Source organism: Pantoea sp. BS_8 (genome assembly GCF_041954965.1).
Lineage (GTDB): Bacteria > Pseudomonadota > Gammaproteobacteria > Enterobacterales > Enterobacteriaceae > Pantoea > Pantoea stewartii.
Genome location: NZ_JAVAXU010000014.1, coordinates 1 through 90,246 on the forward strand (window position 1 = coordinate 1; position 90,246 = coordinate 90,246).

The window sequence follows — 90,246 nt, forward strand, 5'->3', positions numbered from 1 at the left end:
AAATCATGGTTCAGCAGGCAGCCGGGCAGAATCTTATGGCCGTTTAAAGCCTCTTGAGCCCGATATCCTACGCTGCTGTTTGCACTGAACCGGTTGGCAAGACTCCTTCCATCGTCGCCTGGTACCGTTTCTTTGTATAAATTCTCCAGGCCCGCCATCCTGGGTCAGAAAGTAAACCGTACCCTCAGACCGGCAGGGGATGGCTTTTTTTCACTTCCCTGAGCGAAATCGAAGAATTAATGCTCAGGATCCCCGGCAGCTTGCGCAGTTCCTTTTCAATAAACAGGCTGTAATGATCTAAATCCCGCGCAACCACCTGCAAAAGGAAGTCGGCCTCGCCAGTGATATTGTGGCATGACAGGACATAAGGATTCGCATTGATCCGCTCTTCAAAGTCTCGTGTTGCCGCCTCACTGTGTTGGCTGCAGACCAGACGCACGAATGCCATCACGCCAAACCCCATCTTTCGACGATTCACTACCGCCTGATAACCTTCAATGAAGGCTTCGTCCTCAAGCCGCTTCAGGCGCCGCCATGTTGACGCCGGGCTCATATCCAAATCCTGAGACAGCTTAAGACTCGATACTCTGCCGTCCTTTTGCAGATAGCGCAGTAACGCCACATCTTTCTTATCAAGAATACTCACTGAAATATCCACTCAGCCTTATTATCGTTAATGAAAGATAATTTCATAAACCATGATCCGCCTGCAATACACGAAAAGTAATTTCACGGCCCGTCAGTATACTTTTAATAAACCATACATGAGGGTTTACTGATGAAAGCGGTCATATACGAATCATTTCTGTCCCCGCCTGTCCTGAAAACGCTGCCGGATCCCACACCGGAACCCCATGGCGTTGTGATTCGGGTTAAAGCAACTGGGGTTTGCCGAAGCGACTGGCATGGCTGGGTCGGCCACGATCCTGATATCCCGTTACCCCACGTGCCGGGGCATGAATTCGCCGGCACGATTGAAGCGGTCGGCAGCGCGGTGACGAAATGGCGCCCGGGCGATAATGTCACCGTGCCCTTTGTCTCGGGATGCGGTTTATGCAATGAGTGCCATTCAGGCAATCAACAGGTCTGCGATCATCAGTTTCAGCCAGGCTTTACCCACTGGGGATCCTTCGCAGAATATGTCGCCATACAGCAGGCGGATCTGAACCTCATTGCTCTACCGGATACGCTGAATTTCACCACTGCGGCCAGTCTGGGATGTCGCTTCATCACCTCTTTCAGGGCCGTTGTTGATCAGGGGAAAACGTCCGCAGGGCAGTGGCTTGCTGTGCACGGCTGTGGTGGCGTAGGCCTTTCCGCCATCATGATTGCCAATGCACTTGGCGCCAATGTCATAGCGGTGGATATCTCGGATGAAAAGCTGCAACTGGCGCGTGAGCTGGGCGCTGTTGCCATCGTAAATGCCACGCAGGTCGCCGACGTAGCGGAAGCGGTCAGAGAGTTCACCCACGGCGGGGCGCACGTTTCAATCGATGCGCTGGGTCATACGGCAACCTGTGTCAACGCTATCAACTCGTTAAGAAAAAGAGGCAGGCACGTTCAGGTTGGCCTGATGGCAGGTGAACACAGCGCACCGCCCATCCCTATGGCGCGGGTCATTGCTAATGAACTGGAAATTATTGGCAGCCACGGCATGCAGGCCCATCGCTATGATGTGATGATGAACATGATTCATGCAGGAAAACTTTGTCCGGAAAAACTGATCGGCAGAACCATTAACCTAGAGCAATCCATAGAGGCGTTAATGAATATGGATAAGTTTGAATCGCCCGGTGTTACGGTGATCACTGCATTTTAACGGTCTTCCTATGCGCATGTCAGTGCTTCCAGGATGTCATCGTGAGGCGCTGACGCAGCGTTATCGGTAAATGCCGCCTGATATATCACGCAATGATTTCAGTAAATTAGCAACACAGGTCACATTTTATAGGCTCGGGGCAACACCTCTTTCCGTTTTATTGCCGTCCATGCTTTACTCAACGCTTTAACGCTGCTTATCAGCAAGGAGCCGAGGCATAGCATGTCAGACATGAACAGCACTCCCCACACGCAGGCGATCGACAGAAAAAAACGTATCTGGGCCATCGTAGGCGCGTCCTCAGGTAATCTCGTCGAATGGTTCGACTTTTATGTGTACTCGTTTTTCTCACTCTACTTTGCCCATATTTTCTTCCCCCAGGGCGACACCACAACCCAACTGCTGCAGACCGCAGGCGTCTTTGCGGCGGGCTTCTTAATGCGGCCGATTGGCGGCTGGTTATTTGGCTACATTGGCGACCGCCACGGCCGCAAAAAATCCATGCTGATCTCGGTCTGCATGATGTGTTTCGGATCGCTGGTGATCGCCTGCCTGCCGGGCTACGAAAGTATTGGCATCGCCGCGCCCGCACTGCTTTTGCTGGCGCGTATGTTTCAGGGGCTGTCAGTAGGCGGTGAATACGGCACAAGCGCCACCTATATGAGTGAAGTCGCGCTGGAAGGACGAAAAGGATTTTATGCCTCATTCCAGTATGTCACCTTAATCGGCGGCCAACTGGCTGCGGTACTGACGGTCGTGGTGCTGCAGTTTCTGTTAACCGATCATGAGCTACGAACCTGGGGCTGGCGTATCCCGTTCTTTTTAGGCGCCGCGCTGGCTGTTGTGGCGTTATGGCTGCGCCGCTCGCTGGATGAGACCTCAGATAAACAAACCCGTGAACACCGCGATGCGGGCAGCGTCATCGGCTTATTGCGAAATCATACTAAGCCGTTTCTGATGGTACTGGGCTTTACCGCGGGCGGATCGCTGAGTTTCTATACCTTTACCACCTATATGCAAAAGTACCTGGTCAATACGTCAGGCATGGATGCGAAAACGGCCAGCGGATTAATGACCGGCGCGTTACTGGTTTATATGCTGCTGCAGCCGATTATCGGTGGTTTGTCGGATAAAATCGGCCGCCGCACGTCCATGATGATCTTCGGGGCTGGGGCCGCAATCTGTACTGTGCCCATTCTGACACTTTTGCAAAACGTTCAGAGTCCGGGCATGGCATTTATTCTGATTATGCTGGCGCTGCTGATCACCAGTTTTTACACCTCGATCAGTGGGATTTTAAAAGCAGAGATGTTTCCACCGCAGGTCAGGACGCTCGGTGTCGGGCTTTCCTATGCGGTGGCGAATGCCATTTTTGGTGGATCGGCAGAGTATGTTGCGTTGCTGATGAAACACCACGACATGGAAACCACGTTCTTCTGGTATGTTTCTGGGATGGGGGCACTGGCCTTCGTGGTATCGCTGTTGCTGCACCGGCAGGGTAAGGGCATGACGCTTTAATCGGTCAGCATGCCGCAGTCAGTCTGCGGCATGCTGAAAAACTAGAGGATACGACTGATCAGGCGGTCAATACGGATACGACGCAGGCGTCGTATCAGTTTACGGACTTTAGCCGGGTAGTCAGCAATACTTTCCAGCTCACGGAAATGCTTAACCACAGTGGTATGTTGGCGAATCAGCATCAGTTCGTGCTGGCGCTGATCGGCCAGCTGCTGATGCGGATCGTGGATCAGTACCGCATTTTCCAGATCCAGCCGCCAGGCGCGCGGATTCAGGTTGTTGCCTGTAATAAGCTGCCATTCATCATCGACCCACATCCCTTTCAGGTGATAGCTGTTCTCACCCTCTTTCCATAAGCGCACGATCAGCTGTCCGTTACTGACGTAATACTGCAGGCGACTCAAAAAGCGACGCAGATTAATTTCGTAGAGATAGGGCAGTGCACCGATGATCTTGAACGGCTCATCGGGTGCAATATAGAAGTCATTCGCCGTCTTATCACCCACAATGATCTCGACATCTTTGCCCTGACGTAACAGGGCAATGATATTGCGCACCAGCAAGGCGGGCAGGTTGAAATAGGGGGTGCAGATAGTGAGTTTTTTCTCTGCGCAGGGCATCAGATGGAAAATGGTCTTGTTAAGCAGGCTGTGTTTACCTAAGCCCACTAAAGGCGTTACGGCCAGCTCATCGTTGCCAGCGTTGCCTTCAAACTGATAGTTAAAACCGCGCAGGTCCTGACGAAACTGCCGGGTTTCGTTTTTAATTTCCGGGCTGGAAGGCCGCTCTGCATAGTCCAGACGATTCACCGCCTCCGCCTCTTTCAAATGGTGATTAATCCATTCGAACATGGTGTCAGCCAGGGCGGGGTTACGGATGAGCTGATAGCGGTCGTAGCGGTATTTATCATGCTGGTGCAGGTAGACGTCATTAATGCTGGCACCGCTGTAAAGCAGCATGTCATCAATGATGAAACCTTTCAGGTGCAGTACGCCCAGCGCTTCACGCGTATTCACCGGGATGCCGTACACCGGAATCACGCTGTCGGGATGTTGCTGGGCCATCTCACAATACCAGTCGGCGTTAGTGACGCCGCGCGCGGCACCAATGCGCCCGCGCTGGGCGCGGTGCCAGTCAACTAAAATACTGATATCCAGCTGTGGACGCGCGATTTTTGCCGCATAGAGTGCGTTCATGACGGCGCGGCCCGCATCGTCATTTTCCAGATAAAGGGCGACGATACAAATGCGCGATTGCGCTGACGCAATCTTTTCCAAAAGCGTCTCACGGAATTCGCCAGGCGAATAAAGCGTCGACACATCCGCAACAGATTGTGACAGTTTAGGCAGCTGTGCGAGGTGTTGTTGGTGTTTATTGCGCTTAAATTTAGACAACATCACAGTGCACTTCTTCTCGGTTCATTGTATGGCCTTTTGCCACCAAATCAGGGTCATAACGCTAAATAATAACATCAACCCGAGCTGACCGGGCGATTTTTACTTTTCTGTACACGGTAAATTGACATTATCCTGTAACAAAAGCTTAAGGCTGACGATACCATCGTCCATCTGCACATCCACGTTAAAATTGAGTTTTTTCGCCAGCGTGACCATGCCACGGTTGCCCGGCATGGTGATGCCGTTCAGTTGTTGCAGGCCATGGGCGCGGGTGTAACGAATCATTTTTTCGAGTAACCGCCGCCCCATTCCCAGACCTTTCAGATCGGAACGTACCAGCACGGAGAACTCTGCATCAATGTTGTCGGCATCCGAAATGGCGCGGGTGACGCCGATGATCTTCGGCTGTCCCTGGTGCTGACGCACCGCGACGATCGCCATTTCCCGGTCATAGTCGATCTGCGTCATATTGGCCAGATCGTCATGTGTGAATTCGTTAATTTCGCTGAAATAGCGGTAGTAGAGATCTTCTTTGGTTACCTGACTGATGAAGTCACGCAGCAGCGGTTCATCTTCAGGTAAGATCGGGCGGAACAGGCAATGCTGACCATCTTTCAGCTCCACCTCCTCTTCCAGGTGCTGAGGATAAGGACGAATCGCCAGGCGGGTTTCGCTGTCACCGTCAAAGGGGGCCAACGACAGGGTGACGTCCAGCAGCGTGAAATCACTGCCCGCCGCCAACAGCGGATGAATATCCAGGCGCGCTATTTCCGGGCAATCCACCACCAGGTTAGACACCTGTACCAGTAACTGGCTCAGCGCGGCAACATCAAGAGGGATGAGCGCACTGCGGCTGCGGATCTTACCGCCTTTGATCGCCTGTATGACCAGATAGCGCGCCAGCGTCATATTGAGCGGCGGCAACGCTACGGCAGCCTGTTTCTCAGCCTGCCATTCCACGCCACCTTCACCCAGCATGATGATCGGGCCAAACAGCGGATCCTGTTCCACGACGATGCGCAGCTCCTGTGCTCCGGCACGATTTGCCATGCTCTGCACGACCAGCCCTTCGATTCGAGCGCTGGGTAACGTCTGTTTTACGCGGTCGATAATGGCGTCTGCCGCGCGCCGCACTTCAGCAGCATTGCGCAGATACAGCATCACGCCCTGGACGTCGGATTTATGCGCCACGTCCGGGGAGCGCAGTTTTAGCGCAACCGGGTAACCGATTTGTTCGGCAATGGTGACCGCATCATCGCTGTCTTTCGCAATCCAGGTGGGCAGAGTGGCCAGCCCGTAGGCTTTGAGCACCGGCTGCACCTCATGCGTATCCAGCGATAACACACCCTGATTTAATGCCTGAGATAAGATCTGGTGCGCCTGCGCACTGTCCTGAGTCAGACTGGCCGGCAGCGCGGGGGTTTCCCGCAGTAACTTCTGATTACGCCGGTATTCCACCTGGTGCATAAAGGCGGTAACGGTACCTTCCGGCGTGCGCCAGGTAGGAATGCCCGCCTGCGTAAAAGCCCGGCGCGCCGCCTGAGAAGAGTATTCCCCGCACCAGTTCGTCAACAGCGTAAGCTGTTTACCGCGCGGATGTTGTTGCACCAGCTGAATAATTTTCTCTGCGGTTTCGGTGGCGGGGGCAACGGCACTGGGGGCATGAATCAGCATCAACGCATCTAAATCATGGCTGTCGAGCAGCACGCTAATACAGTCAAGATAACGCGCCGGTGTGGCATCGTCTTTTAAATCAAGCGGATTGCCATGTCCGACGCCCTCCGGCAGGACAGCATTGAGCTGCTGCACGGTCTCGTCGCTCAGCACGGCCAGCTTACCGTTGCGGGCATAGAGTTCATCCAGCGCCAGTGCGGCGGGCGCGGCACCATTGCTGACGATCATCAGGCGATGACCACGCGGCGGGCGCATATGGCTTAAGGATTCCACTGCGGTAAACAGCTCGTGGGTATCCTGTACCCGCAGTAACCCGGCGCGCTGAATGGCGGCATCCCAGGCGGCATCCAGACCACTGTGCGTTCCCAGCAACGCCTGTGCCTGACGGCTGCGCCCACTTTTGATGATCAGGATGGGCTTATTACGTGAGGCGCTTCGCGAAGCCGAGACAAAACGGCGTGCATCACTAAGATGTTCAAGATAAAGCAGAATCGCGCTGGTTTTGCCATCGCGGGCAAGAAAATCCAGCAGGTCATCCACGTCGGTATCCAAACTGTCTCCCAGCGCGATAAACCAGGAGAAGCCCAGGTTACGCTGCTGTGCCCAGTCGAGAATGGTATTAGAGACGGCGGATGACTGCGAAATAAACGCAATGCGGCCCTTAGCAATGGGTACGGGCGAAAAGCTGGCATTCAGTCCCTGCCACGGTGCCAGCAGGCCCAGACTGTTAGGGCCGAGCAGGCGGATCTGCCAGCGGCTGGCGCACTGTTTTAATTCGGGAAGCTGGCTGGTGGGCGCAGAAAGAATGATGCAGGCTTTACAGCCTTTCTCGCCAAGCTGCTGCAGCAGTTCCAGATTCCTTTTGTGATGGGTGCAAATGACCGCCAAATCCGGGGCGAAAGGCAGACTGTGAATATCAGGCCAGGCCAGCACGCCGCTGACGGCTTTGTATTTTGGCGTAACCGGCAACACCGGTCCGCTAAAGCCGCCGGCCAGCAGGTTGCGCATCATGAAATAGCCTGCGCGTCCCGGTTTGATCGAGGCGCCGATAACCGCAATGGATTTCGGCCTTAACAGCGCTTCCAGTCCGCGTTGACTCATCACGTACTCCATTCATCAGGATTTAGGTGATTGTAAACGTATTTGCCCCGTTTTACCGCCGGGCAGATCGCAGGCTGAAGAAGGGCGTACATCAGCGCGCCCGGGACACTATTCGTCACGCATGTACGTGACCGCTAACGTTATCGGTTCTGACCGGGATGGTGCGGTTTACCGGCCAGGTAAGCCTGGCGAAACTGCTCGAAATGCCGGGATAAAGCCTGCGCTGCGTCGCTGTCGCCCGCCTGCTGCAGTAATGCCGCTGCAATTTCTGCCGTACAGTGCTGGCCTTCGCCATGTGCTTCACGCAGCGTGTAGCGGGAAGGGGACGTTACATTGAGCGACAGCACCGGGAAACGATCAAGCCAGGGGCTTTTGCGAAACATCTTCCGCGCCTCATTCCAGGTACCGTCCAGCATAATAAACAGCGGCGGTTTGCCCGACAGCGGCGGCGCGTGGAGAACCTCGCGACCGTCATCCGCATAGGAGGCAGGAAAAACCACCATCGGCTGATAAGCCCCATCGGCCACCGCCGCCAGTAACAGCGGATCGGGCTCCGTGCGTGACCAGCCAAAGGCCTGCGTATTTGGCAACACATCCGCAATCAACCGGCCGGTATTGCTTGGCTTCATCGGCTCGGTATCAAACATCACCAGGCAAAAGCGGCTCCGGGCGGACTGTGTAACGATGCTGTCGCACAGGCACTGTTTTTCCGGTAACAGACAGCCCTGACAGCGAAGCACACGATTTCCGCGGGCTAAAAAAGGACGCGTAGCACGCGCCAGACGTTGGCTGCGTAAACGTAAAACGGCGTTATCAGACATGATTCTTCAGGACAGGAAAAAGCGTAGTGTAATCGAAGCGTCGGACAAAAGGAAAAGGCCAGCAGATGCTGGCCTCAGGGACTTACAGGGATTCGTCGAGCCACTCATTAAAGGGGGCTTTCGGCATCGCGCCGTTCAGCACATCCACCATCTCGCCTTTTTTAAACACCATGATGGTCGGGATACTGCGAATGCGGAAACGGCTGCTCAGGGCTGGCTCGGCTTCGGTATTCACCTTCAGAAAGCGAACCTTACCGCTACGCTCCTGCGCGACGTCTTTATAAACGGGCGCAAAGTTGACACAAGGGCCGCACCAGGGTGCCCAAAAATCCACGACGACAGGCAGGTCATCCTGCAGATAGCTGTCCAGCGTGGCGGCAGTGGCGTTGATCACGTCACCCGAAAACAGGCTTTCGCCACAACGACCACATTTGGCACCATCGGCAAGCCGTTCTTCGGGAACGCGATTGGTTGCCTGACAAGACGTGCATACCGTATTCATAAAAAACCTCTGATAATGATGTAGAGCGCTTTGCTCAATATTGTCCATTATGAAAGGGTGATAAGATCCGCTCAATGTGGATTGCTCTATAGGTTCAATAGTTGATAGCTAAGCGCAGTCACATCAGGTAATCTGCGCGCTCTCAATGCAGGAGGAAGAAATGAACGACGAATTTAAAGGCAAAAGTGGTAAGGTCAAAGTCATGTATGTGCGTGGCGAAGATGAGCAAAGCGCGCGTGCGCCCAATCCTCGTACAGGCAAAGGTGGCCGTCCTGCTGCTCGCCGTGAAGACACTCGTCGTTCATCCGGCCCACGTACTGAGCGCAGTGAAGAAGGCGGACGCAGTACAGGTCGTCGCAGCGACAGCGCGCCACGCCGCAATGACAGTGCACCTCGCCGCAACGATCGCAGCAGCGATAACCGCGACGCTTACGGCAGCAGTGATTCGCCCTGGCGCACCGTTTCCCGTGCTCCGGTCGATGAGCCCAAATCGGATAACCCGGGCATCAGCGGTAAAGGTGTCGTGGACGTAGAGCAGATCCGCCGCCAGCGCCTGGAAGAAACCCGGGTTTATGGCGAAAACGCCTGTCAGGCGCTGTTCCAGAGCCGTCCCGAAAGCATCGTGCGTGCCTGGTTTGTGCAGAGCGTTACGCCGCGTTTTCGCGACGCGCTGCGCTGGCTGGCAGCGAACCGTAAAGCCTACCACGTGGTAGATGACGCTGAGATCACCAAAGCCTCCGGCACCGAACACCATGGCGGCGTGTGCTTCCTGATTAAAAAGCGCATGGGCATGGATGTGGCCGCGTGGCTGGAGAAGGCCGAAAGCAAAGACTGCGTGCTGGCCCTTGAAGATGTCAGTAACCCACATAACCTTGGCGCTATCATGCGTAGCTGTGCACATTTCGGTGTGAAAGGGCTGCTGGTGAATGATGCCTCGTTGCTGGAATCCGGCGCGGCAGTTCGTACCGCGGAAGGCGGGGCGGAACACGTTCAGGCCATCAGCGGCACAACCTTTACGCAAGGCCTCGACGCGTTCCGTAAAGCGGGTTATACCATCGTAACCACATCCAGCCATCAGGGTACGCCGCTGTCTGAAGCCGAGCTGCCTGCCAAAATGGTCCTGGTGTTAGGGCAGGAACGTGAAGGCTTGTCCGACAGCACGTTCCAGCAGGGCGATATGAGCCTGTCAATTGGCGGCACCGGTAATGTGGAAAGTCTGAATGTGTCGGTCGCGACCGGTGTGCTGTTAGCCGAATGGTGGCGTCAGAACGCATAATCTGTGCGAGCAAAACGATGGCGCGGCCAAGGCGCCATCATGCTCTATGCCGTTCGTTACCGCGCTTTACTCTCCCTCAGGCTTTGATCGCTGATAATGCGCATCCATCTCATCAAGTACCTGTTGATTCTCCAGTCCCCATTGATAAAGCTGTTCCACCGGTTCCGCAAAGGTTCTGCCCAGCGCCGTTAACTGATATTCCACTTTAGGCGGCACCACGTCATAAACATGGCGGGAAATTAGTCCGCGTTGCTCCAGCTCTTTTAGCGTCTGAAACAACATCTTTTTCGATATTCCCTGCAGGCTTCGCTGCAGTTCCCCCGTGCGTGCACGGCCGCCAGGCCAGTGAAACAGCGCGTGCAGCACCATTGTGCTCCACTTCACCGAAAACAGATCCATCAGGCGGCGCGGTGGCGAATCCACATAAAAAACCAGTTTTCCGTCAACCCAGGCTGGCATAGTGTCCTTCCTTTCTATGGTCACCAAAGGGTGACTACTATCAATAATGAACCCATTTCAGTAGAGTTTGCCGCCTTCCGTTAAATAACGCCAGATACGATGAGAGGCACAATGAAAATCAATGCACTGATCGCCCACGATGCGACACAACCCCTGACGCCCGGCCAGATAGCGCTGCGTCCGCTTCAGCCCAGTGATGTCAGAATCGAAATTCTTTACTGTGGCGTTTGCCACTCCGATTTGCACATGGCCCGCAATGAGTGGGCGGTGAGCCACTATCCATTAGTACCCGGTCATGAAATTGTGGGCCGGGTTATTGAAACCGGCGGAAAGGCCAGCCGTTTTGCCCCCGGCGATCTTGTCGGTGTGGGCGTGATGGTGGATGCCTGCCGCACCTGTCGTTTTTGTCAGCAGCAGGAAGAGCAGTATTGCGAAGCTGGCTTCACCGCGACCTATAACGGCACAGATAAATATACCGGGGAGCGCACCCGGGGCGGTTATGCGGAACACGTTGTCGTCGATCAGGATTTTGTCGTATCGGTTCCTTCGCACTTGCCGCTGGCAGGCGTGGCCCCGCTATTGTGTGCGGGCGTCACTGTGTGGTCACCGCTCCGTCACTTTGATGTCAAAGCGGGCGACAAGGTTGGCGTCATTGGCCTGGGTGGGCTGGGGCACATGGCGGTAAAACTGGCGAGCGCACTGGGTGCGGACGTCACGCTGTTCACCACCTCTCCCGACAAAGCGGAAGATGCGCGCCGACTTGGTGCCCGTCATGTTGTGGTATCACGTCATGCAGCAGAGATGCAGGCCAGTCAGCAGTCGCTGGATCTGATCGTGGACTGCGTTGCCGCGCCTCACGATCTGGATCCCTATCTGGCCACGCTTAAAACCAATGGCCGTCTGGTGCTGGTGGGCATTCCCGACAGCCCGCACGCCTCACCGGATATCACGCCTATGGTATTCCGCCGTTTAAGCATCAGCGGCTCTTCTATTGGCAGCATCAAAGAAACGCAGGACATGCTGGACTTCTGCGGTGAGAACAATATTACGGCTGACATTGAATTGATTCGCGGAGAGCAGACAGAAGAGGCATTTGCGCGGATGCTGAAAGGGGAGGTGAAATACCGGTTCGTGATTGATATAAAAGCGACGCGTTGGTAAGGACGTTCTGGCGTACCGGGCAGGTACGCCAGAACCGGCGAAGACAGTGCGGCAGCCGCTAGTGCGCGCCGCCGCCTCCGCCGCCCGCGCCGAACGGTGGACGGGCAAACCAGATCAGGACCAGCAAGACGAGGAACACGCCCGCCGAGGCCCAGAAAATCTCATTGGCAGAGATAATCAGCCCCTGATTGGTGATCTGCTGGGCGATGTAGGCCGATGCCTGCTGATGCGACATGCCCATCCCTTCAAGCTGGCTGTACATCTGCTGCGCATTGATGTTGTACGGCGTCACCGATTCGGTGAGGTTGCTGTGGTGCATTGCCTCACGATCCGTCCACATTGTCGTGGTAATGGAAGTGCCAATCGAGCCCGCCAGCGTACGCACAAAGTTAGACAGGCTGGATGCCGCGGCCATGCGCTCCGGTGGCAGACCGGAAAGCGTAATTGTCGTCAATGGCATAAAGAAGCAGGCCACCGCGAAGCCCTGAATAAACTGAGGCCAGGCGGAGGCCGCAAAGTCCATCTCGGGCTCAAAGGTGTAAGCTCGCCAGTAAAAACATATGGCATACATAATGAAGCTAAACGTTACCAGTTGCCGCATGTCTATCTTATGCGAGAAACGCCCAATAATCGGCGACAGGATAACCGGGATAATCCCCACCGGTGCCGACGCCAGCCCGGCCCAGGTTGCGGTATAGCCGTAGACCTCCTGCAGCAACTGCGGCAACAGGACAATCGAGCCAAAATAGAGCATGTAGGCCAGGCTAATCGACAAACAGCCTATGGTGAAATTACGCGATTTGAACAGCGACAGATCGACTATCGGATGCTCATCCGTCAACTCCCATATCAGCAACATTACGAGCGCCACCACGGCGACAATGGTCAGAACGATGATTTCCGTCGAACTAAACCAGTCCAGCTCTTTACCCCGATCCAGCATGACCTGCAGCGAACCGACTCCGACAATCAGCAGGACCAGGCCGACGGTATCGATCGGTCGAATCTGTGTCTGGGTTTCACGACCACGCAGGGTTTGCAGCGTCAGCATAATGACGACAACCCCGATAGGAACGTTGATAAAGAAGATCCAGCCCCAGTGGTAGTTATCGCTGATCCAGCCGCCGAGGATCGGTCCACATATCGGGGCCACGATCACCGTCATCGCCCAGAGCGACAGGGCGATACTGCGCTTGGCCGGGGGATAGTTGTTCAGCAACAGGCTTTGCGACAGCGGAATCAACGGACCGGCCACGATCCCCTGAATGACGCGGAAGAAAATCAGCATCTCCAGGCTTTCTGACATACCGCAGGCCCAGGAGGCCAGCGCAAACAGGATAGTGGACCAGGTAAAAAGTTTGACTTCACCGATGCGCCTGGCGAGCCAGCCGGTAATCGGAATCGAGATAGCATTGGCCACCCCGAATGAGGTGATGACCCAGGTTCCCTGGGAGTTGGACGCTCCCAGGTTACCGGCAATCGTCGGAATCGCAACGTTCGCAATGGTAGAGTCCAGAACCTGCATGAACGTCGCCAGCGATAACGCAATGGTCATTAAGACCAGCGGCATCCCTTTAAGCGGTGTTTGTGCCATTACAGCCTCCGGCTCATCATCCGGCGTTCGCGTGGACGATATCGGTGATCAGCGTATTAACCGGTGCCAGGTCAATGGCCAGCGCGTTAGTGCTGTAAGCTGCCTGCTGACGTACGCTGGTAGCCAATACGCTACCGTCTTTATTGTCGGTATCAATTTTGACCAACGTTGACAGGCCAATACGCAGTGGGTGCTTCGCGACTTCGTCCTGGTTCAGCTCAATGCGCACTGGCAGGCGCTGAACGACTTTAATCCAGTTGCCCGTGGCGTTCTGTGCAGGTAACAGGGAAAACGCGCTGCCTGTGCCCATATCCAGCCCCACCACTTTGCCGTGATAGACCACATCGTCGCCGTAGATATCTGCCACAACGGTGGCCGGTTGACCAATACGCACGCCTGCCAGTTGGGTTTCTTTGAAGTTTGCATCCACCCACAAATCCGTCGCCGGGACGACAGCCATCAGCGGGGTACTGGTGCTGATTTGCGATCCAACCTGGACGCTACGACGCGAGACATAACCGTCCATCGGGCTGCGAATGTCGGTACGTTGCAGCGCCAGCCAGGCGTCGCGCAGCTGCGCGGCGCTCTGTTTTACGGCAGGCTGGTTTTCCAGTGAGGTGTTCAGGATGATCGCCTGGTTGGCGTTGTATTGCTGAATCGCCACATCCAGCTCTGCTTTCGCGGAGGCCACGGCATCGCGCGCATGTTGCAGTTCTTCACGGCCAATCAGGTTGGACGCACCCAACGGTTCGCGGCGTTTCAGATCGGCCTGCGCCTGATCCAACGCCGTCTGACGGAGTGCAATGGTGGCCTGATACTGTTTCGCATTAATCATCTGTTGGTGCACCTGACGAACGCTGGTAGCCAGCTCCGTCTGCGCTTTTTCAAAGGCCTGCTGTGCGTCAGTTTTATCCAGCGACACCAGCACATCCCCTTTTTTGACATAGTCCGTATCGTCAAACCAGACTTTGTTCACGCTGCCTGATACCTGGGCCATGATCTGCACCTGATTACCCGCAACATAGGCATCATCCGTTTCCTGAAAATGACGCAACACTAAAAACCAGTATACGCCCCACGCAATGCCGAGCAGTACGACCACCAGCGCCAGTAAAATCAGTGCGCCTTTGCGCTTTTTCTTTTTGTTGTTCACAGGCTGATGCGGGCTTTGCGCCTCTGATGCACTCATGTATTTCTCCACGTTTTCCACTATGTCGGCGAGGTCAAGTCCGTTTTCGCCTTCGCCCGAGCCAAAAAAGCCAGCGACTAAGCGCTGGCCGGATGAAAGAGGGTTAAAATAACGATTTCGTCAGGTGATTGTGTCGCAGATCTTGCTATTACCGTGATAACGAGGCAGACAGTTTGTCTTCTTCCATTTTATCCAGTCGGGTAAGCAACTTACGGGTGATGCTTTCGAGCTGCGACTTTTCGTCAGCGGTCAGAGCGGACCACAGATATTGCAGGCTCTGATGCTGCGGCGGCAGAACCTGCTGCAGGAAGGCATTACCTTTGTCGGTCAGATGCAGATGCAGACAGCGGCGATCCTGCGCACTTTCACGGCGCTCAATCCAGCCGCGTTTTTCCAGCTCATCAGCGATGCGCGTGGCGTTGGTACGTGATGAACCCAGCGCGGTGCTCAGTTCAGAAGGCTGAATGCTCTGATCTTCCTGCGCATCCAGGGTCAGCAATGCCATAAACAGGGTTTCATTGATGCCCTGTTCTTTCAGCATTTTATTACGATTATCCAGCAGCTTACCTTGCATATGCATGCAGAGTCGCGTCAGAAGAATCTCCTGGAAGGGGAAATCCGCATGACGATTGGCGCGGATGTTTAACATTTGCTCAATGGGAGTAAACGAACTTTCCATTAGAAAAAACCTCACTAATTTCAACTTTTATAGTAACCACGGCGACAGCATGACTGTTGAGTCACCGGACACAGAAGCGGTGTTCTCGGGCTGTTCCACTGTGGTGATTCAAGATCTGTCCTTGACCCCAGGGTGAAGGTGGTGCGCATCGATATCACAGGCGTTGGTCGTAGAGCGAAACGGTACGACATCAAATGATTTCGAAAGAAAAAATAACCGACGTGAATAACTTTGGGGCCAACCATAGCAAACTCACACTCGGCTGAACAGGCTAAATCACACTATTCTGGCTATTCGGTTGCTCTAAGCGGTGATTCCTCCACCAGACAAGTAAATTCAGTAACGTCAGTGTTGCACCGGCTGCGCAAACCCCATGCCAGCCGCCCAAATGATAGGCATTGGCAGACAGCAGCGAACCCAGCGCACCGCCGATAAAGTAGCTGGTCATATAGCCGGCATTCAGGCGGTTACGGGCATCAGGCTGACGCGCGTAAATCACGCTCTGATTGGTGATATGCACGCCCTGTACCGCCAGATCCAGCAGCAAAATGCCGATAATCAGAGCTGCAAGATGCTGCGTGCCCCAGGCGGTCACGCTCCATGACAGCAGCATAATCAGCAAGCCCATGCTGGTGGTCAGTTTCGCTTTACCTTTGTCCGCCATCGCCCCGGCTTTTCTGGCCGCCAGTGCGCCAGCGGCACCCACCAGCCCCAGTAAGCCGATCTCCCCTTCCGAATAACCGTAGGGCGCGGAAGAGAGCAGAAAGGCCATTGAGGTCCACAGGATGCTGAAATTGGCAAACGTCAGGCAACCGGTAAAGGCCCGGGTGCGCAGAACAGCGTCGGCCGCATACAGCCTGAAAATGGAAACCAGCAGCTGCGGATAATTTAACGAGACCGAGGGGGTAATACGCGGCAGCGCGCGCCACAGCGCCAGCGCCATCAACAGCATTAAGACGCTGGCGACCCAGTAGACGGTTTGCCAGCCGCCCAACTGAGCCAGGCCGCCCGCCACGGTGCGCGCCAGCAAAATACCCAACAGCAAGCCACTCATTACGGTGCCGGTCACTTTGCCCCGTGTTTCCGTGCGGGCCAGGGTGGCCGCCAGCGGTACCAGAATTTGCGCCGCAACAGAAAAGAGCCCGGTAAGTACCGTTCCCAGTAACAACACAGGAAAAGAGGAGGAAAGGGCAATGATCACCATACCAAGCGCCGCCAGCACCATCATGGCAACAATCAGTCCACGCCGTTCCAGCATATCGCCAAGTGGGACCAGCAACAGCAGACCGCAGGCATAGCCGAGTTGCGCGCTGGTCACGATAAACCCGGCGAATGCGACGGATAAGTGAAAGTGAAGGGCGATAGTATGCAGCAGAGGCTGAATATAATAATTACTGGCGACGCACAGTCCCGTGGCAACGGACATCAGTCCCACCAGCGCGGAAGATAAACCAGGGTGAGACGTTGTCATAGGTCGTCAGTAGCAAAGATGAATAATAATGTGGCGTTAATAATAACCTAAAAAATAATTTGATAGCTATGTTTATGTGATAGTCGGGTAACAGTAAAGATCGACAGCCGTTTACGTCGGGTTTGTTGGTCGCGATTTCTCGGGTCGTGGCAGGCACAGACTTATCCCTCTGTCAGATTGGATCCGGGTACGGCGCCCCGTTTTGGCGTCGGAATAAACGGGTTTCTCAACGCCATGCCAAAGGCAGCGCGATGCTGAGAGCGGTCAGTGCGTGAGCAGTGATATCGGTCTGGTTAACCCTGGCAACGGCGGCCAAATCGTTACCGTCATTTATTGTGGCGCGATCGGCACCCGTTCCGCGGACGGAGAGGGAAGGTTCAGCGCGCTGTGAAAATGCCGCGCGCCTGTCCCTTCGCTAAGGGGAAACGTGCCGTTGACAGCACGGCACACAACGTCTTAAAAATTCCAGTCTTCGTCTTCGGTTTCGACCGCTTTCCCCATCACGTAAGACGATCCTGAGCCCGAGAAGAAATCATGGTTCTCATCCGCATTGGGTGACAGTGCCGCCAGAATGGCCGGATTGACCTGCGTCAGCTCCGCCGGGAACAGAGCCTCGTAGCCCAGATTCATCAACGCCTTATTGGCGTTGTAATGCAGGAAGGTTTTCACCTCGTCTGCCCAGCCTGTTTCGCCGTACAGCGCTTCTGTATAGGCCACTTCATTTTCATACAGCGCCAGCAGCAGATCGATGGCGAACTGCTGTAAGGCTTCGCGGCGGCCCTCATCGACCTGCTCAAGCGCTTTCTGGTATTTATAGCCGATATAGTAGCCGTGTACCGCCTCATCGCGGATGATTAAACGAATCAGATCCGCCGTATTGGTCAGCTTGCCGCGGCTGGACCAGTACATCGGCAGCCAGAAGCCCGAATAAAACAGAAACGACTCCAGAAAGACGCTGGCGATTTTTTTCTTTAACGGATCGTCAGCGCGGTAATGGGTCAGGATAATCCCGGCTTTATTTTGCAGGGCCTGGTTCTCTTCGCTCCACTGGTACGCCGCATCCACATCGCTGGTATTGCATAAGGTCGAAAAAATCGAGCTGTAGGAGCGGGCATGCACCGCCTCCATAAAGCTGATATTCGACAGCACCGCCTCCTCATGCGGCGTCAGCGCGTCGGGCATTAACCCCGGTGCGCCCAGCACATTCTGAATGGTGTCCAGCAGCGTCAGGCCGGTAAAGACGCGAATGGTGAGCTGCTGTTGTGACTTGTCCAGCGTCTGCCAGGCCGGCAAATCATTGGACAGCGGGATTTTTTCCGGCAACCAGAAGTTGCTTGTCAGACGGTTCCAGACCTCAAGATCTTTCTCATCCTGAATCCGGTTCCAGTTAATCGCGTGAATATGTCGAAGTTGCATAACAGGTTTCTCACAGTGCACAGGAGACGCAGCCCTGCACTTCGGTGCCTTGCAGGGCCATCTGGCGCAGTCGAATGTAATAGAGCGTTTTGATACCTTTCTTCCAGGCGTATATCTGCGCTTTATTGATGTCGCGCGTGGTCACGTCGTCCCGGAAGAACAGGGTCAGTGACAGGCCCTGATCCACATGTCGGGTTGCCTCAGCGTAGGTATCAATAATGGCCTCCGGCCCAATCTGGTAGGCATCTTCATAAAACGCCAGATTGTCATTGGTCATGAAGGGGGCAGGATAGTATACGCGACCGGTTTTACCCTCTTTGCGGATCTCAATACGCGACACAATCGGATGAATACTGGAGGTGGCGTGATTGATGTAGGAGATCGACCCCGTGGGCGGGATAGCCTGCAGATTCTGATTGTATAAACCCGAGGTCATCACCGCTTCACGCAGCGCCAGCCAGTCTTCACGGCCGGGCAGCGTAATGCCCGCTTTGGCAAACAGGGCGGCAATACGGGTGGTGCGCGGCTGCCAGTCAGCGTTCAGATACTTGTCAAAGTAAGCGCCGGTGGCATAGGTCGAGGACTCAAAACCCTCGAAGGTTTGCTGGCGTGCTTTTGCCAGCTGATTCGAGGCGCGCAGCGCATAATAGGTCACACAGTAAAAATAGAGATTAGTGAAATCCAGTGCTTCCGGGGAACCATAGACGATGCCTTCCCGCGCCAGATAGCCATGCAGGTTCATCTGGCCCAGGCCGATCGCATGGGAACGCCGGTTACCTTCTGCAACGGAAGGCACGGACGCAATATCACTCATCTCTGATACCGCCGTCAGGGCGCGGATTGCCGTATCCACCGTCTGTGCGAGATTGCCCGAGTCCATCGCATGCGCGATATTCAGGGAACCCAGATTACAGGAAATGTCTTTTCCCACGCGGCGGTAGCTCAGGTCTTCATTAAACTCGCTGGCGCTGTTCACCTGCAAAATCTCTGAACAGAGGTTGCTCATATTAATGCGACCGGCAACAGGGTTATCGCGGTTGACGCTGTCCTCATACATGATGTAGGGATAACCCGATTCAAACTGAATTTCCGCCAGCGTCTGGAAGAAATCGCGCGGCTGAATATAGGTTTTGCGAATGCGGTCATCCGCCAGCATCTCGTGATATTTCTCACTGACGCTGATATCACCAAACGCCTGACCGTAGATCCGCTCCACATCGTAGGGCGAGAACAGCGCCATCGGCTGATTCTCTTTGGCAAGCTGGAAGGTGATGTCCGGGATCACCACGCCCAGCGACAGGGTTTTAATGCGGATTTTCTCGTCGGCGTTTTCGCGCTTGGTATCCAGAAAACGTAAAATGTCAGGATGGTGAGCACTGAGCCAGACTGCGCCTGCTCCCTGACGTGCGCCCAACTGGTTAGCATAGGAGAACGCATCTTCCAGCATTTTCATGACCGGAATGACGCCGGAAGACTGGTTTTCAATGCGCTTAATCGGCGCACCGGCCTCCCGCAGGTTCGACAACAGGAACGCCACGCCGCCGCCGCGTTTGGACAGCTGCAGGGCGGAATTCACCGCCCGGCCAATCGATTCCATATTGTCTTCAATACGCAACAGGAAGCAGGAAACCAGCTCGCCGCGCTGTTGCTTGCCGCAGTTAAGGAACGTCGGCGTGGCAGGCTGAAAACGGCCACTGAGGATTTCCGCCAGCACTGCGCGTGCCAGGCTTTCGTCGCCCCGTGCCAGCGTCAGTGCCACCATACAGGCACGCTGCGCAAAGGTTTCCAGATAACGCTTGCCGTCAAATGTCTTCAGCGTGTAGCTGGTGTAGTACTTCCACGCGCCTAAAAAGGTTTTGAACTCAAAACCCCATGCGTCGGCTTCATCGTGCAGGGCACACAGGAAGTCAAAATCGTACTGATTCAGCACGTCCGCTTCATAGTAGCCTTCTGCAACCAGATAGCGCAGGCGCTCGGCTACGCTGGCAAAGTGCAGCGTATTGGGTTGCACGTGCTGAATAAGGAACTGTCGCGCCGCCTGCTGATCCTTTTCAAACTGAATACGGCCATCGGCGTCGTACAGATTCAGCATGGCGTTCAGCGCATGGTAGTCCAGCGCAACGTTGTTCAGAGTGTCTGTTGTTGCCAAAATTGGGTTACTCCCGCTTTTACATTGGCGATATCGTCCGGCGTTCCCATCAGTTCAAACCGATACAGGTAGGGAACCTGACATTTCTTAGCAATGATGTCGCCCGCCAGGCAGTAGCCTTCACCGAAGTTACGGTTACCGGCCGCGATCACGCCGCGCAGACCGCGACGATTGGCTTCATCATTAAGAAACTGAATCACCTGTCTGGGCACGGCGCCGCGATGACTGCCACCGCCATAGCTCGGCACCACCAGAATATAAGGCTGGTGAATATGCAGCGGTTGCTTGCTCTCAATCGGTATGCGGTGCGCGGGCAGGCCCAGACGGGTAATAAACCGATGGGTGTTTTCCGACTGGCTGGAAAAATAGACCAGTGGGAACATGTGACTACCCGCCGATGGTCGTGGTTTGGGTTAAACGGGCTATCTTGTCAGGACGAAAGCCACTCCAGTGATCGTCATGGGTCATCACCACGGGCACCTGGCGATAGCCCAGCGCTTTCAGGCTGTCGATTGCGTCCGGCTGGGTATCCAGATTGATCAGTTGGTAATCGATGCCGTGGCGATCCAGTGCATTCTTCGTGGCATTACACTGGACACAGTGGTTTTTAGTGTAAATAATAATGCGCATGATTCGTATTCCTCTTTCATTGCGGTCCTGCTGCGAATAACGACGTGTATATCCCTGAATCAGGCTTCGTTCGTGCAAACATCTTGTGGGCTGACAATGAAATGAATACTAGATGTAGTATTTATGGCGGTCAATAGCACCATATGTAGGGTTAATCGCGATTATCGCGGCAAGTCAGGCCTGGCGCGCTCTGCCACCCGAAAAATAAATTTGTAAAGCTGATTGATTAAAAAACAGGCATAAAAAAGCCCCGCTCAGTGAGCGAGGCGGATGATAACGGGGTGGAACAGCGTTAGCGGCGTGAAACCAGTAGTGCGCCTAACACAATGCCGACGGCCGCGCCGATACCGACACCGTACCAGGGTTTGTCATGGACATACGCGTCAACCTGATAGCCGGCATCGCGGGCCACCTGCGTGACACGGTTACCGCCGCCGTTCAGTTTTGCCCGGGTTTGCTTAAGCAGGGCTTCAGCCTGACTGCGCGCAGAATTGACTTCGTCTTTGGCCTCGCTGCCGTAAGACTTCAGCAGGGCTTCAAGTGAATCTGCCAACTCATTAACATCCTGATTGATATCAATGTCATCGTTTTTTTGCGTTCGATTAAACATTTTTGGCTCCCTTGTCATTAACACGTAATACTCAGTGTAGACCACGTTTTGCTTAACGAGGCGCGGGACGACCCTTTAGGGAAAATTCCGAATGCCCGTACAGCCACGCTGATGTAAGGTTGCGTGGCTTTTGAAGAGGAGAGGATCAAGCATGTATTTACGACCAGATGAGGTAGCGCGCGTCCTGGAAAAAGTGGGCTTTGAAGTCGATGAAATTACCCCCCGTGCGTACGGCTATCGTCGTGGCGACAACTATGTTTACGTCAATCGCGAAGCGCGCATGGGGCGCACGGCGCTGGTCATCCACCCGACGTTAAAAGAAAAAAGTCAGCCTTTCGCCGAACCGGCCTCAGAAATGAAAACCTGTGATCACTACACACAGTTCCCTCTCTACCTGGCCGGTGATACGCAGGAACACTACGGTATTCCGCACGGTTTCAGTTCGCGAATGGCGCTGGAACGCTACCTGCAAAGCGTGTTTGGCTAACGCATTCCGCCCCGTTATCACGGGGCGCCGATCCCGGCCTTTCTGGCACCTTACCGCTTCGCCCGTTGCATTTCGGCGCGACGACGCGTATAAATCTGCTGCATATAGATGTTTAGACGTCCATACGGATGAGGTTTATGAGCGAGCAGAATACGTCTTCGCAGGGTCAGTTCAAGCGAACCATGAAAGTACGCCACCTGGTGATGTTATCGCTGGGCGGCGTGATCGGTACGGGCCTGTTTTTTAACACCGGCTACATCATTTCCACGACAGGGGCCGCCGGTACGCTGCTGGCTTATCTGATTGGCGCGCTGGTGGTCTGGCTGGTCATGGCCTGCCTGGGTGAGTTGTCCGTGGCGATGCCCGAAACCGGCGCATTCCACGTCTATGCGGCCCGCTATCTGAGTCCGGCAACCGGCTATACCGTGGCCTGGCTCTACTGGCTGACCTGGACCGTCGCGCTGGGGTCCAGCCTGACGGCGGCAGGGTTCTGTATGCAGTACTGGTTTCCGCATGTGCCGGTCTGGATCTGGTGCCTGGTCTTCTGTATTGCCATCTATCTGCTGAACGTGATTTCTACCCGCTTCTTTGCGGAAGGGGAATTCTGGTTTTCCATCATCAAGGTCATCACCATTGTCGCCTTTATCGTCCTGGGCGGTGCAGCCATGTTCGGGTTTATTCCCATGAAGGACGGTACGCCAGCACCCGGACTGAGCAATCTTACCGCGCACGGCTGGTTGCCCAACGGTGTGTTGCCGATCATCATGACCATGGTGGCGGTGAACTTTGCCTTTTCCGGCACTGAGTTAATCGGTATTGCCGCCGGTGAAACCGAAAACCCGCAAAAAGTCGTGCCGCTGGCTATTCGTACCACCGTCGCTCGTCTCATCCTGTTCTTTGTCGGCACCGTCTTCGTGCTGGCGGCGCTGATCCCGATGGATCAGGCCGGTATCGTCAAAAGCCCGTTTGTGCTGGTGTTTGAGAAAATCGGTATTCCATGGGCGGCGGATATCATCAACTTTGTTATCCTCACGGCCATCCTGTCAGCGGCGAACTCGGGCCTGTATGCCTCGGGCCGGATGCTGTGGTCGCTGGCCAATGAAAACACCTTGCCGCGCGCCTTCGCCCGGGTAAATAAACGTGGCGTACCGCTGCTGGCTATCACCGTCAGCATGATTGGCGGGCTGCTGGCGCTGTTTTCCAGTGTGGTCGCGCCGGACACCGTATTTGTGGCGCTGTCTGCTATCTCTGGCTTTGCCGTCGTGGCGGTGTGGCTCAGCATCTGTGCATCGCACTATGTTTTCCGTCGCCGCCATGTGCAGCAGGGCAAAGCGCCAGCGGACCTGATTTACCGCGCGCCACTCTATCCGTTTACGCCGATTCTGGGCTTTTTACTCTGCCTGCTGGCCTGTGCCGGGCTGGCGTTTGATCCCTCACAGCGCATTGCCCTGTGGTGCGGAATTCCGTTTGTGCTGTTTTGCTATGGCGCTTACCATGTGACCCACAAAAAATCACAGGCTAAGGAGGCCAGAGATGTCGCGTAATCCTGTATCACACGCACTGCAGCAGACTGCTCCGTTGATTCTGGATGGGGCGCTGGCGACTGAGCTGGAAGCCCGGGGCTGCGATCTGACGGATGCGTTGTGGTCCGCGAAAGTGCTGATGGAAAATCCTGAGCTGATTTACCAGGTGCACTATGACTATTTTGCTGCTGGCGCGCGCTGCGCGATTACCGCCAGCTATCAGGCGACGCCACAAGGCTTTGCGGCACGCGGTTTGAACGAACAGCAGTCGCTGGCGCTGATCGCACAAAGCGTCGAACTGGCTCAACGTGCCCGCGCAGATTACCTGGCGACGCAGACAGACGACAGGATATTGCTGGTAGCAGGCTCGGTGGGCCCTTATGGCGCGTTTCTGGCGGACGGGTCGGAATATCGCGGCGACTATACGTTGCCCGAAGCCGAGATGATGGCGTTTCATCGCCCCCGGATAGCTGCCTTGCTGGCAGCGGGCGTGGATGTGCTGGCCTGTGAAACCCTGCCTTCGTTTGCCGAAGCGCAGACGCTGGTCAACCTGCTGCGCGAATTCCCTGACAGCTGTGCCTGGTTCTCCTTTACGCTGCGTGATGCGGAACACCTCAGCGATGGCACGCCGCTGCGTGACGTTGCGGCCTACCTGAATGCGCAGCCGCAGGTTATTGCCGTGGGGATCAACTGCATCGCGCTGGACAGTGTCACACCCGCTCTGCAGCAGCTTCAGCGCCTGACAGAGAAGCCCCTGGTGGTGTATCCCAATTCGGGTGAGCAGTACGATGCCAACAGCAAAAGCTGGCACTCCGCGCCCTCAGGTTGCACGCTGCATGACAAATTTGCCGAATGGCAGCAGGCCGGCGCACGACTGATTGGCGGCTGCTGCCGCACCTCGCCCCGTGACATCGCGGCGATTGCCCGCCATTGTCAACCGCAATAAAGCAGCAGAATCGGGCGATGATAGCCCGATTGAGAAGGATGAAAAGGTGGGAAGGGCGGTTTACACTGTGCTTCCTGACTTTTATCGGATCCTGCCATGAAACAGCACATTCTGGCTCTCGCTGCCGCGATGCTACTGAGCGGTTGCGCCACCATTGTTGGCAACGAAACCCAATCGGTTCTGATCGATTCGCAGCCGCCCGGCGCGCGTTTTACCGTACAGGATGAAACTGGTCGTCCGGTTGCGGAAGGCTATACGCCAAAAACCGTCATCCTGGAAAAATCCACCCATCGCTATTTTGGTAAAAAGCACTATTTGCTGATGCTGGAAAGTCCGGGCTACGTGCCCGTCACGGTGCCGATCGAAGCCCGTGCCAACCTGTGGTACCTGCTGGGGAATATTCCACTGCTGGGCTTCCCCGGCTGGCTGCTGGTCGATCCGTTCTACGGGGGCATGTATAACCTGGAACCCGAGCATCCAAAGCCTTACATGAACCCGGTCGGCGCACGCGGCTGATTACTGGGCGGTAGGTTTTACCATACCGCCCGGTGCTTTATGGCGTTCCAGATACTGATGCTGGAAAATGCACATACGAATGGTGTTGCGGTATTCGCCATTGATAAAGAATTCGTGTTTAAGCACGCCTTCAATCTCAAAGCCCAGTTTGCTGTAGATGTGGATGGCTTTCTCATTTTCCTGATCGACGATCAGGTAGAGCTTATACAGATTCAGCACGGAAAAACCGTAATCCATCGCCAGCTTCGCCGCCTGGGTGGCCAGACCTTTGCCCTGATGCGCCGGATCAATGATGATCTGAAATTCAGCGCGGCGGTGAACATGGTTAATCTCCACTAACTCCACCAGCCCCGCTTTTTGCCCCTCATGCTCAACCACGAAGCGCCGTTCGGTCTGATCGTGAATGTGCTTATCGTACAGATCGGACAATTCCACGAAGGCTTCATACGGCTCTTCGAACCAGTAGCGCATGACGCTGGCGTTATTATCCAGTTGATGCACAAAGTGAAGATCTTCTCGTTCCAAGGGGCGAAGTCGGATGCTCATGGTTTTTCCTTGCATCAGGCTGAGGCGGCAATCTGCTCAACGATCCGTCCCTGCGCCATCCGGACGGCACGGTCACACATGTGATCAATCACATCGGGATCGTGGCTGACCAGCACCATCGTCAGACCATCCTGACGCTTAAGATCGTTAAGCAGATTGAGAATCTCAGCCTGGATTGACATATCCAGTGCCGATGTTGGCTCATCCAGCAGCAGTATTTTGGGCTGCAGCAACAGGGCGCGCACGATAGCTACACGCTGGCGCTGACCGCCGGACAACTGATGAGGATAGCGATCGGCCAGCGACGGATCCAGCCCCACATGGCGAAATCCCTCATGAATACGATCGTCGATGTTGTCCCGTTTCAGCAGGTTGAGCGGCTCGGACAGCGTACGGCGCAGGCGATGGCGGGGATGCAGGGAGGCATAGGGATCCTGAAACACCATCTGCACCTCCTGACGCAGCGCGCCGGTAAAGCTTTTGCCCGGCAGAACTTTGTGCCCTGCCAGTTGCATGTCCCCCTGCCAGTGCGGATTCAGTCCGGCCATCACCCACAGCAGCGATGACTTGCCGCAGCCAGACGGGCCGACCAGACCAAAACACTCGCCCGCGTTAACCTGCAGGTTAACGTCGTGTACGACGGTGCGCAGATCGTAACCCTGTTTGTGTGACACGCTCAGGTGTTGCAGATTAATCATGGTGAGCCTCCAGCGCTGCGCGGTCCAGCACCGGTAGTGGTTGTCCGTGCGTGGCTTTACTGGGGCGGCAGGACCACAGCGTTCGAGTGTAGGGATGGGTTGCGCGCGGCAAATCCGCCGCAGGCAGCGTATCCAGCACGCGACCTTTGTACATTACCATCACGCGCTCGCAGTGCTCTGAGACCTGTTGCAGATCATGGCTAATTAGCAGCAGGCCCATGTTGCGGGACTCCACCAGCTCACGAATCAGCGACAGCACCTGATCGCGCATGGCGTGATCCAGTGCGGATGTCGGCTCGTCGGCAATCAAAAAGGCCGGATCGGTAATCAGGGCGATGGCCAGCATCACGCGTTGTCCCATCCCGCCGGACAGCTGATGCGGATAAACCTGCATCAACTGGCGCGGATTAGGCAGGCCGACGGCATCCAGCATGTCGCACACCTTTTCTTTGCGCGCTGCGCGGCTCAGACGACGGTGCAGAATCAGCGGCTCTTCCACCTGCCAGCCGATCGTCCGTGACGGATTCAGCGCATATTTGGGGTCCTGCATGACCATGGCCACGCGCTCGCCCCGCAGCTTACTCCAGCCGCGCTCGTTCAGGGTCAGGGCATTTTCACCCGCGACCTGAAGCTGGCTGGCCTGCAGATGCAGGGCAGGGGACAGTAAGCCCATTAACGTCCGGGCGGTCAGCGATTTACCCGAACCGGATTCACCGACCAGCGCCACGCGCTCCCGCCCGATGGAGAAACTGATATTGTCGACCAGTGTCGCCGCCTCGCTGCGGATGCTGAGTGACTCCACAAGAATGTTATTTTGCATGTCGGGTATCCAGTCGGTCACGCAGGCCATCGCCTGTCAGGTTAAACGCCAGGCTGGCAAACAGAATGGCCGCGCCGGGAGCCGCCGCCACCCACCACTGGTCAAAGATCACCTTACTGCCTTCCGCAACCATTGAACCCCACTCGGCGGTAGGCGGTTGCACGCCCATGCCCAGAAAGCCCAGTCCGGCAGCGGCCAGGATAATCCCGCCCAGGCTCAGCGCCGCGCGCACCACGGCGGTGGGCAGGCACAGCGGCAGAATATGGCCGAACATCAGGCGAAAGCCGGTAATGCCTTGCATACGGGCGGCGGCCAGATAGTCACTGCGCCGCAGCGCCAGGGTTTCGGCGCGCGCCTGACGGGCAAACGGCGGCCAACTGGTCAGCGCCAGCGCCAGCGCACCGTTCATCAGGCCCGGTCCCATAATGGAAACCAGCGCCAGGGCAATCACCAGGTTTGGCAGTGAAAGAAAAATATCGGTGATGCGCATTAAGACGCGCTCGGTCCAGCCGCCCGTATAGCCGGCGGTAATGCCCACCAGCAGGCCCACCGGGATAGTGAGGATCAGAATCAGTGATACCAGCAGCAGCGTCGGACGTGCGCCATAGATCACCCGTGAGAGCAGGTCGCGGCCAAAGCCATCGGTGCCAAACCAGTGTGCAGCCGAAGGCGGCAGCAGGCGGCTGGAGATGGTTTGCAGATTGGGATCGTAAGGCGCGATGAGCGGTGCCAGCACTGCCATCAGAATGACAATCGCCACCAGCGTTAACCCGATGGTTAACGAGGTGATGCGTCGGCGGCTGCGTCGTGGTCGCACCGTTTCAAGTTCAGTAAGTTGTTGCGTCATCGTGTTCTCGGATCGGTTAACCAGGTGAGGGCGTCCGCCAGCGCATTGATCAGAATAAAACAGCTTCCAATCAACAGAGTGGCCCCCAGAATGGCTGGCACATCGCCAGAGAAGAGCGCATTGGTCATATAGCGCCCTACACCAGGCCAGGCAAACACGGTTTCTGTCAGCACCGAGCCTTCCAGCAGCGTGGCATAGGACAGCGCAATCACGGTAATGAGCGTACCCAGCACGTTCGGGAAGATATGGCGCAGCAGAATCCGCACCCGGCCCGCGCCTTTTGCCCGCGCCAGCACCACGTACTCTTTACTGCTCTCTTCCAGCAGCGCCGCGCGCAGCAAACGGGTAATGCCCGCCATCGCCAGCAGGCCCAAAATCACCACCGGCAACCAGAGATGGGCCACCGCGTTCCAGAAAATTTCCCGGTCGCCCGACAGCCAGCTGTCAATCAGCACAAAGCCGGTTTTCGGCTCCAGCGTATAGGCCCAGATATCATCCAGCCGTCCCGGTCCGGCAGACCAGTGCAGCACCGCATAAAACAGCAATAAGCCCAGCAGGCCCAGCCAGAAGACCGGCACGGAGTAACCCAACAGAGAGATAAAGCGTGCCACGTTATCGATCACGCTGCCGGGTTTCCAGGCGGCCAGCAACGCCAGTGAAACGCCAAAGATCACGGCAAAAATCATTGCGCAGGTGGCCAGCTCAATGGTGGCCGGAAACGTCTGCAACAGGTCGCTGCTGACGGGCTGATTCGTCAGACGCGAAACGCCGAGGTCGCCGCGCATCAGATGCGCAATGTAGTGCCAGAACTGCATCAGTACCGGTTGATCCAGCCCGAGATCGTGACGAACCTGCGCATAGGTCGCTTCACTGGCATGATCGCCCGCGATTTGCTGTACCGGATCGATCGGCGAGAGATGCGACAGCATAAAGGTAAACGCCAGCAATCCTGACAGAGTGATTACCAGTGACAGTAAGCCTGATGAAAGGCGGCCAGCGCGCCGCCAAAAATGCCGGGCGGACCCGGCAGAAGAGGCAGAGTGTGCCATTACTTAGTAACCTGCGAATAGTAAACCATGTCCGGGTTAATGCCCTGAACGTAGCCTTTAAGGTTATCGCGCAGGGCGATAAGGTTTTTCGCCTGCAGTCCAATAACATAAGGCGAGCTTTTCAGCACTTCACGTTGCATCGCCTGGTAAAGTTCAACGCGTTTTTTCGGATCGCTTTCCGCGGTTGCAGCCAGCACCTGCTTATTCAGCTCTGGAATATGCCAGTCAGAACGGTAAGCAATCGTCTTGCTGCCATCTTCCGGGTTGTAGGCGAACGACGAGGCGTTGGTATTCGGATCAAAGTAGTCTGCGCCCCAGGCGTTGATCGTGCCTTCGTAGTTATGCGCTTTGACGCGGGTAGAAACTTCAGAGCTCAGTCCCGGCAACACTTCCACTTTTACGCCGCCTTTAGCAAAGCTGCCCTGCAGGGCCTGGGCAATATCCAGATACGGGGGCTGATTGCTGGTGGACAGGGTAAAGCTGACATTCGTCAGGCCGGCTTTTTTCAGGATCGCTTTCGCTTTTTCCGGATCGTAACTGTACGGGTTGTCGTTTAAGGCACCCAGAAAACCTTTCGGCAGAAACGTCTGGTGCACATCGAACTGCCCTTTCAGCAGCTGTCCGGCAATGCCTTTATAGTCGAACAGGTAGCGTGCCGCTTCCCAGAAGGCCGGGTTTTTTAACGCCGGATTGTTTTTGTTGCCGATGTTGAACTGGATGTAATACAGCGAGGCCATCGGAATCGCGTCGGTTTTCACACCGCTTTTGCCCTGCAGCGAGGCAATCTGGTCTGCCCCCAGGTTACGGGCGATGTCAGCGTCGCCTTGCTCAAGCAGCAACCGGCGGGCCGCCGGTTCCGGCACATTTTTGATCAGAATATTTTTAATCTTCGGCGCGCCGGCCGGTGACGTCGGGTTGGCGGTCAGGATGACGGCCTGATGCATCACCACTTTACGAATCTGGTAAGGGCCGCTACCGGCAGAGTTGGTGGCCAGCCAGCCGTTACCGAAATCGCCTTTTTCGGCGTGCGCGCTGACAGTTTTTTCATCGACGATGGAGGAAACCGGTGCGGACAGCAGGCTAAGAACGTAAGCCGGGCTGACGTTCGCCGTCCAGCTAATCTGCACATGGTTGTCATCAACCTTTTTCAGGAAGCCATCCACATTATCTTTGTTCCAGCCGAGCTGGGTCAGAATAAAGGAAGGATCCAGATTCAGTTTCACCACGCGCCCCAGCGAGAAGATCACATCTTCCGGGCGCAGGGGATTGCCGCTGGCGAATTTGGCGTCTTTACGCAATGCAAACGTCAGGCTGCGGTTATCGCTACCTGGCTGCCAGGATGTCGCCAGGGTCGGTTTTAAATCTGTGGGGTTTTGTGGATCCGACTGCACCAGGCGCTGATAAATGTTGGTAAACGCTTGCACGCTGGTCAGTTCAAACCCTTTCGCCGGATCAAAGCTGTCTGCATCGTCTGTTGACTGTACGACGACCAGGGTATCTTTTGGTGTGGCGGCGTTAACGCTGAATGCGGTGGCCAGTGACAAGGCCAGTAATGATGGAATTATTTTTTTCATGGAAAATCCTTGCCTGAGAAAGTAACGCGAGTGTACGAAAGGGCTCATGCAAAGAATAGTCGATTATGGGCTAATGATATGCAAAAAAGTTATAACAAATGCAGCACAGTTATAAGGCTGATCAGGCGGTCATGCTGAAGTCACAACGGTTAATAAACGAAACCGGGATTGAACCGTTATTTTTCTTTACCCGAACGGGGCTGAGATTATACTAAGTGAAAATAGTCGCAGGAGTCATACTTTGGACAGTCACCCTAAATACGTTATTACTCCGGCAAGCTAACTGCATTTCGCTGCTTGCCACCTGGCGGGCAGCAATCTTCTCTGTACGATCCGATTGCTCTCCCTGAAATACACGCTGTAGTCACTGCGAGAGCGCATTATGTTTATGTATATTCAGGCCCTTTTTCCTCCGCCTCGACAGGCGTAGCCGCGGGCTGCGCACCCTTTCTCATACAGTCATTTTTTGTGCGTTTATTTCGCCAGGTCCGGTATTGCGCGGTATTTTTATTTTTCTGCGCGGCGGACGTGCGCGCTTATTTATTAAAAACTGACTGAACCTCTTTACCGGAAATAACCGGAAATACAGGCATGCTTTATTTCGCATGCAGGATATCTGTTGCTTTAAATCAGGGAGATGTCGACATGAGCGACATGAAACTCGAACACGCCGCGATGATTCACAACCGCCAGCGTGCACTTAAAAAAACCAAAACGCCCTTTGCCATTGAACGCGAAGCACGCAATCGCACCGATGTCACGCTGAGCAACCTCCACAGCAGCTATGAGGGCCTGACGCACACGGAAGCCCGGGCGCGATTAGGTGATTATGGTCGCAATGAGGTGGTGCATGAAAAAGCGCCTTCCGCGTTTGTCCAGCTGATCCTGGCCTTTAACAATCCGTTCATCTATGTGCTGATGGTGCTGGCACTGGTCAGCTGGGTAACCGATTACTGGCTACCGCTGCGGGCCGGTCAGGACACCGATCTGTCTGGCGTGATCATCATACTTACCATGGTAACGCTCAGTGGACTGCTGCGTTTCTGGCAGGAGTTCCGTACCAACCGCGCCGCGCAGGCTTTAAAGTCGCTGGTTCGCACGCAGGTTACCGTACTGCGTCGTGAAGAAGGCAGCACGACTGGCCGCCGTCACGATATCGATATGCGTGAACTGGTGCCCGGCGATGTGATTTTATTGAGTGCGGGCGATCTGGTGCCGGCCGACGTGCGCTTGCTGGCCTCGCGCGACCTGTTTATCAGCCAGGCGATCCTGACCGGTGAATCGCTGCCCGTTGAGAAAAACGATCTCAGCGCAGGTGAAGAGATCGCAGAGCAGCCCGGTCGCAGCGTACTGGAGCTCAGAAACAGCTGTCTGATGGGGACCAATGTCGCCAGCGGCACGGCTCGCGCACTGGTCGTCGCCACCGGCAGTGAAACCTGGTTTGGTTCGCTGGCGGCCTCGCTCTCAGGTCGTCGTCCGCAGACCGCGTTTGACCGTGGCGTAAACAGCGTGTCCAGACTGCTGATCCGCTTCATGCTGGTGATGGTGCCGGTTGTCTTACTGATCAACGGCTTTACTAAAGGCGACTGGATGGACGCCACCTTGTTCGCGTTGGCGGTTGCCGTCGGTCTGACCCCCGAAATGCTGCCGATGATCGTCAGTGCCAATCTGGCCAAAGGCGCGATTGCGATGTCACGGCGCAAAGTCATCGTTAAACGGCTGAACGCGATTCAAAACCTCGGTGCAATGGATGTGCTGTGTACCGATAAAACCGGCACGCTGACGCAGGACAACATTTTTTTGTCGGCGCATCTGAACGGGGAAGGCGTAGAGGATGCGCGCGTATTGCTGCTGGCCTGGCTCAACAGCAGCAGCCAGAGCGGGGCAAAAAATTTGATGGACCGCGCGGTACTGAAATTTGGAGAGCAAACCCTGTCTGCGGCCCAGTGCAGCCAGTTTCAGAAGGTGGATGAGCTGCCTTTTGACTTCGTCCGCCGTCGTGTCTCTGTGGTGGTGGAAGATCTGCAAACGCACCGTCCACTGTTAATCTGCAAAGGGGCGGTCGAGGAAATGCTGGCTGCTGCGACCACACTACGTCAGGGCGAGTCGGTCATTCCGCTGTGCGAACAGAAACGCGTCGAACTGTTGAACCTGACGCAGCATTATAATCAGCAAGGCTTTCGCGTCCTCCTGGTGGCAACCCGTGAGCACGGCATAGCGCTGCCACTCAGCAGCAATGATGAGTGCGAGCTGACCATTGAAGGGATGCTGACCTTTCTGGATCCGCCTAAGGAGAGCGCGGGCAAAGCGATTCAGGCGCTGAAAGACAGTGGCGTGAAGGTCAAAGTGCTGACAGGCGACAATCCGCTGGTGACGTTGCGCGTCTGTCAGGAAGTGGGGCTGGCTTCTGAAGCCATGCTGACCGGCAATGAGATTGATGACATGAGCGACGCGGTGCTGCGCACGGAAGTGGAGCGCTGCATGATTTTCACCCGGCTGACGCCGCAGCAAAAGTCACGCGTGCTTAAACTGCTGCAGCAGAATGGTCATACCGTCGGTTTCCTCGGCGATGGCATCAACGATGCGCCTGCACTGCGCGAGGCCGATGTGGGGATCTCTGTCGATACGGCGACGGACATTGCCAAAGAGTCATCGGACATTATCTTGCTGGAAAAAGATTTGGCCGTGCTGGGCGAAGGTGTCCTCAAAGGGCGCGAAACCTTCGGCAATATCATCAAGTATCTGAACATGACGGCCAGCTCGAATTTCGGCAACGTGTTCTCCGTACTGATTGCCAGCGCATTTATTCCTTTTCTGCCCATGCTGTCTATCCAGTTGCTGATTCAGAACCTGATGTATGACATCTCTCAACTGGCTCTGCCCTGGGACAAGATGGATCGCGAGTTTTTACGTAAACCGCGTAAGTGGGATGCCGGTAACATCAAGCGCTTTATGCTGTGGATGGGGCCAACATCGTCTATTTTCGATGTCACGACCTTTGCGCTGATGTGGTACGTCTTCGGGGCAAATCATGAAAGCGCCCAGTCGCTTTTCCAGTCTGGTTGGTTTGTGGAAGGGTTATTGTCTCAAACGCTGGTGGTGCATATGTTGCGGACGCAGAAAATTCCCTTTATTCAAAGCTGCGCCCGGCTGCCGGTGCTGCTGACCACGATGGGTATCTGTGCGGCGGGTATCCTGCTGCCGTTCTCTTCGCTGGGTACGCTGGTGGGATTAGTTCCGCTGCCCTGGCACTATTTCCCCTGGCTGGTGCTCACCCTGTTTAGCTACTGTCTGGTGGCGCAGGGAATGAAGATGGCGTACATCAAACGCTTTGGCCGCTGGTATTAAATGCTTCAGCCGTAAAAACATCGCCGGTCAATGCCACAAGGTGAGGGTGGCATTGACCGGTTTTCCCTCTGTGCGCATCTGCACGGCCCGTCTTCGTGAACTTGTGCTATATCATTGCAAAAAACGTGATGTCGATAACGTAGACGAACCTTTCTGCCATTCCCGCTCTTGCCGTGGCGTTCTCTGATACAATTACAGCGAAATTATTTAACCTGACCTGACAATATCCGGGTTGGAGGGATCTGCCGTCATCATGCGTGTTAGCTCAGCGAACGGACACGTATCTGAACGCCGCCCGTTTCCCCGGCCGGTAATGCACACTGCCCGCCACGTCAGAAGATTTTGCTCAGTGGCCATGCATACCACACCCGACCGGCGCTGATGATGCGCGGACTTTTTTGCCCGATGATTGAGGATCGTTATCCCGCATGCGTTGTTGTTTACTGCCTTGCCTGTGTGTTGCCGGAGCCTGAAATGCAGCAGACAGAATATGTAATTGAAGGTCTGGTTCGGTTTTCACCCGCTCAGGGACGACTGTGCCTGGTCGAGTCCAGTGAAACCAGCGTGCCCTTATCGCCTGCCTGCAATCATTTACTGGAAATGTTTCTGAAAAGCCCCGGCGTGGTGCTGGCCCGGGAACATATTCTTGATAATTTCTGGCAGGAAACGGGCGCAACGCCTTCGTTCAACAGCCTGAATGCCTATGTATCGTCTATTCGACGCGGTTTTGCCTCGCTGGGCATCAGCCAGGACGTTATCACCACCGTTTATAAAGTGGGCTTTGTTTTCAATCCCACGCTGGCGATTCAAACGACGCACCTTGAGCCGGAACTGGCGGCTCCCACTGCGGATCCGGTCTCTCCGACGGCGGCTCTGCCGCGACGCGACCGTCGTTATTACGCTGCAGGTATTGCGGTGCTCCTGCTGGCAGGCATGACTGTGCTGGTGCTGTCTTCTCTCCGGCCTGAAAAATCGATCGCGCCTGTCAGCGTGGCAGACGTCAACGGCTGCGAGGTACTCTATCTGCCGGTGCATCCGGGGGAATCGGCTTTCCCGCCGGAACCCGTGTGGCGCAAAATCATCGCCAGCAGCGGCATGCCCTGTCAGAAGGGCGGCAAATATCTGTTTTATGCGGACAGAAACGTGACGGCTGGCCACTGGGGCAATGTCTACGTCGCTTACTGCCGCCACGTAACGGGCGGCCAGGCCTACTGCTCAAACTATTCTGAACTCGGATGGCGGGCAGAGAATGAATAAGAAGAACGTCGTGTCGCTCAGTCTGGTTTTGCTCTGTGCCATCCTGGTTATTGCGGGAGGCCTGTACTCTGTAAAATCGCAACGCGCCATGTTCGAATTTACCTGCGCAGCGAATTTTCAACAGCGCGATCTCACCCGGAATTATCATCTGGATGCCAGCTTTGTTCTGACGCTGCGTCATTCCGGAGAAGGCATGGTGTCCGTTGATGGAACGGTCTATCAAGCGGGAAATACGTATATCTTAAGACGTAATGTCGAATTTCAGTATTCACCCTATATTCAGTCACTTTATAAGCTCGACCACTATAGTGTGAGTCGCGGTCTGCGCGACAACGTACCGGAAAATATATTAAACAGCCACTTTGCCTATCTCTATATTTCGAAAATTAAAGGAATGGAGGATGCGATATTGGTAGGCAGTCGGGTATTACCTCTTATCGTTTGTCATACCCGCTAATGGCGTTGTCCGCAGACGCGGGTAGCGCCGTTTCGCACGTCCTTGCCCTGCGGAATGTGTGCGGGTTTACGCCTCCTTCTGGTGGCTACCCTGCACAGCGAGCGTCTCTTGTGTGGAATTTAATTTTATATAAATTTATAAAAACAGTTTTTCCTTTCTAAAATTAACCATTCTAAGGTGTTTGTATCTATTTGAGCCCCGTAATTGTTAAATCCTCATATCGGCAGCATGCCCGGGTTCGTTACAGCCTGGCGCTGTAACGAAATAACAGACATAGCCGGAAAATTTAATTTTTGAGGTGTTAACACTTTACGGGGAAACGGCCATGAAAGAGCTTGCTTATAAAATTCAATGTGACGCGAAATGGAATCAGCTTCAGGACACTGAGAAAAAACCACAGATGAAAGACGTCATTATGTGTCTTATTAAAAAACAGTCGGAAGGCATATTAACCCGGGACGTCGCCGATGAGTGCGATATATCTATTTATGCTGCAAGAAACTGGCTGTTAAAACTGGAAAACAGTGGACTGCTAAAAAGAGAGGCCGGAACCAAATCCTGTAAATGGTTTATTCTTTAGTGTTTCCCGTGCTTGCTCCCGATGACCTGACGCTCACCGGCAACCGTGCGTGACTGCACAGGTGGGATGTGCCGCAGGGAAAGAAGCCCGTCATAACGCGGCAACGGACGCGCCCCCGCGCGCGTCAGACTGATGGCCGGTAACCGGCCGTCCTGACGGCGCGCCGCGGGGATTCACACATAGAAATGAATATGTTTTTTACCATGTACCGGGGACGTCTCGATCTGTGTTTTGACCCTGAACACGTCCCACAGCAGTGACTCCGTGAGAATCTCATCCGGCGTGCCCTGCGCCACCACGCCCCCGTGCAGCATAATGATAAGACGATCGCAAAACAGCGCGGCATGGTTCAGATCGTGAATTGCCACAATGCTGGTGACCGGTAGCTCGCTGATCAGCTTCATCAGCTGAATCTGGTGGTGAATATCCAGATGGTTGGTGGGCTCATCAAGCAGTATTTCATTCGGTGACTGGGCAAGGGCCCGGGCGATATGCACACGTTGCCGTTCTCCGCCAGACAGGCTCTGCCAGCCCTGATCGCAACGTGAGGCCATATCCACACGTTTCAGTGCGGCATCGACGATGTCGTCGTCCTGATGGGTCCAGCTGGAAAACGGCGAGTGATGCGGAATGCGGCCCAGTTTGACGATATCGCGCACACGCATATTGGCACTGGTTAACGCATGTTGTTCAACGAAGGCGACACGGCGGGCAAGCTGTTTGCGGGCAATGGACGACAGGTCCTTGCCATCCAGCAGCACTTTGCCCTTTTGTTGCTTACGCAGGCCAGCCAGAAGACGAAGCAGGGAGGATTTGCCTGAGCCATTTGGCCCCAGTAATCCCACCGTTTCGCCCGGCGATACCGCCAGGGAAACGTCATTAACGATGATTTTTTTCCCCACCTGCCAGGTAAGGTGTTCGGCGCTAATGCTCATTATTGATTCCTGGAGCGATAAATAATAACGGCAAAGAATGGTACACCCACCAGCGCGGTAACCACGCCCACCGGCAGGCTTTGGGGGGCAATCAGCATACGAGAGGCAATGTCCGCCAGCACCATCAAAATCGCACCCGCGATAGCACAGGCCACCAGCAGGCGGCTGTGCAGAGGACCGAAAAAGAAGCGCATCACATGCGGCACCACCAGCCCGACAAAGCCAATTGAGCCGGCCATGCTGACAATCGTGGCGGTCATCAGGGCGGTTGCCGTGAACAGCACCAGACGAACCACGCCAACCGGAATACCTAACGAAGCCGCGGCATCGTCGCCAAAGGTGAAGGCATCCAGCGCGCGCGCATAATAAAGACAGACCGCTAAACCGACCAGCACGACCACGACCACCAACTGAAACTCCGGCCAGCGTACGCCGCTAAAGCTGCCCAGCAGCCAGAACATGACGTCGCGCGCCTGCTGCGCATTTGCCGAGGTACTAATGGTGTAAGCGGTTATCGCATTAAAGAGTTGCGATGCCGCAACGCCCGCCAGAATCGTGCGCTCCGTCCCGCCACGTGCGCCATTGGTCAGCAGGGCAACAAACGCAAAAGCCGCAAAGGCACCGGTAAAGGCACCCAGCGAAAGGGAGATGGCACCCGCGCCGACGCCCGAGACCACAATCAACACCGCCCCGGTTGATGCGCCAGCCGAAACCCCTAACACGTAGGGTTCGGCAAGGGCATTCTTCAGCAGGCTCTGTAACACCGCCCCGCAAATCGCCAGACCTGCCCCACTGAATGCGGCAACCAGCGCCCGGCTTAAACGGAAATCCCAGATCACGCTTTCATGGATACGGTTAACGGGCACCGCCGTCATTCCCAGTTTATTGGTGACGGTATAAAAGACGGATTTTAGCGGTATTGATAACTCGCCTACGCTGACGCCCAGTGCAATCACCACAACCAGCACGACAAGGGCGAGGATCGCAATGGCGATAAACCCCACTCGTCGTGCCTGAACAGCCCCTTCACTCATTAATTCAGGCCCATCTTACGTAACTGCTCTGCAACCTGTTCTGCACCATAAATCGTACGAATCGTCGGGTTCATCGCCTGACCGTCCATCACGACAATATGGCCTTTTTTCACGGCATCGAGCTGGCTCACGGCCGGATCGCTTTTCAGGAACTTAATCTTTTCTTCGGCGTTATCCAGCTTCCAGCGATTACGATCAAGGCTGGTGACCACGATGACATCCGGATTGGCGGCAATGATACTTTCCCAACTGACAGTGGGCCACTCGGTTTCGGTGGTAATGGCATTATGGCCGCCCAGCAGATCGGCGATAAAGCCGGAGGCACCATTTTTACCGCCCACGTAGGCATCCGCGGTGGGGGAGGAGCTGGAGAACCAAAACACGAAAGACAGGTCTTTCTTGCCTTTAGGAAAGGCTTTTCTCAGGGCGCTTTCACGCTTCTTAAAGTCGTTGATCACCTGCTGTCCGCGATCTTCAACGTTAAAGATTTTGGCAAAATCGGCGATTTCTTCGTAAACATAGGCCATATTCCACAGCGTCGAACGGCTGCCATAAATATCGCCGGTATTCTGCTTCGTGGCACACATGCCTGGTGACAGGTAGGTGTTTATGCCAACGGACTCAAAGTCTTCGCGTTTGGCAACTTTACTGCTCGGCCCCATCAGTAGCTGAATCTGGGCAGCCACAAAATCGGGGTTTTTCGCCAGGATGGATTCCAGCGTAGGGATTTCCACCGTCAGTACCGGCACTTTCGCATTCTTTTCAGCAAGCTCAGGTAACACTTTGGTCGGCCAGAATGCGCTCGCCACCATTTTATCCTGCAGCCCCAGCAGCAGCATGATTTCCGCCGTATTTTGCCCAAGCGCTACGACGCGCGCTGGCGCTTTAGTAAAGGTTTCCTTCTGACCACAGTTTTCGATGGTCAGCGGATAGGTGGTGGCCCAGGCGGAACTCGTCGTGAGGAAAATAAAACTCAACAGGCTAAGCATTTTTTTCATTGGTGTTTTCCATCATTAAATGAGACGGCATGCCGTAACGATTCTGGCGCGGCGAATTTTATCAGACAAAAAATGTAAATAGAAATCATTATTATATGAGTTGATATTTAACAAAAACGCATAAAATTTACTTCAGTTATTAGCCGGGAAAGAAATATCAGCGCAGCAATAAAGATAAATCACGCCGAGTCAAAACAGCGTGATAAGCCCTTGCTGAGGCGGCACTGACGCCGCTCTTGCATAAGAACGGGTTAATCGTTTTCCACGTGATAAAAAGATCACGAACCATTGAGCGGCATCGATATCAGAGAATAAACCCAAAAACCGCTTTGCACTTGACCGAACGCACGATTAAAACGGGCCTGGGTGAGAGAGCTGAGTGAAACAGATAGCCTCCATTTGCGCTCCACAGTTCAGACAAACTCAGGCAACCTGGGGTGCTTATCATCCTGCCACCATTGTGGAGGATGTCATGAATACCCTTACGTTTATTGCTAAATACTGTGAATACGGCCTCAAGGTTGCAAGGTGTTTTATTATTAATGATGCACGTTTTCATACGCAGCGATTGCGTATTTTACTGGGCAGAGAGCCTGACCTGATTCATCCGGTCACCCTGAATGAAAAAATGTGTCATCGGTTGATATATGACAGGAATCCGCATTATACGCAGTTGGCGGATAAATTAGCGGTGCGCGATTACGTGGCCAGCCGGACCGATGATGTGATGATTGTGCCACTCATTAACACGTATAAAAGCACCAAAGAGATTGCGATAAACCGTTTACCCGCGACTTTCGTTTTGAAATGCAATCACGACAGCGGCAGTACGATAATCTGTAAAGACAAAGCGACGTTCAATATCAAAGCCGCTTTACTGAAGCTGGATTTAGCGATGAAAAAGAATATGTATTACACCACTCGGGAATGGCAATATAAAAACATCTCGCCGAAGATTCTCTGTGAAGAATATATTGAATTGTTTGCAGGCCGTGAAAGAAGTACAACGCCTGAGATGTTGCGTATCCATTGTTTCAACGGTAATGCCAGCATTATTGAGGCGGATTTTACTGATGAGCAGGGCAGGGAATATGTCAATGTCTACAACAGAAAGTGGGAACTGCAGCCTTTCCAGATTGACTATCCTCATCATCCTGCGCCGATAGCCGAGCCCGCGTTGTTTTATCGCGCACTCTGTGCCGCGCAGGCGCTGGCAAAAGATATCGACTACTGTCGGGTCGATTTAATGCTGAAAGATGACAGCCTGTATTTTAGTGAAATCACCTTAACGCCTCAGCGCGGCAAGCTCAAAATAATGCCTCTGGAATGGGACGCTAAACTCGGCGCGATGTGGCAACAGAAGCCGTATCAACCCACCTTATCCTGCCGATCTGCCCTGGCGCGCAACGGGCCAGCGCAATAAAAACAGCGAACCGCCCTGAGAAGACGTTTTATAGCCGATATCGCCACCGTGAGCCTGCATAATTGCTTTGGCGACCGACAGGCCCAGCCCGCAGCCTGTCGGATTGGCCGCACGACCTGCGATACCACGTTGAAACGGCTCGAACATATGACGCTGGAACTCTTCGGCTACGCCCGGCCCCGCATCTTCCACCTCAATAAAGTAGGCGCTGTCCCGGACACCGCTTCGCACAGCGATCGGGCCTGGCGTGGCGTAATTGCGTGCATTATCAAATAAAATCGTCAGGCACTGAATAATTCTGAGTGGATCACATTGCGTTATCGCCTGCGTTTTCTCCATGACCAGAGTGAATCCACGTTCACGGAACTGATGGCAAAACGCAGTACTGACGTTCTCCAGGATATCGCTAAACGGGACAGACAGGATATCCAGCGTAAACGAACCCCCTTCCGCCGCGCCGACAACGCGAAGGTCGTCGATCAGACGAGATAATCCCTCAGTCTGCCGCAAGAGGCTGATAAATAAGTGGGGTTCAGGCTCAAAAACGCCGTCGACCAGCCCCTGCAACCTGCCGCGCAGAATAGTCACCGGTGTGCGAAGTTCGTGGGCAATGGCCGCGTTCCAGGACTTCCTTTCGTTGTCCAGGGTCTGCAGTTTTTCCGCCATGTCGTTAAAGTCCCGGACTAACAGATTGACCTCGCCCAGGCGACTCTGGCTGCTGGCGGCGCGCGCGCTTAAATCACCCTGAGAAATACGTCGCAGGCTGGCGGCGACGGAACTTAAGGGGTGAAGGATTTTCGCGGTGAGTTTAAACGCAAACAGCAAGGCAATCAGAATGCAGAGAGAGGAACTGATGGCGATCCAGACCCAGTCGAAGACCGTCATATTTTCGCTGTTGCTGGCGGATAAGCCACCAGGGATATGATCAATGACAAAGCTGTAGAACAGATAAGAGCCCACCACCGCAACAAAAATAATGGCTAAGGCCAGAGTCAGCATAAACAAAAGAATTTGCCGACTGAGCGCTTTGTCTTTATTCACTTCTGTTCACCCAGCCGATAGCCCATGCCGCGAATACTTTCCGGTACGCCTGATATGCCACAGTTTTCGAATTTTTTGCGTAATTTACTCATGTGGCTGTCGACCGTTCTGTCCAGCGTATCGCTTTCAGGTAAGCAGGCGTTCAGCAACTCTTCCCGACTAAAAACTCTACGTGGGTATTTTGCCATGTGCGTCAGCAGCTTAAATTCTGTCGTGGTCAGGACAGGCGTCAGTGTCTGACCGTTGCTGTGGATCTCCACATAAAACTCATCGGGATAAAGCGTCATGAAACGGGTTTTAATCAGGTTTTGCGGTGCCGCCTGAGGGTTGGCGCGGCGCAACACCGCCTCGATACGAGCCACGACCTCAGAAGGATTAAACGGTTTAACGATATAATCGTCCGCACCCAGCCGAAGCCCCATGAGTTTATCGATATCCTGATCCAGGGCTGTGACCATGATGACCGGCGTATTGCTCTCTTTGCGCAATGTTGAAAGGACATTCCAGCCATCAACGCGGGGCAACTGGATATCAAGCAGCACTAAATCAGGCTGCAGGCGGGTGATCAATGTGAGGGCTTGCTCACCGTCGGCCGCATGGACGGTTCTCATCCCGGCTCGCTTGATGTAACTCATCAGGATATCGGAGATTTCAACATCATCCTCCGCCACCAGGATTAATTTGTCGTTATTCATGACGCCCTCAACATCAAAGTCAGAAACGGTTGTCGGTCAATGTTACATCCACACCAGAATGCGTCGCCTCGCAATCGGCACAGTATGTCAGTCGCGGCAGACCAGCAAAGCACACTGCGACATAACAGACATCAGGCCCTGAACGCATACAGCATGATGAGACCGCAGGAGGCTCGCAACAGTTCACTCACCACTCTTTTTGCAGCAGGGCAAAAACCAACGTGTCCTCATACACAGGCACACCGTCTTCCTGCGTAAAACAGACGTACTCTTTGAAGCAGCCTTCCAGGCGCATCCCCAGACGGCGGCATAGCGCTTGTGAGCCTGCATTATCGCTTGCAACATACGCATAGAGGCGGCGGACGTCCCTGACGTTAAAGAGATAAGTAAACAGACAGGTCGTGGCTTCCAGTGCAAAACCCTGTCCCTGATAGTATGGATTGACATACCAGCCAACGCTTAACGTATTGTCATCGGGCTCGGCCTCACCAGAAGCAAACAGATGGCCGATCACGGCACCCGTTTCTTTTAAACAGATGACATATTGCGTGTCATCATCGCGCCTTTTTGTGGCTTCCTCTCTGGCGGCGGCCATGTCTTCCAGTTTTTCATCGTAAAAGCATGCGGGCTGGGGATCAGACAAATAAGCAAACAGCGCTTCGGCGTCGTCCGGCATAAAACGCCGCAGGATTAATCGTTCTGACTCTGCTATTTGCATAACGCACCTTTACGTGAGGAAATAGAAGCGATAATAAGGAAAGATGAAGCATTTTTAAAAGGCTGCACTGTGTGAAAACTGGCGCTATATTACTGTTGATGGTTTTATGTTGTCCATCGTATATAAGCCATTCCCCCCGTTTTTATTTAATGATTTTCTTCTCCATATTCCCTCCATAAAAATGACATCATGGCTCATTGTTCGCGCGTTAAGCTGTAACTATGCGCATTATTATGAGACCGTTCGTGATGAGGCCAGGTATTTTAATCAGGTTAAGTTATTGCTGTTTATTTTGGTCATTACTCGCGACAGGAATAAGTCCCGCATCAGGCCTGTCTCAAAAAATTTATCGTGTTCCCCACGCAAAGCCGACGGTTATTGCGCTTTATTATCCAAAAAAAACGCTCACCGTTCACGCGTGGAACCGGCATTTTTGGCAGGCCGTCGCGACAAACGCCACAGCCTGGCGCGGTGGTCGGGTTACCCGGCTGTTATATAAGTCTGTTGTCCATCGGCTGACTGAAAACTGACGGTGGAGCGCGTCGGGTGAAATGCATCCCACAGATGCGCACAAAAGGGCGTCATGCGCTGAATAACACCTGATCAGATGCAGCAGGAACACACCTTACTTATTTTCTCAGGGTAGAACATGCCTCAGTTTTTTATTAACCGCCCCGTTTTTGCCTGGGTAATTGCCATCTTTATTATCGTGTCTGGCCTGCTCGCGATTCCAAAATTACCGGTGGCCCTGTATCCGTCTGTCGCGCCGCCTACCATTACCATTAATGCCTCTTATCCGGGCTCAACGCCGGAAACGATGAACAACAGCGTAATTGCCCTGATTGAGCGTGAGCTTTCTTCGGCGAAGCACGTGCTGTATTACGAATCATCCAGCGATACCAGCGGCATGGCTTCCATTACCGTGACCTTCGCGCCGGGAACCGATCCCGAGCTGGCGCAGGTTGACGTGCAAAACCGTATAAAAGTGGTGGAGCCTCGCCTGCCGCAGGTTGTGAGACAGAATGGCCTGAGCGTTGAAGCCTCAGGCGCAAATTTTTTGATGATTGTCGGGCTGACATCGAAAGACGGTAAGCTGACTGACGCCGATCTGAGCGATTACTTTTCCCGTAACCTCTCCGAAGAACTGCGCCGGGTGGAAGGCGTGGGCCGCGTTCAGCTGTTTGGTGCCGAGAAAGCGATGCGGATTTGGATCGATCCCGTCAGGCTGAGTCAGTATCGTCTGTCCGTCAGCGATATTAACCGGGCGGTCAGCATCGAAAACGCACAGATTGCGCCAGGCCGGACCGGTGATTCACCCGCTATCCCCGGTCAGCAGGTCAGCTATCCGCTGCTGGTCACCGGGCAGCTCGGCTCACCTGAGGCGTTTGGTCATATTACCTTACGTGCCAATCCCGATGGTTCGCGCGTCATTCTGTCGGATGTGGCCCGCGTCGAACTGGGTTCCCAATCCTATGGTTTTGCTACGCGTGAAAACGGTCACGTGTCAACGGCGGCGGCCATTCAGCTGACGCCGGGAGCAAACGCCGTTAAAACCGCAGACAGGATCAGACAGCGCCTGAATGAACTGAGTAACGCCATGCCCGAAGGCATGACCTACAGCATTCCGTTTGATACCACGCCGTTTGTAAAAATCTCCATTGAGAAAGTGGTTCATACCTTTATTGAAGCCATGGTGCTGGTCTTTCTCGTCATGTACCTGTTTTTGCAAAACATTCGTTATACCTTTATCCCGGCTATTGTGGCTCCGATTGCCCTGCTGGGCACATTTACCGTTATGCTGCTGTCTGGCTTCTCGGTCAACGTACTTACGATGTTCGGTATGGTACTGGCCATAGGGATCATTGTTGATGATGCCATCGTCGTGGTGGAAAACGTCGAACGTATCATGGCGGAAGAGGTACTGGGCCCGAAAGAAGCGACCCGGAAAGCGATGAAAGAGATTACCGGCGCGGTCATCGGCATTACGTTAGTGCTGAGTGCCGTGTTTATCCCGATGGCGATGGCAAACGGGTCGGTCGGCGCGATTTATCGCCAGTTTACGCTGACAATGGCTGTCTCTGTCTTGATCTCGGCATTTCTGGCGCTGAGCCTGACCCCCGCCCTTTGTGCGACATTGCTCAGGCCTGTCAACCAACACGCGCAGCAGAAAACAGGATTTTTTGGCGGGTTTAACCGCCAGTTTGCCGCCATTACGGCGCTGTATGGTCGCGGCGTCAGTCGCTTACTGAAACGCGTCGGCAGCGCGCTGGGGGTTTACGCGGCGCTGTGTCTGCTGCTTTTTCTGGCGATGAAAAACCTGCCTTCGTCCTTTTTGCCTGAAGAGGATCAGGGCTACTTTATGACGTCCATTCAGCTACCCTCGGAAGCCACGGCAGCGCGCACGTTAAACGTGGTTAAGGCTTTTGAACAGGCGGTGCTTTCACGCCCCGCGACGCAATCGACCATCGCCATTCTCGGTTTCAGCTTTGCCGGATCCGGGCCCAACTCGGCGATGGCGTTTACGACTTTAAAAGGCTGGGACGAACGAAACGGCGCGACCGCCTTTTCTGAAGCGGCGCATGCGCAGGAACAGATGGCGATGAATCCTGAAGCGGAAACCTTCAGTTTGATCCCGCCCGCCATTGATGAGCTGGGAAACTCCTCGGGCTTTACCCTGCGTCTGCAGGATCGCGGTGGTAAAGGCCTTGCTGAACTGAAGAAGGCTGAAGCGCAGTTGCTCGCGCTGGCGGCAAAAAGCCCGGTGGTCCGCAACGTTTATGTCGATGGCCTGCCTGACGGACAGATGATCCGACTGAATATTGATCGCCAGAAAGCCTTCGCGTTGGGCGTCTCTTTTGAGGAGATCAGCCAGACGCTCTCGGGAGCGATCGGTTCGCTGTACGTCAATGACTTCCCGAACCGCGATCGTATGCAGCAGGTCATCATTCAGGCGGATGCGAGATATCGCATGCAACCGGACGACGTCCTGGCGTTATATGTGCGCAACGCGACAGGCGGCATGGTGCAGATCGGTGAGTTTGTGCAGGCTCAGTGGGAAACTGCCCCCTTGCAACTGGTGCGTTATCAGGGCTACCCGTCAATAAAAATCACCGGTAACCCTGCACCAGGCTATTCAAGTGGCGATGCGCTTAACGAGATGGAACGTCTGGTAAGGCAGTTGCCTGAAGGGTTTGCCCTTGAGTGGAGCGGCGGATCGTTACAGGAGCAGCAATCTGCATCAGAAGCGCCCGCGCTCATGGTGCTGTCGATGCTGGTGGTCTTTCTGGTGCTCGCGGCGCTGTATGAAAGCTGGTCAGTTCCGATATCGGTCATGCTGGTCGTCCCGCTGGGACTGCTGGGAGCGGTACTGATGGTCAGCATGCTGGATATGCAAAACGACGTCTTTTTTAAAGTCGGGATGATCACTCTCATCGGGCTGGCGGCAAAAAATGCCATTTTGATCGTCGAGTTTGCGAAACAGATTCACGAAGGTGGTAAGGGGCTGGTCGACGCCACCTTAGCGGCTTCACGTATGCGTTTGCGGCCTGTTCTGATGACATCGCTGGCGTTTACCTTGGGTGTTGTACCGCTGATGCTGGCCACAGGGGCCAGCGCGACAACGCAAAAGGCGATTGGAACGGGCGTGTTTGGTGGCATGATCAGCGGCACGTTACTGGCTATCTTCTTTGTTCCGCTGTTCTATTTCTCGGTCATGAAGGTCGTGGAGAAACTGACACATAAGCGGTCTTAACAGTGTGCAGGGCCGCGTGGGCAAAAGGCCGCCTCTTAGCGTGAAAAGCACAGTGGAGAAGACCAACGCCTTCTGGATTGTCGTCGGGAGGCGGACAGAGCGTAAATAACGGACGTGCCTGTTTCGTTCGTGGATCTGGATTGTGAACGGGCCGCCCCACCAAAGATGCTGTCCGGTCAGTGCCGTGAGCGCCACTTGTGAAACCGCAGAGCGATAAAAGCCGCACCATAAAAAAAGCCAGCGCAGAAAGCGCTGGCTTGATACAAGTACACCGGAATCAGAACTGGTAAGTCAGACCCACGGCCAGGATATTGTCGGTTGAAATACCGGCTGCCTGAGTAAAGTCGGTTTCATCAAGCAGGTTGATCTTGTAATCGATGATGGCTGACATGTTTTTATTGAAGTAATAAGCCGCGCCTACGTCGATGTATTTCACTAAATCCCGATCGCCATAGCTTTCAAGATCTTTCCCTTTTGACTGCAGATACGCGATGCTGGGGCGCAGACCGAAGTCAAACTGGTATTGTGCAACGAGTTCAACGTTCTGGGCTTTATTGGCGTAGCCTGGATTGCCATTACCAATGCGGGTAGCATTGTATGTCTGTGTATATTGGGCTGCCAGGTAAATAGCATTGGCATCGTATTTCAGGGCGCCTGAATACGTTTCAGCATTATCGCCTTCGCCCAATGCCAGGCCGTTCTGGTCCAGCGTACGCTTAGAATGCGAATAGGCGACACCGAAATTCACACCTTCTGGCAGAGCATACGTTACAGCCGCGCCATAGCCATCGCCATTCTGTTTCACTGCATTTCGGTTGTTATTGGTGAGACTGCCGCCTTCAGCGTTGGAGCCCCCATTTCTGCCCTGGTACTGCAAGGCAAAATTAAGGCCGGAGACCAGGCCAAAGAAATCGGTGTTACGATAGGTTGCCAGGCCATTGGCACGCTGCTGCATAAAGTTATCCGAGCCGTAGCTGTCACCGCCGAACTCTGGCAGGACGTCGGTCCAGGAGGTGACATCGTAAACGACGCCGTAGTTGCGGCCATAGTTGACCGAACCATACTCACCGAATTTGAGACCGGCGAAGCCTAAACGTGTCCAGGACTGGTTTTCAGACCTTTCATCACGGTCCGCCTGCATATTGTATTCCCACTGACCAAATCCAGTCAGTTGGTTAGTAATCTGTGTTTCACCTTTTACACCGAGACGGGCATAGGAGTTATCCCCACGTCCGTCGTTATCACTGGTGAAATAGTGCAGCCCCTGCATTTTACCGTAAAGATCAATTTTATTACCGTCTTTGTTATAAACTTCCGCAGCATTTGTTACGCCTGCGGCGAATAAGGTGGTAACGGCCACTGCAACTAAGTTAAGTTTCATTAAAGAAATCCTTTTAATTATGTTTTATCTCGACCAGAGCAATTGAAAAGTATGGTGCGCTTAAATGGCGCGTTATTTTTAAAATAGAATGCAGTGTAAATTCAATAATAAGTTTCCGTAAGATCTTGTTTGTTTTTGTTTATATGATCCCGATCCAGTAATCAGTGGTTATTTGTTATCACTTTATTATGCTGTTTGATTTTATTGTGATATTTATTTTGAATGTTTTTGTATATATTTTTACCTTGGCGGTGTTTGTTGTTACTGCTTCTTATTTTTACTTTTTGTTTGAATTTTTATGGGTGTCGCTGTGATGGTTTATGTCATTTTTTGTATCGATCAGAATTCGTAACTAGCATGTTAATTACAGAGGCATATCTTAAGTAATAGTTAAAGCTGTATCGAATTATATTATTAAAATTTGAGTGAAAGGCAGCGTGCATAGCGTCAAGAGAGAGGTATTTTGCAGATGACACTAACGCTGTAATAAAGATTCCTTAAAAATGCCCATCAAGCCTCCTGATGCTGCTGCAGCATCGGTTAAAACATCGGGCCTGATCGTTTTCTGTATTAGCCTGCCAGCACAAAAATGGAGCAGGTTGCTAAGCGTATTCATTTTTTTAGGTGTCGCCTTAGAAAGGCACGCGTAATTAAAGCGCGTTTTTATCATACCTGTACGGATTGCAGTAATAAGAAGTCTGCGTCGATGCATCAGGTGTTCATAGATGATGCGGTGTTGATGTTTAATTCGCTGTTAACGTATTCACATCTCGCATTTCAAAATGAACTCACTATCCGAAATGGGTTTTCTTTTTGAAATTCTCATTTTTTTATTTAGTGACGGATTTCACTTTTATCCCTTTACCTTCTTTTACTGAAAAATAAATTAAATCCTTTCTTCTCAGGCGATTGCATTATTTCTTCCGTTTTTTTATCGGGTCTGGCACGGCGTCTGCAAACAATAACGTTGTCGCGTATAACACTGGAGATAATGGCATGGCTTATAAAATTTTACTCCCACAGGAAATTATGGCGGAAGGGAGAGCGTATCTGGAGAGTCGGGGCTATGAATTAATTACGGGCTCTGGCATGGAAGAGGACGACATTATTCGTGATATTCCCGACTGTGATGGCATCATCGTTCGGCTTTCAAAAATGTCTGAACGTGTATTTAACGCCGCGAAAAAACTCAAAGTCGTCGCACGACACGGCGCGGGCTACGATACTGTCGATCTTGAGGCCGCGAAACGTCACGGTGTTGTGGTGCTGAATGCGCCAGTGGCGAACAGCATGTCCGTGGCCGAACTGGCTATTTTCTACATGCTGCACTGTTCCCGCAATTTCAGGTTGGTTGAAGAGAAAATGCTTGAGGATTACTACTGGGCAAAATTGCGCACGCCCAAAGTGGAACTGGATGGCAAAACGCTGGGATTAATTGGTGTAGGCAATATTGGCTCGCGCGTCGCTGTTAAAGCCTTACGGGGTTTTAATATGAAAGTGATTGCATACGATCCCTATAAGACGCAGGAACAAATGCCAGACGGCGTTGAACGTACAGATGATATTGACCGTATTTTCAGCGAAAGCGACGTTGTCTCTTTGCATTGCCCGACAACGGCAGAGACCCAGAATTTCGTCGGAGAAAAGCAATTTGCCATGATGAAACCGACGTCTTACTTCATTAATACTGCGCGCGGCAAACTCGTCGATGAAAAAGCGCTGTATCACGCCCTCAGTCACCACCTTATTGCCGGCGCAGGTCTGGACGTTTTAAAGAAAGAGCCCTTCGACGCCAGCGATCCGATTTTTTCACTCAGCAATGTCGTTATTGGCCCTCATATCGGCGCCGCAACGAAAGAAGCCACCGACAGAGCCTCACTTCATACCGCCATAGGGATTGATGAGGTGCTGTCGGGTAAAAAACCAACCTGGCCCGTTCCTGGCTTTGGAGAATAATAAAATGACTATTGGAAATCGTATTTATTTAAAACGTCCTGCAGGTAAGCCTGATTTACTCAAGGAATACGCGCAACTTCCCGCTGCGAATATCGCCGATACCATGAATCGTATTGCGGTGTTGGGCAACGGTATCAGGCGGATTTCTTCCCCTCAAAAACCGGTTATGGCGGGATATGCCATTACGGTGAAAGCGCGCGCGGGCGATAACCTGATGTTGCATGCCGCACTGGATATGGCGACGGAGAATGACGTTATTGTCGTATCTAATGAAGGTGACCGTTCGCGAGCCCTGATGGGCGAAATCATGGTGGCTTACGCGCATCACTGCAAGAAGATCGCTGGCATCGTGCTGGATGGTCCCATCCGCGATATTGATGCTTTGTCACAGTTGGATTTTCCCCTTTTTGCCACAGGGGCAAACCCGGCCGGTCCGTTTAAAGAAGGTCCTGGCGAAGTGAATACACCTGTTGCGGTGGGTGGCGTAGCCGTGTGCCCTGGCGATCTCATTATTGGTGATGCGGATGGCGTAATTGTTGTTCCTTTGCATGATGCAGAACCCTTACTCGAAAAAGCTAAAGCGTATGCAGCGTTCGATGCGAGCAAAGTTGAAGCCGCAAAAAACGGCACGGCAAATCGTGAATGGGTCACCAAATCACTGGAAGAAAAGGGCGTTGAATTTATTAACGACGTATTTCGTTAGTCGACCAATATAATATCCATTCGCTCAAACCACGGGAGTCATGCTCTCGTGGTGATAAGCAAAGGTAAAAATATATGTTCTCTTTAAAAATCTTATTGATCGTGTTTTTCCCGGTTTTATTCTGGATCTTGCCTAACCCTGACGAGATTTCCGCCACGACCTGGCATATGGTCGGTATTTATCTGGCGATGTTATGCGGGCTGGTATTTCGGCCTTTTACGGATGCGATTATTATGCTCATTATCCTCGGCATCGCATCTGTTTTTATCGATCCCCATATTCTGTTTGCAGGTTATGGCACGGCCATGGTCTGGTTTATTATCAGCGCCTTTATTATTTGTAAGGCATTCGTTATTACCGGACTGGGTAAACGTATCGCCTACATCTTACTGAAACGCTACGGCAGAAATACTCTGACGCTGGGTTATCTGATGATGGTTACGGACACCGTGCTGGCTCCGGCCACCGGCTCGAATATGTCGCGCTCTGGCGGTATCGTCTATCCCATTTTCCGCAACATTGCTGAAGCGTTGGGCTCAAAACCTGACGAGGGTAGCCGCCGGATTGGTTCCTACCTGACGATTCTGATGTATGTCGTATCAATGGGAACATCCAGCTTGTTTTTAACCGGTATGGCCACCAACGCTATCACCGTGTCACTGGCTAACGAAATTATGAAGGTCGATCTGGACTGGATGACCTGGTTTAAGGCGGCCATTATTCCGGCCGGATTAGTTCTGCTGCTGTGTCCCTGGATACTTTATAAAGTTTATGCGCCTGAACTGAAAAAAATTGATAACGTCAATGAGATCGCTGAACAGGGACTGCGTGAACTCGGGCCGGTGAAGCGCGAAGAGAAACTGCTGATCGTGTTTTTTATTCTGGGCGTTTTGGGATGGATGACCGGCTCAGTAACGGGTATTCCTTTTATTCCGGTTGGCTTTGCATTCCTTGCCTGCTTGTTGTTATTTAAAGTGCTGGGCTGGGAACATGTGGTCAGTGAAAAAGCGGCCTGGCAAACGTTTGTCTGGTACGGCGCGTTCTATGGATGTGCTGTCGCGCTGTCAAAAGGCGGGTTCTACGTTTTCCTGGTGGGGGTGATTAAAAACTACCTGGATCTTTCTCATCTCAATGAATTTAGCGCAATTGGTGTGCTGATTTTTATCAGTCTTGCCGTACGTTATTTCTTTGTCTCAAACAGTGCGTTTGTCGTTTCTTTTTATCCCGTGTTGTTTACCCTCGGCATGACGACGCAGGCCAATCCAATGTACGTTGCATTGTCGTTGGCGTTTTCAGCAGGCTACGGTGCTCTCCTCACGCATTACGGTAACGGAGCGGGGGTTTTTACCTTCTCCAGTGGCTATGTGCCGCAAAAAACCTTCTGGCTGTTGGGCACAATGATGGTGCTGTTTAACGTCATTGTTTATTTCCTGCTCGGCATTCCTTACTGGAAATTCATCGGTATCTGATCGGAGGATAAACATGAAACTGGATCTTCGTATCAAAAATGGCCTGACGATAGACGGCCACGGCCAGAATTATATTCAGCGGGATGTGGGCATTATGGGGGATGTTATCGTTGATCTTACCCAGGTTGACGGCATTGAAGCTGAAACTGAAATTGATGCCGCAGGCTGTATTGTCCTTCCCGGTTTAATTGACTTTCATACTCATGTTTTTCATGGCGGAACGGCTATCAGCGTGAATCCAGACATCATTTGTTTGCCCAATGGCGTAACCAGCGTGGTTGACGCTGGCAGTAGCGGTTGGGTCAATTATGGATTGTTCCGTAACAGTGTGATCAACACGGCTACGGTAAGGATAAAAAGTTACTTAAATGTAGTAAATGTAGGCCTGTCTACGCTGGGTGGTGGGCCGACGGGATATCTGGAAAACACGAACCCGGCCAATTTTAATCGGGAAAAAATAAAGCAGGTTGTCAGCAAAAATGCAGACAATATTCTGGGCCTGAAGCTGCGCTACAGTCAGGATATTGCGAAAGGCAAATCCTACAGCAGCGATCCTTTTCTGACCACCGTTGCGCTGGCACGTGAGCTGAATACCTCGTTATGCGTGCACGTCACGGATTCCCAACGCCAGGCGGACGAACTCATCCCGCATTTCAACCCGGGTGATATATACGCGCACTGCTTTCACGGAACGGGTCACACCATCCTTAATGAGCAGGGCGAAGTATACCCTTCGATTCAGGCAGCCCAGCGGAAAGGCGTCATCTTTGACTGTTCAAATGGCGTGGCGCATTTTGATTTTAATATTGCCCGTCATGCGATGGCGCAGGGATTTTACCCCGATATTATCAGCACGGACTTAACACAGCGTAACAGCCTGCGTACGAATAAGGTCTACAGTCTGCTTCATGTCATGTCAAAATACCTGAATATGGGTATGTCACTGTTTGATATCGTAAAAGCGGTCACCAGCACCCCTGCCAGGCTAATGAAAATGCAGGGCCAGATCGGAACGCTCACACCGGGGGCATTTGCCGACATCGCCGTGGTTAAAATACGTCAGGCAAAAACCATTTTCGAAGACACGAGGGGCAATCAGTTACAAGGCGATCGCTATATTGATAACTGCTTAACCATCAGTCGTGGGCAGATCTGCTATCGCCGTCTGCATGTTTAATCACGCCTTATCCGTTCGCTCAGTCCTGGAATATTAACGCCAGGTAGCTTTTACGTGCCTGCACATGACGTCTGTCAATATAGGGGCAGACGTTATCTTTATACTTGTTCAGCGCGTTATCGATATAATCGGACTGTTAATGAAGTTCAATGAAATTGTCATTTTCTCTGTTTCAAAAACCATTACTCAGCGTATCTCTAATGTGCTGTTTGAAAAACAGCTAGAATTACCCGTCTACGAAATAGGCTATTCAGATGTGCTGGATAAAGCGAATGAAATGATTCGCGCCGGCACCAGAATCATCATCAGTCGTGGCGGTACCGCTGCCTTACTGCGCAGCAGCCTGGCCATCCCGGTGGTCGAAATTGCACATGATTTTCAAGGCGTGAACCGTATTCTTCAGGAAGCAAAAATCAAGTCACAGAAGATTGCTGCGGTCGGCTTTCCCCAGTTTTGCCACGCGCTTAAGCATTATCAACATATGACTCATGATAATTTCAAGATCTGTCAGGTCTATAATCATTACGATATCGATAATGTCGTCAAAAGCCTTGCGGAAAATAATTATCAGGTCGTGATTGGCGGTCTGACCGTTGCTGAAATGGCCAAAAAATATGGTCTGAAGGTTGTAATGGGGGATACCGATAATATCTCTATTGAACAGGCCATCAACGAGGCCTTCAGCCTGTTAAAATATATTAACCAGGAAAATCTGAAGCTGGAGATAAGTCAGTCCGCGATAAATCAGTCACGGGAAGGCATTATGTGTCTCGACCCGATGGGGACTGTTGTCACAATAAACAGCAAAGGAAAAGCGCTTTTTCAGTGCCGCGTCGGGGAGAAAATATACAAAAAAGAAGGATTCAAAGACGTATACAATGCCATTATTGACGAGTCTGACGTCAGCGATATGACCCTTGAACTTGACGGTGAACGCATTTCTGTCGCGATAAAGCATTACTGTAAGCGGCAGGAGAGCTATTCAATCGTGACCGGCTGTCTGCAATCGCAAGCCCCGTGGCGAAACATGGTCAGTAAAAAGCGAAAACAGCGTGCATTTTATACCCGTTACACCTTTGATGACATTGTTGGTGAGTCAGCCAGTATTAAGTCAGCGATCGAAAAAGCAAAGCGTTGTGCCAGCCATGATGCACCTGTCCATATTTTAGGTGATACCGGTACGGGTAAAGAATTGTTCGCTCAAAGCATTCACCAGCACAGCACCCGAAGCCACAGCCCGTTCATTGCGATTAACTGCGCGGCGATTCCTGAAAGCCTGCTTGAAAGTGAACTGTTTGGTTATGCTGACGGGGCATTTACCCAGGCCCGGAAAGGGGGCAAGCCCGGTATCTTTGAGATGGCGATGAAGGGCACCGTATTTATTGATGAAATCAGCGAGGCCCCACTCAACGTACAGGTCAAATTACTGCGTGTGCTACAGGAAAAACAGTTTGTTCGCGTGGGCGGTGATGGGCTGATTGCGGCGGATTTTCGACTCATAACAGCAAGTAATAAAGATTTGAAGGCGCAGATAACCATGGGCGCTTTTCGTCAGGATCTTTATTACCGTATCAATATCCTCACACTCCGGCTTCCCGCGCTGACTGAGCGTAAAGGTGACGTTGAACCTCTTATCCGGCATTTACTTCACCAGCAGGGAAAAGACAGGGTCTTTTCGCCGGATGCGCTGGCGTATTTAAACCGTTATCACTGGCCGGGGAATATACGAGAACTGCAATCGGTCGTGTGCAGACTGGCGGTATTTCATCAGGGCGGTACGGTCGATAAATCGACCGTGATCTCGTTGCTTGAGGATGAGCAGGTACTCAATAATGTGGTGTATGAATCATCCTCTTTGGCGTGCATAGACGCTGAAACCGATCTTCTGAAAAAACAGGAGCGCCGGCTAATTATTGACGTGATGGCACAATGCCAGGGTGATAAAACCCAGGCGGCGGCAATGCTGGGGATCAGTGCGACCACCTTGTGGCGTAAGCTAAAAGCGTATGAGATCAGCGGCTGAACGTCGACAACGGTGCCGCTTTGATATAGTCAATAAACGTCCGCAATGCCGAAGACATATACTGGCGATTAGGGTAATAAAACTGCAGGCTGGGCCGTTCCGGTAACCAGTCCTCCAGTACCGAGATCAGACTGCCGTTTGCCAGATGATCTTTCACCTGCTCGTAATAGAGATAGCCGAGCCCCGCACCCTGCAGTACGGCATCCAACTGTGAATCCATGTCGTCAAGGATGATGTTTCCGCCGGGAAGAAGCGCAAACTGGCCGTCCGGTCCGTTGAATTCCCACTGATAAATCCGGCCACTGCGATGACGAAACATGACGCACGGGTGCACGTCGATTTCGCGTGGATGCGTGGGACGAGGATGACGGGCAAAATAATCGGGACTGGCCGCGACCACCAGTTTGACTTTTGGCCCTACCGGCAGGGCAATCATGTCTTTTTCCAGCGTACTGCTCAGGCGAATGCCCGCATCAAAACCCTCTTTCACAATATCGACCAGCCTGTCTTCTGTCGTGATTTCCACACGAATATCCGGATAGCGCTGGCTAAACCCGGTGACCAGCGGAATCAGCACCAGACGTGAGGCAAGGCGCGAGGCATTGATTTTCAGCACGCCCATCGGCGTCTGGCGATAGCAGTTGGCTTCATCCAGCACCATGTTGATTTCATCGAAAGCGGGGCGTAAACGTTCAAACATACGGGCGCCGGCTTCGGTGAGTGACACGCTGCGCGTGGTACGGTTAAACAGGCGAATTTTCAGCCGCTGCTCCAGTTGCTTAATCGCGTGGCTGACTGCCGATGGCGACAGTCCGAGTTCATCTCCCGCGGCGCGAAAACTGTTGTGCCGGGCAACGGCAATAAAAGTCGCGAAGTCATAGACGTTCAGTTTCATTGATGAAAATCCCTCATTAACCCGTCTCAAATCATACGATTCCCACAGTAATGTCGCGAGCGTAAGGTGCTTTCGTCAGCACAAAAATGAGGTGAACGATGAAACAACATGTCTATATCGTCTGGTCGCATCCGCGCAGGAATTCGTTAACCGCGCAGATGGTCCACAGCCTGCGCCAGCGCGCAGAGGCGCGCGGCGCCCATGTTACTGAACTGGATTTGTATCGCAGCGATTTTGATCCGGTGTTACGTGTCGAGGATGAACCGGAGTGGGACAACCCGGATAAGCGCTATTCGCCAGAGGTCCACCGCCTGTTTGCTGAACTGGACAATCAGGACATTATCTTCTTTGTCTTCCCGGTGTGGTGGTACAGCTTTCCGGCCATGTTGAAAGGCTATCTTGAGCGCGTATGGAATTATGGCCTGGCCTATGGTGAGCAAAACCGGTTAACGGCAAAAACGGTGCGCTGGCTGGCGCTGGCGGGCGGCTCCCATCGGTCATTTATTAAATATGGCTGGGAGAAAAACATCACCGATCATCTTTTGGGCGTTTCGGCTTATCTGGCGATCCGCGATGTGGACGTCCATTTCCTCTACAACACGTTAGGGGTTGAGGAGGCCATTCAGGATGACGTCAGCCACTATGCACAACTCTTTGAGCAAATGTATGCGGTGGTAGACAGCACGGTTTAACGCGAGGCAGGGCGCCAACAGGCGCCCTTTAACATGCTCACCCGTACAATGAACGACGCGCGGGGTGCTCTGCTTCGCAGTGCCCGTTTTGCAAGGCGCGAGCGTGCCCTTTACGGCCGTTTAGCGGGAAACGGAGGCGCGCGTTGACAGCGCTGCGACGTTAACCATGGTGATGATGGTCACGCCTTTAGCCCGGTCACCGTACCCTCGCGCAGGCCTGAGCGTATTCTCTTTGCCGCGGCCCGCTTCCTGATGACGACATTTTACAAAATCTCCCTGTGGACTATGTTAAGCAACATGTCTTAAGAAAACACATCAGGCAACGGAGAACGTAATGAAAGCAATGACCCTGAAAGCCCCTGGCGGACTGCAGAACATCCACCTGTCAGACCGAGCCGATCCGGGACAGCCGGGAAAAGGCGAAATCCGGGTTGCCATCAAGGCCAGCTCACTGAATTTCCATGACCTGGTCGTCGCGACCGGGCAATTTCCCACCGAAGATGGCCGCATACTGCTGTCCGACGGCGCGGGCGTGGTGGAAGCCGTGGGCGAGGGCGTGACCGATTTTCGCGCAGGTGATCACGTCGTGTCGACATTCTTCCCCGTCTGGCTGTCCGGCAAACCCACCGCGGACGTCGGCGGCTTTGCCCACACGCCGGGCGACGGCATTGATGGCATGGCCAGTGAATACGTTGTGCGGGCGCAGAGCGCCTTTACCCATGCGCCAAAAGGCTGGACGCACGCTGAGTCAGCCACCATTACGACAGCTGGCCTGACCGCCTGGCGAGCACTGGTGACCGAAGGCAATCTTCAGGCTAATGATACCGTGTTGGTGCAGGGCACCGGCGGTGTATCTATCGCTGCCTTACAAATCGCTAAGGCCATGGGCGCGAAAGTGATTGCCACCTCCTCTTCGGATGAGAAACTGGCGCGCGCCCGACAACTGGGCGCAGACGAAACCATTAACTATCGCACGACGCCAGAGTGGGGGAAGAAGGTGCTCGAACTGACCGGCGCCGTGGGCGTGGATCAGGTGGTGGAAGTGGGCGGACCTGCCACGCTGGGTGAGTCGCTGAAAGCGATCAAAGTGGGCGGCCACATTACCCAAATCGGCATCATTTCCGGCGATGAAGCCCGGCTGTCCATTTTGTCTGTCCTGGCGAAGCAGGTCACCATCAAAGGGGTGATCGTTGCCAGCCGACAGGATCAGATCGATTACGTGAACGCGCTGGAAGGGATGAATCAGAAGCCCGTCGTTGATCGCCTGTTCCGTTATCAGGACCTCGCCGAGGCCTTTGCCTGGCAGCAGAGCGGTTCGCATTTCGGCAAGATCTGTGTGGAATGGTGAGTCACGCGCAGTAAGGCTGGTGTGTCCGTAGAAACGGTGCCTGATGAGGGCTGAAACCAGGGCCTTCATCAGGCATCGCGGCCTGCGCAGGATTAATTATTGTCGTGAATATAATAGGCCGCGTCAGCGGGCATAAAATGGCTGAGCCCGTCTGTCGCAATGCCGACAGCCAATGCGTGTTGATTATCCAGCAGCATATGGTTGTCTTCGCTGTAGGTAATTTTGTCGATTTGATCATCCGTCAGGTTGGTACAGGTGTGATAAATATTTTTAATAATATTGCGGAATCGGCTGCTAAATTCATTTTTTTCAACCAGCATATTTTCTGAAAAATTTCTGTCCCGAGCATCATGAATCGTGGGCGCATGTAATAAAAAAATCGAATCGTCCATGGTTAGCCGTTTCTTTGCGCCACAATAAATTAAGGTTGCGGAGGATTCGACGGAGGACATATTCACGGTGGTCACCGGAATGGGTGAGTCCTTCACTATCTGATAGCCCATTTTCCCGGCATCAACATCACCGCCGGGGCTGGTGAGATAAAGCTGTATCTCCGTAGCGGCTTTGTAGTTTTGCGCAATCTCGTCAATGGCGGCGGACAGGGCCATAATTTTGTTCTGCGTTATCGCGCCAGTGAAAGCAATTTTTACCGTTTTAACGGTGTTGGGTGGGCGCTTCTCGTCAACGACTTTGTTCATCGCCGCCTGTGAGGTAAAACTGGTCAGGACAAAAACGGCAGCCGCACAGAAAATATATTTCATATTAACCCCATCCTTTTTGCCCTTTAATTATCAGTACGACATTATATCTGCAATATCTATTATCATTTTGCACGCGTTTGTTACCGCTAAAAATATATTTCAGTATTATGGCTTTTAAATGACTTTTTCAAATTAACCTGCGGCGACGCTAATTTTTTCGAAGAGGGGAGCAACGAAGCCGCATCACATATGCATCTGCTGTCCGGTAAACGGCATACTGCTTTCAGTATTGTCAGCACCGCAGGGCACCGTGCTGCTTTTATCGCACGGCTCCGCTTTTCCTGGCGTTTGTACCTGCGGGCTTTCTGCGATTCTGCTCAATGCGCCATGTCCCGGGGAAGCGGGAAAAGCTCCGGCTGCGTCACATATCCCACGGCAAACTGATCCCTTTTTGTGACAAGTCACACAACCTCATAACATTTGCCAGCACAGGAAAAAGTTTCGCCAGATAATGAGTGTACTTTGTACACCATAGTTTTACAGAGTAAAACATGAAGTTTACCCAGATGTAAAACCATGAACCTTCTGTGAGGAACACCATGTCTGAAAAGAGACCCAATGTGGCCATAACCTCCGATATAGAGCAGCAGACGGTAAAGCGTGTTATATGGCGCATTCTGCCGTTTCTGATTGTCTGTTATCTGATCGCTATCATTGACCGGGGCAATATCGGAATGGCGGCCCTGCAGATGAATGAAGATCTCGGGCTGACCAAAGCGGTGTTCGGCCTGGCGAGCAGCCTGTTTTTTGTGGGGTATTTTCTGTTTGAAGTGCCCAGCAATCTGGCGATGCAAAAGATCGGGGCGAAGATCTGGATATCGCGCATTATGGTGACGTGGGGCATCGTGTCGGTCTGCACGGCCTTTGTCTCCAGTGCCGGGATGCTTTATTTCCTGCGCTTTTTATTGGGCGCGGCGGAGGCGGGCTTTTTCCCTGGCGTGATCCTCTACCTGACCTACTGGATCCCCGGTAAATACCGCGCCCGCGTCATTGCGACCTTTATGGTGGCTATCCCGGCAGCAAACTTTATCGGCTCACCGATCTCCGGGGCCATCCTGTCACTGGATGGCTGGTTTGGCTTACGTGGCTGGCACTGGCTGTTTATTTTAGAAGGCTTCCCGGCCATCCTTTTAGGAATAGCCGCCTTTTTCCTGTTAAGCAACCGCCCGGAAAACGCGACCTGGCTGACGGAAGCACAGCGCAACTGGCTTAGCACAACGTTGGCGGACGAGAATGCGAAACGTAAGGTGATCGGTCATATCTCGCTGTGGCAGTTACTGCGACACAAGCACATCTGGGTGATGGCCTTAATCTATGCCGGTGCCTCGGCGGCAGGTTCCACGCTCAGCGTCTGGTCGCCACAATTACTCAAGTCGTTCGGACTCGACAACTTCACGACCGGTCTGGTGAACGCCATTCCTTACGGCCTGGCGTCCGTGTTGATGATCGTCTGGGGCCGCAGTTCCGACCGTACGGGCGAACGTCGCTGGCACACCGCGCTGACGCTGTTCCTTATTGCGGGTGGGCTACTGTCGGCTTTCCTGACGCAGTCGCTGGCGGGCAGCGTGGTCATTCTGTCGCTGGTGCTGATTGGCGCGTACTCCATGAAAGGGCCGTTCTGGGCACTTGCTTCCGGCTGGCTGTCGTCCAGCACCGCAGCGGCGGGCCTGGCGGCTATCGGTGCCATGGCGAACCTGATTGGCGGCGGGCTGATGGTTAACGTGTACGGGATCATCAACGAGCAGACGGGCAGTCATGCGCTGGCCATAGTTCCGCTGGCCGTGCTCTGCGGGGCGGGCGGTATCGCAGTGCTGATCATGGGCCGCAAAAGCGCGACCAGAATCGAAGCGGATCATAGCCTGTCGACCGTCAGCAAATAAGTCGCATCGCTGAAATCACTGAAGCGCCTCCGGGCGCTTTTTTTTATACCGGAGAAAAGTGAAGGTGAGGCGAACCGCAGGAATGCCGGGAAGGAGCGGTGCCGTGTTCGGTTCTGCCATCCTTATCGGGCAGGCCGAGCGCTCTGATGCGGCAAGGACGCCTGTATACCGTTTCAGCCTGCTCTGCTCCATGTGCTCGCCTGCCATCGTGATGGGATACTTCCCGGAAACCGGTATCGGTTATCGGAAATACCGGGCCGCGATCAGCAGACGAACGCGAACGTTGTTGCGGTGGGAAAGACAACGGCGTGGAAAAACAGTCTGCATGCGCAGGAACGGCGGCAGGAAGGAGGATAATGGAGAAATGAAGCCGTGGGGGATAAAACCACGCCGCCTCTGATATTGGCGTGGCTTTGTGTCCATTCAGATCGTGCGTCGGGGTTAGTTAACTGAGGCCATAATCCGAGGCGACATCACGCCACCCTGAATGTCGGCGGCGTGGTCGTTTTGTCCGGTCAGGTGTGACAGTAAGGGTCCTTGACGGACGCTACGCAGAAAGCTCCCAGCAGCAGCACCGCCGAAACCGCCAGCAGCGCCCACATAAAGCCACCGCTGGTCTGGCGCACATAGCCAATAAGCGAAGGACCCACGAAGCCGCCCAGATTACCAATCGAGACAATCATCGCCAGTCCGCCCGCCGCCGCGCTCCCTGTCAAAAAACCGGAAGGCAGCGCCCAGAATGATGCCTGAAATGCCAGGATGCCGCTCACAGTGAAACACAGCGCAAGCATTTTGAGGACGGGTTCATCAATGAGGGCGCTGCAGCCTAACGCCACGGCGGCGATCACCAGCGCCGCGCTGATCCAGCGAATACGGTGGCGGGAAGCATTCGCGCGCTGTGCCCAAAACAGCATGCTGAAGGCGCCACAGATATAGGGCAACGCGGTCAGAAAACCCGTCGCGGTGTGGCTGACGCCAAGCTGTTTGATAATCTGCGGCATCCACAAACCTATGCCAATTGAGCCGACAATGCCGCAAAAGTTAATAAAAGCCAGAAGGTAGAGCAGGGGATTACGCATTGCATCCCGCAGGCTGGAACCGTGAGCCTTTTCGATCTTTTTCTGTTCATTCGCCAGCCGCCTGCTCAGCAACGCTTTTTCCGCCTCGCTTAGCCAGCCCGCTTTGGCCGGACGGTCATGTAAAAAGAACAGGCACATGACACCAAGTATTACCGCCGGAAAGCCTTCCAGCAGCAACAGCCACTGCCAGTTGCGGATAGTGTCGTGTCCGGTAATTTGCATCAACATGCCGGATAACGGCGCACCGATAATATTCGCCACGGGAATGCCGACCAGAAAGGCGGCCGTGATTTTGGCGCGCCAGCTGCCGGGGAACCAGTAGGTAAAAAACAGGTAAATGCCCGGGGTGAAGCCCGCTTCCGCCACGCCCAGGCAGAAACGGGCAAAGGCAAAGCTGACGGGACCGGTGACGAAGGCGGTGGCCATGGAGATCAGCCCCCACGAAATCATAATACGGGCGATCCAGATGCGGGCACCTACTTTTTGCATGATCAGATTACTGGGCACTTCGAAAAGGAAATACCCGATAAAGAACATGCCCGCGCCAAAGCCAAACTGCTCTGCTGTAATCCCTAAATCCGCGTTCATGCCCAGCGCGGCAAAGCTGACATTCGTGCGATCCAGATAACTGACCACGTAGCAGATAAAAATAAAAGGCAGGATACGGCGAAAGGCTTTGCCTGCCGCGACTTCACTTTGTTCAAAATCCGTTTGAGTCATGCCGTCATGGGACACGGGCACGTCATCCTGCTCCGTCATTGAGCGGGAAGGCGTTGAGTGCAGATTCATGGTTGTCTCCGCTGCGTTGCGTCAACGCAGAGTTATTCTCAGAGAAAAGCAGTGGAAAGAAAGGGCAGCGGGTGGCCTGGCGTTTGCATTGAGCAGGTAAGAATGCTGCCGCTGACAGATTCGGTGATAAATAACTGCCGGCGCTGATCGCCGCCAAAACAGAGGTTGGTGGTGGATCGTCCGACCGGGCTGGTCAGAATCTCAATCGGCTCTGCCAGATCGTTTAACAGCCAGACGCGGCCCAGCCCCGGGTTAGCAATCAGCAGTTCGCCCTGCGCGTTGACGGCGATACCATCAGGACCGCTTGGCCCGTGCGAGGTAAAGAACTGGCCGACTTTGCTGACCGAACCGTCACGCTGAAGCGGTACGCGCCAGATCGCATTGCCGCGCGTCATGGCGACATACAGCACCTTCTCGTCGGGTGACAGCACCAGGCCGTTTGGGCTCGGGCAGTTATCCAGCAGAACGGACAGTTGCCCGTCCTGGCTGAGCCGGTAAACGCGTCCGGACGGATCGTGCAGCCCCGTTTGGCCCTGATCGGTGAAATAAAGATTGCCCCGGCTGTCAGGGGTAAGATCGTTCACGCCGCGAAAACTTTCGCTGTTGCGGCGCGAGAGCCACGGCGCGATCGTGTTCTCCTTGAGGCACAGCTTCATCAGGCCGTGACGGTAATCCGTGATCAGAAGCGTATCGGGATCGGTCAGTTTCATGCCGTTGGGTTCGCCGTCGTACTGCACCACGAGCTCCCAGTTGCCCGCCATATCGACACGGAATATGCGGCCATACGGAATATCGGTCAGGTACAGGCAACCCGAGGGATGCCAGACCGGCCCTTCCAGAAACGAATCGGTCAGCTGGCCGCCGCGATTAGCGGCCGCCCAGGCATTGTGGCTGTCAGGTTGGCGGAAACGATCGGGCAGCCGGGTAAGTACCGTGGTCTGCCTGATCTCCGGTGTAGTCAGGCACATCATACCGTCGCTTCCTTCTGCGCTAAGATCTTCAGCAGATTGGTCACGGAAGCCGTCCCCATTTTCACGTAAGAGTTATCGCTCACGCCGCCGATGTGCGGGGTAATAATGACGTTTTCTACCGTCTGCCAGAGGTTGGTCGCGGTCAGCGGCTCCACAGTAAAGCTGTCCAGCGCCGCCCAACTGAGCCTGCCGCTCCTGAGCGCACGCACCAGAGCATCGTCATCAATCAGTCCACCGCGTGCGGTATTCACCAGCACGGCACCGGGTTTGAACTGTGCCAGCGCCTGGTCATTAATCATCTGGCTGTTTTGCGCGGTCAGCGGACAGTGCAGCGACACAATATCCGCGCGCGCATACAGCGTGGCTAAGTCGTCCACCTGTTCACAGCCCGCGGGCAGCGTTTTCGCCCAGGGATCGTAAGCAATAACCTGCATACCAAACACGCGGCCAATATCGGCCACCCGGCCGCCAATCGCGCCGAGGCCCACGAGCCCGAGCGTCCGGCCTTCCAGTTCAAGGGACTTGTGGCTGGATTTGTCCCAGTGTCCTTCACGCATCCGGCGATTCAGCGGAATCAGGGATTTGGTGCAGGCCAGAATCATTGCCCAGGTATGTTCAGCCACCGCCGCCGCGTTGGCACCCGGCGCAGACTGAACGCTGATGTTTCGTTCGGCCGCCGCGGCTTGATCAATAACGTCAATGCCGCTGCCATGTTTGGAGATCACGCGCAGCGCAGGCGCGGCATCCATGATGCGGGCGTTAATTTTTCCATAGCGCACCACGATTCCGACGGGATTATACTGCTGGCACAGCGCGACCAGATCGTCTTCGGTTGGCCTGGTGCCCGCAAACACCACTTCATAATCGTTCAGCATCGCAAGCGCGGCGGGGGCGATGTCAGCGCCGGTAATAATGACAGTATCCTGTTTGCGCATCAGAGTTCCTCCCCTTCCGCTAACATGCCTGCTGCACGCAGGGCACCGTTCAGCCAGCTCGGTCTTTTATCCCCGGCTTTGATTGCCGCAATACGGCGGGTTTCCATATCCAGCTTTTTCGCCGCGAGTTCCAGCACCAATTCGACCTCGTCACGTGGAACGACCACCACACCATCGATATCACCGACCACCAGATCGCCCGCGTTGATCGTCGCCCCGGCCACAGAAACCGGGTAATTCACACGACCGGGAATCAGCTTGGTCGGGCCACATGGATTCAGGCCAGCGGCGAAAATCGGATAGGTGTGGTTGCTCAGTGCATCCGCATCCCTGACCGCGCCATCGATGATAATGCCGGCAATGCCGGACGCTTCTGCCTGGGTCGCCATGATTTCGCCTAGCAGAGCACAACTGATATCGCCTTTACCGTCTACCACGATCACATCGCCGGGTTTGGCCACCGCCAGCGCAGCATGGATCGCCAGGTTATCACCTGAACGCACTTCCACCGTCACCGCCGGTCCGGCCACTTTCATATGCGCACCCAGTGGCTTAACGCGGCCATGGAGCGTGCCGCGTCTGCCCGCAACATCCGCAATAATCGCGGCCTGAAATTCAGCGGCACGTCTGACATAATCATGACTGACTCGCGTAACGTCGCGGTTGATCATCGGTTTTTCGTTCGCGGACATAGGTCACCTCACAGGGTTGATGTTTTACAGAGTAAAACTGTGTTGTACATAATGAAATTACTATATCGGTGACACTGACGCTCGCGCCAGTGTTGCGAGCTTGTTTGTGATGTAAATAAGATGTGACTCACAGTTTCAGGTACACTCAGTGCCAGCAAAAATCAGGAGAAGCGAAATGGGAAACGAAGGGGTTAATGCGGTAGAGAAGGCGCTGGCATTGCTGGATTGTTTTAAGCCAGGCGAAGAAAGCCTGTCCCTGACGGCGCTGTCGCAGCTCTCGGGCTACCACAAAACCACCGTTTATCGCCTGATGAATTCGCTGGAACGCATGAGTTATGTAGTCAGACGGGATAACGGGATTTATACCCTGGGACCAAGACTGCTGTATCTGGGCAAGCTCTACGAACAGTCGTTTCATCTGGCCAGCGTGGTCCAGCCCGAGCTACAGGCGCTGGCTTCGGCCACCCATGAAAGCGCCAGCTGGTATGTGATTGATAACGGTCAGCGTCTTTGCGTCTTCCGTGCGGAATCGTCGGATGGCCTGCGCCATACGCGACTGCCGGGCTCGCTTTATCCTCTGGATAACTCGGCGATTAGCCAGGTGCTGCGTTACTGGGGAATGGGCGAACCCCTGTTTGCTGAGACACCGGACTTACCGCTCTATACGTCGGGGGCGCGCGATCCGCACACTGCCGCCTTTGCCATCCCGGTGTTTGGCGAAGGGGATAAATTAACGGCCGCCCTGGCGCTGACCGGTCCGTCATCACGCTTAACCCTGGACCGCAAAGCGGCAGGGCTCGGTGACCTGATGCGGGAAAGTGCCGCCAGATTGTCGGCTCAGTTAGGGGCCAGAAAGCCGTTTTGCGATGGGGTTTACTGGGGTAAATAGCGGGCAGTGCCGCGCGGTTGGGTCAAGAACCGTTCGGCGGCTGAGCAGGGCAGGCATGTGCTGCCGTCCTCCGCCCCGTGTGCAGGCAGAACTCCGACATCTATTCTACTGCTGAGCCGGTCGCATCCGCGTTTCTCCGCTTGCCTGCAATCGGCCAGTGATAAAGCGGACCGCGCGGCGACGTCCGCGGCTCCGCTTCCGCGCCACGAAAGCGTGAGTCAGGTTAGCGGTAATAGATCGCTATCCGCTGATCCGCCACCGTTTCAATCGCCACCGGAATCTCAAACAGCCGCGTCAGCACGTCCGGCTGCATGATGTCGGCTGGCGTACCGCGCATAAAAACGGCGCCGTTTTTCATGGCAATGATGTAGTCGGAATAGGCGGAGGCGAAATTGATATCATGAATGACCAGAATGATGGATTTGTGCAGTTCATCCGCCGCTCGTCGCAATTGCTGCATTATGGTCACGCTGTGTTTCATATCCAGATTATTTAGCGGTTCATCTAACAGAACGTACTGCGTATCCTGGCACAGCACCATCGCCACAAAGGCCCGCTGCCGCTGCCCGCCGGACAACTCATCCAGATAACGCTGTGCCAGCGGCAACAAATCCAGAAAATACAACGCCTGCTCAATATGGTGTCTGTCCGCTTCCGTTATCCGTCCTTTTGACCAGGGATAGCGGCCAAAACTGACCAGATCGTACACCGTCAGCCGATGGGTAAAATGATTCTCCTGCCGTAGCACCGACAGCACTTTCGCCAGCTGTTCAGTGTGCGCCTCGTTCACCACCAGCGAATCGATTCTGATTTCACCGCTGTCCGGCGTCAGCAGTCGGCTCATCACCGACAGCAGAGAGGATTTTCCGGCACCGTTAGGACCAATGATGGCAGTAATGCCCGACGCGGGCAGGGTTTCATTGATATTGTTGAGAACAGAAAGCGTGCCGTAGCGCTTATTCACATTCACCACTTCAATCACGTTGCCACCTTTTTAAGCACCAGATAAAGAAAGAGTCCACCGCCAACACATTCAATGATGACGGACAGCGTGCCTGCCCTGTCCAGCAGTCGCTCCAGAATGAGCTGTCCGCCGGTCAGCGTAATCATGCCGATGAGTATCACAGCAGGCAGCATCTCGCGATGACGCCATGAGCCCATGGCGGGCCAGGCAAGATTCACGATCAACAAGCCCAGAAACGTCATTGGCCCCACCAGCGCGGTTGAGATCGCTACCAGCAGGGAGATGAGCAGCAACAGACCGGTCACGTAGCGCTGAACGGGCACGCCGAGTGCGGTGGCGGTATCGCTGCCCAGCGCCAGCACGTCAAGGCGATGGCGCATGCGCCAGATGATTACCGTCACAACAGCAATGACGCTGCCTGACAACAGCAGGACGTCACTGTCGGCGCGGGTAAAGGTGGCAAACATCCGGCTCTGTAAAACGGCAAATTCTCCCGGTGATAGCAGGCGCTGCATCAGTCCGGACAGACTGCGGAACAGCGTGCCGAACACCAGGCCTGCCAGTAAGACGCGCTGAAGTTCCAGCCCGCTGCGGTTAAATAACCAGCGGTAAAGCAGCGTGGCAAACAGCATCAGAAGCGCCGTTTCGCCCAGAAACTGCACCACAGGGTAGGTCTGGCTCAACGGCGACAGGTGAATAAAAAAGACCATCAGCGTCTGAAGTAAAATAAACAGCGACTCCAGCCCCATGATCGACGGCGTAAGAATGCGGTTTTGCGTGATGGTCTGGAAAAGCAGCGTGCTGATGCCCGAGGCAAACGCAACCAGCACCATAGTCAGTAAAATCTGGCCGCGGTGTTTCAGGAGATAGCCGATATTGCCCTGCAGGTTAAGGGTCAGAAACAGCGTGCAGAGCGCAATCGCGATGACGGTCAGCAAACACAGCCGTCCGGCAGGGGAGCGCATCCTGTTCAGCACGCGAGACGGCAGCGAACACTCAACGGCCATGGCGTTTCCCCTTCATAATCAGCAGCAGAAACACCGCCGCGCCCAGTACGCCGAGCAACGTACTGACCGGGATCTCGAACGGCTGCACGATAAGCCGCCCCAGGATATCGCAGCTTACTACCAGCATAGCCCCCGTCAGCGCGACCCAGTGCACGGTGCGTCGCAGGTTATCGCCAGCCAGCAGGCTGACAATATTCGGCACGATTAACCCCAGGAACGGCAGGACCCCGACGACCACGATAACCACGCCGCTGATGAGCGCAATCATCGCCATGCCCGTGAGCTGAACACGACGGTAGTTCAGTCCGACGTTTACGGAAAAGTCATGCCCTAAACCGGCGACCGTGAAGCGGTCGGCAAGCAGGCCAGCGAGCAGGGCGATCATCCCTACTAGCCACAGCAGTTCATAGCGCCCCTGCATCACGCTGGAAAAATCCCCCGATTCCCAACTGCCCAGCGCCTGCAGCAGGTCAAACTGCATCGCCAGAAAGGTGGTGACCGAACTGAAAACGGCCCCCAACATGATGCCGGTCAGCGGCACAATAAGGGCGCTTTTCTGACGAACATGGGCGATTAACAGCATAAACAGCAGGGTACCGGCCAGGGCGAACAGGGCGGCAATGCCCATTTTGACTATGACGGGCGCGGCGGGATAAAACAGCATGACCAGCAGTAAGCCCAGACCGGCGGACTGTGTCGTGCCCACGACAGAGGGCTCGACAAAACGGTTTTGCGTCAGCATTTGCATGATTTGCCCTGCAACGCTCATGGCGCTGCCAGCCAGCACCAGCGCGACCGTGCGCGGCACGCGACTCACCCACATAATCTCCCGCATGTCGGCATCGCGCCACACGTCCATCAGTGACAGCTGCGTGACGCCCGTCATCACACTGAGCATCATCAGCGCCACCAGCAGGATCAGGCTAAAGCTAAAGGCCACGGACTTCATTCTGGGCGGACGCCGGCTGTGCTGAGTGCCTGCCTGATCTGCTCCATCATCAGGCTGTAACTCTGGATCCCGCCAGCGAGGTACAACGAGGCCGAATCCAGCCAGATAATCTGCTGTTTTTTCCATGCCGTGGTGCGGCGCACCAGCGGATTATCCAGTACCTGCCGGGCAGAAACGCCCGCCTTGCTGCCGATGGCGCTGTCGCGATCCAGAACGAACAGCCAGTCCGGATTGGCCTGCATGATGAGTTCGGGCGAAATGGCGTTTCCGTGTTTACTGGCGGTCGGCAGGGCGATGGCCGGTCTGAACTGCAGGACATCAAAAATAAAACCAAAGCGGGAATGCGGTGTGTAAGCACTGAGTTTGCCGCCGTTGACCATCAGCATCATGGCCGTGCCTGCCTGAGCCGCCTGGCGGCGAAGGTCAGCAACCTGCGCATCAAATCTCGCCAGAACGGTGCTCGCCTGCGCCTGTTTACCCATGATTTCACCCAGTTGCGTGGTTCGCTGACGCAGGCTGTTTAAAACATCATTGGGATCGATATCCAGCGATACGGTCGGCGCAATGTCGCTGAGTTTGTTATAGGCCGCCAGGGCTCTGCCGCCGGCCAGAATCAGATCCGGCCTGGCGTGGCTCAGGGTCTCATAGTCAGGCTCAAATAACGTGCCCGCATTGAGGTACTCATCACTGTTGTAGCGCGCCAGATGGGCCGGATAGCTTATCGCGGTCCGGGGCACGCCCAGCGGATGAATTCCTAACGCATCGGCACTGTCCAGCGTTACCGGGTTTAAGATCACCACACGTTGGGGATGCAGAGGAATGGCCGTTGTGCCCTGAAAATGCGACAGCTGGACGCTGGGCGCGTCGCTGGCCGACGCCAACGGCGCGCTCAGTAAGCAGGCGAGCGCCAGTAAACCTGCCAGAGGGGAAAAACGCATACCTTCTCCTTGTACGTTGTCATTGTCCGTAAAAGTGTGCCCGGTTGTCGGGCTGAACATCCGCTTTCCGCCCTGGGTACGTGGTATGTTCAGCAGGGCGAGCGGACCCTCAGTGTTATCAGAACGAAGCCGTCACGGAGGCGTACAGCGTTCGTCCGGGAACGTAATAGTTATTGCCGCTGGTGGTACTGGCTGAGGGTTGCGCGGACACCGGATTTTTATCGAAAAGGTTATCGACGCCCATGTTGAATTTCAGATGCCTGGTCGCCCGGTACTGCCCGGACAGGCCATAAATCATATAGGCCTGGCGGATACGTGCAGTTGCGGTATTGCCGCGTGCGGCCTGATCCGCGCGGTTATTCAACCCCAGCATTTTTCCGTAGTATTTGGCGGTCATCGACAGACTGATCGCCTCGTTGACCTGCCAGTCCAGCGAGGACCAGGTGGCGAGTTTTGGCGTGGTCACCAACATGACGCCCAGCGTGTCTTCCGCTTTGATCATGCGCGTGAAAGTGTTATTCAGGGTCAGGCTTTTCAGCCAGGGGCCTTTCTCTTCAGTAATCAGAGGCACCGTCAGGCTGCCTTCCACGCCCTGCGTGCGGGCGGTATCCAGATTGACGCGCTTCAGCCAGTAGCTACCGGACGCATCGCCCGGAATATAGCCCACCGGCGCGGAAGCAATTTTGTCCTGAAAGCGGCTGTCAAAGAAGGTTAAGCCCACGCCCCATCCCGCATAATCGTACAGGGCGCCCACTTCCCAGTTCTGCGACAATTCAGGCTTCAGCGCGTCATTCCCCAGGGTATAACAGCTCCCGCCCTGGTAATCGGCATAGCCGTTACAGCCGGCACCGCGGGAGGTTTCGATAAAGCCTTTGCTGGCCTGACGTACGCTGGGCGCCTTAAAGCCTTCAGAATAGCCGCCTTTCAACGTCAGAGCGTCCGTGGCTTGCCAGACAAGATAGGCGCGCGGCGTGGTCCGGTTGCCGTAATCGGTATTATCCCGGCGCAGGCCCAGCGTCAGGGCCAGATCGTCCCGCAGGTCAATCTGGTTTTCGATGAAGATGCCCGTGCTTTTCGCTTCGCCAGTATGTTTACCAAAGGTATCGGCCGCGTCGGCTGTCACGCCCAGCGAGCGCGGGTTATGCAGCTCTTCTTTTTTCCATTGCGCGCCCACGGTCAGGTTTTGGGGCAAACCGAGTTCGAAGGGCAGGTTGAGATCGCCTTCAATAATGGATTCTTTATTCCACAACGTGCTGTCCTCGCTGCCCGTCACCACGCCGTTGGCGATAACCGGTACGTCCGACACCCAGTTTTTAAATTTATTCTGATAAGCGCTTAGCTTCGCCGTGCCAAATGCAAAAATGCCGCGGTAATCCAGCGCATAGTTTTCACGCTCAAGCTTACTGGCCCCGCGCAGATTAATTTCACTGCCGTTACTGGCGACGCCGGGAAGACCTTCTTCGGTTCCCTGCTGCGTAGAGATCGTCAGCCGATGCTGGCGGGTAATATCCCAGCCCAGTTCGGCACCGTAATTTTCATTCTTGCGTCCCTCCTGACCGCTTCCCCAGCGCAGTGCGCCGGTGTCGCTTTTATCCGCCTGGCGCTTATTCCACGAACCATTCAGACGCAGGTCAAACCCTTTCCCCAGTGGGCCGCCAACGCTACCTGTCCAGGTCTGGGTACTTCCCCGCTTATCGTCCTGCGGCTGGCGCGTGCCTGCGGTTAAGGTACCGTGCCAGACATCACTGTTTTTCTTCGTGATGATATTCACCACGCCGCCCATCGCATCCGAGCCATAGAGCGCGGACATCGGTCCCCGCACCACTTCGATGCGTTCAATGGCATCAACGGGGATCCAGTTGATATCGTCGAAATAGTTTTGTTGCGTGCTTTTGATGCCGTTGCTGGAGCTCATGCGTTTGCCATCAACCAGCAACAGCGTATACGCCGCTGGCATACCGCGCAGTTGAATACCGGAGCCCACATCTGTTCCGATGGCTTTGGATACGCCCGCGACACGTTCCAGCACATCCGCAAGATCCGTGGCCGATTTACCAACGTCCTGTGCCAGTTGCTGTGCGGTAATCACGGAAATGGATGCCGGAGCATCTTTCAGACGCTGTTCGACAGCTGAAGCCGTCACCACCATCACCTCTTCATCGGGATCGGTGATCTCCGGCTCAGCAAACGCAGGTGAAGCTATGCCAAAAACGGGAATGAAAAGACTGGTTTTGATACGACGGGCGAGAGGGGTTAACGACGTCATAACGGTTAATCCTTTAACGGTTGTTTGTCCTGAAGATATTTACGGGCTGATAAACAGCATAAGGCGATATATAAATGGGAATCAAATCAATAATCATTATCAGTTGGAGGTGAAATAAATGCGCAGGGTAATTGCGTGAGAATTTTAATGGTTCAGGATCGGCGGAAATGGTCTGGAAGCGGGAAAGGGTAGTTGCTTTTTATGTAAGACAGACCTTTGATATATAAAGATTTAAGACGAAGAATTTCTTCTTTTGCTGATTGGATTTCTGAATAATTCCCTGCCTGTAAGTTTCTTTTTAATATTATCTTTTTTTACGTTTGGGATGGTATTTATGAAAGGTAAAAGATGTTCTTGTTAATTTAGGTAATTGTTAATAGGTTGCGAAAAATGACGTGGATCAATAAAAAGTCTGGCTGTGTATTAAGTCAGTCAATATCGGATACTTGCAATGAATGACCATGCTTTTCTGGAACCGGTAAGTTTTGAATGCGTGTTTCAAAGGCACAGGAGGGAACAAAAAAGCCCGCAGGCTTGTGCGCTGGCGGAATCTGAATGAATCACCTATCTGCATGAAATTAAATATAAATATTTAATTTAAAAATAATTTGTATACCTAAGCGTATACCAATTGCTTTTGTTAAAGGGTTTTTCATGTTGGCGAGGGCGATGGTTTTGCATCTATAGTCAGATACGCTTTTAGACCTGAAGAGCGTTTTACACCACGCGGATCGGAAAAGAATGGAACACGGAGCTTTGGGGTGTCGTTCACTGTGATTTTCCAGACAGACCCGCCAATGAAATTGAACTCAATGGTTTTGTGATTGACAGACAGCGCCTCGAAAGAGCCTGACGAATACTCATTGCCAACCTGCAAACTTTCAACAATCCCCTGACTCAGGCTGATGAGAGTAACAGTAAGAAACTCCTCAAATATCACATCATCCGTTGTGAAAAGAATATACCTGTCATTGTCGACTTTAACTGAGGCTTCGAGTACCTGCCCTTTTATAGTGATACCCGTCGGTTTGTTATCGATCACTACTTCAGAAACGGCCTGCTGAAAATCAGTCGCTTTACTTTTCTCAACAAGCTTTACCGTGAGAGTTTGTTCCATGACTATCCCCAAAGACGTCCCATTTCAAAGGCGGCAAGTGCACCACCAACAAATCCACCAATCAAAACACAAACGGGTGCTCCGGGGCCGCATACCAACCCTGCTAGAGCACCTCCCGCTGCACCACCTGCTATGCCTGCACCGTTAATCGCTATTTGTTTACCGGTTTCAGCAACCTTGTTTTCAGCATTATAAATTTCATATACCGAGATGGCTAAAGAGAGGACGATAAGCCCTTTTCCTGCTCGTGAGAGCTGCAACATCTTCAGGTTAACGCTGGGATTAGATTTACCCGCAGATTCCACGATGCTGGCATACACCTGGTTTTTTTGCACTTCAGAAAGGCTGGCAAAGTTTGTTTTAGGCCCAAAAAGTGAGGTCGCTTTCTTTGCGACTAACTCATTAAGCGTCTTACCTGATGACTTCATCCTTTCCGCCATTGCACGGCCAAGTGGCGTACTGCGAGTCCTGATCATTTCCATGATGAGATTTCGCGTTTCCTGAGCTTCTTTCGCAGCCTGTTCCCATGTTAGCAATCCAGCATTAACTCGGGATCGTAAATCGTCAGCCATCTCTTTGATACGCCTCGAATACTCAAGGCGCAAGCGGGGATCTATGGATAGTCGAGCGGCAGCAGCAGCAACATCCCCCTGCAAAGCATTAATCGCTGCGTCAAACTGTTCACGATTTTTAGTGTCCAGTGCATTCAAAAAAGAGGTGTCCATTTATTGCTCCTTTTTTAGCCGTTCAGACTTTATCAAAACAGTTGCGCGGCCAGAAAGCGAGATCCAACGAAAAAAATTTTATAAATAATCCTTCACACTATTCACCTTCTTATTTTTTATATTTATATCATATTGTTAACTGGTGATGGATGGGTGAAGGGTGACGCATATCCTTCACCACGGGTGAACGATGGGCATAAAAAAACGGCTTTCGCTGGTTGAGGCTGGAGCCTCACTTAGGGCATCCGCTGCTTGGCCGTGCGGATGATGACGTAGAAAATGGTGTACTCAGACGGAAATTACACCGGCTAAGCGCCACCACCTCGTTGAGGCACTCGCTGATGTTGCACAAGGTATTGACCAGCACGTGCTGCTGACCTGCTCCCCGTTGATTAATACACCGCGATGTCAGTAATGTCTTCATAAGCCACATGAGAACATCCCCATGAAGAAGCGATTTTCCGACGAACAGATCATCAGTATTCTCCGCGAGCCAGAAGCCGGGGTTTCAGCCCGGGAACTCTGCCGTAAACATGCTATTTCAGACGCTACCTTTTAATCCTGGCGCAAGAAGTTCGGCGGCATGGAAGTTCCCGAAGTGAAGCGGCTCAAGTCGCTTGAAGAGGAGAACGCCCGCCTCAAGAAGCTACTCGCCGAAGCCATGCTGGATAAGGAGGCACTTCAGGTGGCTCTGGGGCGAAAGTACTGACGACAGACCAGAAGCGGGAAGCCGTGGAGGTCATGTGTGAGGCAATGGGTCTGTCGCAACGCCGTGCCTGCAGTCTGGCCGGTCTGTCACTTTCAACCTGCCGTTATTCGGCCCAGCGTCCGGCTGCTGACGCGCAACTGTCTCTACGCATCACAGAGCTGGCACTTGAAAGCCGGCGATTTGGTTACCGACGGATCTGGCAGTTATTGCGCCGGGAGGGCCTTCACATCAACCACAAGCGGGTTTACCGCATCTATCACCTTAACGTAAGCGTATCGTTCAGACCGTCTTTTATTTTCCCCCTTGTTTCCTACCATGGACACTTTCGCGAACATGGACACTACCGTGGACAGAAACACGCCTTACACCAACAGACCCTGGATCACTGCTGCACTCAGCCTGCGGTTTAACGACGCCCTGACTTACCGTGAAATTGCTGAACAACTGAATATCAGCACTTCCGCCACGCATAAAATGTTCAAGCGTTTTCGCCGCACGGCTATTAACTGGCCATTGCCGGAGGAATACACGCCTGAGCGTCTGGAGGAGGAGCTTTACGCCTTCAATCTTGAAACAAACCTGCCTGTCAAAAAACGCCGTCCGGACTGGCCACTGGAGTTTAAAATCCGCATGGCGGATTTAACCCTGCAGCCGGGTGCCTGTGTGGCACAAATTGCACGTGAGCATGGCATCAACGATAACCTGCTCTTCAACTGGCGGAACCTGCATCGTCAGGGACTGCTGGACCCTGCCAGCAGAGCCACTCTCATTCCGGTCACTGTGGAGCCTCTGTCGCCGCCATCCAGACACAACGGGGCCGTATCACCAGACCAGCCACCGGTCATCAGTTGCAAGCTGACACTACCGGGCGGCACCCTGAGTCTGACCGGGCCACTGACGCCGGAGCTGCTGCGTGCACTGGTCAGCGAGCTAAGGGATGGTGAGGCATGATTAATTTTCCGGCTGGCTCGCGCATCTGGCTGGTCGCCGGCGTGACGGATATGCGCTGCAGTTTCAACGGGCTGGCGGCGAAAGTACAGAACACGCTGCGCACGGACCCGTTCAGCGGTCATCTGTTTATCTTTCGCGGGCGGCGGGGCGACATGATAAAGGTACTGTGGGCGGACCGCGATGGCCTGTGTCTGTTCACCAAACGCCTGGAGCGCGGACGCTTCGTCTGGCCGGTGACCCGCGACGGAAAAGTCCACCTGACTCCGGCGCAGCTGAGCATGCTGCTGGAGGGCATAAACTGGAAACATCCGCAGCGAACGGAACGCCCTGGCCTGCGGATATAACCTGCTGTAAAGTGGGCTTATGAACACCCCGAACCCTGATGAAAATGCCCGGCTCAGGGCACAGCTGCAGGAGCAGCAGACCACCATTCGTAAAATGGCGGAGTATAACCGCCTGCTCTCACAGCGGGTGGCGGCGTACGCCAGCGAAATCAACCGGCTGAAGGCGCTGGTTGCCAAACTGCAGCGCATGCAGTTTGGCAAAAGTTCTGAAAAGCTGCGTGAGAAAACGGCACGCCAGGTCCGCGAGGCAGAAGAGCGCATCAGCGCCCTGCAGGAGGAGATGACAGAAGTGCTGGGTGAGCAGCATGATCCGGGACTCCCACAGCCGCTGCGCCAGTCTTCCTCCCGAAAACCACTTCCTGCCTCACTGCCCCGCGAAACCCGCATGCTGTCCCCGGCAGAAACCACCTGTCCGGCGTGCGGTGGGAACCTCAGCCCGCTGGGCTGCGACGTGTCGGAGCAACTGGAGCTCATCAGCAGCGCCTTTAAGGTTATCGAAACGCAGCGGCCCAAACTGGCCTGCTGCAGCTGTGATCACATCGTTCAGGCCCCCATGCCATCAAAACCCATCGAGCGCAGCTACGCGGGGCCCGGCCTGCTGGCCCGAATCGTCACCGCGAAGTTCGCAGAGCACACGCCGCACTACCGGCAGTCAGAAATCTACCGCCGTCAGGGCGTGGATCTGAGCCGGTCCACGCGATGGTCCGGCGCGGTGAGCGAACTGCTGGAGCCGCTGTACGACCTGCTGAAACAGTACGTGCTGATGCCGGGCAAAGTGCACACCGACGATATCCCGGTACCGGTTCAGGAGCCGGGCAGCGGCAAAACGCGCACTGCCCGGCTGTGGGTCTACGTGCGGGATGACCGCAACGCGGGTTCACAGCTTCCGCCTGCAGTGTGGTTCGCGTACTCACCGGACCGTAAGGGAATGCATCCGCAGCAACACCTTGCCGGGTACAGCGGTATCCTGCAGGCAGATGCTTACGGTGGTTATAACGCGCTGTACGAAGACGGCCACATCACAGAAGCGGCCTGCATGGCGCACGCCCGGCGCAAAATCCATGATGTGCACGTCCGTACGCCGACCGACATCACCACCGAAGCGCTGCGGCGCATCGGTGAGCTGTACGCCATTGAGGCAGAGATACGCGGCAGTCCGGCAGAGAAACGACTGGCGGTCCGGAAAGTGCGGACCGTCCCGCTTATGCTATCGCTGTATGACTGGATACAGGGGCAGATGAAGGTGCTGTCGCGCCACTCGGATACGGCGAAAGCGTTCGTGTATCTGCTGAAACAATGGGATGCGCTGAACCTGTACTGCCGAAACGGATGGGCGGAAATCGACAACAATATCGCAGAGAACGCACTTCGTAGCGTAGCGCTTGGCCGCAAAAATTGGCTGTTTGCGGGATCAAACAGCGGAGGTGAAAGAGCCGCCACCCTGTATTCGCTGATCGGAACCTGCCGTCTGAACGGTGTGGAACCGGAGGCGTGGCTTCGCTATGTCATTGCTCATATCCAGGACTGGCCGGTGAACCGTGTTAAGGATCTGTTGCCCTGGCAAGTGAGTTTACATTCTTGATAATTTTGTAATATGGGCATGCAATAATTAACGTTAACTTCTTCTAATCGCTAATCGGCAGAAAATGAGGTTGTCAGTTAATGCTGGTCACACGGAATTTCTTCAGAATGCAGCTTGAATTCGCTGCTTATATAGCTTCTGTCACAAATGCGTCTCTGGGGGCTGCAATCATGGATTATACGAATATTTATATCCGGCTGGGATTTGGACGGGATTTCGATGCCGCTAACCCGCAGTGGATAGAATACGTTGACGGCCTTCAAAGCAGCCCAGCCAGGAATGCGATATATACCCATGAAGTCTGGCAGTCGAGAGCCGAAGTCCAACCGCCAAGGGTGATAGCGATCGCGGGCTGTTTTTCATGTGGATATGAGTCCGGGAACACTGCAAGGATTCATTTCGAAAATCGAGAAAATGAAAAAGAGTCACCACTGAGCTATAGCCAGCGGGAAATGAGATATGCAGAATTACGGAAACTCTTCCGGTTTACACTGATGTCTCATCCTGAAATTGAAAACGTTTGCGGGCTTTCATGGTTATATAATATAAGTGCATACCGCAGACTTTTCCCTCCGCAATATATAGCTTCTTCGAAGCCGGCTACTGGTAAGTACCGGAATATGCCCCTCTGGGGACAGTTTTTGTATAGAAATGGGGAAGTAAGAACTGACAAGGCTGATTTTTTTTATGAAAAACTCAGTCGAAATCCTTCATTAAGTGAAATCTCAGGGTGTTTCCCACTTCAGCCTCTGGCAGTTAAAGCTCCTGTTACGGTGTTTCGACATTTCTTCGATATATAGTAGTTATCTTGTCTGGTGTTTAAAACCCGGCCCCTATAAACACGGTTTGAATATTACGCTTACCAATTTCACGTTAGGTGAGAGCGTCATTGTACCGCAGGCTCAGAGCTGTGATGATCCAGGGCCTGTTGGTGTAAGGCGTGTTTCTGTCCACGGTAATGTCCATGTTCGTGAAAGTGTCCATGGTAAGAAACGCGGGCAGAAATGAAAGACGGTCTGAACGATACGCTTACACCTTAACGGCCTGTGTGTAAAAGCAGGCGCCGACGTAAGGGTCTGGCGACTGAACGGCTTCCGCTTCTCCGCCCGGAGGCGCCGAACATGACATGGTCAATGGATTTTGTCATGGATGCACTTGCCAGCGGCCGCCGGATTAAGTGCCTGACCTGTGTGGATGATTTCACGATAGAGTGCCTGACGATCACCGCCACTTTCGGTATTTCAGGCGTTCAGGTCGTGCGTATTCTGGACGGCATCGCGCTGTTTCGTGGATATCCGGCAACGATAAGAGCCGAGCAGGGCCCGGAATTGACCTGCCGTGCGCTCGACCAGTGGGCTTTTGAGCATTGCGTGGAGCTGCGGCTTATCCAGCCCGGTAAACCGACACAGAACGGATTTATTGAGAGTTTTAACGGACGCTTTTGGGATGAATGCCTGAATGAGCACTGGTTCAACGATATTCTCCATGCCCGGAGAATCATTAATGACTGGCGGCAAGACTATAACGAGTCCAGACCTCATTCATCGCTGAATTACCAGACGCCGTTTGAATTTGCAGCATGCGGGCGAAACGGGAAACATGAAGAAAAACCAACCGACATTACTAACTGAAGGTTGTATCAAATACTGGGGGCAGGTCAGATCGAAAGCCTGTGCCCCAGAGATAACAATGTAAGTGATGATAGTAGTCATGATTTCAATTACCCATGAATTTGGATGGCATCCAGCGAGAGCATGATGATTAAAAGAAGGATTGAATGTGGTTTCTGGCTGTTAGAGATGAAGCAAGAGGTATCGACTAAATAGGAGTAGGGGTCTTAAGTGCAGTTTAATTAGATAACCAGCTGGTCACATTGGAAAACTCAGTTACCCGTACTACTACCCTGGGCGTAAAATACTCTGTAGTTGATTCCGGCTATGGGTATTTATACAGCTATAAAATATGATAAAATATAGCTAGTGATAGTCAGCATAACTAAGCGGTGCGGTTTATGAGCAATAAATTCAAGGTGATAGATCTCTTCTGTGGTGCTGGTGGGCTTTCCACTGGATTCTGTCATGGGGAAATGTCGGAGCACTTTGAAAGCATTCTTGCCATAGATAACGATGCAGCAGCGATCAAGACTTACAACGCAAACTTCAACTCACATGGTATCAAGGCAAACATTGAGGAGTGGATTGCTTCTAATGAAGTCCCACCTGCCGATATCGTAATCGGAGGGCCGCCATGCCAGGGATTTAGCCTCCTGAACAAGAACAGGGAAGGTGATCATCGCAGAGCTCTATGGGAGCCCTACATGGACATCATTCAGCTTTCTGGCGCTTACATGTTCGTGATGGAAAATGTCCCCGGTCTGCTGAAAAGCGATGAGTTTGTCGATATTTCTTCCAGAGCTGAATCCATGGGCTTTGTGCTTCTTAACCCAAAAGTACTGAACACTGCTGACTATGGTGTGCCCCAGACCAGGAAAAGAACCATAGCTATCGGCATTAAACGTGAGTGGTTTGAGCTGGCTAACGTTCCCGCTTTTCCTCCAGCTCCTTCTCATCAATCCCCGGAGAAAGCTGGCGCGCTTCCTGTCTGGGTTTCTACACATGAGGCGATTGGTGATTTACCAGAACCAGTGGGTACTGAGATCCGAGATGAACTGCCTCCGATGAATCTTCACTTTGGCCGTAATCCAACGGAGATTTCCAGAGAACGCTACGTGGCGGTGCCTCCCGGTGGGAACCGTTTCGACTTACAGAAGAATCGACCTGACTTAACCCCTGCCTGCTGGATCAAAAAGACATCAGGCGGAACAGACTTATTTGGGCGCCTCTGGTGGGAAAGACCCTCTGTAACTATACGTACAGAGTTCTTTAAACCAGAGAAGGGACGTTACCTTCATCCTGATCAGCATCGCCCTATTACTCATCGCGAAGCCGCCAGACTGATGTCATTCCCTGATAATTTCATTTTTCATGGTTCAAAAACGGAAGTCGCACGCCAAATTGGTAATGCTGTTCCTCCTGTATTCGCCGAAAAAATTGCTGCATATGCTCTTGATGTCATGCGGGCAAAGAAAGATGATGCGGTAACTGTTAAGAAACAAAACGCTGCATAGGAAGTTAAAGGTTTATGGACGAACACAACGCAATCGGTAATGTGGCTTTCGCTGAGGCACGTAAAGAATTTCACGCACAACTTTTATTGAATACATTGACTACCAACGCTGCAGGTGTGGTAAGTAATGCAGATGGCAGTAATAACAACAGTAAAGCAATAGCCCGGGAAATTGCCCGTTTGCTGAAGGCTGAAACGGTAGGCGAAAGGATTGCCGGGCAGACCTCAGGTAATCAGTTCGAGAGCATCTGTGCTCAGTTTGTTGAAAAAACATTTCTGAAACTTGGCCACCTACGACCAGGCAGATGGAATATTCAACAAGTCTCTGGCCGCAATCGCCTTGAAATAGCCAAGTATGAGCAATATGCTCACCTTATAGCCCTCGATAACGCAGCTAAGAATGATGCCCAACTTGCCGCTGCGTTAGGAAGTGACTATACCATTTCACCCGATATTGTAGTCGCTCGTCAGCCTGAGCATGACAGCATAATCAACAAGCCAGAAATGATCGTGGATGACTCAGTAACCTTAATGTCAGGACTTCGCGAATCCAATGGCGGTAAACCGTTACTTCATGCGAGCATTTCCTGTAAATGGACGATAAGAAGCGATCGAGCGCAGAACGCGCGGTCTGAAGCGCTTAATCTTATGCGAAACCGTAAGGGCACTCTTCCACATATCATGGTTGTTACAGCTGAACCAACGCCAAGCAGACTTGCCTCCATAGCACTAGGCACAGGTGATATTGATTGTGTCTATCACTTTGCTCTTTATGAGCTTCAAGCCGCAGTAAAGCTTCTCGGTTTAAATGATGCAGCTGATATGCTTGCTGTAATGGTTGATGGTAAAAGGTTGAAGGACATTTCGGATTTACCATTGGACCTCGCCATCTGAACCTGAGATAAGTTAAGTAGGTTCCTTAGAGCTAAATGATTACATTATCCACCTGATAATGCTGGAGCCAATTATGAGTATTTCTACACCCTGGGGATTGATTGGAAAAGTAATTAAATGGGCGTGGGGAAAATTAACCCGATTTTGGTTATACAACACCTACAAAAAATCTCACGAAGACAAACAAAAACTACTGCGTCTGGGATCATACTGGGAGAACTTGGGCGATCATCTTGAATATTCACTAAGACTTTCTAATCCCGCTGACCATGAGAAAGTAAAATCCAAGGTGGCTTTTCGCTGCTTGAATATTCCACTGAAAAAAGTTGTCCTCTTTTTTGAGGCAAGGGGAAGTGGGCTTCGATATCAACAGAAAATTGAGCTTAAGAATGTCGATGAAAACATTCTCATTGTAACCCTAGATCAGATTCCTCAAGATGATTTGTTAGAGTCGAGTGAGCGAGGAATATTTTTCACTATTAACGAAATCCAGTTCATCGATTGCCAATTAACAATGATGGATGGCAAGAAATTACCTGATTTTGATTCGTTGACATCCCATTTGACTTACAACTGGTTACTCAATGATAAGTGGCAGCGTCGCTGGGGAAGGCTATGGAACTGTAACTCGATAGAATATGCCAAATTGGAGATGTCAGGTTACTTCCGGCACAGGTTGGGGGATTATCAATATTTCATTCTTCACTCAGATCATGATATTGAAATCACTCTGATAGGGAGAGTGCGTAAATTTTTTTGTAAAGTAATGATTCATCCACATATGTTAACAGCACTATTCTGGTTAGCTATTCACTCTGGACGTTACAGCTTGGGCGATGGAAAGCTGAATCGAAAAAAATAGTTGAGGAATAGTAACTCCTTGCTTTTCAGATTTTAAAACTAAAGTTAACCCTCTCAGCCTTAACCAAGGATAGAAGTTATGGCATCGAATAAGAATCAACATTTCGTACCGCAATGCTATTTGAAGCGTTTTTCGCATGAAAATTCTAATAGCTAAATTTGCCTTTCTAATTATGATAGAAAGCTTTTTGTTGCGAAGGCATCTATAAAAAGTCAATGTTCAAAAAGCTACTTTTATGGTGACGATTTGAAGCTTGAAAAAGCTCTCCAGCCTATTGAAGGACAATATTCAAACTTGGTTAAGAGAATTATCTCTGCGGGATATCAACTAAATAAAGCAGATGCGGGTTTTCTATTGGATGAATCGCCACGGATAATCTAGACACTTCTGAGCCGTTGATAATACTGGTTTTCATATTCTGTCGGTGACATCTGATCGCCCGAACCATGCCGACGCTTACTGTTATAGAACATTTCGATGTAATCAAAAATATCACTGCGGGCTTCTTCCCGCGTTCCGTAGATCTTTTTCTTAACCCGTTCGCGTTTCAGTAGCTGGAAAAAGCTTTCCGCCACCGCGTTGTCGTGGCAGTTACCGCGACGACTCATGCTGCCTTCCAGACCGTGTGATTTCAGGAACGACTGCCACTCATGGCTCGTGTACTGACTGCCCTGATCAGAGTGAACCAATACCTGTTTTTGAGGATTACGCCTCCACACCGCCATAAGTAATGCGTTCAGGACAATCTCTTTTGTCATGCGGGGTTGCATTGACCAGCCAATAACCTTACGTGAGAACAAGTCAACAACCACGGCCAGATACAGCCATCCTTCGTGGGTCCTGATGTAGGTTATGTCCGTTACCAAACGCTTATGCGGAGCATCCGGATTGAACTGCCGCTGGAGCCTGTCAGGCGACACTATACTGGCTTCGCCTTTACGTGCCCGTGTGCTACGGTACCCAACCTGAGCTTTTATTCCGGCATGCTTCATCAGCCGCAAGACCCGGTTCACTCCGCACTGCTGCCCGGTATCACGCAGATTGAGATGGATCCTGCGATAACCATCGTAGACGCAGCCAGACTCAGGCCAGAACTGTTTGATCTGCCCGGTCAGCATCTGGTCTGCATGGTGACGCTGCGAATGTGGCTGCTGAAGCCAGAAATAAAATCCACCCGGATGGACATCCAGAACCCGACAGAGCAGGCGAACAGGCCAACAACGGCTGTTGTCGCGGATAAAGGCGTACCTCACTCGGACAGCTTTGCGAAGTACGCCGCGGCTTTTTTTAATATGTCCCGTTCGTCGGTAACCCGCTTCAGCTCTTTCTGGAGACGGCGGATCCCGGCCTGAGCATCCGACTGTGCATTATTAGTGGAAGAATCCGGACCGTACTTCTTTATCCAGGCGTAAAGGCTGTGGGTGGTGATATCGAGACGTGTTGCAACGCTGGAAACAGAATGACCACGATCAACAACCTGTTTGACTGCTTCAATTTTAAACTCTTCTGGATAACGCTTACCGCTCATGGGCGCCTCGCTTTAAGTCATCTTAAATGACTCTGAGGTGTCTGTTAAACCCGTGGCGATTCAGGCATAACTGATATGAAAATTACAGGCACAAGTTCGTACGTGATGCTTGATATCGACGGCAAAAAAATCAGGGCAGAAGGTGAAATGGTCGTGGGTGGTTTTGTGGCTGAAAAAAGCACCATGAAACAGTTTGAACCCCCTATGAAAGTGAACCTGTGACTGATGCCGTTCGCCAGCATTATATCGATGAAGCAGTCAAAAAAACCAAGGATCTCATATGGTCCTGAAATTTGTTTAAATCTGTACCGTGAAGGTAGCCTGCTAATCACTTTCACATATCACTCCCGCCACAGTATTCAGACAGGCGGTGAGGGAGGAATAGCCGTTCTGACCAGCCGTCCGTAAACTAACATACCACGATGCACGCAATATCCGCATTTGGCACAGAGCGGACATGCTGATTGAGCTGAAGATTCGCTTTGGGCGAGGAGCGGGCGTTAATGTCATCTTCTACTTGAACAATCATTTGGTCGTTTAAACAACCTTTTCAGCTAAAGATAGTCCACATAACTGCTCGCATCTGTGTACCCCAAAATTCTATAACCGTTTTTAGGCTCGATTCCAGGTAGATGAATAGCCCGAAGGATGGTACCAACCATGTCATGCTGCGCTACTGAATTCGTCAAAATATCAAGATACTGGATATCTAAATAACCGCCTTCACTGAAATGGTAAAAACACTCACCATCAACTGCGGATTCGTAACCATTGAGTAAAGTGATTTTCCATGAAGGAGGAGACTCCATGCTAACCATTGCCACGCGGATCTCGTTCCATTTTGTATTATTCATGCAGCTATAAAGCATTCAAGTCTCCCAGAACAAGCTCCTGATATATTAACACGCTATTTGGATAACAATGTCCAATTCTGGCACAAAGCGGACAGGCGGGCTTAGCTGAAGGTCCGCTATGAGCGAAAAGCAGACATTAAAATCTGTTTCTCCAATCATTTTCATGAGCTTAGCGATTTTTTTCAGAACAAAACTATCCACAATGCGGATTTGGATTATCTCATTTCCTATCGCACAGCATAACTAATCTGATGTGTCAAAAACTAAATCTGTTTTATTAAAAAGCTTTATTAATTTTAATAAATATCAAGCAAGTTTTTTTCGCATTCGAGAACAATAGTTCAGGGGAGAAAAAACAAAAGCCCCCCCGCGCAGGTAAGTTACTTAAATACATGAATCAACGATATTTTTTGCAAGCCGATTTATTTCAGACTCATTGGTTCCAAACTCCCCTGCTTTAAAAAAAACACCTCTAACTGCAAGATTTCTTTTTATTTTACTAGCTTCACCCAGCATGAAATCATAATCCAATTTCTTTTCTTTAATGCCCTTTAAGTATACTACAGGGAAGGCCCTCATTAATGCCGCATACCCGGTGAGCTTGCTTAAATAATACTCCCTTGGTGTATTCCACTCGACTGGATAGACGTCACGAATAGCATTAAAAAAATTCAACATTATCTTTTGAATTACAGCGTCATTCTCCTCAATAAAATAATCTCGGAATATACACTGACTATTTGGCATTAACGGCATGTCCATTTTTAACATTCTTGCATCATCATCAGGTTTTTTTGAAATATGTTGGATAAGATATTTTATGAAAGTGCTTTGTGATAATGATGCATTATCTTGGTTTATTTCCTTTCTACCCAGCATTTTTAGCTTTTTATAAAAAGGAGAATCAGGATTACTGTTCATTCCTCTCGCAATTTCGTGGCATGTTTTCTGGGGACTCCTGCGTTCTGCGAGTGAAAATAAATCATATACAATTGATGGGTTTACACGAGTTTGTTTACTATTAATGATTGAGAAAACATAGGCTTTCTCTTCATCAGTAAGATCAAACATTAAAACAACTGGTAAATCAAAAAGTTTAGCATTTGAGGAATTTTTAATCCCCCATAATCTATGCTGGCCATCGATCACATCACCTATCACCACTTCAGACTCAAAGTAAAAATAGGTATCATCCATTTTTATATTGGATGAATCATCGACGGAAATTATGATCGGTGTTGGGAAAGTCGCATCTGGCTCACTAGTGTACTTTGCGATTTCTGAAACTCTTGATGACGAAATATCCCTCTGCACACCAAACTCGAAATCTCTACGACGATCAACTCTAACTATATCGAGTAAGTCAATGGCTCTTATTGATGTTAAATAGAATGTACCGATTGGTTGGTTAACTTCAATATATTTTAATTTCATATCACAACTCCTTTACCATCATCAGTCACTTCCTTGGTTGCCATTGCCTGGGTTGTAACTGTTGCATCTTCTTTTTCTATATAACTTTCATCGTTTATATCTGTATGTGCAGTAGCGTTAAGTTTTAACACTCCAAATGTATAGCCGACTAAGACTATAGAAATAACATAAATTATAGGCTGAGTTAGACCGCACGTTAAATCATTAGAGTTTGGGAAGGTTAAATCCTTTGATTGTGTGGCAGCATATATTATTCCTGACAACTGCAAGAAAATTATCAATAATATTATTGATATAATTTTTATTGTCTTAAACTCAAGTTTAGAGCTAAAGAAACTTACAAACATAGGGCCAAGAGCAGAGGCTATTAATGCAATAGAAAATGTGTAAAAGCTCCCTGACGAACCCTCTATGTAAATAGACTGGTTTAGTGGTATCGAATGTGAATAATATCTTATTATTATATTTGCAATAATCCCCATTTGCCCGCAGACAACTGTGAAAACGATCCAAATAAAAAATTCTATTTTATTTTTTCTTATAGCATCGAATGGATACAAAAGGGATTTTTTAAACATTTGCCAGTCTTTACTCATGTTATACACTCTTTTATTTAAACTTGTCGACAATATGTAACTATCAATTAGTAACCATTTACCTTATTCAAATAATAAAATTATAATCATAATAATTTCGATGTTATAACTATACAACATTCTTAAAAGTGATTGATACTTGACTCACGTACCAAGGCCTAAACTGCTTGCTTAATTTATAATGATAACACTACCTTATAGTAAGCTTGTCAACTTATATAGCATGCTTTCAGTAATTAACAAACAAAGGATTGATTTTTTTTGCATTTTTCTATTTTTTTCATAAATAAATTTACAATGATGTAAGCAATGTCCGCTTCTGGCATAAGGCGGACAGTCGGCGCTCAGGTCCGCTTTGAGCGAAATATAGTCATTCTTACCCTGAGAATTACACTTTGAAGTGATTCAGGGTATGCGCTTACTGGTTACGAATATTGAGCGAGAATCATGTGATGATCGCCGCTTTTCTTTCGAACCAGTAGGTGCTCCACGTTCGCTAACGAATACTCAGGGCATGCAGATAAACTGCTGGCTACATTTCTTTCGAAGAGCGTGGAATGCATACCAATCCCCGATGAAAGGAGTTGGTGATGACTGCGACTAACCAATTTGCTGCACACGTAGGTCTGGACTGGGCAGATAAAAAACACGATGTCTGTGTTCAGTTTAAAAACGGTGAACGCGTATTCCATGTGATTGACATACAGCAGAAGCGCTTGATGCCTGGCTTACCGAGTTACACCAGAAGGTAAAAGGCAGTATCGCTATAGCTCTCGAGCTGAAGAAGGGACCCGTGGTGTATACTCTTCAGAAATATCCGTTTATCACCGTTTTCCCCGTCCACGCTTTGTCCCTGGCTCGTTACCGGCAAGCCTTCTCGCCCAGCGGCGCTAAAGATGACCCGCAGGATGCCAAGCTGGCACTAGAGTTAATGCTGCGTTATCCCCAAAAGATAAAAGCCATTGAACCCGACAATGCGGATATCCGGTTACTCCAGCAACTGGTTGAGCAGCGTCGTCAGCTGGTTGAGGATAAACGCCGTTTTGTGAACCGGATAATCAACACGCTTAAACAGTATTATCCTCAGCCCCTGGAGTGGTTCTCACATCGGGGTAGCTTACTGTTGTGTGAATTGATTATACGGTGGCCCAGTCTGCAACAACTGAAACGAGCTAGGCGCGACAAGATCTGCAACTTTCTGAATGCCAAAGGTGGCCGCGAAATGGCCCTTACCGAGCAACGTGTTGCGAGTATTGATAACGCGATCCCATTGACGACTGACCCGAGTGTTATAGAGGCTAATGCTTTGATGGCAACAGCACTGGCGACACAAATTAAAGTCGTGAGCGAAATCATCAAAACCTATGACGAACGAATTGAAACGCTGTTTGACACATTGCCAGATGCGGGGCTGTTCAAATCCCTTCCGGGCATGGGGCCGTGTATGGGCCCACGGATGCTTGCTGCACTTGGTGATAACCGTGACCGGTTTAACAGCGCTGAAGAAATTCAAAACTATGCAGGTATTGCCCCGGCGACAGAAAGAAGTGGCCAGAAATCCTGGGTTCACTGGAGATGGCAATGTGCGAAGTTCGTCAGGCAGACCTTCGTTGAATGGGCTGCCAAGACGGTTAACTCATCATATTGGGCCAGACTTTATTATCAGGAACTGCGAGAAAAAGGAAAATCTCACCAATCTGCAATCCGTGCTCTGGCGTTTAAATGGATAAGGATCATTTACCGCTGCTGGAAGACCAGAACCCGCTACGACGAAGCGAAATATTTGCTGGCTCTCGAATTAATATTTCTTTAGTCTTCACAAAAAGGTTGTTCTTTCATGAATTCATCGAAGTTTAAAATTTTCACCTTTAATAAATCCTTTGGAAAACGTTGATAAATCCTGTCATTCGAAATAAATAAATCGACATTATGGCAGTACGCCATATGACAGATGTCGTGACTATCATTCTTACCGGGTTGATTACCTGTTTTCATTGCATCTAATATATAAATAGTTAAGCACTTTAAATAATCATCTAATATTTTACTGCGACTGTATTTTTTAATGGAGTTAAGATACTCAGGAGTGAAGTCGCCTTCTGGATCTGATTCTGTTCCTTGCCTGAATTTTCTTATTCCAAGCCCATTGAGAAAACCTATTATATTCATGTCCATAAGCACTCTAATTTCTGCTTCTGTGTAAGGGTTGGCTCGAAGCGAGTCTCTATCCTCCTTTTCTGTTGACATTGTTTCTTTTAAAACTGATGTGGAATCCTCTACTAGCATATTGTCATAATTAGTCAGTGCCTCAATAGAATATACTTCCCCACCGAGCTCAATTTTAATATTTTTTGCTTCAGTTAGTGTATCCGTTCTAATGATTTCTTCCATTAACAGTTTTGTAGCAGGTACGTCATAATCATTTAAACCAATACCAAATGCCTTAGCCTGTAAAGTACCTACGGATTCCCATATGATCTTTACATCACGACTTGAAATGTTGACTAGAGAGGTTTTCCGTATGTTGTACTCTTTTTCTGAGGTCATCCCTGAAATCAGTTCCATGATGCCAAGCTGTGAACATATAAGTTCAATGTTGTTTTTTTTAGGGATTTTATTTAGCTGCCTTAGTATATTTGTATCCAGATATGCTTTCATGTTTTTAATGCGCCTTTATTTTATAGAGTGATTAAACACCACTGATTGAATATTTGTACATTTATGAAAAAAACTCAAGAAGCACCTTTACTCACTTTTTGCTGAAGACCGCTTTTGAAGCATTTATCGCCACATGCGGCTATCATTCGAAGGGCTTTGACCTGCTCCCCGTTGATTAATACACCGCGATGTCAGTAATGTCTTCATAAGCCACATGAGGACATCCCCATGAAGAAGCGTTTTTCCGACGAACAGATCATCAGTATTCTCCGCGAGCCAGAAGCCGGGGTTTCAGCCCGGGAACTCTGCCGTAAACATGCTATTTCAGACGCTACCTTTTAATCCTGGCGCAAGAAGTTCGGCGGCATGGAAGTTCCCGAAGTGAAGCGGCTC

The 90,246-nt window shown here is 52.5% G+C and carries 77 protein-coding genes and 5 pseudogenes; 36 read left to right on the forward strand and 46 right to left on the reverse strand.

Going from position 1 to position 90,246, the window contains the following annotated elements:
- Positions 1–184: 184 nt before the first annotated feature.
- The gene (locus RAC65_RS19640) at positions 185–646 is read right to left on the reverse strand and encodes an Lrp/AsnC family transcriptional regulator (protein ID WP_233255815.1); all 462 of its coding nucleotides are present in this window, start codon (positions 644–646) and stop codon (positions 185–187) included.
- Between the two features lie 132 nt (positions 647–778).
- Between RAC65_RS19640 and RAC65_RS19645 the strand changes: the two genes are divergently transcribed.
- Both RAC65_RS19645 and RAC65_RS19650 read left to right on the forward strand, forming a co-directional pair.
- A complete protein-coding gene (locus tag RAC65_RS19645) occupies positions 779–1,819 on the forward strand; it encodes a zinc-dependent alcohol dehydrogenase family protein (RefSeq protein WP_375097061.1) in 1,041 nt (346 codons plus the stop codon).
- Positions 1,820–2,041: 222 nt separating this feature from the next.
- Positions 2,042–3,337, forward strand: coding sequence for an MFS family transporter (locus tag RAC65_RS19650; RefSeq protein ID WP_039340130.1), 1,296 nt, complete (start codon positions 2,042–2,044; stop codon positions 3,335–3,337).
- Positions 3,338–3,378: 41 nt separating this feature from the next.
- Here RAC65_RS19650 and pssA read toward each other — a convergent pair whose 3' ends face one another.
- The 4 genes from pssA to trxC all read right to left on the reverse strand — a co-directional run bounded on the left by pssA (position 3,379) and on the right by trxC (position 8,832).
- Complete coding sequence (gene pssA / locus RAC65_RS19655; RefSeq protein WP_039340129.1) at positions 3,379–4,734, reverse strand: CDP-diacylglycerol--serine O-phosphatidyltransferase; 1,356 nt, start codon at positions 4,732–4,734, stop codon at positions 3,379–3,381.
- A gap of 99 nt (positions 4,735–4,833) precedes the next feature.
- Positions 4,834–7,509, reverse strand: a complete 2,676-nt coding sequence (locus RAC65_RS19660) for a GNAT family N-acetyltransferase (RefSeq protein WP_375097062.1) — start codon at positions 7,507–7,509, stop codon at positions 4,834–4,836.
- A 140-nt stretch (positions 7,510–7,649) separates the two neighbouring features.
- Entirely contained in the window at positions 7,650–8,330 is a 681-nt protein-coding gene (locus RAC65_RS19665; protein ID WP_033739452.1) for a tRNA-uridine aminocarboxypropyltransferase, read from the reverse strand.
- A gap of 82 nt (positions 8,331–8,412) precedes the next feature.
- Positions 8,413–8,832 (reverse strand): thioredoxin TrxC, encoded by a 420-nt coding sequence (trxC, locus tag RAC65_RS19670; protein WP_039340125.1) that lies wholly within the window; start codon positions 8,830–8,832, stop codon positions 8,413–8,415.
- 160 nt (positions 8,833–8,992) lie between these two features.
- Between trxC and RAC65_RS19675 the strand changes: the two genes are divergently transcribed.
- On the forward strand, positions 8,993–10,108 hold the full coding sequence (locus tag RAC65_RS19675) for a tRNA/rRNA methyltransferase (protein ID WP_006120689.1): 1,116 nt from the start codon (positions 8,993–8,995) through the stop codon (positions 10,106–10,108).
- A 66-nt stretch (positions 10,109–10,174) separates the two neighbouring features.
- On the opposite strand, the gene RAC65_RS19680 is transcribed toward RAC65_RS19675, so the two are convergent.
- The gene (locus tag RAC65_RS19680; RefSeq protein WP_006120688.1) at positions 10,175–10,567 is read right to left on the reverse strand and encodes a helix-turn-helix domain-containing protein; all 393 of its coding nucleotides are present in this window, start codon (positions 10,565–10,567) and stop codon (positions 10,175–10,177) included.
- A gap of 111 nt (positions 10,568–10,678) precedes the next feature.
- On the opposite strand from RAC65_RS19680, the gene RAC65_RS19685 reads away from it, so the two are divergent.
- Positions 10,679–11,728: an NAD(P)-dependent alcohol dehydrogenase gene (locus tag RAC65_RS19685; protein ID WP_039340121.1), complete on the forward strand. Its 1,050-nt coding sequence runs from the start codon at positions 10,679–10,681 to the stop codon at positions 11,726–11,728.
- Between the two features lie 58 nt (positions 11,729–11,786).
- Here the strand turns inward: RAC65_RS19685 and emrB are convergent, their stop codons facing one another.
- The 9 genes from emrB to RAC65_RS19730 all read right to left on the reverse strand — a co-directional run bounded on the left by emrB (position 11,787) and on the right by RAC65_RS19730 (position 21,466).
- Positions 11,787–13,322 (reverse strand): multidrug efflux MFS transporter permease subunit EmrB, encoded by a 1,536-nt coding sequence (emrB, locus tag RAC65_RS19690; protein ID WP_039340119.1) that lies wholly within the window; start codon positions 13,320–13,322, stop codon positions 11,787–11,789.
- A gap of 16 nt (positions 13,323–13,338) precedes the next feature.
- Entirely contained in the window at positions 13,339–14,511 is a 1,173-nt protein-coding gene (gene emrA, locus RAC65_RS19695) for a multidrug efflux MFS transporter periplasmic adaptor subunit EmrA (RefSeq protein ID WP_375097063.1), read from the reverse strand.
- Positions 14,512–14,659: 148 nt separating this feature from the next.
- Positions 14,660–15,190 carry a transcriptional repressor MprA gene (gene mprA / locus RAC65_RS19700; protein ID WP_033739447.1) on the reverse strand — a complete coding sequence of 177 codons (531 nt, stop codon included), beginning with the start codon at positions 15,188–15,190 and terminating at the stop codon, positions 14,660–14,662.
- Between the two features lie 271 nt (positions 15,191–15,461).
- On the reverse strand, positions 15,462–16,661 hold the full coding sequence (locus tag RAC65_RS19705) for an MFS transporter (protein ID WP_375097064.1): 1,200 nt from the start codon (positions 16,659–16,661) through the stop codon (positions 15,462–15,464).
- A 456-nt stretch (positions 16,662–17,117) separates the two neighbouring features.
- The gene (gene nrdF, locus RAC65_RS19710; protein ID WP_006120682.1) at positions 17,118–18,077 is read right to left on the reverse strand and encodes a class 1b ribonucleoside-diphosphate reductase subunit beta; all 960 of its coding nucleotides are present in this window, start codon (positions 18,075–18,077) and stop codon (positions 17,118–17,120) included.
- Between the two features lie 10 nt (positions 18,078–18,087).
- Complete coding sequence (gene nrdE, locus RAC65_RS19715) at positions 18,088–20,226, reverse strand: class 1b ribonucleoside-diphosphate reductase subunit alpha (protein WP_263757603.1); 2,139 nt, start codon at positions 20,224–20,226, stop codon at positions 18,088–18,090.
- A complete protein-coding gene (nrdI, locus tag RAC65_RS19720) occupies positions 20,205–20,609 on the reverse strand; it encodes a class Ib ribonucleoside-diphosphate reductase assembly flavoprotein NrdI (RefSeq protein ID WP_006120681.1) in 405 nt (134 codons plus the stop codon). The genes nrdE and nrdI overlap by 22 nt, the downstream gene beginning before the upstream one ends.
- 4 nt (positions 20,610–20,613) lie before the next feature.
- The gene (locus RAC65_RS19725; protein WP_006120680.1) at positions 20,614–20,856 is read right to left on the reverse strand and encodes a redoxin NrdH; all 243 of its coding nucleotides are present in this window, start codon (positions 20,854–20,856) and stop codon (positions 20,614–20,616) included.
- A gap of 292 nt (positions 20,857–21,148) precedes the next feature.
- A complete protein-coding gene (locus tag RAC65_RS19730; RefSeq protein ID WP_033739441.1) occupies positions 21,149–21,466 on the reverse strand; it encodes a DUF883 family protein in 318 nt (105 codons plus the stop codon).
- 151 nt (positions 21,467–21,617) lie between these two features.
- Between RAC65_RS19730 and RAC65_RS19735 the strand changes: the two genes are divergently transcribed.
- The 4 genes from RAC65_RS19735 (at position 21,618) to RAC65_RS19750 (ending at position 24,938) form a co-directional block, all read left to right on the forward strand.
- Complete coding sequence (locus RAC65_RS19735; RefSeq protein WP_006120678.1) at positions 21,618–21,953, forward strand: DUF2002 family protein; 336 nt, start codon at positions 21,618–21,620, stop codon at positions 21,951–21,953.
- 137 nt (positions 21,954–22,090) lie between these two features.
- Entirely contained in the window at positions 22,091–23,497 is a 1,407-nt protein-coding gene (gene mmuP / locus RAC65_RS19740; protein ID WP_006120677.1) for an S-methylmethionine permease, read from the forward strand.
- On the forward strand, positions 23,487–24,422 hold the full coding sequence (mmuM, locus tag RAC65_RS19745) for a homocysteine S-methyltransferase (protein ID WP_039340112.1): 936 nt from the start codon (positions 23,487–23,489) through the stop codon (positions 24,420–24,422). Before mmuP ends, mmuM begins: the two co-directional genes overlap by 11 nt.
- A gap of 96 nt (positions 24,423–24,518) precedes the next feature.
- On the forward strand, positions 24,519–24,938 hold the full coding sequence (locus RAC65_RS19750) for a hypothetical protein (RefSeq protein WP_006120675.1): 420 nt from the start codon (positions 24,519–24,521) through the stop codon (positions 24,936–24,938).
- Here RAC65_RS19750 and speG read toward each other — a convergent pair whose 3' ends face one another.
- From speG to RAC65_RS19780, 6 genes are read right to left on the reverse strand one after another with little or no spacing between them, the layout of a single operon-like run.
- Entirely contained in the window at positions 24,939–25,484 is a 546-nt protein-coding gene (gene speG / locus RAC65_RS19755; protein WP_006120674.1) for a spermidine N1-acetyltransferase, read from the reverse strand. It lies immediately after the preceding gene.
- 14 nt (positions 25,485–25,498) lie between these two features.
- Positions 25,499–26,182 (reverse strand): ABC transporter ATP-binding protein, encoded by a 684-nt coding sequence (locus RAC65_RS19760; protein ID WP_054633263.1) that lies wholly within the window; start codon positions 26,180–26,182, stop codon positions 25,499–25,501.
- Complete coding sequence (locus RAC65_RS19765; protein WP_058702299.1) at positions 26,175–27,002, reverse strand: ABC transporter ATP-binding protein; 828 nt, start codon at positions 27,000–27,002, stop codon at positions 26,175–26,177. Before RAC65_RS19765 ends, RAC65_RS19760 begins: the two co-directional genes overlap by 8 nt.
- Positions 26,992–27,849: an ABC transporter permease gene (locus RAC65_RS19770; protein ID WP_054633264.1), complete on the reverse strand. Its 858-nt coding sequence runs from the start codon at positions 27,847–27,849 to the stop codon at positions 26,992–26,994. The genes RAC65_RS19765 and RAC65_RS19770 overlap by 11 nt, the downstream gene beginning before the upstream one ends.
- A complete protein-coding gene (locus RAC65_RS19775) occupies positions 27,846–28,898 on the reverse strand; it encodes an ABC transporter permease (RefSeq protein WP_039340107.1) in 1,053 nt (350 codons plus the stop codon). The genes RAC65_RS19770 and RAC65_RS19775 overlap by 4 nt, the downstream gene beginning before the upstream one ends.
- Positions 28,898–30,472, reverse strand: coding sequence for an ABC transporter substrate-binding protein (locus tag RAC65_RS19780; RefSeq protein ID WP_033739429.1), 1,575 nt, complete (start codon positions 30,470–30,472; stop codon positions 28,898–28,900). The genes RAC65_RS19775 and RAC65_RS19780 overlap by 1 nt, the downstream gene beginning before the upstream one ends.
- Before the next feature lie 645 nt (positions 30,473–31,117).
- On the opposite strand from RAC65_RS19780, the gene mgtA reads away from it, so the two are divergent.
- The 4 genes from mgtA (at position 31,118) to RAC65_RS19800 (ending at position 36,114) form a co-directional block, all read left to right on the forward strand.
- Positions 31,118–33,820, forward strand: coding sequence for a magnesium-translocating P-type ATPase (mgtA, locus tag RAC65_RS19785; protein WP_058702300.1), 2,703 nt, complete (start codon positions 31,118–31,120; stop codon positions 33,818–33,820).
- Between the two features lie 474 nt (positions 33,821–34,294).
- Complete coding sequence (locus RAC65_RS19790) at positions 34,295–35,077, forward strand: winged helix-turn-helix domain-containing protein (protein WP_039340102.1); 783 nt, start codon at positions 34,295–34,297, stop codon at positions 35,075–35,077.
- Entirely contained in the window at positions 35,070–35,534 is a 465-nt protein-coding gene (locus RAC65_RS19795) for a hypothetical protein (protein ID WP_006120666.1), read from the forward strand. Before RAC65_RS19790 ends, RAC65_RS19795 begins: the two co-directional genes overlap by 8 nt.
- 325 nt (positions 35,535–35,859) lie before the next feature.
- Positions 35,860–36,114 carry a FaeA/PapI family transcriptional regulator gene (locus RAC65_RS19800; RefSeq protein ID WP_058702301.1) on the forward strand — a complete coding sequence of 85 codons (255 nt, stop codon included), beginning with the start codon at positions 35,860–35,862 and terminating at the stop codon, positions 36,112–36,114.
- Positions 36,115–36,287: 173 nt separating this feature from the next.
- On the opposite strand, the gene RAC65_RS19805 is transcribed toward RAC65_RS19800, so the two are convergent.
- Genes RAC65_RS19805 through RAC65_RS19815 form a run of 3 tightly spaced genes read right to left on the reverse strand, consistent with a single transcriptional unit; the run spans position 36,288 to position 39,081 of the window.
- The gene (locus RAC65_RS19805; protein ID WP_006120484.1) at positions 36,288–37,049 is read right to left on the reverse strand and encodes an ABC transporter ATP-binding protein; all 762 of its coding nucleotides are present in this window, start codon (positions 37,047–37,049) and stop codon (positions 36,288–36,290) included.
- Complete coding sequence (locus RAC65_RS19810; protein WP_058702302.1) at positions 37,049–38,083, reverse strand: iron ABC transporter permease; 1,035 nt, start codon at positions 38,081–38,083, stop codon at positions 37,049–37,051. Before RAC65_RS19810 ends, RAC65_RS19805 begins: the two co-directional genes overlap by 1 nt.
- Positions 38,083–39,081 (reverse strand): ABC transporter substrate-binding protein, encoded by a 999-nt coding sequence (locus RAC65_RS19815; protein ID WP_058702303.1) that lies wholly within the window; start codon positions 39,079–39,081, stop codon positions 38,083–38,085. The genes RAC65_RS19810 and RAC65_RS19815 overlap by 1 nt, the downstream gene beginning before the upstream one ends.
- A gap of 472 nt (positions 39,082–39,553) precedes the next feature.
- Here RAC65_RS19815 and RAC65_RS19820 point away from each other — a divergent pair, with 472 nt between their 5' ends.
- Positions 39,554–40,504, forward strand: a complete 951-nt coding sequence (locus tag RAC65_RS19820) for an ATP-grasp fold amidoligase family protein (RefSeq protein ID WP_058702304.1) — start codon at positions 39,554–39,556, stop codon at positions 40,502–40,504.
- Here the strand turns inward: RAC65_RS19820 and RAC65_RS19825 are convergent.
- From RAC65_RS19825 to RAC65_RS19835, 3 genes are all read right to left on the reverse strand, one after another.
- On the reverse strand, positions 40,460–41,545 hold the full coding sequence (locus RAC65_RS19825) for an ATP-binding protein (protein ID WP_058702305.1): 1,086 nt from the start codon (positions 41,543–41,545) through the stop codon (positions 40,460–40,462). The two genes, RAC65_RS19820 and RAC65_RS19825, sit on opposite strands and share 45 nt — an antisense overlap.
- Positions 41,542–42,240, reverse strand: coding sequence for a response regulator (locus tag RAC65_RS19830; RefSeq protein ID WP_058709012.1), 699 nt, complete (start codon positions 42,238–42,240; stop codon positions 41,542–41,544). Before RAC65_RS19830 ends, RAC65_RS19825 begins: the two co-directional genes overlap by 4 nt.
- A 187-nt stretch (positions 42,241–42,427) precedes the next feature.
- Positions 42,428–42,958 carry a GNAT family N-acetyltransferase gene (locus RAC65_RS19835; RefSeq protein WP_375097065.1) on the reverse strand — a complete coding sequence of 177 codons (531 nt, stop codon included), beginning with the start codon at positions 42,956–42,958 and terminating at the stop codon, positions 42,428–42,430.
- A gap of 649 nt (positions 42,959–43,607) precedes the next feature.
- Here RAC65_RS19835 and RAC65_RS19840 point away from each other — a divergent pair.
- Positions 43,608–46,709: a multidrug efflux RND transporter permease subunit gene (locus RAC65_RS19840; protein WP_375097066.1), complete on the forward strand. Its 3,102-nt coding sequence runs from the start codon at positions 43,608–43,610 to the stop codon at positions 46,707–46,709.
- 277 nt (positions 46,710–46,986) lie between these two features.
- On the opposite strand, the gene ompC is transcribed toward RAC65_RS19840, so the two are convergent.
- Positions 46,987–48,090: a porin OmpC gene (gene ompC / locus RAC65_RS19845; protein WP_375097067.1), complete on the reverse strand. Its 1,104-nt coding sequence runs from the start codon at positions 48,088–48,090 to the stop codon at positions 46,987–46,989.
- 996 nt (positions 48,091–49,086) lie between these two features.
- Between ompC and RAC65_RS19850 the strand changes: the two genes are divergently transcribed.
- From RAC65_RS19850 to RAC65_RS19870, 5 genes are all read left to right on the forward strand, one after another.
- Entirely contained in the window at positions 49,087–50,046 is a 960-nt protein-coding gene (locus RAC65_RS19850; RefSeq protein ID WP_058702307.1) for a hydroxyacid dehydrogenase, read from the forward strand.
- Positions 50,047–50,050: 4 nt separating this feature from the next.
- Entirely contained in the window at positions 50,051–50,749 is a 699-nt protein-coding gene (locus RAC65_RS19855) for an RraA family protein (protein WP_033739409.1), read from the forward strand.
- A 74-nt stretch (positions 50,750–50,823) separates the two neighbouring features.
- Complete coding sequence (locus RAC65_RS19860) at positions 50,824–52,218, forward strand: DASS family sodium-coupled anion symporter (RefSeq protein ID WP_375097068.1); 1,395 nt, start codon at positions 50,824–50,826, stop codon at positions 52,216–52,218.
- A 13-nt stretch (positions 52,219–52,231) separates the two neighbouring features.
- Entirely contained in the window at positions 52,232–53,395 is a 1,164-nt protein-coding gene (locus RAC65_RS19865; protein ID WP_164482500.1) for a metallo-dependent hydrolase, read from the forward strand.
- Between the two features lie 139 nt (positions 53,396–53,534).
- Positions 53,535–55,418, forward strand: coding sequence for a sigma 54-interacting transcriptional regulator (locus RAC65_RS19870; protein WP_205950672.1), 1,884 nt, complete (start codon positions 53,535–53,537; stop codon positions 55,416–55,418).
- Here RAC65_RS19870 and RAC65_RS19875 read toward each other — a convergent pair.
- Positions 55,408–56,313: a LysR family transcriptional regulator gene (locus RAC65_RS19875; protein ID WP_033739403.1), complete on the reverse strand. Its 906-nt coding sequence runs from the start codon at positions 56,311–56,313 to the stop codon at positions 55,408–55,410. The two genes, RAC65_RS19870 and RAC65_RS19875, sit on opposite strands and share 11 nt — an antisense overlap.
- A 98-nt stretch (positions 56,314–56,411) precedes the next feature.
- Here RAC65_RS19875 and RAC65_RS19880 point away from each other — a divergent pair, with 98 nt between their 5' ends.
- Together RAC65_RS19880 and RAC65_RS19885 are read left to right on the forward strand one after the other, a co-directional pair.
- Complete coding sequence (locus RAC65_RS19880; RefSeq protein ID WP_282498114.1) at positions 56,412–57,005, forward strand: NAD(P)H oxidoreductase; 594 nt, start codon at positions 56,412–56,414, stop codon at positions 57,003–57,005.
- Positions 57,006–57,339: 334 nt separating this feature from the next.
- Positions 57,340–58,353 carry an NAD(P)-dependent alcohol dehydrogenase gene (locus tag RAC65_RS19885; protein ID WP_375097069.1) on the forward strand — a complete coding sequence of 338 codons (1,014 nt, stop codon included), beginning with the start codon at positions 57,340–57,342 and terminating at the stop codon, positions 58,351–58,353.
- 92 nt (positions 58,354–58,445) lie between these two features.
- Here the strand turns inward: RAC65_RS19885 and RAC65_RS19890 are convergent, their stop codons facing one another.
- Positions 58,446–59,114 (reverse strand): ATP-dependent Clp protease proteolytic subunit, encoded by a 669-nt coding sequence (locus tag RAC65_RS19890; protein ID WP_375097070.1) that lies wholly within the window; start codon positions 59,112–59,114, stop codon positions 58,446–58,448.
- 539 nt (positions 59,115–59,653) lie between these two features.
- Here RAC65_RS19890 and RAC65_RS19895 point away from each other — a divergent pair.
- Complete coding sequence (locus tag RAC65_RS19895) at positions 59,654–60,994, forward strand: MFS transporter (RefSeq protein ID WP_375097071.1); 1,341 nt, start codon at positions 59,654–59,656, stop codon at positions 60,992–60,994.
- 515 nt (positions 60,995–61,509) lie between these two features.
- Here RAC65_RS19895 and RAC65_RS19900 read toward each other — a convergent pair.
- The 4 genes from RAC65_RS19900 to RAC65_RS19915 are packed head-to-tail and all read right to left on the reverse strand — an operon-like array spanning position 61,510 to position 65,460.
- Complete coding sequence (locus RAC65_RS19900) at positions 61,510–62,862, reverse strand: MFS transporter (RefSeq protein ID WP_375097072.1); 1,353 nt, start codon at positions 62,860–62,862, stop codon at positions 61,510–61,512.
- A gap of 38 nt (positions 62,863–62,900) precedes the next feature.
- Complete coding sequence (locus RAC65_RS19905; RefSeq protein WP_033739393.1) at positions 62,901–63,833, reverse strand: SMP-30/gluconolactonase/LRE family protein; 933 nt, start codon at positions 63,831–63,833, stop codon at positions 62,901–62,903.
- The gene (locus RAC65_RS19910) at positions 63,830–64,768 is read right to left on the reverse strand and encodes a hydroxyacid dehydrogenase (protein WP_375097073.1); all 939 of its coding nucleotides are present in this window, start codon (positions 64,766–64,768) and stop codon (positions 63,830–63,832) included. The genes RAC65_RS19905 and RAC65_RS19910 overlap by 4 nt, the downstream gene beginning before the upstream one ends.
- On the reverse strand, positions 64,768–65,460 hold the full coding sequence (locus RAC65_RS19915; RefSeq protein ID WP_375097074.1) for an RraA family protein: 693 nt from the start codon (positions 65,458–65,460) through the stop codon (positions 64,768–64,770). Before RAC65_RS19915 ends, RAC65_RS19910 begins: the two co-directional genes overlap by 1 nt.
- Positions 65,461–65,635: 175 nt before the next feature.
- Between RAC65_RS19915 and RAC65_RS19920 the strand changes: the two genes are divergently transcribed.
- On the forward strand, positions 65,636–66,349 hold the full coding sequence (locus RAC65_RS19920) for an IclR family transcriptional regulator (RefSeq protein WP_033739386.1): 714 nt from the start codon (positions 65,636–65,638) through the stop codon (positions 66,347–66,349).
- 223 nt (positions 66,350–66,572) lie between these two features.
- Here RAC65_RS19920 and RAC65_RS19925 read toward each other — a convergent pair whose 3' ends face one another.
- The 7 genes from RAC65_RS19925 to RAC65_RS19955 form a co-directional block, all read right to left on the reverse strand.
- Positions 66,573–67,331 carry an ATP-binding cassette domain-containing protein gene (locus RAC65_RS19925; RefSeq protein ID WP_324029976.1) on the reverse strand — a complete coding sequence of 253 codons (759 nt, stop codon included), beginning with the start codon at positions 67,329–67,331 and terminating at the stop codon, positions 66,573–66,575.
- Positions 67,328–68,320, reverse strand: a complete 993-nt coding sequence (locus RAC65_RS19930) for an iron chelate uptake ABC transporter family permease subunit (RefSeq protein ID WP_205952199.1) — start codon at positions 68,318–68,320, stop codon at positions 67,328–67,330. The genes RAC65_RS19925 and RAC65_RS19930 overlap by 4 nt, the downstream gene beginning before the upstream one ends.
- Entirely contained in the window at positions 68,310–69,269 is a 960-nt protein-coding gene (locus tag RAC65_RS19935) for an ABC transporter permease (protein WP_375097075.1), read from the reverse strand. Before RAC65_RS19935 ends, RAC65_RS19930 begins: the two co-directional genes overlap by 11 nt.
- A complete protein-coding gene (locus RAC65_RS19940) occupies positions 69,266–70,207 on the reverse strand; it encodes a siderophore ABC transporter substrate-binding protein (protein ID WP_375097076.1) in 942 nt (313 codons plus the stop codon). The genes RAC65_RS19935 and RAC65_RS19940 overlap by 4 nt, the downstream gene beginning before the upstream one ends.
- A gap of 118 nt (positions 70,208–70,325) precedes the next feature.
- Positions 70,326–72,473: a TonB-dependent receptor domain-containing protein gene (locus RAC65_RS19945; protein ID WP_375097077.1), complete on the reverse strand. Its 2,148-nt coding sequence runs from the start codon at positions 72,471–72,473 to the stop codon at positions 70,326–70,328.
- A 652-nt stretch (positions 72,474–73,125) separates the two neighbouring features.
- Positions 73,126–73,590: a hypothetical protein gene (locus RAC65_RS19950; protein WP_375097078.1), complete on the reverse strand. Its 465-nt coding sequence runs from the start codon at positions 73,588–73,590 to the stop codon at positions 73,126–73,128.
- A gap of 2 nt (positions 73,591–73,592) precedes the next feature.
- Positions 73,593–74,315 (reverse strand): hypothetical protein, encoded by a 723-nt coding sequence (locus RAC65_RS19955; RefSeq protein ID WP_375097079.1) that lies wholly within the window; start codon positions 74,313–74,315, stop codon positions 73,593–73,595.
- A gap of 445 nt (positions 74,316–74,760) precedes the next feature.
- Between RAC65_RS19955 and RAC65_RS19960 the strand changes: the two are divergent.
- The 10 genes and pseudogenes from RAC65_RS19960 to RAC65_RS20005 form a co-directional block, all read left to right on the forward strand.
- Positions 74,761–75,290, forward strand: a pseudogene (locus RAC65_RS19960) (transposase); the annotation flags it as partial.
- A 79-nt stretch (positions 75,291–75,369) separates the two neighbouring features.
- Complete coding sequence (gene tnpA / locus RAC65_RS19965; RefSeq protein WP_375097080.1) at positions 75,370–75,975, forward strand: IS66-like element accessory protein TnpA; 606 nt, start codon at positions 75,370–75,372, stop codon at positions 75,973–75,975.
- Positions 75,972–76,319 (forward strand): IS66 family insertion sequence element accessory protein TnpB, encoded by a 348-nt coding sequence (gene tnpB, locus RAC65_RS19970; protein ID WP_185200521.1) that lies wholly within the window; start codon positions 75,972–75,974, stop codon positions 76,317–76,319. Before tnpA ends, tnpB begins: the two co-directional genes overlap by 4 nt.
- Before the next feature lie 19 nt (positions 76,320–76,338).
- On the forward strand, positions 76,339–77,901 hold the full coding sequence (locus RAC65_RS19975; RefSeq protein ID WP_375097081.1) for an IS66 family transposase: 1,563 nt from the start codon (positions 76,339–76,341) through the stop codon (positions 77,899–77,901).
- A 107-nt stretch (positions 77,902–78,008) separates the two neighbouring features.
- Positions 78,009–78,701 (forward strand): hypothetical protein, encoded by a 693-nt coding sequence (locus RAC65_RS19980; RefSeq protein WP_185200522.1) that lies wholly within the window; start codon positions 78,009–78,011, stop codon positions 78,699–78,701.
- Positions 78,702–78,933: 232 nt separating this feature from the next.
- A pseudogene (locus RAC65_RS19985) lies at positions 78,934–79,532 on the forward strand (integrase core domain-containing protein); the annotation flags it as partial.
- Positions 79,533–79,912: 380 nt separating this feature from the next.
- Positions 79,913–81,028, forward strand: coding sequence for a DNA cytosine methyltransferase (locus RAC65_RS19990; protein WP_375097082.1), 1,116 nt, complete (start codon positions 79,913–79,915; stop codon positions 81,026–81,028).
- Between the two features lie 14 nt (positions 81,029–81,042).
- Complete coding sequence (locus RAC65_RS19995; RefSeq protein WP_375097083.1) at positions 81,043–81,921, forward strand: NgoMIV family type II restriction endonuclease; 879 nt, start codon at positions 81,043–81,045, stop codon at positions 81,919–81,921.
- Between the two features lie 73 nt (positions 81,922–81,994).
- The gene (locus tag RAC65_RS20000) at positions 81,995–82,783 is read left to right on the forward strand and encodes a hypothetical protein (protein ID WP_375097084.1); all 789 of its coding nucleotides are present in this window, start codon (positions 81,995–81,997) and stop codon (positions 82,781–82,783) included.
- Positions 82,784–82,861: 78 nt separating this feature from the next.
- A pseudogene (locus RAC65_RS20005) lies at positions 82,862–83,164 on the forward strand (DUF4238 domain-containing protein).
- Here RAC65_RS20005 and RAC65_RS20010 read toward each other — a convergent pair.
- Positions 83,161–84,311, reverse strand: a protein-coding gene (locus RAC65_RS20010; RefSeq protein WP_375097085.1) for an IS3 family transposase whose coding sequence is annotated in 2 segments (ribosomal slippage) — positions 83,161–84,074 and positions 84,074–84,311 — 1,152 coding nt in all. Because the reading frame shifts where the segments join, the coding sequence is not laid out codon by codon here. The pseudogene RAC65_RS20005 and the gene RAC65_RS20010 sit on opposite strands and share 4 nt — an antisense overlap.
- Before the next feature lie 75 nt (positions 84,312–84,386).
- Between RAC65_RS20010 and RAC65_RS20015 the strand changes: the two genes are divergently transcribed.
- Positions 84,387–84,533, forward strand: a complete 147-nt coding sequence (locus tag RAC65_RS20015; RefSeq protein WP_375097086.1) for a hypothetical protein — start codon at positions 84,387–84,389, stop codon at positions 84,531–84,533.
- 332 nt (positions 84,534–84,865) lie between these two features.
- Here RAC65_RS20015 and RAC65_RS20020 read toward each other — a convergent pair whose 3' ends face one another.
- From RAC65_RS20020 to RAC65_RS20030, 3 genes are all read right to left on the reverse strand, one after another.
- Positions 84,866–85,180, reverse strand: a complete 315-nt coding sequence (locus tag RAC65_RS20020) for a DUF6678 family protein (RefSeq protein WP_375097087.1) — start codon at positions 85,178–85,180, stop codon at positions 84,866–84,868.
- A 369-nt stretch (positions 85,181–85,549) separates the two neighbouring features.
- A complete protein-coding gene (locus RAC65_RS20025; RefSeq protein WP_375097088.1) occupies positions 85,550–86,599 on the reverse strand; it encodes a DGQHR domain-containing protein in 1,050 nt (349 codons plus the stop codon).
- A complete protein-coding gene (locus RAC65_RS20030) occupies positions 86,596–87,195 on the reverse strand; it encodes a hypothetical protein (RefSeq protein WP_375097089.1) in 600 nt (199 codons plus the stop codon). Before RAC65_RS20030 ends, RAC65_RS20025 begins: the two co-directional genes overlap by 4 nt.
- A gap of 590 nt (positions 87,196–87,785) precedes the next feature.
- On the opposite strand from RAC65_RS20030, the pseudogene RAC65_RS20035 reads away from it, so the two are divergent.
- Positions 87,786–89,008 (forward strand): annotated as a pseudogene (locus RAC65_RS20035) (IS110 family transposase).
- Here RAC65_RS20035 and RAC65_RS20040 read toward each other — a convergent pair.
- A complete protein-coding gene (locus tag RAC65_RS20040) occupies positions 89,005–89,853 on the reverse strand; it encodes a hypothetical protein (protein WP_375097090.1) in 849 nt (282 codons plus the stop codon). The pseudogene RAC65_RS20035 and the gene RAC65_RS20040 sit on opposite strands and share 4 nt — an antisense overlap.
- Positions 89,854–90,081: 228 nt before the next feature.
- Here RAC65_RS20040 and RAC65_RS20045 point away from each other — a divergent pair.
- A pseudogene (locus tag RAC65_RS20045) lies at positions 90,082–90,192 on the forward strand (transposase); the annotation flags it as partial.
- Positions 90,193–90,246 lie beyond the last annotated feature (54 nt).

Excerpts from the sequence above, each read along its gene's own strand:
- RAC65_RS19645 (WP_375097061.1), top strand. The coding sequence starts at position 779 with ATGAAAGCGGTCATATACGAATCATTTCTGTCCCCGCCTGTCCTGAAA.
- RAC65_RS19650 (WP_039340130.1), top strand. The coding sequence starts at position 2,042 with ATGTCAGACATGAACAGCACTCCCCACACGCAGGCGATCGACAGAAAA.
- pssA (WP_039340129.1), bottom strand. The coding sequence starts at position 4,734 with ATGTTGTCTAAATTTAAGCGCAATAAACACCAACAACACCTCGCACAG.
- RAC65_RS19660 (WP_375097062.1), bottom strand. The coding sequence starts at position 7,509 with ATGAGTCAACGCGGACTGGAAGCGCTGTTAAGGCCGAAATCCATTGCG.
- RAC65_RS19665 (WP_033739452.1), bottom strand. The coding sequence starts at position 8,330 with ATGTCTGATAACGCCGTTTTACGTTTACGCAGCCAACGTCTGGCGCGT.
- trxC (WP_039340125.1), bottom strand. The coding sequence starts at position 8,832 with ATGAATACGGTATGCACGTCTTGTCAGGCAACCAATCGCGTTCCCGAA.
- RAC65_RS19675 (WP_006120689.1), top strand. The coding sequence starts at position 8,993 with ATGAACGACGAATTTAAAGGCAAAAGTGGTAAGGTCAAAGTCATGTAT.
- RAC65_RS19680 (WP_006120688.1), bottom strand. The coding sequence starts at position 10,567 with ATGCCAGCCTGGGTTGACGGAAAACTGGTTTTTTATGTGGATTCGCCA.
- RAC65_RS19685 (WP_039340121.1), top strand. The coding sequence starts at position 10,679 with ATGAAAATCAATGCACTGATCGCCCACGATGCGACACAACCCCTGACG.
- emrB (WP_039340119.1), bottom strand. The coding sequence starts at position 13,322 with ATGGCACAAACACCGCTTAAAGGGATGCCGCTGGTCTTAATGACCATT.
- emrA (WP_375097063.1), bottom strand. The coding sequence starts at position 14,511 with ATGAGTGCATCAGAGGCGCAAAGCCCGCATCAGCCTGTGAACAACAAA.
- mprA (WP_033739447.1), bottom strand. The coding sequence starts at position 15,190 with ATGGAAAGTTCGTTTACTCCCATTGAGCAAATGTTAAACATCCGCGCC.
- RAC65_RS19705 (WP_375097064.1), bottom strand. The coding sequence starts at position 16,661 with ATGACAACGTCTCACCCTGGTTTATCTTCCGCGCTGGTGGGACTGATG.
- nrdF (WP_006120682.1), bottom strand. The coding sequence starts at position 18,077 with ATGCAACTTCGACATATTCACGCGATTAACTGGAACCGGATTCAGGAT.
- nrdI (WP_006120681.1), bottom strand. The coding sequence starts at position 20,609 with ATGTTCCCACTGGTCTATTTTTCCAGCCAGTCGGAAAACACCCATCGG.
- RAC65_RS19725 (WP_006120680.1), bottom strand. The coding sequence starts at position 20,856 with ATGCGCATTATTATTTACACTAAAAACCACTGTGTCCAGTGTAATGCC.
- RAC65_RS19730 (WP_033739441.1), bottom strand. The coding sequence starts at position 21,466 with ATGTTTAATCGAACGCAAAAAAACGATGACATTGATATCAATCAGGAT.
- RAC65_RS19735 (WP_006120678.1), top strand. The coding sequence starts at position 21,618 with ATGTATTTACGACCAGATGAGGTAGCGCGCGTCCTGGAAAAAGTGGGC.
- mmuP (WP_006120677.1), top strand. The coding sequence starts at position 22,091 with ATGAGCGAGCAGAATACGTCTTCGCAGGGTCAGTTCAAGCGAACCATG.
- mmuM (WP_039340112.1), top strand. The coding sequence starts at position 23,487 with ATGTCGCGTAATCCTGTATCACACGCACTGCAGCAGACTGCTCCGTTG.
- RAC65_RS19750 (WP_006120675.1), top strand. The coding sequence starts at position 24,519 with ATGAAACAGCACATTCTGGCTCTCGCTGCCGCGATGCTACTGAGCGGT.
- speG (WP_006120674.1), bottom strand. The coding sequence starts at position 25,484 with ATGAGCATCCGACTTCGCCCCTTGGAACGAGAAGATCTTCACTTTGTG.
- RAC65_RS19760 (WP_054633263.1), bottom strand. The coding sequence starts at position 26,182 with ATGATTAATCTGCAACACCTGAGCGTGTCACACAAACAGGGTTACGAT.
- RAC65_RS19765 (WP_058702299.1), bottom strand. The coding sequence starts at position 27,002 with ATGCAAAATAACATTCTTGTGGAGTCACTCAGCATCCGCAGCGAGGCG.
- RAC65_RS19770 (WP_054633264.1), bottom strand. The coding sequence starts at position 27,849 with ATGACGCAACAACTTACTGAACTTGAAACGGTGCGACCACGACGCAGC.
- RAC65_RS19775 (WP_039340107.1), bottom strand. The coding sequence starts at position 28,898 with ATGGCACACTCTGCCTCTTCTGCCGGGTCCGCCCGGCATTTTTGGCGG.
- RAC65_RS19780 (WP_033739429.1), bottom strand. The coding sequence starts at position 30,472 with ATGAAAAAAATAATTCCATCATTACTGGCCTTGTCACTGGCCACCGCA.
- mgtA (WP_058702300.1), top strand. The coding sequence starts at position 31,118 with ATGAGCGACATGAAACTCGAACACGCCGCGATGATTCACAACCGCCAG.
- RAC65_RS19790 (WP_039340102.1), top strand. The coding sequence starts at position 34,295 with ATGCAGCAGACAGAATATGTAATTGAAGGTCTGGTTCGGTTTTCACCC.
- RAC65_RS19795 (WP_006120666.1), top strand. The coding sequence starts at position 35,070 with ATGAATAAGAAGAACGTCGTGTCGCTCAGTCTGGTTTTGCTCTGTGCC.
- RAC65_RS19800 (WP_058702301.1), top strand. The coding sequence starts at position 35,860 with ATGAAAGAGCTTGCTTATAAAATTCAATGTGACGCGAAATGGAATCAG.
- RAC65_RS19805 (WP_006120484.1), bottom strand. The coding sequence starts at position 37,049 with ATGAGCATTAGCGCCGAACACCTTACCTGGCAGGTGGGGAAAAAAATC.
- RAC65_RS19810 (WP_058702302.1), bottom strand. The coding sequence starts at position 38,083 with ATGAGTGAAGGGGCTGTTCAGGCACGACGAGTGGGGTTTATCGCCATT.
- RAC65_RS19815 (WP_058702303.1), bottom strand. The coding sequence starts at position 39,081 with ATGAAAAAAATGCTTAGCCTGTTGAGTTTTATTTTCCTCACGACGAGT.
- RAC65_RS19820 (WP_058702304.1), top strand. The coding sequence starts at position 39,554 with ATGAATACCCTTACGTTTATTGCTAAATACTGTGAATACGGCCTCAAG.
- RAC65_RS19830 (WP_058709012.1), bottom strand. The coding sequence starts at position 42,240 with ATGAATAACGACAAATTAATCCTGGTGGCGGAGGATGATGTTGAAATC.
- RAC65_RS19835 (WP_375097065.1), bottom strand. The coding sequence starts at position 42,958 with ATGCAAATAGCAGAGTCAGAACGATTAATCCTGCGGCGTTTTATGCCG.
- RAC65_RS19840 (WP_375097066.1), top strand. The coding sequence starts at position 43,608 with ATGCCTCAGTTTTTTATTAACCGCCCCGTTTTTGCCTGGGTAATTGCC.
- ompC (WP_375097067.1), bottom strand. The coding sequence starts at position 48,090 with ATGAAACTTAACTTAGTTGCAGTGGCCGTTACCACCTTATTCGCCGCA.
- RAC65_RS19850 (WP_058702307.1), top strand. The coding sequence starts at position 49,087 with ATGGCTTATAAAATTTTACTCCCACAGGAAATTATGGCGGAAGGGAGA.
- RAC65_RS19855 (WP_033739409.1), top strand. The coding sequence starts at position 50,051 with ATGACTATTGGAAATCGTATTTATTTAAAACGTCCTGCAGGTAAGCCT.
- RAC65_RS19860 (WP_375097068.1), top strand. The coding sequence starts at position 50,824 with ATGTTCTCTTTAAAAATCTTATTGATCGTGTTTTTCCCGGTTTTATTC.
- RAC65_RS19865 (WP_164482500.1), top strand. The coding sequence starts at position 52,232 with ATGAAACTGGATCTTCGTATCAAAAATGGCCTGACGATAGACGGCCAC.
- RAC65_RS19870 (WP_205950672.1), top strand. The coding sequence starts at position 53,535 with ATGAAGTTCAATGAAATTGTCATTTTCTCTGTTTCAAAAACCATTACT.
- RAC65_RS19875 (WP_033739403.1), bottom strand. The coding sequence starts at position 56,313 with ATGAAACTGAACGTCTATGACTTCGCGACTTTTATTGCCGTTGCCCGG.
- RAC65_RS19880 (WP_282498114.1), top strand. The coding sequence starts at position 56,412 with ATGAAACAACATGTCTATATCGTCTGGTCGCATCCGCGCAGGAATTCG.
- RAC65_RS19885 (WP_375097069.1), top strand. The coding sequence starts at position 57,340 with ATGAAAGCAATGACCCTGAAAGCCCCTGGCGGACTGCAGAACATCCAC.
- RAC65_RS19890 (WP_375097070.1), bottom strand. The coding sequence starts at position 59,114 with ATGAAATATATTTTCTGTGCGGCTGCCGTTTTTGTCCTGACCAGTTTT.
- RAC65_RS19895 (WP_375097071.1), top strand. The coding sequence starts at position 59,654 with ATGTCTGAAAAGAGACCCAATGTGGCCATAACCTCCGATATAGAGCAG.
- RAC65_RS19900 (WP_375097072.1), bottom strand. The coding sequence starts at position 62,862 with ATGAATCTGCACTCAACGCCTTCCCGCTCAATGACGGAGCAGGATGAC.
- RAC65_RS19905 (WP_033739393.1), bottom strand. The coding sequence starts at position 63,833 with ATGATGTGCCTGACTACACCGGAGATCAGGCAGACCACGGTACTTACC.
- RAC65_RS19910 (WP_375097073.1), bottom strand. The coding sequence starts at position 64,768 with ATGCGCAAACAGGATACTGTCATTATTACCGGCGCTGACATCGCCCCC.
- RAC65_RS19915 (WP_375097074.1), bottom strand. The coding sequence starts at position 65,460 with ATGTCCGCGAACGAAAAACCGATGATCAACCGCGACGTTACGCGAGTC.
- RAC65_RS19920 (WP_033739386.1), top strand. The coding sequence starts at position 65,636 with ATGGGAAACGAAGGGGTTAATGCGGTAGAGAAGGCGCTGGCATTGCTG.
- RAC65_RS19930 (WP_205952199.1), bottom strand. The coding sequence starts at position 68,320 with ATGGCCGTTGAGTGTTCGCTGCCGTCTCGCGTGCTGAACAGGATGCGC.
- RAC65_RS19935 (WP_375097075.1), bottom strand. The coding sequence starts at position 69,269 with ATGAAGTCCGTGGCCTTTAGCTTTAGCCTGATCCTGCTGGTGGCGCTG.
- RAC65_RS19940 (WP_375097076.1), bottom strand. The coding sequence starts at position 70,207 with ATGCGTTTTTCCCCTCTGGCAGGTTTACTGGCGCTCGCCTGCTTACTG.
- RAC65_RS19945 (WP_375097077.1), bottom strand. The coding sequence starts at position 72,473 with ATGACGTCGTTAACCCCTCTCGCCCGTCGTATCAAAACCAGTCTTTTC.
- RAC65_RS19950 (WP_375097078.1), bottom strand. The coding sequence starts at position 73,590 with ATGGAACAAACTCTCACGGTAAAGCTTGTTGAGAAAAGTAAAGCGACT.
- RAC65_RS19955 (WP_375097079.1), bottom strand. The coding sequence starts at position 74,315 with ATGGACACCTCTTTTTTGAATGCACTGGACACTAAAAATCGTGAACAG.
- tnpB (WP_185200521.1), top strand. The coding sequence starts at position 75,972 with ATGATTAATTTTCCGGCTGGCTCGCGCATCTGGCTGGTCGCCGGCGTG.
- RAC65_RS19975 (WP_375097081.1), top strand. The coding sequence starts at position 76,339 with ATGAACACCCCGAACCCTGATGAAAATGCCCGGCTCAGGGCACAGCTG.
- RAC65_RS19980 (WP_185200522.1), top strand. The coding sequence starts at position 78,009 with ATGCAGCTTGAATTCGCTGCTTATATAGCTTCTGTCACAAATGCGTCT.
- RAC65_RS19990 (WP_375097082.1), top strand. The coding sequence starts at position 79,913 with ATGAGCAATAAATTCAAGGTGATAGATCTCTTCTGTGGTGCTGGTGGG.
- RAC65_RS19995 (WP_375097083.1), top strand. The coding sequence starts at position 81,043 with ATGGACGAACACAACGCAATCGGTAATGTGGCTTTCGCTGAGGCACGT.
- RAC65_RS20000 (WP_375097084.1), top strand. The coding sequence starts at position 81,995 with ATGAGTATTTCTACACCCTGGGGATTGATTGGAAAAGTAATTAAATGG.
- RAC65_RS20015 (WP_375097086.1), top strand. The coding sequence starts at position 84,387 with ATGAAAATTACAGGCACAAGTTCGTACGTGATGCTTGATATCGACGGC.
- RAC65_RS20020 (WP_375097087.1), bottom strand. The coding sequence starts at position 85,180 with ATGCTTTATAGCTGCATGAATAATACAAAATGGAACGAGATCCGCGTG.
- RAC65_RS20025 (WP_375097088.1), bottom strand. The coding sequence starts at position 86,599 with ATGAAATTAAAATATATTGAAGTTAACCAACCAATCGGTACATTCTAT.
- RAC65_RS20030 (WP_375097089.1), bottom strand. The coding sequence starts at position 87,195 with ATGAGTAAAGACTGGCAAATGTTTAAAAAATCCCTTTTGTATCCATTC.
- RAC65_RS20040 (WP_375097090.1), bottom strand. The coding sequence starts at position 89,853 with ATGAAAGCATATCTGGATACAAATATACTAAGGCAGCTAAATAAAATC.